Origin of the sequence: Tautonia marina (assembly GCF_009177065.1) — a bacterium.
GTDB lineage: Bacteria > Planctomycetota > Planctomycetia > Isosphaerales > Isosphaeraceae > Tautonia > Tautonia marina.
This window is the reverse complement of the sequence record NZ_WEZF01000003.1, coordinates 230,686-346,028: the sequence shown is the minus strand read 5'-3', so window position 1 is coordinate 346,028 and position 115,343 is coordinate 230,686. Positions and strand designations below refer to the sequence as shown.

Below are 115,343 nucleotides of genomic sequence, written 5' to 3'. Positions count from 1 at the left end.
CATCTCCCAGCGCGGAGAGGTTCGCCGGCTGGCTCAGCTCGTCGATCGCCTGGCTCACCGAAGCGTTGCTGCGCTGGTGATCTGTGCCGGCGGCGCGGCCGATCTTCGAGAGCTCAACGTCCCGGTTCTCGAAGATCCGTGGCTCAATCGCCCCTGGCTTTCCCGCATCGCTGTCCGACGCCTCCTGGTCGACGAATCCGAAACCCGGATCTCCCTCGTCCACGCCCTCCACGATGAGGTCGCCGAGGCCGCCGCCCGGCTCTCGGCCGCTCGCGCCGTCCCCCTCATCCGGACGATCGAGGATGACCCGCCAGCCGACACTTCCCTTCGGCTCCACGTTCCTCAACTGACCACCGTGGTCGTTCCCGACGACGGCTTGCGTCAGCGGCTGGTCGATCGTTCCTTCCTTTCCGAATCGTTTTTCCAGGTCATTCCTCCCGGAATCGACCCCGCGATCGGTGCAAGGACCGAGAACGACCCGCTGGCCTCCAGCCGGCTACCGGTCATCGGCGCGATCGGTCGCTTCGGCCCGTCCTCGGGGTTCGAGACCTTTCTTGACGCCATCTTCCGCATCGTCGAAGCCGGCCGCGACATCGAGTTCCTCATCGGTGGCCTCGGTCCCGGAGAGCCCCGCCTCCGCCGCCGAGCCCATCGGCTCGAACTGACCGATCGTCTCACCTTCGCCCCCCCCGCCGCGCTCGAATCCGCCTTCTGGCGGGTCATGACCCTCTACGTCCACCCGGCAACCTCCTCCACCAGCGCACCGGCCCTGCGATCCGCCCTCGTCGCCGGGATCCCCTGCATCGCCACCGACGTTCCCGGCCCCCGGGCGCTCCTGGCCGATAACCGCGGCCTGCTCGTCCCCCCGGCCGACCCCTCCCGCATGGCCGCCGCCATCCTCGAACTCCTCGATCAACCCCTCCTCGCCCGATCCCTCGCTGATCACGCCCAATCCTGGGCCATCCCTCGCTTCAACCCCGACCACGAGGCCGACGCCCTCGCCTCCCTCTACCACTCCGTCCCTGCTGATCGACGCCCCCGATGACCCGTTCCAGGATCCGTCCATCTCCTTCCGATTCGAAAAAAATCGTCGTGTTCGACGTTTTGTGTTAAATTCTACTCAGAACCCCCAAATTCGCCATTTTGAACGCGATTCGGGAGAGGTGTCCGCACCCTGGCCACCGATCAGGTGCCCCCCGATTGGGAAGCGTCCCACGGTTCCCTGCCAGGGGTTGCCGGTTGCGGACGGTGGAATTCGGTTGTTGCTTCGATTGATCGACCTCTGAGAACACACCAGATGGCCAACACGCGAGCGTTTCGTCCTCGATCGGTCGAGGGCTTGGAGGATCGGGTCCTGCTCAGCACCTTCGGCCGCGCGGTCCCGGCCGAGGTTGCTTCCATCGAGCCGAATCGACCCTCCCTGGCGAGCAGGATTGCCGCCCGACTCTCAACGGCTTCAGAAGTTCAAAGCGTTCCAACCTCCTCCACGGTCCTCGTGGACGGTCGGCTCCCCTGGAATGTCTCCGGGGTCGCTCGGCTGACGTTCACCGTGTATGCCTCGGAAACCAGCGACGAAATCCTGTTCCAGGAAACGCAACGCGTGGTCATCCGGCACGGCGCCTACCAGGTGCGGCTCGGGGCCGAGACACCGGGAGGAATTCCGTCCTCACTGGCAACCGAGAACGACTCACTCTACATGGCCGCCGCCCGAGTCTTCCGGCCCAATCGAGAGCTCGGCCCCCGCACCCCGATCGCCGCCTCGGCCTTTAGCCTCGAACCCGGACCTCCCGGCCCCGAAGGCCCTCCCGGCCCGGTCGGCCCCGAAGGCCCTCAAGGCGAACAAGGCCCGGTCGGCCCCGAAGGACCACAGGGTGACCAGGGCCCCGTTGGTCCTGAAGGCCCTCAGGGTGAAGCAGGACCCATCGGCCCCGAAGGCCCCCAGGGTGAGCAAGGCCCGGTCGGCCCCGAAGGACCCCAGGGCGTACCCGGGCCGATGGGACCAAGTGGCGTGATCCAGGCATTCTACCTGCCGGGAATCAGTCAAACCCCCACCTTTGACGTGGCCTTCCTCAGCCCGGCTCAAAACGTTTTCGTCGAGGCGGGGCAGGCGGTCTACGTCTCCGCCTCGATCGAGCTGGGCACTGGGTTGAGTCTCGGCGAAGGGGCCCTGACCCTGGGCATCGGGGTCATCGAGCCCGACACCGTCTCGGGCCTTCCGACCTTAATCACCCCATTCAATTCGATCGCCCAATCCCCGCTCTCCCGAGAGATCTACACCCTCAGCGCCCTTTACACCGTGGTGGAGACTGGTGTCTACAGCTTCGGAATGGCTGGCAATTCCGCCGCACCCAACTGGCTGGGTGGCTTCGCCGCCGCAACCACCGTACTGGTGATCCAGCCGGGAAGTATGCCCGTCTAAGCTTGAGGTCGAAGATCCTCCGGACCGACCAGGAAAGGGGGGCTCCCACGACCTACCCGCCGCGCCTGGAATCGATTCCGGGCGCGGTGGTGTCAGCAATCCTGACCAAAGCCCTCAGTCCCACTCGATTCCAACACCTTCCGCTCATACACCTTGGCCCAGCAAAGAAAGTCGTACACCGACAACAACCCGCAGAACACCAGCCCCGGCTTCCCGTCGAGAAAACCGAGCCGGAAGATATAGGCATACACGAAGCGAATCACGGGCCGCATCGGCAGCCGCAGATAAACCTTCTTCAAGAAGCGTTTGAACCGTTTCCCCCGGCCGATGCCGCTCGGGATCGGCTCGTTCAAAAACCGCTCGTATTGCTCCGCTTCCCACGAGGCGTAGCGGTTGTGTTTTTCGACCCAGGCGTCGATCGTCGGATAGGCGTAGTGGTCCAGTTCATGCGTCAAGCGGCCGACACGCCCGTGCAGCTCAACATGCTCATGCGCCTCGTTATCGCCGGTTCGGGCCCCTGGTGTGACGGGCATCCGCTCGTAACGCCCCAGGCGATGCTTGAAAAAGCGCAGGTTCCAGCACTCGGCGTAGCCGCAATGGCGAATGCGACGGCCGAGAAAGTAGTACTTCATGTTCAATTCATAGCCGTCCGCCTCGTCGGCGGCGATCCGACGCTCGATCTCCTCGGCAAGTTCGGGGGGAACGACCTCGTCGGCATCGACGATCAACACCCAATCGTTACGAAAAGGCAAGGTGTCGAGCGACCAGTTCTTTTTCTTCGGATACACCCCGTTGAACTGGAATTGCACGACCGTTGCGCCATGCTCCTCGGCCACAAACGCGGTGGCGTCGTCACTCTGACTATCGACCACGAACACCTCGTCCGCCCAGGCCAGGGCCGGCAGGCATCGCCTGAGGTTCTCGGCCTCGTTCTTCACCGGCACGATCACGCTCACCGGCACCCGAGCCGTCTGCGTTGCGTCCCGAGGTTCGGATTCGGTTTCGACGATGCTCGCCATCGGTGCGATTCTCCTTGTGGGTTCTTCGGCGTTCGATCGGAATTCAGTCGGCCGCCTCGACCGCTTCGGGCCTCGGGCCGCCCCCGGCGAGCCATCGGTAGACCTCGGCCAATCGTTCCGCCTGACGATCCCAGGTGTACTGCGACTCAACCAGTTCCCGTCCTCGATTCCCGAGCGTGGCCCGTTCCTCGTGTGATCGTTCCAGCAGCGACCGAAGCCCCTCCGTCACCCCGTCCTGGGTCGGCTCGATCACGATCCCGCCCCCGGACCGGTCCAGTTCCGCGAAGTGACAGGCGGTTGTCACCACCACCGGCAAGCGAGCCGCCAGCGCCTCCAGAATCGCCATGCTGAACCCTTCGCTGTAACTGGGCAGTACAAACGCATCCGCTGCCCCCCAGACCCGCCTGGCGGCGCTCCCGGAAACGTGACCAAGCTGCGTCACCCGATCCTCCAGGCCCTTCCCCTCCATCTGCGTCAAGAATGGCGACAACGCTCCGTCGTCGTGCCCGGCAAGCAGGATATGAACCTCCGGATGTGCCCTCGCCAGCCTCCCCATCGCCTCGGCCAGCAGGTCGAGCCCCTTTTTTACGTGCAGTCGGCCGAAGAACAGGAGACAGAACTTCCCAACCAGCTCCGGATGCTCCGCTTCCAGCTCCGACCGATCCGGCAAGTCGTCGAACGGCCCCAGGTCCACCCCGTTCGGCACGAAGCAGACCGTTGCGTTGGGCGCCAGGGCACGCAGGTGTCCAATTTCAGGACGTGAGAGCGCGTGCAAGGACGACGCCTGCTTCAGATTCTTCCCTTCGATCAGGGCCGTATACACCCGCTTCTTGAGCGCCTTGTGCTTCATGGCCCACGGCTCGGCCATCCCGTGCGCCGCGATCAAGTAGGGCACTCCCGACTGTCGGGCCACCGCCGCCCCTCGCCGGGTCTGGTATTGCCAGAGGCCGTGGATGTGAACCACCTCCGCTTGTCGCACACTCGCATCAAGATCCGTTTCCGGGCCATGCAGGGTCAGGCCCACCGGCAACTCCAGTGCCTCACGCCGTGATGGGGTCGGCGTCACGATCTCGACCCGTTCCTCACCTCGACCGGCCAGCGCACCGGTCATGCCCAGAATGCTCGGCACCATGCCCCCGTCTCGTCTCGGATCGAGTCCGTTGCACAGGTGCAGCCAGCCTGTCCGGGTTGGGCGTGACGTGTCCGCCGTTTGCTGGGAGGCGGTTGCGGTGATGGTCCGTGCCGACATGGCGATCCCTCGATGTGATCCCTGGAATTCAAGCGAATGCGCAAATGATTTGAGTTACGAGGCCCGCCGCAACTTCGGTCGGGTCCGCGCCGCGACCGCGCGATCGACTGCGTCCAGCAATCCCTTCCCGAATCGTTCGGGCCCCCAATCGGCCACACACTCGGCGGCTCGTTCTCCCATGCTCTCGCGTTCCGAGTCCGACCGGGTCGCCATCCAGGTCAGGGCCTCGGCAATCGCCTCGACCCGAGTCGGATCAAACTGCATCCCCGTCGTGCCCGTCGGTTCCGGAACCAGCGTGCCCGCCGCCCCGACCCGATCACTGACCAGCAGGGGCAACCCGCTCGCCGCGGCCTCGTTGACCACCAGGCCCCACGGTTCCGAAACGCTCGCCAGCACAAACGCCGATGCGAACGCATACCAGGGCGCCAGCTCCTCCTCTTGCAGGAAGCCCGGCCGATGAATCCCCTGCCCTGCCCCACACCGAGTCACGGCCCGCTGAACCGCCAGTTCTTCCGGTCCCCCACCACACAGGATCAGATCCCAGGCATTTGCTCGACCCACTCGCTGGCAGTATTCTCCGTAAGCATCGATCAGCATCGGCAGATTCTTTTCCTCGGCAAACCGGCAAACACTCAGGAAGTACGGCCGATCCGGAATGCCGTTCCGTCCCTCGGGCGACCGTCGCGCCGCGTCGGTTCGGTTGGCGAAGGCGGCGTTATCGACCGCGTTATATCCCATCGTGATCCGATCGCTCGGCATCCCCAGCACTTCCAGGTAAGCCTGGTGACTTGCCCCTCCCACCAGGGCGGCATCGAAGACCCGCAGCCGATGCCGCTTGATGGCCTCCTTCCACCACTGGCGCGGGCGGTCGATCTCCTGACTTTCTGACATCAGCACCGACGGCCTTCCCATCCGTCGCGCCCACCGGGCCGCGGCCATCACCTCGGGCCGAACATAGCCGCTGACGGCGACCGCGTCGGGGTGCTGAGCATCGAGCACTTCCTCCATCGCCAGCGCACAATCCTGGTCGGTCAGGTCTTCCAGCACTTTCCCGGGGAACAGGACGATCCGATCAAACGGCTCCGCCCGCTGGTCCGCTTGCCACGGATAGCGACGTTCGGTCCCTGCCGTTTCGATGGCGACGACCCGCCCTCCTTGCGTTGCCAACTGCATCGCCGCGGCCCGCAACCGAGCCAGGTGGTACGGGCCAAGGTTGGTGAAGCTGATCGCAAGTTTCATGGCGAAGACACTCCGTTGTGAATCCTTGATCCCGTCCTGAGAGAGGGGGTGCGTCCGACGAGTCCGCTGGGGGTCGAATCCGAGGGCCTTACCGGGTTGATTCCGTCAGGCGGTGAACCACCCAGAGCATCACCATCGGCGCGAAGATGGTGTGACCGTACAGGTAATAGAACCAGATCGCCGGATCATCGTTCACCGTCATCAGCCAGGCGTTGAAATACGTTAACGACCACCACGCCTGAGCCCACGGCGTATCGGCGTGGTATCGGAAATAGTCGTACCCGCTCCGGATCACCAGGGCCACCACCGCCAGCACGATCACCGTGCCGATGGCTCCACCGTTGAGTTGCGTGGCCCCAAGGATCCCAATGGCTGGACCCGTAAATTTTTCATCACGTTTGAATTCCGAGCCCGCCATCCAGGCCGCCTTCCACTGATCGCGTCCGAATAGGGGTTTCTCGGGCCAGAGGGGGCGGGGAATCCAGGTTGAGAACAGGCGAAGATAATTCGCCCCATAGTCGTAACCTGACTTGTGCGGCACGGTGTCCATCATGAGCAGGAAACCGCCGTACTCCTTCGTCTCGTGGCTCATCGCATAACGAAGTGGCATCCCTTGCGTATTGGTCGACTCCTTGAGGTTCAGGCTGACGAGGATCTCCGACGGATCAAACGTCGTCACGAACTCCATGAAGGAGTCGATCCCCCCTTCCTTGCTCCTGTTGTGCTGAATACGCCAGCCGATTGCCACCGCCACCACCAGGCAACCAATGGCTGCCGCCGTGGCGATCGTTCCGATCGACGGCCTCCTGTACCTCGGCACGTACCACGCCGCAAAGGCTGTTAGAATGCCGAACAATGAGTGCGACCGCTTCCCGAAGTACATCCAGATCAAGGTGTACGATAACGTGATTGCCAGCCCTGCGATTGTCAGGGCCGGCCGGGGCCGGTTCGGTTGCCGTCCCGTGACGATCAGCAAGATTCCCGCCACCAGTTGCATGGTCGGGAACTGCAACATCAAGCGTTGCTCGCTGCTCATCAGGTTCGGGTCGTCGCCGCTCCAGCGTCTCAAGACGAGCCAGGCACTGGCCAGGCCCCAGCCGACGAGCAAGGGGACCAGCGTCATCACGATTCCCGGCGACCACGACCGCGGCGCTCTCGGCACCCGCTTCGCAATCGCCTTCCCGATTCCGCTGTAATAGATCGCCAGGAACCAGAGCAAGGCCCAGAACGCCCGAGCATTGGCCGCCGTCGTCACGTCCACTCCCCGAACATTCAGCGCCCAGTCACGATGCATCGTGGCCTGAATGACGTAGACGTGAAAATAGCCTGTTAAAAACAACCAGATTGGCGCAAACGGGTCAAAATCCCGTCGAAAAACCCGCGCAAGCACCATTCCGATGATGACCGAGGCCGTACCGAGAACGTACTGTTGATCATGATCCATGGGTGCGAATCCTTCGCCCCGGTCTGCACCGTTCGTCGGCCCGATCGGGCGACGACCGACGACCGATCATCCGTGCTCCGGCACTCCCGCCGTGACCGCATCAGCCACCGAGCGGTGATACCGCGTCCAGTCAAACGCCTCGGCCCTCAACCGCGCCGCCACTCCATACGACGCCCTCAGTTCCGGGTTCCTCCCGAGCCGTTCCATTGCCATCGCCAGCGCCTCCACGTCGGCCGGAGGCACCACAATTCCGTCCACGCCATCCCTTGCCACCGAACCCGACGACGGTGTCACCACACTCGGCAAGCCGCTCGCCAACGCCTCGTACGTCACCACCGCCGACCCTTCGAACAACGACGGGAACACAAACACGTCTGCCGATGCCATCACCCCCGGCACTTCGCCGTGCGGCACCCGGCCAAGCAGTTCGACCCCCTCCATCAATCCCGCCAGCGGGCCAAGAATCCGTGGCGCCGCCCCCAGCAGTTGCAACCGCCACCCCGGTCGTCTCACCTGTTGCCAGGCCCGCAGGAGGTAGGCAATTCCCTTCCGCTGACTGATTCCTCCCGCAAACAGGAAGGTGCAAGATGATCCATGCGTTTTCCCGTCCTTCGGCCGAAATCGCCGGGTATCAGCCGCGTACGGAATCACCCGGATTCGATCTCCCGGTATCCCATGCTTGCGTAATTCTCCGGCAATGTGCTCCGAAGGGACCAGAATTCGGTCGGCCAGTTCCAGGTCTTGCAGGCGACGCTCGTGCAGCCAGTCCAGTTCTCCTCGGTCGATCGGCTCGTCGCCCAGGTAAAGGTGAAACACCTCGGGCGATCGTTCCGCCTCCTCGATCAAGATGCGCCGCTCCTCGCGGATGTCGCCGTGCACCATGCTCAACACGGCGAAGACCCCCTGCCGCCGGCACTCGGGCAGGGCATGCACCGATCCCACATCACTGAAAATCAGGGCCGTATCGGGCAGGGTCTCTCGGATCGTTCGGGCGAGGGTGCGATCAAACCGATCGGTTCGCCACCGAGCCAGCCCTCCCCGCCCTTTCGCCCAGCGCCCCGAGAGCCTTCGCTCCAGCGCCAGGCTCGTGTCAAACGCCAGGGTTGGTCGAACTCGATCCCCCGGAATCTCATCCAGGTGCCGCCGCTTGAGTGATCGCTCGGCCCGAGCGAACCACCCCGGCGCGACCGCCGCTCCCAGGCGGCTCCATCGCTCGGTACCTCGGTAATAGAACCCGGTGAGAAACGTGTCGAGTTGCCCGCGATCCGCCAGCCCGACCACCGCCTGATAGGCCGGCGGCCGCGCATCCGGACACGCCACCACGACCGAAGGCCCTCGATCTGTCGCCGACGTCTCCCCCATCGGACGGGGAGGTGGTGCAAGTTGCGTCACGGGGTCTTCCCTGAGTCCGGCTCGGCTCGGTTGCAATCCCTTGGCGTGCAGAAGCGACCGGAATTCATCAACCGATCCGGCCGCCTCGTCCCGTCAACCCATCCCTCGATCACGGCCGACGGCCGACCAGCACCATCGACATCCAGAGCCAGGGCAACCGCCCGGCTCCTTCAAATGCCGTCACCTCAAACCCGGCCTCCTCCAGCAGGGTCGAGAGTGTCTTGCGCGACCAGAACTTGATATGTCCCCCGTCCCAGAGCGCCGTGAAGTGCTGGTCCAGCTTTCCCGTCGCCGCCAGGGCCAGGTTCTTCAAGTAGCCGTGGTACGGTGTCGAGAGCACCAGGCTTCCCCCTGGTTCCAGCGCCTCGAAGGCTCGGGCCAGAAATCGTCGGGGGTCATACAGATGTTCAATCACTTCGAGCGCAACAATGGCGTCGAAGGTCCGGTCGAACGGTTCCCGCAGGTCATCGTAAACCGAGGCGACCTCGAACGGAATGCTTGGGCACTGATCCCGAGCAATCGCCACGCCCGATTCTTCCAGGTCGATCCCGAAGACCTGATACCCCCGATCTTCCAGCGCCGAGGCAAACGCCCCGTTGCCGCATCCGGCATCGAGAATCGTCCGAATTTCCGGCCGCGCGCCCAATTGCCGAAAAACCGGAGGCCACAGATACGTATGCGTATGCGGGATCGACGCGGTGTATGACGAATAGAGGTGCTGTGTCCCGGCGAGGCTCATGATAACCATCCCTGGTGCCTGGCGCGTTGGACCCCGCGGCCGGTTCGGAATCCACTTCCTTTCGGCCGCGACGATCTCTCAGGTGGTACCCGATTCTCCCTGGCGCATCAAGTCCGATCTTTTGAAATCTCACCCAATCTCGATGGCCGGCTCCGGCAACGCTCGATCAATCTCGGGCACCCGATAGCCGAATCCCGACCCCGCCACGCTCGACCAGTCCAGCCCTCCCGATCGCCTCGCATAAAGCCCTGGGTGGACTCTCGCCTCGCTCGTCGAGGCTTCGGGGTAGAACTGCATTCCGTTCGACTCGACCCCCATGATCGTCCCGGCGTGTGCCGCCAGCAAGACGTGAGGAATCTGTGCCAGCATCGGGTTCGTCAGGTCCTGCACCATCAAAGTCATCCCGTGCGCCTTTGCCCAGCAGAGCGAGAGTAACGCCCCCGTCTGCGTTTTGCACGTTTTCAACGCCACGCCGGTCCAGCCGAGCGACCTCCCCAGCCGGACCAGTTTCCAGTCGTGGGCACTTTCATCCATGAACAGAGGTTTGCGAGCCGACACCGACCGCACGTCAATCCGGTTTGCCTCCAGGTCATACGGAAACGGCTGCTCGACGTAGAGGATCTTGCCGAAGGTCCTCGGCTCATCCCGCATCAGCCGATCGAGAATCTCGTTGACGTATTCCGGGTCCTTCACCGTGCAGTTGAAGTCGGTCGAGAGCCAGTCCACTCCCGTTTCCTCGGCGATGCGGCCGATCTTCACCATCCGGTCGTAATCCCAAACCGAATCATTCCCGCGCAGCTTGATCTTCAAGCATTTCAGGCCATCGCGGGCGATCCAGTCGCGCAGCAAGACCGGGTAGCCGTCGTCCGGCTCCTCTCCGGTCAGTTCATCCGGCCCGATCGGGTCTTTCCCTCCCACCAAGTGCCACGCGGGCAACACCTTCGGCGGGTCGTTCACCAGGAAATCACCTGGGAACATCCCCGCGAACGACGCTCCTCCCACGTCCGATTCCAGAAACGATCCCAGATCCTCAGCCATGAAGTCCCGGCTATACGTCTCATACGTTGGAACTTCGTTCAGGATTCCGTACGCATCGTGCAAGGCCTGGTCGAACACCGAGGCACAGATCAAGGCCGCCAGCCTCGGCATCGGCTCAACGCCGTCACGCTCCTCCGCGTTGAACCGATCGGTCAACCCCGGCAACCGATCCTCCAGGAAGCGATGCCCCAGGCTCATCGCGTGCCCCTTGCCCAGATCCTCCGCGCACCAGGCCTGCGCCAGTCGCTCGCAATACGCTTGCATCGCTCCCAATCGTTCCTCGACACTGGCCGAACCTGGCCAGGCCCATTGCACGCTCAGCGGCGTCTCGCCCCAGCCCTCGGACGTCGAGCCGGCGTCATCCGTCACGGTCAGCTTGACCCGTGCGCAGGTCACGTGCGTCAACGTTTCCGGCCCGAATTTTAACGGCATGCGCGTCTTGATCGGCAAGAAATACAGCGAGGCACCCACCACCCGGGCATCCTTCGGCGAAGGCATCAGTCTTTGCTCCTGCGTTCCAATCAATTCGAAAATCCGAAAACGTTCATTCCTGAATGCGGCTTAATGCCTCTGCCGCCAGCCCTCGATATCCGGTCGGTCGCTCCGGCGGACCATCGAGAATCCACCCGCTCACGCCTCGATAGCGGTCATACACCGCTTGCATCGCGTCGATGTCGTCGAACCAGCCGATCACATACGCCGCGCCAAACGTATCGCCCGCTTGAGTCGCCCGGCCGCCGATCTCCTGAATCATGCAGACGTACCCCCGCTGATGGCACCACGCCTCCGACACGTCGCCCGGGTTCAAGGTCATCCCCGCCAGCCACGGCCCCTTGGCATGCTGGTACGCCCGAATCATCCGCTCAGGGACCGCTCCCGCCCTCCGTTGATACAGAAACCGTGCATCGGGCGGAAAATCGCTCACGAACTCCTGCGATGGAATCGTCGCGGGTTCCTCATAACTGAGATACATTTGCGCAAATTCCGACCCGTTCGAGTGCTTCAGGTGCCCCGGCAGGTCGATCCGCAAGAACAGGTTGGGCGACTCGCTCACCGTTGTCACCCGGTCGGCGGCCAGGAAGAACCGCTCCCCCTCCGGAAAGATCAACGTTTGTTCCCAGATCGAGCCCGCCCGCTCGTGCGGGGCATAGGCGTCGGTCCACGCATGCCTCAGCCTCACCGCGACGAAACCGTCCCCCACAAACACCCGAGGCGCCAGCCGCTTCACCTGCGTGCAAATCTGCGGCCCTTCGACGTAGCGTTTGGGAATGTCCCCATGCACCAGGTTCCCATAATCGTACTGACCTTCCGGCACCGGCTCCCCTTCCGGGGCGGGTTCCAGCAAGAAATCGACCACGTCCAACCCGAAGCCCAGGTCCCGCGCCCCGGTGGCCTTGTCCTCGAACGAACCCCCCACGATTCCAGACACATACCCCTGCGTCGCCACCTTCGCCCGGGTGCGATCCGTTTCGATCTCCACCTGCGTTTCCGCCGGGTAGGTCTTCCCCGAGACGATCGGCAAGGCGTTCCCCAAGGGGTCAGTGACCCGCAGCATCGGTTCCTTCCTGCGTCCGGTCATGGTCGTCTCCCTGGTCGAGCCGTCTTCTCGGTACCCGATTCGGTTTTGGTGGCGTGAAGACGGATTGGACCCTCCCGGCCTCCCCGCGTCCAGGGCTTACCTCCCCCTTCCTCGTGCCCCCTGCTCCATTTTTTGTGACTGAGGTTCCCGGTTTTCCCGATGATTTCGAAGTACGGCCACGCCGCTTCGGATCGACGCCGATCCCCGCTTCCAAAGCTCGGCCGGCTCTCTCGCAACACCGCGACTCACCCAGGACGTTCTGCCATGAGCAACACCACCCTCAGCGCCGCCCGCCTCAACGCCAACCGCCGCAACGCCCTCAATAGCACCGGCCCCGTCACCGAGGCCGGCAAGGCCCGCGTCCGTCTCAACGCCTGGAAACACGGCTTCCGGGCCGAGTCCGACGCCATCGCCCCCGACGAAGCCCACGCCGTCGCCACCCGACGAGCCGAGTGGGCCTCCGCCTTCCCCACCAACCCCGACGACGGCTACCAATCCTGGCTCGTCGAGCAACTCACCCTCGCCTCGGTCCGCATCGACCGCTGCCAGGAACACCAGAACCACCAGGCCCGTTACGAGGCCGACCGCGCCGCCTCGGTCTGGGATCTCGACCGCGCCGCCGACGCCGCCCAACTGGGCGCCCGCCTCTCCCGCGACCCCGACCGCGTCGTCTCCTCCCTCTGCCGATCGTCGGCCGGGCTCGACTGGCTCCTCTCCCGCTGGCAATCCCTGGCCGATTGCCTCGAAACCGCCGGCACCTGGGACGACGCCCAGCGCCGGCTCTGCCTCGACCTGATGCAGATCCCCGACGAATTCCGCTCCTCCGATTTCACCATGCTCTCCCACCTTCCCCTCGATGAACTCCGCGACCTCGTCCGCGAGCAGATCGACGGCCTCGAATCCCTCCGCGACTCTGCCTCCCGCCTCGACCTCGCCAATCGCTCCCTCGCCGAGATTGGCCTGCCCACCTCCGAAGGCTCCGAACTCAGCCGCCTCCGCCGCTACGAAACCTCCCTCTGGCGCCGTTTCCGCTCCCTCGAAGCCTCGTACAAGGCGTCTCACCCCCCCGCCCCCGCCCTCGACGACGCCGAAACCGACGCCGACGAGATCGACGACCTCCTCACCTTCGCTCGGATGACCTCCGCCGAACCAGACCCCGAACCGGAACCCTCCCGTCCCCCCGGTCCCCGACCCGAGCGCGCCCCTTCGCAGGCGGTCACGACTGCCGAGGCCCGCCGCGCTCCATCGCCGATCGTTGCGGCCGAGCCGCCGATCCTCATGAACCGCAAGGCCCGTCGCGCGGAAAAGGCCCGCCGAAAAGCTCGACTTGCGTGACGAGACCGAACAAAGCCATCTGCCAGATTGGCAGCCTTCGGCGAATCCGCCCCCCGATCACGACGATTCCGACGGTGCCGTTGCCTGGTGAGCCCCCTTGGTGGCTTGCTCAAGCGATCGTCGCGCCCAGCGTCCGGCCAAAACACCGCCGACGACCAGTTGCAGCGGGTGGTAGACCATGATCGGCAGCAAGATCAGCCCGAGTTGCGGGTCTTGCCCGAAGATCAACGACGCCATCGGCACGCCCGAGGCCAGGGTCTTTTTCGACCCGCAGAAGATGGCGGCGATCTGGTCCGCGTCGGAGAAGCCCAGCCATCGGCTTGAGACGGTGGTCGCCGCAATCACGATCGTCAGCAAGGCCGCCGACCCGACCAGGGTTCCCACCACCGGCCCCAGGCCATGCTCGGTCCAGACCCCTCGCTCCATCGAGTCGCAAAACGAGGTGTACACCAGGAGCAAGATCGTCCCTCGATCCACCTTGTTGATGAACCGCTTGTTCCGTCCCGCCCAGGCTCCCAGCCAGGGCCGCAACAGCTGCCCGAGCAGCAGGGGCAAGACCAGCCAGATCACCAGGTCGATCACCACCTCGCCGAAGGGCAACCCCTTGCCCTGCGCCTCGGCCATCCAGCCGAGCCAGAGCGGCGTCAAGACCACCCCCAGCAAGGCCGAAATCGTCGCGTTGAAGACCGCCGCCGCCACGTTCCCCCCCGCCGTGGCCGTCAGCGCGACCGACGAGGAGACCGTGGACGGCAAGGCGCAGAGGAAAAAGAACCCGAGCCTCAGGCCCGGCGACATCCCATCGCCCACCAGCCAGAGCATCGTGATGCCCAGCACCGGAAAGACGAGGAAGGTGAACCCCTGGATCAAGAGATGCAAGGGCCACTGAAGCGTCCCTTCACGTAGGCTCGCAAACGGCAGCGACACCCCATGAAGAAAGAAGATCAGGGCCACCCCGACCTTGGTCAGCACTTCCGGCTTCAAGGCCCCGCCACTGGCTCCCGGCCCTGGAAACAGGTACGCCAGCCCCACCGCGGCGGCCATGCCGATCAGGAACCAGTCGGGCCGGGGTCGAAACGGTTTGCGAGGGACGCTGAGCCTCATGGCGGATTCCGGGGGAAGAACTCGGGAGACGGCCATCAACGGCCAATGCCCCGGAAGGCCGTCGCCGATCGCGGCGTCCCCGGGGCATCAGGTCCGAGTCACAGGCTGCGAGCGGGATCAGACGCTCAGGTGGGGGGCGTTGATCCCGGTGCTTTTGTAGCCGAGGGCGTACTTCTCCCTCCGGGCCAGTTCCAGGTCGTGCTCGACCATCATGCTCACCAGGCCGTCGAGATCGACCTCCGGCTCCCAGCCGAGCTTCTGCTTCGCCTTGCTCGGGTCGCCGAGCAACACGTCCACTTCCGAGGGCCTCATGTACCGCTCGTCGAACTCGACGAAGTCGTTGTAGTCGAGGTCGAGCTTCGAGAAGGTCTTCTCCAGGAACTCGCGGACCGAATGGGTCACCCCCATCGCCACGATGTAGTCATCCGGCTCCTCTTGCTGGAGCATCAGCCACATGGCCTTCACGTAGTCGCCGGCGAATCCCCAGTCGCGCTTGGCGTCGAGGTTCCCCATGACCAGCTTCTTCTGCAAGCCTTCCTTGATCCGGGTGGCCCCGACGGTGATCTTCCGGGTCACGAAGCTCTCGCCGCGCCGGGGGCTCTCGTGGTTGAACAGAATGCCCGAGCAGGCGAACAGCCCGTAGGCTTCCCGATAGTTGATCGTCTGCCAGTGGGCATACAGCTTGGCACAGGCGTACGGACTGCGCGGGTGGAACGGCGTCTCCATCGTCTGCGGCGGCGGGGCCGAGCCGAACATCTCCGAGCTGGACGCCTGGTAGAACCGCACCGGCTGGCTGCGGGCGAGCTGCCGAACCGCTTCGAGCAGCCGGAGCGTTCCCACCCCCACCACGTCGGCCGTGTAGATCGGCTGGTCGAACGAGACGCGGACGTGGCTCTGCGCCCCCAGGTTGTACACCTCGTCCGGCCGGATCGTCTCCATCAGCATCGACAGGCTGGAGGCGTCTCCCAGGTCGGCGTAGTGCAGGTGGAACCGATCGGCATAGGCCGGGTTGCGGACGATGTGGTCGATCCGCGATCGGTTCAAGGTGCTGGTCCGCCGGACCAGGCCATGCACCACGTAATCCGGCTTCTCCAGCAGGAAGTCGGCCAGGTACGATCCGTCCTGACCGGTGATCCCGGTGATCAACGCATGCTTCATCGATCCGTCCCTCCGCGTGGCATTCGATGGGGCCGGGGGCGTCCTTGCGTCCCGGTGGCGGCCTCGGCGCGAGCAGATCGGTCGGCAATGCCGGGCGCGATCGGTCGGGCCGGGGTCGAGGAAGACTCAGGGGATGTGATACGAGGCCCGATCCTCCGGCAGGACCGGATCCATCACGTCGAGCAATTCTGTAATGAAGTCGCGCAGCTCGTCATCGCCGAGCCCGGTTTCACTGGGGTAGAAGACCTCCACCGTCAGTCCCGACCCCCGCGTGGTGCGGCCGTGGCTGCTCCGGCTGGAGATCGGCAGGCCCCGGACGAACCGCTCAATGCGACCTTCTCCGAAAATGTAGTACCAGAATCCGATCTTCTGGACCAGTTCACTCTTGCCGTAGCCCAGCACCGAAACCTCTTGCGGTGGTCCCGAGGCCCGGTCGATCGCAACCACCTTGGTCAACGACTCGATCTTCTCCCACCCTCCCGAGGGCAGGCAGACTTCCGGAGAGTGACGCAGGTTCAGCCCTCGATCCGAGTAATTCATCCAGAGCCAGACCTGCACCCCCGGCCGCCCTCGAAGTGTGTAGACCCGGTTCAGGTACTCGGTCGCCTGCGACTCGACGGCGATCTTTTCGTCGACCGGTTCATCCTTGCCGACCCAGTTTCCCAGGGTCATCGGAATCGTTTGCAACGACCGCTTCAACGGCGGCCGGTCGGTCAGGGTTGCCCGTTCCACCGCCGCTTCGGCCACCAGGCCGAGGCTCAGGATCGCGAGGCCCAGCACCGCGCGTCGGGTCGTGGTCATCGTTGGTCAGTCTCCCGCGGAAAGCAAAAGGCCCAGGGCTGCCCGGTCGTCGTCCTCAGTTGCGCAAGCGGTTGTCGATCATCCCGCCGCCGGGGCGGCGCTGGTTGCGGCCGAGGCTGGCCGGTCCTCCTCGACGATCATGTTCAGAATCGCGCACTCAATCCGCAGCAACGCCAGCCCGAATCCCATGAGCAACAGCCCTTCGATCGTGTGAAAGGTCCCCTGCGCCAGCTTCGGATCGTAGGCCATGATCCAGCCGGTCAGCACCACCCGAGCAATGTTCGCCGTCAACGCCACCGGAATGGCCGAACCAATCAGGACCAGGCGATACCACCTCGGCCTCGGTGTCAGGAAGGCCACGGCGGTCGTCAGGGCAAGGAACCCGGTGAGCTGCCTCATCCCGCTGCACGCCTCGGCCACGAACATCCGGACGCCGCCCGGCAAGGTCAGATGGTTCCCCTCGCACAGCACCGGCAACCCGGTGCCGTTGAGGATCACCGAGGCTGCCTTGCTGACCATCAGTTGCAAGGGATTGGCGATCGTTGTGTACAGGTGGATTGGCAAGGGAACCATGAAGACCAGGAACGCGAGCGCAAACCCATACCGAGACAACGCTTCCCGACCCGCAAACAACGCCACGATTCCCGCCAGCCCCGCGATAAACGACAGGTCGCTGGCGATCCCGACCGGCACGACGATCGTCGCCAGCCGCCCCAGCAGGGCCATCATCAGCAAGACCACCCCCACCCCCACCGCCGGCACCTGCCGAATCGGGCCGTACTGGGCCGCCATGTTGGCAAAGTAGAGGCTGATCAGGGGAACCAGAAAGCCATGACTGTAGTTCTGATCCGTCGACCAGACCTGCACAAAGTGCACCAGCGTCGATCGGAACAGGACCGCCAGCAAGGCCAGGCAGGCCGCGGCCCCCAGCAGGGCCGTTCGGCCGTCGCGGTCGCGCCAGCCGTCCCGAATCTGGGCCAGCAACGGCGGGAGTTCACGGGGGACCGGCGCCGAAGCGTCGTCTCGGGCCGAGATGGTGGAAGTCGCCAAGGTTCGTCTCCTCACTCTCCGAGGGTCCGCGATCGCAACGGTCGGGCAGTCACCGACAGGTCGGTCCCGTCCCCCTCGCCGCCTTCGGTGCCGACCAGGCTCATCCCGCGCCGAAGCTGGATGCGGATGGCCTCGCTCGTGACCGGGTCGTTCGGGTCAGTGGTCATGCTTGCCAGCAGGCAAGATCGCTCGTCGCTGCTCTTGCCGGTGCGGCCGTACAGTTCGGCCAGGTTGAACATCCAGGAACGCCGGGCCGGCTCCTCGGCCTTCGAGAGGTGCTCGACGGCCGACTGGTACCGCTCGGCCGCCTCGTCAAAGCGACCGGCCAGCGCCAGGGCTTCGGCCGAGGCCGCCTCGTGCAGGGCGGTTGAGCATCCTGAAGGAGCCGGTTCCTCACCCAGCGCGATGGCTCGATCGAGGGCCGCTTCGGCCGCCGAATCGCCTCGATTCCGGAGCAACCGGGCCGCCACCAGCCAGACCTCGGCCACGTCGGGCAAGACGTCTTGCCAGTCCTCGGTCGACCATTCAGGCCGGTTGGCCATGTCGAGCACGACGACGTTGATCAGGTCTTCCAGAGGGAGGCCGAAGCGTCCCCCCCGGGGTTCACTATGAAAGGTGGGTCTTGCCGAGGGATCGGGCTGGGCGCGACAGGCCATTTCCAGGGCCGATCGGTAGACCCGCTTCGCCGCCTCCACGTTCCCCTTCGCGAGCAAGGCCCGTCCGGTCCAGGACAGGCTCCAGACGTCTCGACTGAGCCCCACGGCAGCAGCGGCCGGATCGACCCCCGGCTCCTGCAGGGCTCGCCAGGCCTTCGCGAATCGCAGGCTCGGATGTCCCGGAGCATTGCCCGAGGCCGCATGCAAGAGGTCGCCGGCACGCTCCTGATTGGCCGGATCAAACCCCACTCCCTGTCCAGAGAGCAAGGCCGCTCGCATGATCATTTGATCGGACGTACTGTTCCACCATTTCGCCGGAGGCAGCTCTTGCTCGCGTTCGATCGACAGCTCCAGAGTGGTCCCTTCCGGTCGCTTCCCGTCGGCCAGTTGATCGGCCAGGCGTCCGGTCTCTCGGTCCACGACGGCCCAGGTCCAGGAGAGCCGAAGGCCCACCGCTCCGACCGCCACGGCCACGAACATCAAGGGAATGCAGAGCCACGAACCTCCGGGAACGGTCCAGCCGGCGGGGGCGATCCGGTCGGTCGGCAGCGGAAGTCGTGCCGCCGCTCGGTTCCGAGCGGCCGGCCTCGACCTCGCTCGCTCCCGATCGGGCTGAGCCGTCAAGATGGCCTTCGCCGAGGGCCAGTCACCCGATCGCGTGACGATCGGCTCGGGCTCGTCGTTGCCGCTTGCCTCTGGGACGAAGGGCTCGATTGGCTCCGAGGGATCCTCGATCGGCTCGGGGGCGGCAGGGGTTTCGGCTCGCGGTTCGGTCGGCTCGGCCACGTTTTCCACGGGCGCGTCGTGGTTCTCGACCGCCGGTTCCGGCGCCGCGAGCGGTTCGGGTTCCGGCTCGGGCTCGGGCTCGGTGGTCTGCGTCACCTCGGAAGGCTTACGGCTCAGGAACGAGACGAGTTCGGACAGTCCGATCATCGGCACCCCGAGCTTCGGCCGCTTCTCGACGGGCGAAGCCGGCTCAACCGTCTGCTCGGTGTCCACGCAGGCCAAGGGCTCCGCAATCGCCAGGCTCGGCCCTTCCCAGGGGATTGCCAGTTCGGTGCAGGTCGAGCGGGCCGGGTCGGCGGGCTCCTCGCTCGGGGCCGGATCCAAGGCGATCGGATCGCCTGGAGTCTCGACCTCAACCTGACTCAACCCCTCGACCGCCGGCGTCTCGGTCGGATCGGGAGCCGGCTCCAACTCCTCCAGGCGATCGGCCGCCAGGGCCTCGATCATGCCGTCGATCGGCTCGATCGCGTCAGAAGTCGCCGTGGCGTCCTCCTGGTCGTCGATCGCAACAGGATCGTCCTGCTCATCGACCGCGATCGGTCCGGGTTCGACCCCCTCCGCTTCGACGAGGAGACTCGCCTCCAGGAGAGACTCAGCAGTCTGGGGGGATGGTTCCTCGGCCTTCTGCTCCAAGGGCGTGGGCTCTCCCGATTCGGAGGCGAGTTCAGGATCGGGGGTGGTCGATCGGAGCAGCGTCTCGACCGGCACGATCTCCTGGGTCACTCGCAGCGCCCGGCTCTGGGGCGGAGCCTCGACCATTGGCGGTTCGGCGACCTCGGGACAGGTCGCCTCGTCCTCGATCGAGGACGGTCGAGGGGCCGCCTTCGGTTGCGTTCGATTCGCTGGGGTGGGATACGACGGTGGCTCGCTCGGGGTCGGACGTTGGTATCGAGGAGCGACGGGAGCCACGGGTTCCCGACGTGCTCGGAGCGAGGGCTCCGGGGTGACCGTTGGCCTCAACGGGGCCGAGGAGGCGCGGACCTTCGGCTCCGGTTGCCCAACGGGGCGTTCCCGGTTCTTGATCGAGGCGCCGGCCGCTCGCCATCGGGCTTCCCATTGACGTTCGTGCAAGCGATCCTTGAGCCATCGTTCCCGCTGCTTGAGCCGGGCTTCGAGGCGAGCCACCTCAGCCTTCTGCTGGTCGAGGGGGTCAGAGGACGACTCCGGGGGTTGCTCATCCTGCGGGCGGGTTTGCGGCTCCGGCTCGCTGGCGATGACCACCTGCTCCTCGGGGGGAAGTGTGGGGTCGGGATCCGGATCGAGGTCGGGGGCATCCATCGTGGGGAGCAAGGTCAACCAGCGGTCGGCCAGTCGCAGCGTCGAGCCCATCGGGACCGGGCGGGGGGCGTCGGCCGGTCGACCGTCAAGGGTCAGCGTCGAGGAGGCCTCGACTGGCTGGAGGTGCCAGGTGTTCCCGCGGCGACGGAGCAGGCACTCGACCTCGGCCAGCGCAGGGTCATCGAGCCGGACCTCGCACGATCGGCCCCGGCCAATCCGGACGCTCGCCTCGGTCAGCGAGACGATCCGGGTCGCCCGGCTATTCCGGGCTCGGATGTGCAGATAGGCCGCATCGTGCATCCTGATCGCTCCTCCTTGAAGCTGATCCGCAACGCGGGGCATCCCGGCTCCTCGTCAGGCGGCCTCGACAAACAGATCCGTCCCACCGGACAGCCAGCGGTCCAGGGTCCCCAGCACCGCACAGGCCGACAGGGCCACGGCGGGCAACTCGACCGTCCAGTGAACACTGGCAAAGACCCCGAAGCAGACCGCCGAGGCCACCAGTCCACAGGCCAACGCCCGGTCGGCCGATCCGACCCGCCGCCAGGCCCTCACGATCCGAGCCAGGCCCCACAGCAATGCCAGGCCAAGCACCCCCGCCCCGGCCAGGCCCGATTCCACCACCCACTGCAACACGCTGCTGCCGGCAGTCGTTGGGCTGGCATCGGTTGCTTTGTACGACGGAATGACCCGGCCGAAGGTGCCCAGTCCCGTCCCAAGGATCGGGAAGTCCCGGATGATCCGGGCCGACTGGGTCCAGAGCCGCTCGGCCCGGCCCAGGTCGGCGGTGATCGGCGCGAACTTCGGATCGGTCCCCCAACCGGCAAGGCGGTTGCCCGAAACCCCCGCGCCGAGGCTTCCCAGGGCGAGAACCGTCAGCCCCACCGCCAGCCATCGCAACCCGGTCGGCCAGGCCCCCGGCAGCCCTGCCAGCACCAGGCCGACCGCGAACGGGATCGCCAGCATAGGCCCGGCGATCACCCCGATCAGGGCCGAGCCGGAGAGGACCACCAGAACGAGCAACCCGACCAGCGGGGCGAGCCCCGACCGGCCGATTCGATCGGCCATCGGTTCCCGGCTCCCCCGCGGAGCGAGCAGATGCAGCAGCAAGGCCAGCGACAACGGCAAGCCCAGGGCTCCAATCGCCAGGTACGCCCCGGGGCCTCCCATCAGACTTCCGAGAAAGAAGGGTCGATGGGGTCGAGGGAGCAACCAGGGCCCGGTTGCCCCACCTTCCTCGGCCAGGGGACGAAGGACCGACGTTCCGGGAGCCCTCAGCAGGTCGAGGGTCGAGGGAGCCCAGCTCGGTGCCTTGCCAGGGGTGATGATCCCCAGCAACTCCGGCACGTCACCGGCCATCTGGACCAGTCCGATGCCCGTCATCAGCACGAAGATCCCGACCACGCTGCCCCAGATCACCATCGTCCGGCCCAGCTTCCGGGCGAACCGGGCCGAGGTGATCAGGACCACGAGCCCGATACTCGCGTCAAAGAGCCAGCGGAGGGTCGCCGATCGGTCCACCGTGGCCGGGGTCCGCGAGGCGAGAGCCTCGGGAAGCTCGGCCTCCGGGTCGTCGGCCAGGACCAGTGCTGTCGGCACCCCTCGGGCATGAAGCGATCGGGCTTCCGGAGCGATCCGACGAGCCAGGCTCGACGGAATCGGGGCGAGCTGAACGACCGCCAGGCCCACGGCCAGGACTCCCAGGACCGGCAAGGGGCTGAATCGAATCCGGGCCTGCCCTTCGATTGCCACCCGGGCCAGGCCAAGAACGACCAGCAAGACGGCCGAGGCGGCGATCACCGGCCGCCACCACCAGACAACCCCGCCAAAAGCCAGGGCCGTCCCGGCGAGCATCCCGACGAGGATGCCCGCCTGGAGGCGATCGGTCCATTCAAGGATGCGGATGCGAAAGGTGCCCACCGGGAGTCTCCGGTTCGAGTCGAATCGGTGCGAAAACGCTCGGGATCACTCGGCCGCAGCCAGCGCCCCGGCCGCTCCACGCGACCGGCCGCCGAGACGGCCCGTGCTCACCGGACCGACCGGCTCGCCATGCTCATCAAGATACGAAGAAACACACGACCAGTTGTTCACGTCCTCGCACAAGCCATTGAAGACGACGCCGACAATTGGGGCTTGCGACTGTTCGAGCATCGAGCGGGCTCGAAGGACCGGCCGAAGGTCGTTCGCCCCGGCCCGGACGACGAGGATGGCCGAGTCGACGATCCGCCCGAGCATCCGGCAGTCGGCCAGCCCGAGGATCGCTGGGCCGTCCAGGATCACCCGGTCGTAATGGCGCGAGACGGCCGCGATCAGTTGCTTCATCTCCAGGGCGCCGAGGACCTCGACCGGAACGCCCGAGGGATCGCCCGCGGGCAGGAAGTCGAGGTTCGGGATGTCGGTCGAGACGACCGTGCGTTGCCAGGGCATCTCGCCTCGGAGCACATCGACAAGGCCGAGGTCGTGGTCGGTGTCGGCCTCGGGATCGTCGAAGACCGGGCGGAGGCTCGGACGGCGGAGGTCCACTTCGAGGAGCAAGGTGCGCTCGCCCGACCGGGCACAGGTGGCGGCCAGGTTCAGGGCGGTCGTGCTTTTGCCCTCGCCGGCCTTGGCGCTGGTGACGAGCAGGGTGACAGCAGGCTTGCCCTCGGGGCAGGTCATGCCGACCAGGCTGGCTCGCAGGTTCCGGTAGGCGTCGGCCTCGGCCGAGTACGGGGCGCCGGCGGTCCAGAGGTGCCCGCCGCGTTGCAGCTTTGCCGTACGCTTCATGCGGGAGACGACGCCGAGCAAGGGAAGCGTCAGGCCGCTCGTCAGTTGCTCAGGGGCCCGAACCGAGTGATCGAGGTGTTCAATGGCCAAAACGGTCCCCACTCCGGAGACCATCGAGACGAGGCAGACCAGGGCCACGAGCAAGGTATAACCTGGCCGGACAGGTTTGGTTGGTGGTGTGGGACGCTGAACGACACGGACGGGCTTGTTCTGGGTTTGCGACAGCACGTCGAACTGTTCGATCTTCGCTCGAAGCGAGGCGATCCCTGCGGCGGTGCGCTCTCGCTCCTTGAGCAAGGTGTTGAACTGGTTGTGGTCGGGGGCCATCCGCTGAATTTTCTGCAAGATTCCCTGTTCCGCTTCCTCGATCTGGGTCAGTTCGCCGGTGAGAACCTCGCGATACTGGGAGAAGAGGGTCGCGGTCGGGTCTTCCTGGGGGCCGCTCGCTTGGATCGACATCGCCTGGAGATCATGAATTTGTTGTTCCAGGTCGCGTCGCATCTTCATGTAGCGGGTGATGGCCGGGTCGCGAGGGTTGCGGGCGACGCGGGCGACCTCGCCGATCTTCAGGTCGAGGGCTTGGCGGCGTTCCATCAGATCCTCAAGCTGACGCTGCTCGATCGAGAAGGCCGGTCCCTGCTCCTTGGGGAACATCCGGGCGATCCAGAGCTGATGCTGAAGCTGATCCATGCTGTTCTGCTTCTGCATCTTCAGGAGGCCGAGCGACTCGTAGCGGCGGACCAGGTAGTTCTCGCCGTCGGGAGAGAGGTCGGGCGAGTTAGCCATGGCCTGGCTGATCCGGCGGTCAATCTCGGCCAGCTCGTCGTACATCTTCTTGATGTTGGCCTCGGCGGCGGCCTGCGAGTTGGCGACCTTGGTGTCGACCTCGGCCTGCGAATCGCGTTCGTACTCTTCGAGCCAGAGGTCGAGGATCGTGGCGACGCGGTACGGGTCGTTACCTTCGAGATGAACGTCGTAACGGGTCGATTGCGCGAGACGGTTGGTTCGAAGCTCGGCCAGCAGCTCCTCGACCGGATCCCCTTCCGACCGCACCGGAGGCCCGATGCGGGGGCTTCGCAGCACCTCCTCGACGGTCTGCCGGTTGCGGAGGTGGGCCAGGCGGTTGGCTTCGTACTGCTCGGGGGTGACGGCCGAGAGGTTAATCGAGTCGTCGGCCATCAGGCTGGCGAGGATCGAGTCAAACTGCGGCGGCACAATCTCGATCTGGGCCGACGCCCGATAGACGGGCTTCTGGCGCAGGACCAGGGTGGTGCCGATGGTGGCCAGCACCCCGCCGACGAGGACGATCAGCCAGAACCGCCGACGCAGAGCGCGGAGGTAATCGGCCGGAGTCTTGCCCGAGGGGGAGCCGGTCGATCCGGAAGGGCCCGAGGCCGAGCCGATGGGGATGTAGGCCGGTGGCGGAGTATGAGGCGCAGGAACCGCCGAAGCCGCCGGGGCAATCGAGTTTTGGGGAACCCCGGCGGCCTGGCCGCCATAGGGGAGGATGATCCGCTCCATGAGTCACACCCTTCCTTGAGCGTCGCGTCACGGTCAGTCGGTGTCGGGCGATCGGGGGACGAAGGCCACTCCCGACGAGGGGGAGGGCCAGCCACCGGCGAGCCCGGCGGGAGCCGTGGCCAGCACCAACGTGGTGCCGGGGGTCGGCGATCCGCTGAGGACGTTCTCGGGTTCCGACCCGATCGAACGCCCGAGCACCCCGTCGGCCAGGAGCCGACCGAGGCGCTCACTGCTCGCCAGCGAGAGCCGCTGCAGGAATCGGAAGGCGATGTCGGAGGCCAGGTCCGACCGATCGCTGAACCGCAAGTCAACTGTCAGCAAGGTATCGCCGGCACCGAAGAGTCGGAACTGAGCGGTGGGACCCGACAGGCGATCGGTCGAGGGGTCACCTTCGATCTCCGCGGGCCAATCACCGTGATCGCGTCGGGCGGCCTCGGTGCCGGGGCCTCGGAACGTCAGGCGAGCGGCCGAGCAGCCGAGCGTTTCGGCCGTTTCGGTCATGATCTCCAGGACGCGATCGGAGTCGGCGGCCAGCTCGACGCGCTGGATCGCTTCCCAGGTGATCTTGGCGGCGCGGCGTTCCTGGCGACCCCGCACCATCCGGGCCGCCAGATCGTTTCGCAGTTCCGCCAGCTCGTTGCGACGGCTGTAGAGGATGACGACGAAGGCCGAGCAACCGGAGCTTCCGAGGATCAGAGCCAGCACATCGCTTCGCATGGCCACTCCGAGCAGGACGACACCGCAGAGAAAAGCGGTGAAACTGTAAAGCATGGCCGCGGCCTGTCTCGGGTCGAGCCCGAGGCCGATCAGGACGTGGTGGACGTGGCGGCGGTCGGCAGCCGTCAGGGGGAGGTTGCGCACCCATCGGCGGAAGATAGCCAGGGCGGTGTCGGAGATCGGCAAGCCCATGGCGAGGATCGGCAGGAGGATGGAGACGGCCATCGTCCCTTTGAGCGAGCCCTGAATGCCGATGACGCCGATCAGCATGCCGATCAGAAGGCTCCCGCTGTCGCCGAGAAAGATGCAGGCCGGATGCCAGTTGTACAGCAAGAAGCCGGCCAGGCCGCCGGCAAGCGCCGCCCCCATCAGGGCCGAGCCGTAGTTGCTCAGGGCGACGGCCACGAGCATCATCGTGCCGGCAACAATCAGCCCGACGCCCGAGGCCAGACCGTCCATTCCATCAATCAAGTTCCAGATGTTCATGCATCCGAGGAACCAGAGCAAGGTGACGGCGATGCTCGGCAGGTCGAGCAGCAAGGTTTCGGGACGGCCGGGGAAGCCGAGGGTGAAGGGCAGGCTCAGCGAAAGCTCGAGGCCGAGGATTTCGACCGATTCGATCCGGATGCCCCCCGCGTAAAGAAGCATCACGGCCACTGCCTGGCCGAGCAGCTTGGCCCGGGGTGTGACGCCGATCGTGTCGTCGACGACACCGAGGAGCAAGACCACCCCCGCGGCCATACCGATCCAGACGAGCGAATCGGCCCAGGAGGTCAATCCTGGCCAGTCGGGCATCAGGCCGCCAAAGGTCAAGGCTCCCAGGCCGACCGACAGTCCGACCGCCAGACCCAGGCCACCGAGTCGCGGCGTGGCTCCCTTGTGGACCCGGCGGAACTGATCGGGCCGATCGATGGCCCCGGCCCAGATGGCCAGTCGGGTGACGATCGGCGTGGCCAGCACGCAGCCGAGGAACGAGAGCGCGAAGACGAGCAGGTAGGAATCGGGCGTCATGGACCGGCACCAGCTCCATCCGGCCCGGACGTGCGAACTGAACACAACGCCCACCGGGGGCGTGGTCAATGGTTCGCAAGCATCCGTGCTCGATTGCGAATCCTTCGATTCCATTCGACGGAGACGATCCGACAGTCGATCAGGACCGCGGACCCAGCCTGATTGACCGTACCGGATCAATCAGGTCGGCGAAAGGCTATTGCCTCTGACCGATCCTCTGACAAAACGGTTGGGTCATCATGACAGGAAACTCCTCCTTGATGTTTCGCGAGGGGTGTAATCACTCAGGAGTCGGAAGTGACGAGCAGTTCCGAGAATTCCAAAAGGGCTCGAAGACGGGCCTGAATGGCGAAACGTTCCGAGTTGTCTTTCCCGCCGTTGGTGATCGAGCGGCCGTAGTATGAACCGGGACGTGGCGAGGGTCAAGAGGGAATCGGTCCTCCGGTGGAATCGGTGGTCGAGACTCCAGGAACACATGCGCTGGTGTTCGATGTTGAAGTGGGTCGGCGTTGGACATGGGGGCGAGACAAGAACCAGCTTCCCGCTCTCGGGATCGAACCCGTGGGAGGAGGGGCCGGAGGATCGCGCTGAGGGCGGCTGGTTCCTGAGGTTGGGGGTCTCAGGTATGATCGATTCCCGAGCTTCCGCAGCGTGGGGTTTGAGGAACGAAGGCTTCGGGATCGTCGAGCTTGTGAGAGACCTCATTCTTGGGACGGCGGGTCATATTGATCATGGGAAGACGTCGCTGGTCCGCGCCCTGACCGGCGTCGATACCGACCGTTTGCCCGCGGAAAAGCAACGGGGCATCACGATTGATCTGGGGTTTGCCGCGCTCGACCTGGGAGAGGTCCGGATTGGCCTGGTGGACGTTCCCGGCCACGAGCGGTTCATCAGGAACATGTTAGCTGGTGCCACGGGGTTCGATCTGGCCTTGCTGGTGATCGCGGCAGACGACTCGGTGATGCCGCAAACGCGGGAACATCTGGAAATCCTTCGGCTGCTGGGGTTGCGATCCGGGTTGATTGCCCTGACCAAGTGCGACATGGCCAGCGAGGACTGGCTCGATCTGGTCGAGGAGGATGTTCGGACGCTGGTGGCCGGAACGTTTCTGGAAGGGGCGCCCATCGTTCGCACCTCGGCCGTGACCGGGTTGGGGATTGAGGAGTTGCGATCGACCCTGGCCACCCTGGCCTCGGCCATTCCGAGCGTTTCGACCGAGGCACCGTTTCGGATGGCGATCGACCGATGCTTCACGGTCGCCGGGCATGGCACGGTGGTCACGGGAACGATCGTCTCGGGCGCGGTGAGCGTGGGAGACGAGCTGGAGTGGCTGCCCGAGGGGCGTCGGCTTCGGGTCCGAGGGCTGCATCGTCACGCTCAGGCGGTGGATCGGATTGATCGGGGAGCGCGGGCGGCGATCAACCTGGCGGGGGTGCATCACTCGGAGATCCACAGAGGGCAAGAGCTGGCGACCCCTGGGTTTCTTCGACCGTCGGTGGTGCTGTCGGCCGCGCTGAGGGCCTCGGCCGAGGCGCCTCGGCCCTTGAGGCATCGAGCCCGGTATCGGTTGCACCTGGGAACGGCCGAGGTGACGGCCTCGCTGTCCTTGCTCGACGGTCCAGAACTGGCACCGGGCCAGGAAGGGTTCGCCCAGTTTTTTCTGGGAGAGCCGGTCGTGGCCGAGTATGGCCAGCCGTTCGTGATCCGAGAGGAAAGCCCCCCGTGGACCGTCGGCGGCGGTCAGATCCTTCAACCAGTTGCGAAACGAATCCGGCGAAAGGACCTGCGCGATCGAGAACGGCTGGAGCAATTGCATCGTGGCGACCCGATCGAGCGGGCCAGCGCGGTGATGGGTTCGTATCAACTGGAGCCGTGGTCGAACCTCGACCTGGCACGAGACGCCGGGCTCGATCCCGATGAGGTGGATCGAGTGGTGGCCGAGGCCCGATCAAGTGGCGAGCTCATTGATTTGCCGGTCGGTCCGAGACGGACGATCCGGATTGTCCGATCGCATCTGGAAACGTTGGAAGATCGGGTGGTGCGAGCGGTGGGCCGTTTGCATGAACGGAACCCGAGGCTTTCCAGTGTCAGGCGGTCGAGCGTGCTGGGGACCTTGAGCGACCTGAAAAGTGAGTCGCTAGTCGGGGCGGTGATTGACCGTCTGGCGAAGACGGGACGCCTGGTTGCCACCGATCGGACGGTGGCGCTGGCCGGGTATCAGCCGCAATTGACCCAGGCCGAGCGCCGGCTCAAAACCGAGTTGCTCGACGCGCATCGGGGGACCGGCTTCGCGCCGCCGATGGTCGCGGAGTTGCTCGATCGGGCCGGGAATCGGCGGGAGATCGTCCCGGAACTGCTCGATCTGCTGGCGGAGGAAGGGCATCTGGCGGCGGTCGAACCGCGAGCATTGTATCTCGACGCCGATACCGACGTGCAGCTCAAACGTTTGGTGAGCGATCGCCTGCGGGACGGATCGACGATCAGCATGGCCGAGCTACGCGACCTGCTCGGAACATCGAGAAAGTATGCAGTGCCGATCGGAGAATATCTGGATCGGATTGGCCTGACGATCCGAGACGGAGATCTCCGGCGGCTTGGAGCGGTGACGGAGGAACCCGTGGGATGACGACCGATTGGGAAGACCACCCGGGCGATCGACCAGACCCCTCGGCCTTTCGCCGATTGCCTCCCGTTCATGCCCTGATGTCTCGGCCCGAACTGACCGAGGCGATCGAGGCAAACGGTCGAGAAGCGGTCGTGTCCGTCGTCCGCGCCGTGCTGGAGGAGGCTCGGACGGCCATCGCTCGCGGGGTGGCATCGACCACGCTGGAGGGGGAAGACGAGGTCCTCAGTGGTGTGCTGGATCGGCTCGCTCAGGATCGGCCGAGCTTGCGGCCGGTCATCAATGCCACGGGGGTCTTGCTGCATACCGGACTCGGGCGAGCCCCCCTGGCGAGGGAGGCCAGCGAGGCCGTCGCCCGCGTGGCCAGCGGCTACAGCAATCTGGAATTCGATCTGGACCAGGGGACCCGAGGGCGGCGATCGAGTGGTGTCGCGGCCCTGCTGCGTCGGTTGACCGGGGCAGAGGCCGCGGCGGTCGTGAATAACAATGCCGGGGCGACCATGATTGCGCTTCGGGCCCTGGCAAGCGGTCGAGAGGTGATTGTCTCTCGCGGGCAACTGGTCGAGATCGGCGGCAGCTACCGCTTGCCGGAAGTCTTCGAAAGCTCCGGGGCCAGACTCCGAGAAGTCGGCACGACGAACAAAACACGCCTGAGCGATTACGAGCGGGCGATCGGTCCCGAAACGGCGGCCATTCTCCGGGTGCATCCGAGCAACTACCGGATTGTCGGCTTCACGGAATCGGTCGGCATCGCCGACCTGGCAATGCTGGGGCGATCGAAGGGCTTGCTCACGATTGACGACATCGGCTCCGGGGCGATCGGGCCGGGGCGACCGCCGGGGATCGTGGGAGAGCCGACGGTAATCGAGGCGATCGAGGCCGGGGCCGATCTGGTGCTTTGTTCGGGGGATAAGTTGCTTGGCGGGCCTCAGTGCGGGTTGTTGATCGGCAAGGCAGAGGTGGTACGGCGGATCGAACGCGATCCGATGATGCGAGCCTTGCGTGTCGACAAGATGACCTTGGCGGCACTTGAGGTCACACTCCGCCTGGCGATCGACGCGGAACGAGGAGCGCGGTCGATTCCGCTCTGGCGGTTCCTGTCGGTCCCGGTCGAGCGATTGGGGGATCGGGCCGATCGGCTGGCCGATCGGCTCCGGGAGACACTCGGAATGACAGCTTCGAGTGAATGGTCGCAGGCATATCTCGGCGGCGGCAGTGCGCCGGATGCGGCGATCGCGTCGGCTTGCGTTCGGATCGAGCCTCCCCTGCCCGGCCGATGCTCGGGAGCGACCGAGGCGAGCCGGGCCTTGCGGATGGGAGAACCGAGCGTGGTTTGCCGGGTGCAGCACGGGGCGCTCTGGTTCGATCTCCGCGCCGTGGCTGAAGGGGACGACGAGGCGATCGTTCAGGCGATCGAAGGGCTGGTCCGCGCCTGATCAGGACACCCCGGCTTGTCCGAGACGGGTCATCGTGCCTAGGATACAGGAATGTCGAACGATCGCTCAGAACGCGATCGGGAATCGTGCATCGGAACACGATGTGGAGAGGTGATGATGGGTCGGCGGGTGGTCCTGGCAATGAGTGGCGGTGTCGATAGCTCGGTGGCCGCTCATTTGCTCAAGCAACAGGGATACGAGGTCATCGGCCTGTTCATGAGGACCGGAGCCCACGCCGAGACCGCCGAACGCCGGGCCAAGACCTGTTGCAGCGTGACCGATGCGCTCGATGCCCAGGCCGTGGCCGATCGGCTGGACATCCCCTTCTTCGCCCTCGACTTCGAACGCGACTTCAGCCGGATCATGGATAACTTCGCCGACGAGTATCTCGCCGGCCGGACGCCGAATCCGTGCGTACTTTGCAACGTCTGGCTGAAGTTTGGCAAGCTCTGGGCCTATGGCAAGCAGGTTGGGGCCGATTTCGTGGCGACGGGCCACCATGCGAGGATCGTCACCGACCCGGACGGCTCGCCCCAGATCGCTCGGGCGCTGGATGCGGGGAAGGATCAGTCGTACGTTCTGTTCGGTCTTCGTCGCGAGTTGTTGCCGAACGTGCTCTTGCCGGTTGGCGAGTACTCGAAGGAGGCGATTCGTGACCTGGCCCGGGAGCTAGCCTTGCCGGTCCACAACAAGCAAGATAGCCAGGAAATTTGCTTCATTCCCGATGACGATTATTTGCGATTTGTGCGGGATCGTCGTCCGGGGTCGAGTGAGCCCGGTCGAATCGTTGATGAGGACGGCAACGAAGTGGCTCGGCACGAGGGGATCGAGGGATTCACGATCGGCCAGCGCCGCGGCCTGGGGATCGCCTTTGGCGAGCCGCGCTACGTGGTGCAGATCGAGCCCCAATCGAAGACCGTGACCGTCGGCCGCCGCGAAGCACTTGAAAAAGGTGGCCTGGAAGCCAATCGGTTCAACTGGCAGGTGCCTCGTCCTAAAGGCCCCCTGGCCTGCTCGGCTCAGATCCGGGCCAGGCATCGGGCCGTGCCTGCGGTGGTGGAACCGCTCGACGGTGACCGAGTTCGTGTGCGTTTCGACTCGCCCCAGCCGGCAGTGACTCCGGGACAGATCGTGACGGTTTACGATGGCGATCTGGTGCTGGGGGGAGGGTGGATTGACTGCGCGATTGATCCGGCCGATGTTGCCTGAACGCATCACTGCAGGGAATCAGTCGCGAATCATGCTGTCACAGGCCCCGTTGATCCTGCGTAGTAAGACATGAACAGTGGGGAAATCTGGCAATGACGCGGATTCGCCCTGTTCAATAAAAAGACTCTGGAATCCTGGCTTCGTCAATCGAATCGGTTAAAATCGACGTTCGTTGATCGGTTCGGTTGCTGAGGCATACGACGCATCGAGGGGCGTCCCCAACGACGGGGACGCATCGGTGCCGGGAAACGTTGAATTCGACTCGCCCGAGACATGCGGGCTGAGGACGGGTTGGAACACCCTTCAGGTGACCCGGATTCCTGGGGCCCCGGAGCGGGTGGCCGATCGTGATGTTCGCCGATCGTGAGGTCGTTGCGTGCGACGACCCATGACCATCAACTCAGTGCGTTGCCCAAAATTGCTTCCGGGCGGCGCTCTGCCGGGGTCGGTGCTTGTCCTGTGGGGGACTCGGTCCCGGGACGTGGCGTCCCATCCCGATCTGGCACCTCGTGATTCGAGACGGGCGAAATTTCGGCAGCATCGACCGGAATTGGAGCGCAAGTGGTGCCAGGTTCGATGTCGGGTCGTATGGTCGATTTTGAGGAGACTGAGGACACATCGCAACGATGGCAGGAATCGGACGGCAGACCTCTGGGGATGTCGGACGATTGGACCGGAACCTCCTCAGCCACCGCGTTCCCCGAGACTGCCTCGCGATGAGCCAGGAACGGGGCTGCATCCAAGAGGGACGAGCCATGTTAAAGGAACGATCGCAGGGAGTCGCCACGGCCCCGCAACTGTCGGAGATCGAGTCGATGGGAAGATGGACCGATCGCCACGCATCGGACCAGGCCCGACGTGCCTCCGCGGCTCGCCAAACCAGTGGACGGCGACGCAAGATCGACCCGACGACCAGTGAACGGGACTACTCTCCCGAAGAACTTGAGTTCATGACCGCGATGCAGGAATACAAGCGGCGAAGCGGCCGCATGTTTCCCACCTGGAGCGAGGTGCTGGAAGTCCTGCATGAGCTTGGCTACGAGAAGCACGCTGCGAGCGACGATGGCCGTCTGCTCTCCCAAGCTGCGGGTCCGGTCGCCCGACCATGATTGGTCCGCCGAGGCGGCCCCGGTTGACAAGGCGAAGGTCTCGGCGCTAAGGTGGTGCCCGATCTCGTCACGTCGACGACCTCGCCCCGGCCACGATCCGCAGTGACCCGTCCATGAGTGTTCGGACCCGATTTGCCCCCAGCCCGACCGGATTCCTTCACATCGGAGGGGTTCGCACGGCCCTGTTCAACTGGTTGCTCGCCCGTCATCACGGTGGGCAGTTCGTCCTCCGGATTGACGACACGGATCAGCAACGGCACGTCGAACGGGCCGTCTCCCTGATTCTGCAAGGGTTCCGCTGGCTGGGCATGGACTGGGACGAAGGCCCCGAGATCGGCGGTGACCACGGACCGTACTTCCAGTCGCAACGCGGCCATCTCTACCAAGAGGCCGCCGAGCGGTTGGTCGCGTCGGGGCGGGTCTATCGCGATTACTCGACCGAGTCCGAGCGCGCGGCCGACAAGGCCGCCGCCGAGGCCGAGAAACGCGCGTACCGATTTCGTCGCAAACCCTTGACCGACGACCAGATCGAACAGTTCGAGATGGAAGGTCGGCCTTACGCGCTGCGGTTCGAGGTCCCGCTTGGTCAGACCCTCGTGGTCAACGACCTGATCAAGGGGCCGGTCGAGATGAAGACCGACGAGGTGGCCGACTTCGTCATCGTTCGCCCCGACGGCTCGCCGCTCTATAACTTCGCCAGCGTGATCGACGACGCCGAGATGAAGATCACGCACGTCGTCCGAGCCGAGGAACACCTGACCAACACGTTCCCGCAACTGCTCATCTTCGATGCCCTCGGTTATCCGTTGCCGCAATTTGCCCATGTTCCCTATGTGGCGGCCCCGGGCTCGAAGAAGAAGCTGTCGAAGCGGGACGGGGCCGTGGGGTTGCATGAGTTCATCAACGAGGGGTACTTGCCCGAGGGGATGCTCAACTACCTCGCTCGGCTTGGATGGAGCTACGACGAGACGACCGAGATGTTTTCCCGAGCCGACCTGATCGAGAAATTCTCGCTCGATCGCGTCAACAGCTCCCCCGCCAGTCACGACCCGGACAAGCTGTTCTGGATCGAAGGGGAATGGATGAAAGTGGCCGAGCTGGACCGGAAGGTCCACCTGACTGCCCCTTATATCCAGCATGCCGACGAGTTTGTGGCCTGGAGCCGCCGTCGGAAGGATCGGAAGGAAGATCCGCCGGCGGCCGAGGATCAGGAGATCCTGGCATTCCTTCAGAAGCCCTCCGAGGTTTCGGAGGCCGAGGCCGAGCGGTACAAGCAGGTGATCGAGGCCCTGGGCGATCGGCTCAAGGTGGCGTCGGACATCATCAAGCTGGGCCGCTACTTCTTCTCCGAGGAGATCAGCTACGACCCCGACGCCGTGAAGAAGCGGCTCCGCAAGGAAGGGGTGCCCGAAATCCTCGAAGCGATCCAGGGGATTTTGGCCGAGGTCGAGCCGTTCGACCTGGAGACCCTTGAAGCTCGGATCAAAGGGTACGCCGAATCTCAAGGGGAAGGGATCGGCAAGGTGGTCAACGCCGTTCGGGTGGCCACGACCGGCCAGGGAGTGGGACCGGGCCTGTACGACTGCCTGGTCATTCTCGGCCGAGAGTCCTGCATCGACCGGATTGCCCAGACCCGGGCGATGCTGGCCGAATCCTGACCGTCAATTGTGTTTCTTGAGACGACGTTTCTCTCGTTTCCCGCTGCTCGTGTTGCACCAAGGCCGAACATCGAATCATGCGCACCTTCGTCACCGGTTCCATCGCTTACGATTACATCATGGTTTTCCCTGGCAAGTTCCGCGAGCACATCTTGCCGGAGAAGATGCATGTGTTGAGCGTCTCATTCCTGGTGGATTCGCTCAAGCGGCAGCGCGGCGGGACCGGGGCAAACATTGCCTACAACCTCGCCTTGCTCGGGAACCGGCCGATGCTGGTCGGGGCCGTGGGTGAAGACTTCGGCGAGTATCACAAGTGGCTCGAACAGCACGGCGTGGATTTGTCGGGCGTGAAGACGCACTCGGGAGAATTTACCTCCTCGTGTTTCATCAATAACGACCTGCAAGACAACCAGATCACGGCCTTCTATCCCGGCGCGATGGTTCATGCCGCGGCGGTCTCGCCGATCGAGTTCGGAGCCTCGGATCGAGACCTGGTGGTCATCGCGCCGAACGATCCGAAGGCGATGGCCCGGTATGCCGCCGAATGCACCGAGCGAGGAATCCCGTATCTGTACGATCCCTCGATGCAGATTCCTCGGATGTCGAAGGAGGAGTTTGAAGAAGGCTGTAAGGGGGCGAAGGTCCTGATCGGCAACGACTATGAGTTTGGCATGATGGCCGAGAAGCTCGGTGTGGCCGAACAGGAACTGCACCAGCGGGTGCCGATCACGGTTGTGACCAAGGGGGAAGCCGGTGCGACGATCGTGGCCGACGGCCAGAGCTTCGACATTCCCCCCGCGAAGCCGAATCAGGTTGTCGACCCGACCGGAGCGGGCGATGCCTTCCGCGCGGGCCTGATTACCGGCATGGCCCGCGGCCTCTCGTGGCCGACCGCCGGCCGCATCGCCGCCCTGACGGCCGTTCACGCCGTCGAGCATATGGGACCGCAGGAGCATTCCTACTCGATCGCCGAGTTCGTCGAGCGCTATCGGGCGAATTACGGAGCCTCGGACGAGGTCGAGACGCTCCTGAAATAATCGCCACGGTCTCGGGAGGGCTGGGCATCTTCCGGCCCTCTCCACGCAGAATCGTCCCTTCCTTGGGGGCCATCAAGGGGAGGCGAGCGGTGGGAGCGATGACCCGGACGTTTCTGGCGGTTGCTCTGCCCGATCCGACCCGCACGGCCATTGAGTGCCTCCAGGGAGAGCTGCGAGCGTCGTGGCCCGGCCTTCGGTGGACCGCCCCCGAACAGCTCCACCTGACCCTCGCCTTCCTCGGTGACGTGCCGACGAACGAGATTGATCGGCTTGGCGACGCTCTTGACGGGACCGTGGGGTCCATCCCCCGGTTCGCTCTGGAACTCCAGGGGTTGGGGGCGTTTCCGAGCCCAGGCCGGGCTCGGGTCCTCTGGGTCGGGATCGTGGGCGAGGCGCTGACGTTGCTGGAGGCGTTGCAGCGATCCGTTGTTGAGGCGACCTCGTCGGCTGGGCATCCGCCGGCGGACCATCGGTTCCACCCTCACGTCACGATGGCGCGGTCGAAGACGGGCCGAGGACCGTCGCCGAATCTGGTGGCGCTGTGTGATCGGTATGAGACGTGGAAGGCAGGAGCGTTTCCCGTCGAGGCGGTTCTGCTGATGGCCTCGGAGCTGACGCCCAGGGGACCGATTTACCGGGTCTTGCGATCTGCGCCTTTGGCCGCGACATCGACTTGACTTCTCCCCCTTCGGCGCGATAGATTGGTGTCCTTGCGTACAGGAATGATGGGGTGAGGTCCGTAACGACGATCTCCAAGGGGAGGCGATGCCGTGGCCCGGAAGTCTAGTGCGAGTGCGGCGGCGGATACCAAGGCGACGGCATCGGTTTCGGCCGAGCAAAAGGCGCTGAACACGACGATCAGCCAGATTGAGAAGTCGTTCGGCGCCGGGGCGATCATGAGGCTCGGTGAGCAGAGCCACCTGAACATCGCGGGGATCTCGACCGGCGCCCTGTCGCTCGACCTGGCCCTGGGAGGAAAAGGCTTGCCCCGAGGCCGAATCATCGAGCTGTTCGGCCCCGAATCGAGCGGTAAGACGACCATCGCCCTTCATGCCGTGGCCAGCGCCCAGCGAGCCGGCGGGGTGGCGGCGGTGATTGATGCCGAGCACGCGCTCGACCCGTCGTGGTGCAAGCGGCTGGGGGTCGATATCGAGTCGTTGCTGGTCAGTCAGCCGAGCAGTGCCGAGGAGGCGCTCCAGATCGCCGAGATGCTGGTCATGTCGAACGCGGTCGATGTGATCGTGCTGGACTCGGTGGCCGCGCTGGTGCCCAAGGCGGAAATTGAGGGTGAGATCGGCGATAGCCATGTCGGCCTTCAGGCCCGCTTGATGAGCCAGGCCTTGCGGAAGCTGACCGGCGGCGTGTCGCGGTCGAAGAGCGTGATGATCTTCATCAACCAGATCCGCGAGAAGATCGGCGTGATGTTCGGCAGCCCCGAGACGACGCCCGGCGGCCGGGCCTTGAAGTTCTACAGCTCGTGCCGAATCGACGTGCGGCGGATCGGCTCGGTCAAGGATGGCGAGGATGTCGTCGGCAGCCGGGTGAAAGTGAAGATTGTCAAGAACAAGGTCGCGCCGCCGTTTCGCGTCTGTGAGTTCGACATGATGTACGACCAGGGGATCAGCCGCGAAGGCGACCTGATGGATCTTGGCATCACGGACAAGATCATCGAAAAGTCGGGTTCCTGGTTCAACTACGGCGATACCCGACTTGGCCAGGGGCGCGAGAACGCCAAGCAGTTCCTCCGCGATAATCCGGCGATTACCGAGGAAATCACGGCCCGGATTCTCGCCAAGCACAACCCGGGGGAGGCCGTTTATCCTCCTCCGGGCGACAACGGCGAGCTGATGGATGACGAGTCGGAGGTTTTCGCCGAGGAGTGACCGACCGACCGGGGCCGGGCTTGGTTCGCTTGGCACAAGCTCGGCCTTTGTCTTGTCGATCCGGGACGAGGCGGGAACAATGGGGGATGAAGGCCGACCCGACCGCCATCATCCCCGGGTTTGGACGACGTTCCTCCCTGCCGATCGGATCGCATGATGACCCACCTGCTTGCCTCCGCCCTGCTTGCCCTCCCTGTGACGTTCGTCTCGATGGTCGAAGACGGCCCAGAGCCGATCGACGTGATCTCGGCGCTCGAACAGGCAGTCTCTGATGCGATCGAACACGCCCGCCCGGCGGTCGTGACGATCGACCGCGTGAAATCGGACGATGGAGAGACGCTCGCCATTCGCGGACGGAACGCGATGCGAGCGCCCAATAACCCGAACGGGGTGGTCTTCATTGACGGCTTCGGAATGCGTAATGATGGTCCGGCCTCGGCGGATTACGTCTCGTACGACTTCGGTTCGGGAGTGATTGTCGGCGACGAGGGGCAAATTCTGACGACGTATCACGTGGTGGCGGGCGCGGCCAATCTGTTTGTGAGGGTTCAAGGGCTTGAACCCTTCGAGGCGGAGATCATCGCCGCCGATCCGAGGAGCGATCTGGCCGTGATTGCTCCGGTCGGAGGGCTGGCGCCGTTTGCCGAAGGGGCCTTTCCCGATCCGATCCCGATTGGAGATGCGTCGTTGCTTCGACCGGGGTCCTTTCTGGTTGCGCTCGGCAATTCGCACAATGTTTCGAGAGACGGGCAGGCGTCGGCGAGTTTTGGGATTCTCGCGAATTCGGCTCGCCGATTGATCGCGCCCAGCAATGATTTCGGTCAGGTCGTGCCGACCATGCTCCAGCACTATTCGACTCTCTTTCAGCTCGACTCGAAGCTGAACCTTGGGATGAGCGGCGGCGCGGTCGTGAATCTGAAAGGCGAGTTGATGGCGATTACGACCGCCTCGGCCAACGCGGTTGGGTATGACCCGAGGGCCGGCTACGCCATACCGATGGATTCACTCGGCCGCCATGCGCTTGACGCTCTGATCGAAGGCAAGGAGGTCGAATACGGCTTTCTTGGCATCTCGTTAAGCAGCCCCTCGAATATCATCCGAGAAGTTCAGCCGGGAACGCCGGCCGGTGAGGGGGGATTGCTCCAGGGAGATTCGATCGAGGAGGTCGCTGGGCAGCCGGTGACTGACTTCGATGGCCTGGTCCGATCCGTCAACCCGCTGCCGGTCGGCGAGCCGGTCGAGTTGACCATCCGTCGCGATGGTCGGGTGTTGACCAAGGAAGTCGTCCTCTCGAAATTCCCGATCGAGGGGGAAATCATCGCCACGACCAAGAGCGAGGCATGGCGAGGCATCCGTATCGACTTCCCGAGCGTGATTTCTCCCCGAGATGAGCTGTTGACCGCGATGGCTCGGGGAGGGGTTGGCGTGGTCGAGGTCGTTTCCGGGACTCCGTCCGAAGAAGCCGGCCTTCGGGTTGGCCAGATCATTACGCAGGTCGATGGGAAGGCGGTTCGGACCCCTCGGGCCTTTCGAGAGGTGGTCAAGGATCTCGACGGCAAGGCCGTTCGGCTCAGCACCGACCGGGGGCCGATCATGATCGAGCCGGATGCTGGGTCCGAGATCGACTGATCCGAATCGTTGCTCAACGGGGGCAGGCTGACGCTGCCTCCGAGCCGTGCTTTCGGGTATTCTGGTGCAGATCGAGACGCGCCGCCTGACGATGGACCGGCGCGGTCGGGGCCTTGCGCGACGTTGGCCGCCGCGCGACGGAGCCCCGCTCCCCGTCTTTTCCGCGGCCCGATCCGGCCCAAGGCCCACCGCCGATGACCACCGACGACCTCCGCGAAGCCTACCTCGACTTCTTCGTTTCCAAAGGGTGCGAGCGCCGATCGAGCGATGTGCTCGTGCCGCGGGACGACCCGACCGTCTTATTCACGCCGGCCGGGATGAACCAGTTCAAGCGTGAATTCATGGGCCTGGGCGACCCGAGCTTCAAGCGCGCCACGACCTGCCAGAAGTGCATTCGCACGGGGGACATCGAGAACGTCGGCAAGACCGGCCGGCACATGACGTTCTTCGAGATGCTCGGGAACTTCTCGTTCGGCGACTACTTCAAGAAAGAAGCGATCCACTGGGCCTGGGAGTTCCTGACCAAGACACTCTCGATTCCGAAGGATCGCCTGACGATTACAGTCTACCTTGATGACGACGAAGCGTACGACATCTGGCACAACGAGGTGAAGGTCCCGGCCAACCGGATCACCCGGATGGGGGAGGACGACAACTTCTGGCCCGCCGGTGCCCCGTCCCACGGTCCGAACGGTGTCTGCGGCCCCTGCTCCGAGATCTTCTACCACTACGATGACGGTCGAGAGGTCGAGATCTGGAACCTTGTGTTCACGCAGTTTAATCGCGTGGGAGCGAATCAGCTCGAACCTCTCCCGAGCAAGAATATTGATACGGGGATGGGTCTGGAACGGGCCGCCTCGTGCTTGCAAGGCGTGCAGACGAACTTCGAGACGGACATCTTCTCCCCGCTTGTGGCCGCGGTGGCCGACGTGCTCGGGCAGAAGTACGACGCCGAATCACTTGACGGGATCCGCATCCGACGTGCCGCTGATCATGCCCGTGCCCTCACGTTTACGATCTTTGAAAACGTGCAGCCGGGACCGAACCAGCAAGGCTATGTCGTCCGTCGCTTGCTGCGGAGAGCGGTGCTCGACGCCTACCTGATGGGGCGTCGGGAGCCGTACCTGTTCGAGATCATCCCGCTCGTCGCCGAGGTGATGAAGCGGCCCTACCCCGAGCTGACCGACAGCGTTCGCCGAATTCAAACAGTCGTCCGCGAGGAGGAGGAGCAGTTCCTCCGCAACATCGACACCGGCTTGAAACTGTATAACGACACGGTTCGCAAGACCAAGTCGGCCGGCTCGGACGTGATCTCCGGCGCGGCGGCCTTCCGTCTGCACTCGACCTATGGCTTCCCGATCGAGATGACCGAGAGCCTTGCCGCCGAGCAGGATCTGGCCGTCGATATGCCGGAGTTCGAGCGCGAGCGTCAGAAGCATGCCGAGACCTCCGGTCAAGACTCCGCCGCAGCCGTCTTCGCGACAGGACCACTCGATGCACTGAAGCAGGACTATCACGCCGGCAGTGAGTTCCTTGGCTACGAAACCACCGAGGCCGATGCGACCGTCATCGGTATTGTTGCCCAGGGGCGCCTGGTCGATCGAGAAACTGCCGGAAGTGGCGATCCGGTCGCTCTGGTGCTTGATCACTCGCCGTTTTACGGGGAGTCGGGCGGGCAGATTGGCGACATCGGACTCATCGAAGGGGACGGGTTCCGCTTTCATGTCGAGGACACCCAGCGCGATCGTGGATTCATTCTCCACATCGGCCGGGTTGATGACGGTACGGTTTCCGTCAATCAGCACGTGAAAGCCCGCGTGGATGCCCCTCGTCGCGAGGCGATCCGACGGGCGCACTCGGCAACGCACGTTCTCCATCATGCGTTGCACCAACATCTTGGCAAGCATGCGCAACAGGCGGGCAGCAAGGTGGAGCCCGATCGGCTGCGGTTCGACTTTTCCAACCCCGAGTCCGTGGGGCGAGAGCGACTTCGAGACATCGAGGAAACGGTCAACGACCGGATCCTGCGGGGTGAGACAATCCAGTGGCGAACGATGCCGCTGGACGAGGCCAAGCAACTGGGCGCCATGGCGCTGTTCGGGGAGAAGTACCCGGATGTTGTGCGGGTCGTAGAAATGGGCGAATTCTCCCGAGAACTGTGCGGTGGTACGCACCTGGCCAGCGTCGGGCAGATCGGTCTGTTCAAGATTGTCGGCGAGGAGTCGGTCGCGGCCGGTACTCGGCGTGTGGTCGCACTGACGGGCAAGGCGGCACTCGACTACGTGCGGCAGGAGGAGGAGGCGCTCGCGGCCGTCGCCAGTACGTTGAAGGTCCCTGTGCAACAGGCGGCCGACCGGGTGGCCGCGTTACTGGAGGAGATCAAGACCCTTAAGAAACAGGCCAGCCAGCGTCGGGAATCGCCGAAAGTCTCGGCCGATGCCCTGCTTGAACAGGTTCAAGAGATTGGTGGAGCAAAGGTGATCGCCGCGGCGGTCGAGGGGGTTGCGCCCGACGAACTTCGTCAGTTGATCGACGTGGCACGCCGCAAGGTCGAGTCGGGGCTGGCCACCTTGCTGATCACCGCCTCGGAGGGGAAGGTCATCCTCGCCGCGGGGCTGACGCCCGACCTGGTCGAGCGTGGTCTTCATGCCGGAAACTGGCTGAAGCAGGTGGCTCCGGTGGTCGGTGGTGGTGGTGGCGGTCGCCCGGATTTCGCCCAGGCCGGAGGGAAGAATCCTCAGGCGATTCCTCAAGCAATCGAGAAGGCGCTTCAGGTGGCGAGAGAGACGCTGGGCGGCTGATTCGAGAGGGGCCGGCGGGTTCAGACGCCCTGTTCGAGAGAACGGGGCGTTCGTCGATCAGGCAACCTGGAACCACGCTCATGTCCACATCTCAGCGGAAGATGATTGGCTTGCATGGGAGGTACCCGGCGTCTCGGACGCCGGGGCCTTTGGGGCGTTTCGACGCGGCCGACCCCAACGTGCCGATGTGCATGGCGGGCGACACGCCCGGGGCTCTGGGGACACACGCCGATCTTGCCTGCCCGGAACCCTTTCAGACGAGGTTGCCGCCGAAGAACGTGCCGTTGCTCCTGTTCGACCTCGATCGCGTGGCCCGCTTTCTCAGGAGCGTTGGGGTCGCAATGGCCGAGGAGTCCTTCACGAGAGTCGAGTGGAAGGAGTACGACGAGAGCACCTTGTTGAATGTTCTCATGTTCTGGAATCAGCCCGGAATGGCCGTGGTTGTTCAGGGCAACCCGGTCGACATCAAGGCAAGGGCGGATGAGCATGTCGATCGCTTGATGACAACGTTTATTCGTAAGTGTGCCGAGGGGCCAGAACCTGCCTTAACGTATCTCGACCAGCAAAAGCGGATTCGTGACACGGCGTTGACTCACATTCAACAGACGATTCAAACCTCGAAGGAAATCAATCAGGAGGTTATCAATCTTGCCAATTATTGGATCAGGTTCTTCGCCACGGTGAAGACCGGGTCTGACCTGTTCATGATCGGGGCCGGGCTGGTGAGTGGTTTGGGTTTCATCACGCCGTTTGTGACGGGGGTGACGTACTCGGTTGTGACGGACTGGGCCAAGGGGTCGGAGGCCAAGGGGGTCGGGCTGGTCGTTGCGTCCGAGGTTGGCAAGGAGGCCGCCAAGCAAGGAATCCAGTCCGGAAGCAAGGCCGCGGCGGGTGTTGCCATTCCGGCCGCCCTTCAGGGGATCGACCGATGGGATGCCGAGGCGAGGATTCTGGAGAAGCAGGATCTGATCGATCGGTATCAGAAGGAACTTGTCGGGAAGGGCCACCGAAAGGCGACGATTCTGAATCGTCGAATCGGGACGCATACGGCGGAGATGGAACGGTTGAACGCGGCTGCGTCGCCGATGCGTCAGGGGGTGAGCAAGAGTTTTCAGGCGGTCGCCCGAAACATCAAATTCGTGTTTGCCGCGACGTCTGCTTACGAGAGCATCGCGGATCTGGTCGAGGTCTTCGAGAAGACCAAAGAGGAGTAAACCCACTCGCGACCGTTGGGGGGTTGGGAGAGGCTCAGAGTTGGGAAAGCCGTTGGAAGGATGAGCCGACCTTGACGGGCGGATCGAGCCATCGAAGTTTCGGCGTGACCTTGGGGATGTAATCGACCAGGCAGTCGATGTCGAAATGAGCGATCCGGTCGAGGGCGTCGGTGATGGTCGGGTCACCCGAGTCGCGGAGTTTGGCCAGCACGTGGGCGTCGTCGGCCAGGAGGTCGTCTTCGACGAGAAGTCCGGAATCGAACGCGGTCCGCAGGGCGATGGCGAACTCGTTGTAGATGTAGGCCTCGGTGGGGCTAGCCCACCATTCGCGGTTCATGACCTCAAAGAGGCTGACTGCTTCTCGGGCGGCGGAAACGCTGGTGAAGACGATGGTTTGATCGACGACATCAAGGGCCGCGAGCATCCGGGAAACGACCGCAGGGTTCGACACGCCACAGGCCAGGCTATCGCGAAAGAAATAGTCGATGCGGTCGGCGCAGAGCCAGGGCAAGGGGCGTTCGAGGAGCGGGTAGATCGCGTCGTCGTAGAAGTCTTCGGGAGCGAACCCGAGGCGGTTGATCGCCTCGACCAGATCGGGTCGATGCAGAAATGAGGGCTTGATCAGTTCGTGATGGTTTTGCTCGTCGGATTCGTAGAGGAAGTCAACGGCGTGGGAAAACGCCGTATGAGAGATGTCGTGCAACAGCCCGGCGACCTGTTCACGGCGGTCGGCCCCGAGGCGGCGCAAGAGAAGGTGGACTCCGAGGCTGTGCTCGAACCGGGTGACCGCCTTGAAGGAAAAGGCCAGGGCCGAAGGGCCGGCTTGCCGGATTCCCTTGAGACGCTGCACGGTCGGACAGGCGATGAGTGCCAGCAGATCGGGGTCGGTAATGGCCGATTCCCCGTAGACCCGATCCGTCCAATGCATTGCGTCCGACCCCCGAACCCCGCGCGGAATTTGGTCACGATCCCCGTATCGTCTCATGGAACGATGATCTTCTGTACCCTTCGCGATTTCAAGCCCGACTGGCGGCGAGCCGTTTCGCCGGTTCCCCGGCGCGGCTAAGATGAGGCAACGGAGGGACTCGCCGATGAGCAGTCCTTCGCACATCTCGATTGGGTTCTGGCAGGGGAGAGAAACTCGTGAACGGCATCCCGCGGCGATGCCTCGCTTGGGTGGCCCTGGTCACCCTCGGAGGATTGGTTTCAGGCTGTGGTGGAGCGGGTTCCGGAGGCCAAACGACCGCGGAGATCGGTCCGGAAGGCCCCCGCTTGATCTTCATCTCGAACACCAATTCCGACTGGTGGAGCGCCGTCGAGAAAGGGATGCAGGACGGCGGAACCGAGTTCGGTGCCGAGGTGAGCCTTCGGCGCAATGATGGGCAGGTGCAGGGGCAGATCGACAAGCTCCGGGAAGTTCTGAGCATGCCGGACGTTCACGGCGTGGCGATTTCAGCCCTGGAGGCCAATGCCCCGGGAGTGATCGACGCGATGAACGACCTGCAGAAGGCAGGCAAGGTTGTCATCACCATCGATTCGGATGTCGACGCGGCCCACGCCGATGCCAGGCGGGCGTACATCGGCACGAACAACGCCGAGGCCGGTCGGGTTGCCGGTCAGGCCCTGGCCTTGCTTCGCCCGGAAGGTGGAAAGATGGCGATGTTCGTCGGGGCTGCCTCGGCGGCGAATGCTCGGGCTCGGGAAGAAGGAGTGCTTGAAGGGGCCGGAGATGCCTTCGAGCGGACCCAGACCTGGGAAGACAGCGGCGACCACAGCCGGGCCCGGCAGAATGTGCAGAGCGCGTTGTCGAAGACGCCGGACCTCGGTGCTCTGGTTGGGCTGTATTCGTATAACGCGACCGGAATTGCCGAGGAGATGGCCAACTCGCCGCAGGTTCGGGAGCGGGTGACGGTGGTGACCTTCGACCTCGACGAGGCGGCCCGCCCGCACCTGAATCTCGGGAACATCGATGCAACGATCTGCCAGAATCCGTATGAGATGGGACGTCTCGGTGTGCAGTTGCTCAAGGCGTTGATCGAGAAGGACGACGCCACGGTGGCCGAGATTCTTCCGGATGGCAAGTACCGTGATACCGGGGTGAGGATCGTCGTCCCGCAGACGGAGTCTCCGGTCTCTGAGCTTCGAGACGATGGCCTGGAGGTCCTGACCATCGACGAGATGAATTCGTGGCTGGAGAGCAAGGGACTGCAATCGACATGAGCGACGAGGCGAAACCGTCCCCGGACGCTTCCCCGACCGGCTTGAGGTTCCTGGCCTGGCTGAGGGACTCGGAGGCTGGGCTGGTCGGGGCGATCCTTGCGGTTGTGGGTTTGATTTACGTGGTGGCGCCGGGTCCGAGCTTTCTGTTTGAGCCGGGCACTCCTCGGGCGTTTTTCACGTCGTACAACCTGCAAACCCTTTTCCATGTGACCGCCCTCTACGGTGTGCTCGCCGTGGGGGTGGCCGTGGTGATCATCGCGGGAGGGATTGATCTGTCGATCGGCGCGATGGTCGCGCTGTCGGCGGTGGTCGCGGCGAAGCTGATGACCTCGTGGCTGCCCGGTATTGGCGAGGCCGGCCCCTTGACGACCGGAATCCTGGTCGCGGCTTCCGTGACGTTGATCGGGTGGATCGGGTTGACTGGGGCCGGGGGTCGCTGGGCGAACATCCTGGTCATCGGGGCGATTCCGGCCGCGGTCATTGCGGCGGGGGTCGGGGTCGTTTCCGGGCCGAGGGATCCGGGCTCGTTTGTGGTGGCTCTGGTTGAGATCGGACTACTGATCACGTTGGTCTTGGGCCTTCGTCGCGGGGCCGATGAACAGGCGGGTGCGTCGGCGGCGGCCCTGGTTTGGGGGCTGGCGGCGGGATCGCTGGCCGGGTGGGGATCGAGCGGCAATGGGTCGATCGCCTCGATCGCGCTGGTGGTGGCCGCAGCGAGCCTGGCCATCCTGATCGGCGTGGTGCTTCACCTTCGGCAAGGGGCGGTGGTCTTCGGTGTGCTGGTTGGGGCAGCCGTTCTCTGGGGAATCTCCTCAGGTGAGAGTTCCTCGGCCAACGTTCCGATCGGCACGTTGGTCGCCTCGGTGACGCTATCCCTCTTGCTGGGGCTGGCAGTCGGAGCCGGTCACGCCTTTCTGATCAACGCGTTCAAGCTCCCGCCGTTCATCGCCACGCTGGCAACGCTGGCGGGGTTGCGCAGCCTGGCGATGATCTTGAGCGAGAATCGGAGCATCACGGTTTCGGACCGAACGTTTCGGGTACTCGGGAGTGAGTACTGGGTGACGATTCCCTTGTTCCTGGTCGTCGCCGGGCTCCTGAGTCTGATGATGGGCAAGACGGTTCTCGGACGACACCTCTATGCCCTGGGAGGGAACGAGTCGGCCGCTCGGCTCAGCGGCTTGCCGACGAGGAGGCTCAAGACCGTTTCGTATGCCATCTCAGGACTTCTTGCGGCCCTGGGCGGGGTGCTGTTTCTGGGCAACACCGGATCGGCCAATCCGACGATGGGCTTTGCCTATGAGCTGTCGGCCATTACGGCGGCTGTCGTGGGAGGCTGTAGCCTCGCCGGGGGTGTCGGTTCGATCCGAGGGACGGTCCTCGGTCTGGTTCTCATCCGGATCGTCATCAACGGGACCGGCTTGGTGGTCGAAGGGATCGAACCGAGTCAGATCGAAGGGCTGGTGCTTGGGGTGGTGGTGGTCCTGGCCGTTGGCTTCAATCAGCGCTTCAGGCTGAAGCAGTAAGTCGGCCGGAGGTCATGAGGGCGACTGCCAGGCTCTTGGAGTACTTCCCTTGAGGTTTCCCATTGTCCTGATGCTTGTCGGGCTGGCGCTGTCGCTGGCCGCGACGCTCCTCAGACCCGTGGCTGATCCGGTTTGGCTCCTGATCCCCAGCGCGGCAATGACTGCCGCCGGGGTACGCTCGGTGATCGTGGCCGTCGCCGAGCGGCATGGGCATCTGCATGTGCCATCATGGCTGGGCATTGCCATTCTCCTGGCAATGGCGGCGATCATCCCGATCCTTGTCCTCCTCAGGTGGCGCGATGGTTTGTGATGCCTTGGAGAGGGAAATGAGCGAAACTTGATCAAACGAACAACGACCCCGGCGAACCATGATTGGATCGCCGAGGCCGTTGAGGAAGTCGGTACACGCGGAAGATCGAGCTGGGAAGGACTCGATCAACGCTTGGAGAACTGGTAGCTGCGACGGGCTTTCTTGTGGCCGTACTTCTTGCGTTCGACCATACGGGCGTCTCGGGTGAGGAAGCCGTGGTCGCGCAGTTGCGGCTCAAGGTCGGTCCGGTAGGCGGAGAGGGCGCGACCGAGGCCGAGCATCACCGCACCGGCCTGGGCGCTCTTGCCGCTGCCGCCGACGTTGACGAACACATCGAGCCGTCCGCCAAGATCGGCGACATGGATCGGCGCTCGGGCGTCGGCGCGCTCGGTTTCGGTATTGAAGTACTCGTCGACGGGCAGACCGTTGACGAGATACTGGCCCGAGCCTTCTCGGATACGAACGCGGGCGACAGCCGTCTTGCGGCGACCGGTGCCCCAGGTGTACGGATTATTAACCGTGGCCATCGTCTCGGGGTTCCTCGGCGATCCCCCGGGAAGATTCCGGGGCGATATGCTCCGTTGATTCGGATCAGTAAGACAACAAACAGTGAGACGCGAGGGCCGAGCTTACTCGGCCTTCTCGTCGGTCTTGGTCGGTTCGGCGGTGTCGGGCGACTCGGGCGCCGGGGTTGCTTCCTCAGCCGAAGGAGCAGCGGACGCGACGGGAGCCGCCTGAGTTGCGGTCGGGGTGGCCTCGGCCTCAAGTTCCGGTTGCTCGGCCTTGGGCCTGGGAGCTTTTCGGGCTTTCGGCTTGGGCGGAGCGGGCTCGGGGGCGAGGATGGCTCCCGAAGCGGTCGGGCGGCCGAGCTTCGGCTCCAGCGGAATGGGCTGCTGGGCCTGATGCGGGTGCTGATCGCCGACGTAGAGCTTGAGCTTCGACATCATGTGCCGGCCCATCTTGGACTTCGGCATCATGCGGCGAATGGCTTCGTAAAGGATGCGTTCGGGGTGGCGCTGGAAGAGCTTCCAGGCGACTTCTTCTTTCTGGCCGCCGGGATAGCCGCTATAGCGCTGGTAGACGACCTGTTGCCACTTGTTGCCGGTGAAGACAACCTTGTCGACATTGGTGACGATGACGTAGTCACCCGTATCGATGTGGGGGGTGTAGGTCGGGCGATGCTTGCCCATCAGAATGGGGGCAATCTGCGCGGCCAGTCGGCCGACGACGGCATCGGTCGCGTCGATGACGTACCACTGAGGGGCCAGTTCGTTGGCCTTGGCCTGATAACACTTCATCATGGTCGGAGTGACCCAAGTCGTAGGTCGAAGCACGTGACCGGACGGTGAAGACCGGCATGGCAAAACGACCAAGATACCGACGGATTGATCGAAATTCAAGGCACGCGCTTGAAACTCTTTGCTCGAACGATCAGGAGACGAGGGCCGGATCGATCGGGGCGGAGTCTTCGGGAAGTCGGGGGCGTCGAAAACTGACGGGTCGTTCCCAGTCGGTTCGGGGATTTGGGAAGTCGCGGCGGGTGTGGGTGCCTCGCGATTCCTCGCGGAGGGAAGCGCCGGCGATGATCAGGTGGGCAACGGTGAGCATGTTCTGGAGAACCCAGCCTTCGGGGTCATCGAAGCTCTGGTCGAGGACGTAGCGGCACCAGAAGGCGACCTGGCGGGCGGCTTCGTCGAGCCCTCGGGCGTCTCGGGTAATCCCGACGTTGCGCCACATCTGGGCGCGAAGGGAATTGCGGATGTCGGCCAGGTCGAGCGGTTCGTGAGGAGTATCGTGGCGATCGACGGCGATGGGGGGGACTTCGAGCAGCGAGGGGATGGAACCGTTGAGGGATCGATTGATGTCCTCGGCGGCTCGGGCTCCGAAGACGAGCCCTTCGAGCAGGCTGTTCGAGGCCAGGCGGTTGGCGCCGTGAAGGCCGGAACTGGTGACTTCGCCCGCGGCCCAGAGGCCGGGAACGTCGGTCCGGCCGTCGAGGTCGACGGTGATGCCTCCGATCATGTAGTGGGCGCCGGGTCGGATGGGAATCTGGTCGCGGGTGATGTCGAGGCCGAAGCCGTGTAGGAGGGAGTCGATGCTGGGGAACCGTCGTCGGACCAGGGCGGGATCGAGGTGTGAGAGGTCGAGGAAGACGCAGGGGTGCTGGGTTTTGGCCATCTGAGCGACGATAGCGCGCGAGACGTCGTCTCGGGGGGCGAGTTCGGCGTCGGGGTGATATTCAGGCATGAAGCGGTGGCCGTTGCAGTCGCGGAGGTAGGCCCCTTCGCCTCGAATGGCTTCGGTCAGGAGATGGCGAGACGATCCGGCGATGTACAGGACCGTCGGGTGGAACTGGATGAACTCCATGTCGCGGAGTTCGGCCCCGGCGCGGTAGGCGAGGGCGTGGCCGTCTCCGGTGGCGATGGGGGGATTGGTCGATTCGCGGTAGAGCTGGCCGGCCCCTCCGGTGGCCAGGAGGGTGGCCCTGGCCCAGATCAACGAGGGTCCTCGGCGACGGTCCCAGACGATCGCCCCTCGGCATCGGCCCTCGAAGGTCAACAGGTCGATGGTGAAGCTGTTCTGCCAGATCCGGACATTCGGGCGAGACTGGGCCTGTGCGACGACGGCCCGCATTACCTCTCGGCCGGTGGCGTCTCCCAGGGCGTGGACGATGCGGGCATGGGAGTGCCCGCCTTCGAGTCCGAGGGCGACCTGACCGTCAATCTGGTCGAACGCGGTTCCCCAGTCGATCAGTTCGGCGATTCGTCCGGGAGCCTCTCGTACGACCGTTTCGACGACGGAGCGATCACAGAGTCCCTTGCCGGCGGCCAGGGTATCGGCAACGTGGTCATCGAAGTTGTCTTCGGGATCCAGGACCGAGGCGATGCCTCCCTGGGCGTAGGTGCTGTTACTTTCTCGGATCTGGTCCTTGGTCACCACGAGTACCCGAGCCGACGGATCGACTCCGAGCGCGGTCCGAAGTCCGGCCAGACCGCCACCGATGACAAGCACGTCTGTAAAGTGGTGCGGCAGATCCCGGGGGTCGAACGGGATGAGGTAACGACGGGGGAGGTCGAGCGAATCGATCATCGGGGGAGGGTTTCCGATGTCGGGGGCGGAGGAGGATTACGGGCGAGGACGGGAGCCAATCTCATCGAGAGGAGATTCGTTGCTCCCAGATTCTCCATGGTAACACGAACCGCTCATCATGGGATCGGTTCCAGAAATTGGCGAGTGGATCGAGGGAGTTCTTCTTGAGATTCGTCCGAACTCGATGCTCCTTGCGGGGCTGTCGTCATGACTGGACCGCAAGGAGCAGGTGATCGAGCCGAGACGAATCTGGTACCAGGAAGCTGGTACCAGATTGAACTTACTTGGGGGGACCGCCCGAGGGCCGAGAGGGCGGGGTGGTGGGGGGATTGGTGTCAGAAAGCCGGCGCTGGTAAGCCTCGACGAGTTTCCGGAGCTGGGGAGGCGGAGGCGTTCCACCGCCTTGACGGCTCATGCCGAGGCCATCGTTGACGCCGGTCCCCTGAGATCGTCTGGCCCCTTCGCTCTGTCGGACGCCGGAGAGAGGGTCGGGAACGACTCGGTTTGGGTCGAGAGGCGCCGATTCAGAATCGAGGTCGACCTCCAACTCTTGCCCCTCACGTGACGGGCCTTCGGGAGGTCCGGAGAAGCGTTCGACGAACTGAGACATTTCCTCGCGGGTCATGCCCGTGAGGTCTTCGAGCTTGCGCGTCTGGTCCTCATCTTGAAGTGCTTCCCGAATCCGGCGGAGTTTCTGGTCCCTTGCCTGGAGGTTTTCGGGAATGGGGGCCTCACGGCCGACCTGCGGCGGGCCATCTGGCTTCGGCGGAGGCTCGCTCAGATCCTCTGCATCCGGCAGTCTCTGAGGCAATTTCGCCTGGCCGACCTCTCCTTCGGGTTCACCCATGCCTTCGCCAGACTCGCCGGATCGCTGCTGACCTTGCTGGCCTTCGCCCTGGCGCTGATCGCCTTGCTGGCCTTGCTGGCCTTGCTGACCTTGCTGGCCTTGCTGACCTTGCTGGCCTTGCTGACCTTCGCCCTGGCGCTGATCGCCTTGCTGGCCCTGCTGACCTTGCTGACCTTCGCCCTGGCGCTGCTGGCCTTCGCCCTGGCGCTGCTGGCCTTCGCCCTGGCGCTGGTCACCTTGCTGGCCTTCGCCCTGGCGCTGCTGGCCTTCGCCCTGGCGCTGGTCGCCTTGCTGGCCTTCGCCCTGGCGCTGGTCACCTTGCTGGCCTTCGCCCTGGCGCTGGTCGCCTTGCTGGCCTTCGCCCTGGCGCTGCTGGCCTTCGCCCTGGCGCTGCTGGCCTTCGCCCTGGCGCTGGTCACCTTGCTGACCCTCGCCCTGGCGCTGCTGACCTTCGCCCTGGCGCTGGTCACCTTGCTGGCCTTCGCCCTGGCGCTGCTGGCCTTCGCCCTGGCGCTGGTCACCTTGCTGACCTTCGCCCTGGCGCTGCTGGCCTTCGCCCTGGCGCTGCTGGCCTTCGCCCTGGCGCTGGTCACCTTGCTGACCTTCGCCCTGGCGCTGCTGGCCTTCGCCCTGGCGCTGGTCACCTTGCTGACCCTCGCCCTGGCGCTGGTCGCCTTGCTGACCTTCGCCCTGGCGCTGGTCGCCTTGCTGACCTTCGCCCTGGCGCTGGTCACCTTGCTGGCCTTCGCCCTGGCGCTGGTCGCCTTGCTGACCCTCGCCCTGGCGCTGCTGGCCTTCGCCCTGGCGCTGGTCGCCTTGCTGGCCTTCGCCCTGGCGCTGCTGGCCTTCGCCCTGGCGCTGTTGGTTGTCCTGCTGGGGCTGATCTTGAGGGCGTTGGTTGGGGGGTGGTTCTTGACGATCCTGGTCGAGCGCGTTGAGCATGCGGTCGAGCTTTTCCTGCTCTTCGGGGGAGAGCGGGCGGTCGTCGGGACGGGATTGTTCGTCGCGGGGGGAGCCGTCAGCGTTGTTGGCTAGTGAGGGATCGGTCTGAGTTGCCCCCTCATTTCCAGGCGCCCCTTGGCCCTGCTGGCCCTGACCCTGCTGACCCTGGCCTTCTGGAGGAGCCTGCTGGTCGGGGGGAGGGTTGCCCTCGGGGGAGGGAGGCTGGTTGCCGGCCTGCTGCTCCTGGCCGTCCCGGGGAGGAGTCGCATCCTGTGGGGGGGGCTCGTCGAGTGTGGAGCCGTCGCGAGGAGGTTGATCCTCCGGAGGAGGCGGTTGCTGGTCAGGCTGGGGCGTTTCCTCGGGTTCCTCGATCGGATCGATGATCTCCAGGATGCGGCGGCTGGTCTGGGCATCCTGGGCCGTCGGGGAACGGTTGTCGCGGACCTCGGCCCAGTAGGTCAGCCGATCGCCAGGGCGGGCGCCGATCGCCTCGAGATCGAGCGGCTCGACGTGATCGAGCGACCGGGAAGCCTCTTTGCCCTCAAGCAAATCCCGAGGGTCGAAGACCGGGGCCCCCTCGCGTTCGAGGTGGAGCATGGCCGAGGAGAGGCCGAAGTCGTCGGAGGCGGTCAGCGCGAGCGCGATCCGGGAATTGCTCGGGACCTCGATCCGGTCGGGCTCGGGCTGGATGAAGCGGACCTCGGGGACGCGGTCGGGGAGGGCCTCGATGTCGTAGACGACCGGCTCCGGATTCAACTGACCCTCGGTCGTCTCGAACTTGATGGAGTACGAGCCGTTCTCGTCGACCCTGAACCGGCCGGTCAATTCCTGGGGATTGCCCCGTGAGACGACGAGCCGGGCCGTGCCCAGGGCGCCGAGGTCCAGGTTGCCGTTCCGGGCGGACTGGTTCGTGGTGGCGCGGACCGTCACCATCGTGCCTGCGAGCGCCCGGACGTTGCCCCCTTCCACCCCTTCCCGATCGGGAACGCCCGTGTAATCCGGGAAATCGAGGTCGTGGACCACGGAGACGACCCGGGGCGCGGGCAGCACGGTCAGGCGGTACTGTTTGGTCTCGAAGTCGTTGGCGGAGAGGTAGTAGATCAGGTCTTGCTGGACATTGCGGAGCGTGACCGACCAGGGGTCGTAGCGCTGCTCGCCCTCATCCAGGCTGGTCGAGGCGAAGTACTCGCCGCCGTCGCTGCTGTAATGGAGCCGGACCTCGTCGGGGCGAATCCCCCGGTAATCGACCTCGGCCTCGAAGGTGACATTCGAGCCGGAGACCACCCGGGAGAGCGTCTCATCGTCGCCGGGCTTGATATTGATGAGACGGGTGTTCGTCGGCCGGGCGACATCGGCCAGCAGCGCCCGCCGCGCCGAGTCGAGCACGTTTTTCGGCGTCAGGACCACATAGAGGCAGAACAGGACCACCACGGCGGCGAGGGCGTAGAACGACTTCGTCAGATACCGCTGATCGACCGCCGCTTCCACCTGCACCTCGGCCAGGTCGCGGACGGCACGGGCCTCCAGCGTCCGGAGAATCGCGGGAGGTAATTCCGCACGATGTCGACGCAGGTCAATATAATTGAGCAAACTGTTCTTGAAGCGAGGATCGTATGACTCGATCGTGCAAGCCGCGTAGAAACTGTTGACCGACGAGAGCAGTGGGCGCACCACATACCGGAGAAAGGCGTACCCCCCAACCAGCAAGGCCGCGAACAAGATCACCGCGCGCACCGCCCAGGGGAGACCGATCCAGTGGTCGAGCACGATCTCCAACAACAACAAGCCGAGGATGCCCGTAACCATCACCACCAAGGCGGTGAAGACTTCGGTCGCTCGGATGCGAGACCGGGTGAGATGCAGTTGATGATCCACGAACTGCTCGTAGTCAAGCATCCTGCCTTGCTGTTGCGGCTCGGTGCCCAGGGCCATGGCGCTGCCTCCCTTTCTCCGACGAGCAGATCGTTTGCATCCGGATCGGCGGTCATCCCGCAGGTCATTCTATACGACACGCTGGGCAGGAACAGTTCGAATCCGACTTTTGTCCGACAAGGGAGGGGCCCTCAACTCACAAAGGGGACCCAGTTTCCCTTCGAATCGAGCACTTCGTTGGGCTGAAACCGAGCCTTGTAAGACAGCGATCGGCACTCGGCCACGAAGTATCCGAGGTAAACGTGTTGCCTTCCCTGTTCGGCTGCTCGATCAAGCAGGCAGAGAATGTTCCAAGTTCCCGGGGACCGGTCGAGAAACGCGTGGTCGTAGACAAAATAAATGGCTGAGAAGGCTCCGGGAAGGACATCGACGAACCCCGCGCCGATCAATCGGCCGTCGAGTCGATACGACCATTGCTCGGTCGGAATCGGGTTGTCGAGAAAGGCGTCGTAAAAGTCCTCGGGAGCGTCGAGTTCGTGGCTGGGCCATCCTCGCAGTTCTTTCTGACGGAAATGGTAGCGATCGTAGAGGTCGAGCACTTCCGGATCGGGTGGACCGGAGGCCTCCTGAACGGTCCACTCCAGAATGCCAAGGTTCCGGGAACGCACACGCTTCATGCTTCGATCGGGGCGAAACCGACGGGCATCGACACGAAGCGATCGGCATTCCGAGCATCCCAGACACCGAGGCCGGAACAGGGTCCGACCAAACCGCCGCCAGCCGGCCTGGAGCCGTCGAAGATAATCGTCCGGGTCCATCGTTCTGACGACCTCGAATTCCATGCGAGACGCCTGCGACGGCACGTAGCTGCACGGCCGGATTCGAGAGACGACATGAGCGGTAATATCCATAAGATTCCGAGCGGGACAGAGGGTGGCACGATCGAAATCGACGGTGAAACGCGCTCCGATCCATCAAGAGGCTGCAACTCAAACGCCTTCGGAGCGACGTTTCCCGCGAATTGGTGAGCAATGCATGAGAAACTCCACCGAATCCCCTCAACTCGACCGGGGCTCTGGTTGAAGCCGACCTGGACCCTGGTCATAATAGCCGCTCGATGACCGGCCACCCAGGCCCGGATCGCAAAACCGGCCGAGCGAGGCGTCGATGCGACTGGCGTTCAGCACCAATGCGTACATGCGTTTCCCCTTCGACGAGGCCGCCGAGCGGATTGCCGCAATCGGCTACGAAGGGCTTGAACTCATGGCCGATGTGCCCCACGCCTGGCCGGCGGGGCTGCTCGACGGGATAAAGCAGGCGATCACTCAGAGCATGCAGCGGCATGCGCTCCGGTTCTCGAACGTCAACGCGTTCATGATGAACGCCATTGCCGACGCTCGGCAACCGTACTGGTATCCTTCGTTCATCGAGCCCGACAAAGGTTATCGCAGTGTCCGGATCGATCACACCCGGCGATCGCTTGACCTGTGTGCCGAACTGGGCGCTCCTCACATTACGACTGAACCAGGGGGACCGATCGCTCCCGGACAGTCGCGGCAAGAGGCCATTGATCTGTTTGTTGAAGTCCTCAAACCCCTGGCCGAGCATGCCGATCGACGCGGGGTGTTGCTCCTGATTGAGCCGGAACCCGGCCTCTTGCTCGAAACCACCGATCAGTATCTTGAAGTTGCCGAACGTGTGAATGCCCCCTCGCTTGGCCTCAACTTCGACGTGGGACACGCCTACTGCATGGCCGAGGATTTGCCCGCTCAGATTGCCAAGCTCGCGCATTTGACCAACCATTATCACGTCGAGGACATCGCGGCCTCCCGAGTGCATCATCACCTCGTCCCCGGCACGGGGGCGATCGATTTCCCGGGAGTCTTCGACGCGATCCGCAAGACCGGCTACGACGGTTGGGTCACGGTCGAACTCTACCCCTTTGTCGACGACCCCGACGAGGCAGCTCGACAGGCGATCGAACACCTGCGACCCCTGGTCGAGACCCCCGCCGACGCCGGATGAACCGCGTTTCCATGCGATTGAAACCGTATTTTCAACTGGTTCGACTCCCGAACGTCTTCACGGCCGCCGCCGATAGTCTGAGTGGCTGGTTGCTTGTCGGTGGACTTCTGGTGGGTGCAAGGGCCTGGCTGCCGCTGGTCGTCGCCTCGATGGCGATTTATGCCGCGGGGATCGCCCTCAATGATGTGTTTGACCTGGACGTCGACCGAGGCGAACGGCCCGGTCGCCCTTTGCCTTCCGGGAAGGTGTCCGTGACGTTCGCGGTGAGCATGGCGGTGGCCTTGCTTGCGGTCGGATTCGCCTCGGCGAGTTTCGCCGGTCTGCGATCGGCGATGGTGGCGGGGGCCTTGATTGCCTCCGTCGTCGCATACGATGCGGGAGTGCGTCGAACCATCCTCGGGCCGGAATTGATGGGACTCTGCCGGGGCCTGAATGTCCTGCTCGGCATGAGCCTTGCCCCTGAGTTCGGCGGCCCGGCTGCCTGGACGGTCGCGGCGGCAATGGCCGTGTTCATTGCCGGAGTGACCTGGATCAGCCGCTTCGAGACGGAAGTCGGCCGTCGAGCGGCCCCTGCCTCGGGCCTGGTGCTTCAAGCAATCGGGATCGCGGCCCTGTTCGGCGCGGGGATTTCCGGAGGATCGTTCCCAAGTCCTTGGACCGATCGTCCGAGTGTTCCCATCCTTGGAATCGTGATCCTCATCCTCGTCTCGTCTCGAATTCTCTGGGCCAGTGGTCGAGCGGTGCGCGAACCGAGGCCCGAGACGTTGCAACGGGCGGTCAAGGTTGGGGTCCTCTCGTTGATCTGGCTGCATGTTGGGGTCGTTGCCTGCGTTCGAGAGCCGACCTCGGCTCTTGCCGTGGCTGCGCTCTGGATTCCGGCCTCCCTGACGGCCCGATGGATTTACTCGACCTGATGAGGAGCGTTCCCTGGAACCTCCAGGGCTTTGAGGATTCCTTGGGGGTTGATTGGGTTCACCGTTGGGCGTCGAGCGCGTTCTGAGCATGATGCCGAGGTACCGATGTCTGACCGTGTCGTTCTCTTGACGATTCCCCAGCTTCGGTGTCGGGATGTGACCCCCGGCGGACTCGGATCGCTGGAACGCCTGACCTCCCGAGGTTCAATGACCTCGGCCGTGCCACCCTTTCCGGGGTTGGCCTCCTCGGCCTTTGCCACCCTGATGACGGGGCTTGAACCTCGCGAGCATGGACTGATCGGGAATGTCTTCCTGGACCGCGTTGCCCGGAACGTGGTAACGGTCCCCCTGCCCGACTCGGCGGTGCTGGGGCAGAAACTCTGGCACATGGCCCGCGAAGAACGACCCGGTGCGAGGGTGATGCTCTGGTTCACGCCCGATACTCGAGGCGCTGACGTGGAATTGATGGCATGGGTTGATCGCCCTCGCCTGCTACACACCGTCCCCGAGGATCTGCAAAACCGACTCGAACTTGAGCTTGGCCCTTTCCCGAAGGAAGAGCAGACCGACGAGCCCACCTTCGAACCGCCGAGTACCTGGATTCTTCAAAGCGCCTCGCGGATGATCCAGGAAGAACGGCCCGACCTGGCCGTCATTCGCGTGCCGTACCTTGGGCAAATCGCCCGTCGCTACGGACCCGATGGTCGCCACGCAGGTCGGGCCATCCGAACGCTCGACGCGATGCTCGCCGACTTTCTCAAGACGCTGCCTGAGGGCACCGCCGTTGTCGCCGTGACCGAGTCGATTGTTACGCCGGTCACCGAGACGATTTTTCCGAATCGCATTCTGCGCGATCTCGGCTTGCTCAAGACGGTGGCCTTGCCCTCAGGCGGGATCGGGGTCGATCTCTCCCATTCCCCGGCCTTTGCCCTGGCCGACCATCAGCTTTGCCACATCTACTTTAATGATCCCTCGGTGGCGGGGACCGTGGCCTCGACCTTTTCAGGAGCACAGAGCGACGGCGTGGCGCTGGTAGTCGCCTCGGATGAACAGCGGAATCTTCTGGGACTCGATCACCCGAGGGCGGGGGATGTTGTCCTCGTGGCCTGTCCGGATTCCTGGTTTGCGCCGTCGTGGTGGATCTCCGAAGACGAACGCCCTGTCGTCGTCACCGAGTCGTCCATTCCGATCGGAGACTCCACCTTGCTCAACCCGGACCACGTCCGAGGATCGCTCGGTGCTCCTCCGCCCAGCGACCTCTACATCGGCGTCCTCATCTGCTCCGAACCGGGAATGATCAAGGGGAATGAGGAGCGGCCCAGCTCCAGCTCCGAGGTCGTTCGCCTGGTGCTCGACCTTCTGAAGCGGCCGCGTGCGGCACGATCCGATTGATCGCTTTTGTCGCGGTGACCCAGAGGACACAATTCCGAGGCCGCCAGGATCGTCACACGACCGACGGTTCCCCCTCCGTGGCCCTTGGGGTATACGAGAACCTCGGACATTGAGAGAAGAAGGTCAGCGGATTGTCGTAGACGACCATTTTGATGGTCGCATCGTCGTGACCGCGGGAACGCATTTCGAAGATGAACTCAGGGACGGCCAGGGGATCGCTGTGGCCCCAGTCACCGGCCGAGTTGACCATGATGCGCTCGGTGCCGTAGACCTCGATCAGATCAGCGGCTCGCGCGGGGGTGCATTTGGTGGTGGGGTAGAGTGTCATGCCGACCCAGTGGCCGGCGTCGAGTGCGGGTTTGATCGTGTGCTCCTCGACGTGGTCGATGCAAACCCGTTCGGGAGCGATGGCGTCGCGGTATTCTCGAACCATGTCGAGAATCATCCGGGTCCCCTTGTACTTGTCCACCAGGTGGGGCGTGTGGACGAGCACCAGCTCATCAAGCTTCGCGGCGACGTCGAGATGTTCCAGGAAGACGGTCGCCTCGTTCGGCGTATTCTTGTTCAGGCCGATCTCGCCGATGCCAAGTACTTCGGGATTGTCGATGAACTCCGGAATCATGGCGATCACGGCTCGGGCAAGCTCGACGTCCTCGGCCTCCTTCGCATTGATGCAAAGCCAGGTTCGATGCTCGATTCCGTGGGCCAGCGATCGCTTCCGCTCAAACGCCGTGAGCTGCCGGAAATAGTCTCGAAATCCTTCCGGCCCCGACCGATCGAACCCGGCCCAGAAGGCCGGCTCGCTGATGAGGACGCATCCGGCCAGGGCCATGCGCTTGTAGTCATCGGTGGTCCGGCTGACCATGTGGATATGCGGGTCGATGTAATCCATGATGCCCTTTGCTCCTCTGTGACCAAGACGGGAGGTCGTCGCGACATTCGAAGGGCAGTGCTTGACCCGGGGACATGAACTCCCAGGGGCCTTGTATACTCACGATTCAGGTTACCACGAGAATCCGCTTCGGGAAAACACCGAGCTGGACTGGCTTACCTCCTCACTCCGAGACGCGTCGGGCGATCGTCTCCAGATCGACGATGGCGGCCCGATCCTGCGCGTTGTCGACCAGATCGCAGATCAAGTCGATCGAGCGGAACTCGGGATCTTCGACCAGCAGGCACGAGGGATGCGCAAGGAAGTCAAAGACCGCCCCCCGGTCGATCGCCCAGGTGATGCAGCGTCGGATGGATTCGAGGAAGGCCTCCAGCGGCCACCGGCTGGTTCGAAACGCCCCGACATCGCTGATCGGGCTCATGGGAACCTCGATCAGTCCCGAAGGATAACGAAACGGCTGAGCCTCGGCCTGGGCCGCGACGATCGCGTCGAGCAGTGCGTCATCGGGGGCTGTCCCGGGCTTGCTTGAGGGATGCGCAGGATACTTGCTGCTGACCCAGTGATAGCCCTGGTCGATGAGCAATTGCTGGATGTCAGAGCGTGGTGAGATGCCCTCGTGGAACCCGCCCGGGGTTCGAAATCCGGCCACATCAATGCCGAGCCGAGTTTGCAAGGCTCGATCGGCCAGCCGAATATTCTCGCGGAGAACTTCCTTGATGCTTCGACCTTCAATGAGCCACGGAGCGCGTTCAAATCGAAACTGAATGGCCCCTGGTTCCGTGGCGAGAACATTCACATGATCGTAAGTATGGTTGCCGATTGGATGACCGGCTTCGGCGATCTGTTGGAGCCAGGAAACGTCCTCTTGCTCCATGGTGCGGCCGAGGGCAAAAAAGTGGATCCTGACTCCGCGATCGGCGACCCGCCGGGCGGCTTCCACGGCGTATCGTTTCGTGTCCCGGTCCAGATTCCCCTTCTCGTAATCCCAATGAAACTGGTCACGAGTCGGGTACTGGCGAGACATTTCCAGGTCAAGCGTGATCGCGATCTGCGCGGGTTTCGTCTCGTCGTCCTGGCCACGGGCTATGGCCCTCGGCAAGGTGGTCGCAAGGGTGGAGAGGGCCGTGGTTTTGGCCAGGAATTGCCGTCGGTCAATCATCACTTCTCTCTGGAGGAAGGATTGCATGGAATCCAGCTCAATCGGTTGAACGGGTGTTTTGCCGAGGTCGGATCCAGGAGACCTGAGTGATGAACAGATCAAGTGCGGCGAACGAGACGGCGGCATTCGTCGCCAGGCTGGGCCGGGGATTTGCAGGGAACGTGGCGAGCGTTGCATCGCCGATCAGGAAGACGTTAAAGTCTTTTCGCAGGTTCTCATATCCGGCTGTGGTGGAACAAACACACATGTCGGTGTTGTAACCTGCCAGGAGTACGTGCCGGATGCCTTGCGATTGGAGGAACTCGCGGAGTAGGTCGTATCCTTCGCCGTCATAGATGACCACATCTTCGGGAGCGACTTCGATGGGTTTCATAACCGGGATGGGGAGTTCCCAAAATCCCGGCGGGTCGTAGGTCGGCCCAGCGTCAAGGCCCCGAAAGTTGCGGAAGTAGTCGATGGTTGGTGTTTCAGTCGAGACCTCGAGTTGTTGTGGCAAGGCATCGCCCTGGTACGTAAAGGAGCGCAGTGCTTCGGTCAATTCCCGCTGACCGTTCACTCGATCCTCCGGGCTGGGAGTGCTGCGGACGGATCGGTAGAGTTTGCCCCGAATCGGGTCTTCGGTGCCGGGAAGGCTGTAGACGACCGCGCCGACTTGATCTCGCCAGGCGTTCAGGAAGGGATTGATGACTGCTGTTGCATGGTCGAGTGCGATTGCATTCTTGACCGGCGTACATTGGAACGCGGCACCGGCCGGCTCAGGGGTATCCCACCCCTGACCGTCGTCGATTCCCCAGGGATGAACGACCACAATGGCGGTACGGTCGCTCCGAAGGCGGTTGGGGATCTCGATGATTCCTCTGGCGTTGTAGGAGAACCGCCAGGCTCGAACCTCAAGATCGGCTTCGGGATCGTCCACGAGGACCGGTGCTTCGAAGCGAGCCGTCTCCTCGATCGGGGCCACGAACTCGGGAAAATCGGCAAGAATCGGCTGTGGATCGTCGATCGGGGTCAGTCGGTTGGAATACGTGCGCGTCTCACCGGTCAGTTCCTGTGGCGCCGCTTCCGCAACACACAACAGCCAGGGGGCGAGGAGCAACGCCACGCGAATCGGAACGAGTTGCATCAGGAGGCTCCAGGCATTCCCAGGAAGTTTTGCGTTGAGAAGTTGACGGGAATCGTTCCCATCCCGTTTCGTTCCTGGCGACGAGCGGGTTAAGCTCATGGAATGGTGGCCGAGAATCGAGGCGAAGGCAAGATTGCGACGGGGGACGGTCGATGAGCAGGCATGTCATTCTCACCCTAACCGGCGCCGACCGGATCGGCATTGTCGAGGAGTTGACCCGGATTTTGCTCGAACGCGATGGGAACGTTGAGACGAGCCGAATGGCCAGGCTCGGCGGTGAGTTTGCCGTCCTGATGCTTGTGAGCTTGCCAGAGGCTCGGCAAGAGGATCTAAGTCAAGGGTTGGAGGGGCTGGCCTCTCTCGGCTACAAGCTTACCGTCACGCCAACCGAACGCCCCTACGCCGAAGTCCATCCCGGCTGGCAGGCGTTTCGAATTGAGGTTGAAGGGGCTGACGATGAAGGGATCGTCCATCGGGTTGCCCGTCATCTGTCGAGCCAGGGAATCAACATCGAGTCGATGGAGACCGAGACGACCTCAGCTCCCTTTGGTGGTGCCCCTCTCTTTAACATGTCGGCAAGTGTTGTCGTTCCTCCCGAGCTTGCCGAAACCTCCTGGAGCGACGGTTTGTTTGCCATTGGAAACGAGATGAACCTGGATGTCCGCGTGACTCCAGAGCCCGAGGATTGAGGTCATCGTCAGTTCCCGAAGTGGCCGGCCTGGTGGTGCGGCCACTTCGGAGCATCCGCTGAGGGTTCGGCGGTTTTGGAGCGAGCCCGCTCAGCGGGTGTAACCTCGGACGAAGCCGATGCACTGAGCGACGCCCGGGACGTTATTCTCCCAGTCGTGCTCGTACTCGATCGAGATGTTTCCCTCGAACCCTTGCGCCTTCAACTCATCGAGGACGCCGGCAATGTTGCACACGCCGGTTCCGTAGGGGACGTCATGTCCCGCTCGACCCATCTCGTTGAGATCCTTCAGGTGCGAGCTGATGATGCGCCCCTTGAGGATTTTCAGGCATTCCACGGGGTTGAGCCCCGATCGAGCCCAGTGACCCGTATCGGCGCAGGCCCCGATGCGCTCATCACGGTCCTTCACCAGCTCGGCGATGTAATTCGGGTCCCAGACCTTGTAATCGGGATTGTCCGGACGGCTCGGGTGGTTGTGGAAGGCCACGCCGATGTTATATTCCTTTGCCAGTTTCTCAAGGACATCGATGGCGTCGACCGACTCGGTCGTGATCGCTCGCATTCCCATCGCCTTGGCGAACTCGAAGATCTTCCGAGCCTCGTCCTCATTGTTCGGGACGCCGACCACGCCGTAGTTGACCGCGATCAGCCCGTGCTCATCGAGCTTCGACTTCAGTTTGGCGGTGACCTCCTCCGGCTGGTCGTGGCCGACCTTCAGGTCGCGCTCATCGGGGCTGAGGGCCTGGCCGGGATAGAACTCGATCACCTTGCCGCCTGCCTGGGCGGTTTTCTCAATCGCCTCGAAGGCCGTAAAGCGATTGAACGTATAGGCCTGGCAACCGATCGCGAAGCCACCGATCTTGGCGTCGTCGGGAATCTGCGGCTGAGCCTGCGCCGCGGAGTTCATTAGCAGGACGACCGCGGGCATGACGAGCCAGCGAGAGAGGGTCGCGTTGCGGATCATGATTCCTCCAGTTGCACCGTTAGGAATTCCGATTCGAGTCGACGCACGGTTCCCATGCGCCCCGGGGATTGCCTCCACGACTTTATCGTGGGTGACCGTCCCGGACCCCCCGATTGTAATGGCGATTGACCGCCGATGCTTCCTTTCACCGCGTGTGATTCGTCATCGACCATGAAGCTTGATCGACCAATGCTCGCGTCGAAGGTCGAAGCGTCCGGTTTCGATCACACGAGGCTTGCTTGTACAATCGGTCAGACAATTCGCGTGTCAGGCATTCGGAACGAATACGCTCCGGACGCCGGGGGACGTTGGAATCGAGGGGGCCATGATCGTCGTCATCGCCGAAAAACCGTCGGTCGCTCGTGATCTGGCCGCCTTCCTTGGCGCATCGAGCCGTCGAGATGGTTACCTCGAAGGCAACGGCTATCAGGTGACCTGGGCGCTTGGGCATCTGGCAACCTTGAAGGAACCGGAAGATTACGATCCATTGTTGAAAAAATGGTCGCTTGAGACGCTACCGATTCTCCCCGATCGCTTTGAACTGAAACCCGTCACCGAACGCGGAGCCGGTACGCAACTGGCCACGGTGCGCAAGCTCCTTCGAGCGGCTGATGAGATCATCGCCGCGACCGATGCCGGTCGGGAAGGCGAGCTGATTGTCCGTTATATCCTCGAACTGACCGGCTGTACCCGCAAACCAGTCCGTCGGCTCTGGCTCAGTTCATTGACCCGAGAGGCCATTCGAGACGCCTTCGATCGCCTTCGTCCCCTGTCCGACTACGACTCCCTTTATGCAGCCGCCCGCTGCCGAAGCGAGGCGGACTGGCTCGTCGGCCTCAACGCCACCCGCTCCCAGACCGTTCGGCAGCGATCGACGGGAATTCTTTGGAGCGTTGGCCGTGTGCAGACTCCCGTTCTGGCACTTATCGTTCGGAGAGATGAAGAGATCCGGATCTTTCGGCCCGAACCGTTCTGGGAGCTGATGACCCGCTACCGGAAGGTGACGTTTTCCTACACGGGCGGCCGCTTCAAGACCGAGGAGGACGCCAACGCGCTTCTTGACCGTGTCAGGGATCAACCCCTTCATCTTTTGGGGGTGGATCGAAAACGAGAGCGAGTCCTACCTCCCCAGCTCTATGACCTAACCGACCTGCAGCGTGACATGAACCGCCGATTCGGCCTTTCCGCCGACGACACGCTCAAGGCCGCCCAATCGCTTTACGAAGCAAAGCTCATCAGCTATCCCCGAACCGACTCTCGATACCTTGGCAACGACATGAAAGGGAAGCTCCCCGCCATCCTGGAAAAGCTTCAAGTGCTGAAGCCAGATGCCGTCGGATCGCTCGACTGTTCATCGCTCCCGTTCAGCGGTCGAATCATCGACGACAAAAAAGTCAGCGACCACCACGCCATCATCCCAACCGGCAAGGCTCCCGGATCACTTGCTCCTGCCGCGGCGAAGGTCTTCGACGCGGTCGTCACCCGATTGATCGCCGCGTTCTTTCCTCCGTGCATCAAGGAAGTCACGACCGTCAATGCGGTTTCCGCCGAGATTCCTTTTCGGGCCCGAGGTGTACGAGTCGTCGATCCTGGCTGGACCACGCTCTATCCCCGTAAGACCGACGACACGAAAGAGGAGGAACAGGAACTTCCTGAGTTCGTCGCGGGAGAATCCGGACCACACGACCCGTTTGTCCGGCGCGGAGAGACCACCCCGCCGAAGCCGTACACCGAAGCGACCTTGCTTGCCGCGATGGAAACCGCGGGCCGGTTCGTTGAGGACGAGCAGCTTCGTGACGCCCTCAAAGAGCGCGGGCTGGGAACTCCCGCCACGCGGGCGTCGATCATTGAAACCTTGTTGACCCGAGGCTATGTCGTCCGCGACAAGAAGACGCTGGCCGCGACCGATCTGGGGCGATTTCTCATCGCTTCAATCCGATCACGGCCTCTGACTTCGCCGGAACTGACCGGTGACTGGGAGGCCAAACTCCGAGAGATCGAGCGCGGTCGGCTCGCCCCGGAGCACTTCATGAACGAGATTGCCCAATTCACCCAAGCGATCGTCGGTGATGAACCGGACCAGCCGATCGACCCGGATCGCCTTGGCGACTGCCCCCGATGCGGCCGTCCGGTCATCGCTGGGAAGCGGGGGTTCGGATGCTCGGCATGGAAAGACGGTTGCAGCTTCGTCCTCTGGAGAGAATATGAAGGGGTTCCCTTGACCGACCATCAGATTCGCGAACTCCTCCAGCGCAGGGTGCTGGCTCGGGCGATCGCCCTGCCCTCCTCCGGTCCATGCCTGCTGCGGCTGGCCGATTCGGGAGACCTCCTTCCGATCCCGGTTCCTCATGCGCTTCCGAGGCGGTTTGGTGCTTCCAAGAGCCAACCGTCTCGAACGATGGGTGCTCCGCGATCGAAGTCCTCGAAGCGCCGGAAGGCTCCGGAAACGGTGTCAGGGGAAGAATCAAAGTCGGCGTTCGCCCCGATTGCTCTTGGCCCCTGCCCTCGATGCGGTGCAGATGTGGTGGAACAACCAAAATCGTTCAGTTGCCGGGCGTGGAAATCTGGTTGTTCGTTCGCTCTCTGGAAATCGATTTCGGGGAAGCGAATCACGGCCCGCACTGCCAGGACACTGCTCACGCAGGGAAAAACCGCCACGCTCAAGGGGTTCAAGTCCAGGGCTGGCAAACCGTTCGCGGCTCGCTTGAAACTCGATGAGGGAGAGGTGCGCCTGGAGTTCGAGGCGTAATCACTCTGGACTTGGAAGCTCGATTCCATCCTGCCGAGCCCCTTCGGCGGGGGCGATGCCCAGGAATCGGGCCACGGTGGCATGAAGCTGAAGGGAGTGAACAGGGCCGAGGTCGAGGCCGCCGATCGGTTCGGGAAAGCGCCAAACGATGGCCGCGCCGAGCATCTCGGGGTTTGTGACGGGGTCGTAGCCATGCATTCCCAGTGGACCGTCAACGTCCTCAACGGCAGCGGTGGCACGGCCATCGGCGGATTCAAACCCTCTCCCCGAGAAGGCGAAGCCAGTCTCAAGCACGACGACGACGTCGCCAACCCGAGTCGGGTGACGGTACTCCCAGGCTTGTGGTAGCGATTCACGACGGAACGCACGTGCGAAGTCAAACGTGTTCACGCGTTCGATAGCCTTGTCGATCTTCGCCTCACGTTCCGGATCATTGCGTTCGGTGAAGAAGAGATGTCCGATGTTGCCACTGGTCAGACGGACGACTCCCGGAGCCCGCTCGACTCCGGCCAACCGATCGAGATCCACCATCGTCGAAACGGTCGACATGCCGTGATCGGTCGTGAGGAGCACGATAAGCTGGTCCTCCGGCTTCATCTTCGAGTGCCATAGTTCAAGCAATTCGCCATGAAAGTGTTTGAGAAGGCCATCGATCTCTCGGATCGCATCGACCACTTCGGGCGCGTCGGGACCGTTGGAGTGGCCAGCCTTATCAAGGCCACTTGCATAGCCGAGCAAGAGCTGCAGCGGTTCCTTGCCGCGATCCTCTCTCCAAACGGAGAGCAGGCGATTGAGTCGCTCGGCGTCGGAGAGCTTGCCATCGAACGCAGGGTCGAAATAGGCCGTTCGAATGGGACCAAGCTGGTTATGTGAGAGGGTCCAGTCGAGTGATGCCACCCGCAAGCCTTGGCGAGCGGCCGTCAGCCAGATGGGCTCGGCCTCCAGCAGAGCGGCATCACCCGGGTATCGGTAGAATAATCCGGTCTCATCATCATAAAAACTGTTGCTTGGGATTCCATGTTTCTCGACTCCCACTCCTGTCGCCTGTGAGACATGGCTCGGGAATGTCAGGGAGGGGAAGACTGGAATCAAGGCTCGGCTGCTCGCTCCTTGTTGCGCCAACTCATTCAAAAAGGGAGACGCACCACGGTCCAGATAATCCGAACGCCAGCCATCAAGGCTGATCCAGACCACCACCGTCTTCGAGTGATCCGAGCCGGCCCTGGCCTCCGTTCCCCGTGCCGAACTTGCTCCGGCAACTCCCAACGCGATGGCAATCACCAGAATCCAGGATGACCGACACATGAACGATGCCCCTTCTCAATGCCGGTTGGCACGCGACAGACAACGACTCGTGAACTATTTCATTCTATTCGGGATCGATGAACGCTTGATGAAGATGACGACCGGTTTCACGCAACTGATGTCGAGCCTGAGGCGTTGGGGCTCGGATCGGTGAATTGAGCCAAGGTGGGGCTTCCTTGCGATCGTGTGGCGGTCGACCTCCGAAAGGAGAGCAGATCCTCAATCCAGGTTTTCCCGGACAGGAGCCTGAAAAAAGCCGGGACAGCCCGCGAAGGCTGTCCCGAAATTCGAACTCCGATGACGGGGGGCTCAGGCGTTGTAGGTGGTCGAGGCGGTGGTTCCTCCTCGTCCGGTCCAGTTGGTGTGGAAGAACTCACCGCGGGATCGGTCGATGCGCTCGTAGGTGTGAGCACCGAAATAGTCGCGCTGAGCCTGCAGGAGGTTGGTCGGAAGACGATCGGAACGGTAGCCGTCGTAGTAGGCGAGGGCCGAACTCATGGCAGGGACCGGGATCCCGCGGCTCACCGCGACAGAGACGACCCGTCGCCAACCGTTCTGGGCACGCTCGATCTCATGATGGAAATAAGGGTCGAGCATCAGGTTGTCGAGATCGGGGGTACGATCGAACGCTTCCTTGATCTTGCCCAGGAACGCGCTCCGGATGATGCAACCGCCGCGCCACATGAGCGCGACTTTGCCGTTGTCGATCGTCCAGCCAGACTCCTTCGCCATGGCGTTCATCAAGGCGAAGCCCTGGGCGTAGGACATAATCTTGCTGGCATACAATGCCATCTCGACATCATCAACGAACTGCTGAATGTTTCCTGAAAAACTCTCGTCGGCCGGACCTTTGAGAATCTTCGAGGCTCGAACGCGTTCATCCTTCAGGGCCGAGAGGCATCGCGCATAGACGGCCTCGGCGATCAAGGTCAGTGGCACGCCGAGGTCGGCCGAGGAAACGACGGTCCACTTGCCCGTTCCTTTCTGACCCGCGGTGTCGAGGATCAGATCGACCATCGGTTTGCCGGTTTCGGGATCACGGTAGCCGAAGATATCGCGGGTAATCTCAATCAGGTAGCTATCGAGCGGACCCGAGTTCCAGCGATCGAAGACCTCGTGCAGCGCCTCGGCGTTGAATCCAAGGAGCGAATGAAGCAGGTGATATGCCTCACAAATCAGTTGCATATCCCCATATTCGATCCCGTTGTGGACCATCTTCACGTAATGGCCCGCGCCCTCGGGGCCGACCCAGTCACAACACGGGGTGCCGTCGTCTACCTTCGCGGCGATTGACTGGAAGATCGGCTTGACGGGTGGCCAGGCTTCGGGGTCGCCTCCGGGCATAATGGAGGGGCCTTTGAGTGCTCCCTCCTCGCCACCCGAAACCCCTGTGCCGATGAACTGGAGCCCTTTTTCCTTCAGGGCTCGGGTCCGCCGGGTTGTGTCGGGGTAATGGGTGTTGCCGCCGTCGATCAGAATATCCCCCTTCTCCAGATGGGGGACAAGCTGGTCGATCACTGCATCGACCGCCGCGCCCGCCTTGACCATAATCATGATCTTGCGCGGTGATTTGAGAGACGCGACCAGCTTCTCGATGCTGTGACACCCGATGATCTTCTTCCCTTTTGCCCGATCGGCCAGAAACTCGTCAACCCGGCTGGTGGTCCGGTTGTAGACGGCCACAGTGAACCCGTGGTCCTCCATGTTGAGAACGAGGTTCTCGCCCATGACGGCGAGGCCAATCAGGCCGATGTCGGCGGTGGGAGTGGACATCAGAATCTTCTCTGTCTGTCGGGTCGATCGGGGTCTGTGAGTATGGGCGAACGACGATCGGGCCGGGGCTATCGACGGTAGGTCTGGGGAACGTAGGTCGAGAGCTTCTTCGGGGCGAGAACCTGGGAAATCTTGGCGAACCGGGCGAGCCCGTCAACTTGTGGGACGCTGACCCAGTCGTCCCCGATCAGGGGGCGAGCGTACTCGACGAACTCGTCGGTCACGTCAATGCGGTTCGGGGCGATCCAGTGGTCCGGGAACGAGCGATCCTTGGCGGCGACCTGTTCGAGCGGGACCTTATTGTAGGTCACGCTGTAACCCCCTCGCGTCCGGTCGCGGAGGATGGTCGCCATGTAGCCGTTGCCATCATTCCGGGCAACAGCCACGGCGTGGCAGCCGACCCGGTAGGCTTCGTCGAGATCGACCACGCTGGCGTAGGCGATGGCGTTACGCTGGTCGGTTCCCGGAATCTGGAAGCGGGCCTTGCCGGGTACGGGAAGATCGAGCGAGTTGATGTAGTTGGTGACGACCTGGGCGACGGTCGTCTGGCTGGCGCTGAACTGGACGTGGCCGAAGGTGTCGCGCGAGGCACCCAACTCTCCCACGTCGAAGCCTTCGGAGACGACCACGATGCAGCGGCCGAACTCGCGGAGGGTCTCGACAACATTCTGACCGAGTTGTTCGAGGCTGACCTTCGATTCGGCCATGTAGATTTGGAGCGGCATCTCTCGGTTCGGGTCGGCCAGGCGAGCGGCGGCGGGGATATAGCCGATCTTCCGGCCCATCGCCTGAATGACCATCACCGGATCGGCCGGGCAACTCCCGGCGTTTTCCTCATTCACCTGCCGGACGTACTGGGCCATGTACCGGGCGACCGAACCGTAGCCGGGGGAGTGGTCGAGCAGGGTGAACTCGCTGTCTCCCAGGTCGTTGTCGATGGTCTTCGGCACGCCGGTGGCGATGAGGTCGAGCCCCTTCTCGTGAGCAAGCTGGGCAACCTTGTGGGCGGTGTCCTGCGAGTCGTTGCCACCGATGTAGAAAAAGTAGCCGACGTTGTGGGCCTTCAATACCTCAACGACACGGGCGAAATCTTCATCCTGCCCCGGCTTGAGCTTGTATCGGCAGGTCCCGATGCCACCGGCGGCAGGAGAGGTACGCAAGAGGGCGATCTCCTCGGCCGGCGAGGCCGAGAGATCGATCAACTCTTCCTTGAGCACCCCTTCGATCCCGAACCGGCCTGCGAAGACCTTGCCGAAGTGATCCGGCATGCGGAAGCAGGTCTCGACGATCCCGCGGAGGCTGTTATTGATCACACAGGTCGGGCCGCCGGACTGGGCCACGACGACGTTGGACGCGGGCATGGGAGTACCTCGGAGTGTGGCGATCCCCGACCGTTCCTCGGGGATCGCATCGCGGTCCCGACCGTTCCTCGGGGATCGCATCGCGGTCCCGACCTGGAAGCCGGGAAGCTTGGGGAGTCATGGGCTCGGGAGACGTCACATTTGCGTTTGCTCAAGTCGCGGTCGAGAGCGTCGCGTGCGACCGGCTCTCAGTCAGTCCGGATCGGTGAGCGGCTCAGGACGCCGACTCCCAGGGTGGATGCTCCGGGAGCAACGCCTCGAACTCGGCGATCCGCTCGGCCATGTACGCCCCGGCATAGGTGCCGTTGAAGAACCGAGGAAGCGCCTCGTCATGAAAGCGCTGCCAAGACTGCTCTTCGAAGCCCGGGTTGATCGGGTAAAAGAGGACCCCGTTGGCCTCGGCGGCCTTGCGGTCACCGGGGGCATCCCCCACCATCAGGATGTGGTCGGGGGCATAACGGCCTCCCGCGGCCATTCCCAGGTGTTCTTTCTTCGACCCAAGCTCCTGCCCGGCGATCAGGCCGACGTACTGGGCCAAATCGTGTTCCTCCCATTCTCGGGTCAGGGCCTCGACCGGGGTGGCCGAAACGACCATCACGTCAGCCTTCCCCTTCAGCGCCTCCATCGACTCCCGAACCATCGGAAACGGCGGGACGTTGTGGACGATCTCTCCCACGGTTTGGTTGACCGCCTCGCTCCACTTCAGGCAGAGCGTCAGGTCGGGGTCGCCGGTTCGTTCGACCTCAGCCTTCAGAACTGGGTTCCCCAGCTTCGACTCCCGGGCAATCCAGTCGCGCAGTCCTCGCAGTTCGGGAATTTTGACCCCTCGGCGCTGGACTTCGGGCCGTCGTTCGAGCAGATCGAGCGCTCCGGTCAGGGCCGGGAACCGATTGATCCCGCGATGCTTCGAGTACAGATTAACGAATTCCGCGGCTTCCCGAGCATATTTTGAGACTGCTGCCAGGCCAAAGTACTTGATGATGTTGGGGATGAAGCACTCCTTGTGCTTGACCTCCATTGTGTCGAACACGCAGCCGTCACTGTCGATCCCGACGAAGAAATCGTGGGTCTTAACGAAGTCTCTCAGGGCGGCCTGGGGATCGGCAGCGGCCGACATGGGCGTCTCTCTCTTTGGCTACGTCACAACGCGGGAAAGGCTCGGCACTTCCGGGGTCGGGAGCCGTCGAGCCGAGGAGGTTCTGGAGCCGGCGATCAACCACTCAGCGGTTCGAACCGCCCGGTTGACTGGAATGGCTCGTGAAACAGCGTTTTACTCGATCGGGACCATCGGGAACAAGGGGGCACGGTCGGCGTGCGCGTCACCCGAATCGATTGTTTCGACCTGAGTCGTATGTTAGTGTCTTGACAGTGCTTGAGGGGTGTGAGGTCAAGGCGACCATCGACGAAAACCAGCCGGGGATTCCGCGTCATGGCAACGAGCGATCGGCCACGATCTGAGAGCGATGTCCCCGTCGAGTTTCTCGACACGCTCAAACGGGCGGCCATTGTCTCCGAGAATCGCCTGGCTGACATTCGTTCCAAAGTCCTGGCCGGTGACTACCCGATGGACTCGAGCGAACTGGCCCAGCAACTGATCAGCGAGGAGATGCTGACCGAGTACCAGGCGAAGCGCCTTCTCGCCAACCGGCCCGGGTCGTTGTCCATCGGGCGGTATGTGATTCTGGAGAAGCTTGGCGCCGGCTCGATGGGCCGGGTCTACAAGGCGAAGCACCGGATGATGGACCGGATCTCAGCCTTGAAGATCATTGCACCTGAGATCAGCAACAACGAGCGGGTGGTTGCCCGGTTCCAGCGGGAAATGCGACTGGTCGGCAAACTCGATCATCCGAACGTGGTTCGCGCCTTCGATGCAGATAAGGATCGTGGCATCCTTTACATCGCCATGGAGTACGTCGCCGGAGATAGTCTTGGGCAGCGGCTTCGGTCCAAAGGAAGGATTCCCGCGGCCGAACTGGTGGGTTACATCGCTCAAGCCGCTCTGGGATTGCAGCACGCCCATGATCAGGGGATCGTGCATCGAGACATCAAGCCCTCCAATCTCCTGCTCGGCTCAGATGGAACGATCAAGGTCCTCGACCTTGGCCTGGCAACCTTGATGGAGGCCGACGATCAATCAGCCTTCGCCACGGCCGACGGGGTCGCAGTCGGGACGGTGGATTACATGTCTCCCGAGCAGGCGATGGGTAAGGAATTGTCGCCAGTGAGTGACCTGTTCAGCCTCGGCTGCACGATGTATCACCTCCTGACCGGCCGCTTGCCGTATCCGGGGACCTCCCCGCTCGATCGGATGTTCGCTCGGATCAATCAGGAACCGGTGCCGGTGAAGGAACTCCGTCCCGACTTACCTGATCGGGTGATCGAGGTACTCTGTCGCCTGATGGCGAGACAACCTTCGGAACGGTATCCCACTGCGGCCGCCGCTGCCGAGGCCCTTCAATCACTCGTGCGCAAACGATCGGCGAGTCAAGCCGTGGCGGCATCTCCGACAGTGAAGCCCGCTCCGGCTCCACCATCGCCTCCCACACCTCCACCGCCGCCCCAGACGAAATATGTGAAGGTTGCCCCCAGCTACCCGGCCTGGTTTCAGCCGATCGCCCGGCTGGCAGAGCGATCAGCCATTGGGGCCTTGCTTGTACTCCTGGGGTTGCTCGGGTTTGCGTTCGGCGCGGGGGTGATCGTGGGAATGCTCGCCGGAGGATGAGCTCTGCAGGTTCTTGCCGGCTTCAGAAGGCTGCCGAGTGTGCCTTGGAGCCGAGCAGGTCCTGAAGCGCTCCGGTCAGTTCAGGGAACGCGAAGCGATAGCCAAGTTCGATGGCCCTGGCCGGCACGACGCGCTGCCCCTTGGTGACTGTCTGAGCGACCTCTCCGAGAACGGTTCGTAGAAGGAAATCGGGCGGTCCGATTGGTAAAAACGGACGGTGCAGCACCCGGGCGAGTTCCCTGGAAAACTCGACATTCCGTACCGGGTTCGGAGCGGTGCCGTTGATCGGTCCCTGGGCGTCCTTCGAGTCGATCGCGAGCAAGATCAGGCCGACGATGTCCGTCAGATGAATCCAGCTCATCCACTGGTTTCCGGTCCCTGGCATCAAGGGGTTCGAGCCGCTTCCGACGGGGGCCGCCCCGCCGGGAAGCCATTTGAACAGGGGGGTCATCACCCCAAGCGCCCCTTCTCCCTTCGCCAGCACGATCCCCGTCCGCAGGATTACCAGGCGCGTTCCCCGATCGGTGACCGATCGGGAGGCATCTTCCCACTCTCGGCAGATGACCGCCATGAAGTCCGTGCCGGAGGGGCTCGATTCGGTCAGCTCCTCATCACCGGTCATGCCGTAATAGCCGATGGCAGACCCTTGTACGAAGACAGAGGGGCGTTTCGTTGCCTGGTCAACGGCCGAGGCGAGATGCTCGGTCGAGTGAACCCGGCTGTCTCGGATCAGGCGTTTCACCTCGGGCGACCATCGCTTGGCAAACAGATTGTGACCGGTGAGATTGACCACGGCTTCACAGCCGTCGACCTTCTCTTGCCAGGGGCCGCTCGTGGTTGGGTCCCCCTGCACCACGTCAACCTGTCGGAACTCGGGCCGATCTTGCACAGAGGATGCCCGACGGGTGAGGACCACGGGCTGATCGCCTCGGTTGAGCAGCTCCTGAATCAATCGGGAACCGATCAATCCGGTTCCCCCCGCAAGAAACACGCGCATCAGACCAGAGCCTTTCTCTCAAAACGGTTCGGGAGGGTGTGATGATCGAGACCTCAACGCAGCCGAGGACCCCGTGGATCTGGCTCCGTCAGGGATCATACGCGGCACCTCTCCGAAGCAAGAGTCGCGGGGGCGGGAATTCTTCACCAAAAAGTCATGGATGTTAGGAGGGGAAAGCGTGTCGAGCCTCAGAGATCGTATGGTAGACTTGCCACTTCAGTCCTGGGAGTTGAGTCTGGGAATATTCGGGAATTCCCCTTCAATTGCCCAGGACGCTCGGCCCTTTCCCGGCCGGATTTCCCCTTGTGCATCCGAGAGTCGACCGATCCGATGAAGACGAACGGGCGCCATTTCTTCAATATGCCCCTGGCTCTCCGGAGCTATCGGCGTTCCAATCCCCTTGTCCTGGTCAATGGGCTTGCCGAGCAATCCGAGAGCTGGTTTGCCAACCGGCATTCCTGGTCACGTCATTTCGACGTGAAAGTTCCCGAATTGCTCGTCTATGACGGGGACGATCTCCATCGCCATATCGAGGCGGGTGGCGAGGTCACGATCAACTACCTCACCGATCGGCTTGCTCGATACCTCGACGAGTTTGTCCAGAAGCCACCGTACGACCTGGTCGGATCGAGCCTCGGCGGTCAGATTCTGCTGACCTACGCCGCTCGGTATCCGGAGAAGGTGACGAAACTGGTTCTGATCTGCCCCTCCGGTCTGCACGGCGAGGAGAACTTGCCGATCATGGACGGAGTGCGTCGAAGCGATTACGACTCCCTCGTCCGCTCGGTTTTCTTTAAAACCCAGTTTGCCGGAGACGAGCTGGTCGAGGCCATTGAGCAGAAGTTTCAGGATCGGCGGTGGAAGAAAGGGGTGCTGCGGACCCTTCGAGGAACGGTTGGCCACTCGGTTGGCAACCTGTTAAGTCAGGTCCCACACCCAACACTCTTGATTTGGGGGCAGGACGACCGGATCATCGCCGACATTCCCGGTTCGATTCGAGCGGCCGACAGCATGCCGCAGTCCCGACAGATTGTCATTCCGCGATGCGGTCATGCCCCTCAGATCGAGCGGGCGGGGCTGGTCAATAAACTGGTCATCCGATTCCTCAAGAACCGGCTCGGCTCCATTCCGCCGACCCTGAGCGCTCGCCGGGTCTTGAAGAAGCCTCGGGGTGTCACGCCTCTTTGAACCGATTCCCCGACGTCGGAATCGACTCTCCTGGTGTTTCGGTCGAGCTTCTGTCTTCGACCGGAACACTCCGCCACTCCCCCTTGGTTCGGGGTTCCATGAACGATTCGTTTCTCTTTCTTGGCAAGTTTCTCCGACATGGAACGGCCATCGCCAGCCTTGCTCCCAGCAGTCCCTGGTTATCTCGGACCACCGTGCGGAATATCGACTGGGACCACGCTCGGGTCCTGATCGAACTGGGAGCCGGGACCGGCCCGATCACCCATGAACTGGTCGAGAGAGCCCACCCGGATTGCCGCCTCGTGGTGCTCGAACGCGACGCCGATTTCGTGAAGGTCCTCCGCGAACGGTTCCCACCCCGACCGAACCTCGACATCATCGAAGGTGATGTCCGCGACCTGCCCGCCATGCTCCAGGAGCGCGGGATCGAAAAGGCGGATACCATCGTCTCGGGCTTACCCGTTCCTTCGTTCCCCAAGGACCTTCAGCGCGATCTGTTCCGGATGGTCGGGCAGGTGCTGAAACCTTCGGGAACCTTCAATCAAATTACGGAGATGCCCTGGGTCTATCTCCGCTTCTATCGCCGTTATTTCGACGAGGTGAAGTTCACCTTCGAACCGCGAAACATCCCTCCCGCCGGTGCGTATTTCTGCCGGGGCGTCAAGCCCATCGTCGATTGACCCGCGCTCAAAGCACGATTCAACGGCCTTGGCGCTCCGTTGCGATTCCGGGCGATTCGGCCTCTTAACCCGCGCGACCTCCTGATCCGATGAGTCGAGCATTGTCCCCCCTGCCCTGGATCGCTGGTCTCCCTCCCATCAAGGCCGTCGTGAACCGGGCGATCCGTGCCGCGGCCCGCGTCTCGGAATCCTCTCGAACCGTCGACGCGGCCTCCGCTCAGGCCGGGCAACTGAATCGATTGCTCTCCAAGGCCCGCCGAACGCGATTTGGACGCGACCACCTGTTCGAGACCATTCTTCGAGAAGGGAAAGCCTCGCAAGATCGGCTGGTCGAGACCTTTCAGCGATCGGTTCCACTTCGGACATACGAACAATTCTGGAACGATTATCTCGCCGAACCGTATCCGACGCTGCGCGATGTCACCTGGCCCGGACTCATCCCCTATTTCGCCCTGACCAGCGGGACGACGCAGGGAACGACCAAATATATTCCCGTCTCTCGTGAGATGCTGGCCTCGAACCGAGCCGCGGCCTGGTCGATGGTCGGGTCGTTCATGGCCTCCCGCCCCGATTCCCGAATCTTCGAGGGAAAGATTTTCTTCCTCGGCGGATCGACCGACCTGGAAACACCCGCTCCCGGAGTCCATCAAGGGGACCTCAGCGCGATCGCATCCCTTGAGGTGAGTGATATCCTCCGCCCGTACACCTTTCCCCCCATCGATCTGGCTCACGAGACCGATTGGGACCGAAAGCTTTCGACCCTCGTCGATCAGAGTCGTATGGAGCCGATTACCCTGATCAGCGGTGTTCCGAGCTGGCTCCTGATGTTCTTTGAGCGTCTGCTGGAGCGGAGCGGTGCGCGAAGTGTGGCCGAGGTCTGGCCGACGCTCGAAGTCGTCGTCCACGGCGGGGTGAAGTTCGACCCGTACCGACCTGCGTTCGATCGGATTCTCGGGAGCGATCGCATCGCGCTTCAGGAGACCTACCCCTGCTCCGAAGGCTTCATCGCCTACGGAGATCAGGCAACCGGCCTCCTCCGGCTCCTGGAACGCAACGGACTGTTTTTCGAGTTTGTCCCGGTTGATGAGCTGGATCGTCCCGATCCGTCACGCCACTGGCTCGGGAATGTTCAGGTCGGCGTCAACTATGCGATTGTGCTCTCGACCTGCGCGGGGATGTGGGCGCACTTGGTCGGTGATACGGTGCGGTTCGAATCGCTCGACCCACCCCTCCTGAGTTTCACCGGGAGAACCAAGTACACCCTTTCTGCCTTCGGTGAGCATCTCATCAGCGAGGAAATCGAAGCCGCCATGGCCTTCGCGGCCGAGCAGTCTGGGGCGGCCGTTCAGGAGTGGCACGCCGGGCCAGTCTTTGAGGGAGCTCTCGGCCATCACCACTTCCTGGTCGAGTTTTCGACTCCGCCGACCTCGCTCGATTCCTTCCGATCTGCCCTCGATGCCGACCTGAGCCGACGTAATGCCGACTACGCGGCACACCGGGTCGAAGGAGTGGGCCTGCCAATGCCAGCGCTCTCCTCAGTATGTCCCGGAGCGTTCAACGACTGGATGCGATCGCGGGGAAAACTTGGAGGACAGCACAAGGTGCCGCGCATGGACGGCACCGGCCAGCTCACGGCCGAACTGGCCGAATTTTTCCGAGATTCGGGAGCCGTCCGGGACGATCGCGCCGTCGGTGGGGCGATGACGCCTCCGTATTGAGTTCGCCTGATCCAGAGTTCAGGCGGCCTTCTTCCGAGAGATGAGCGAGGCAATCTGCTCGACCGTGTCCAGATGGTCGACGCCGGCCTCATGGGCTTCAAGACTGACCTGGAACTGTTCTTCGAGGAACACCACCAGACGCAGCGTGCTGATCGAGTCGAGCACACCACCCGTGATCAGGGGGGTCTGGTCGGTCAGTTCGTCGGGGTCTTCTCCCGGAAGAAATTCCAGCAGGAGGAAATCTCGGATTGTGCTTCGGATAGCGTCCATGAACTCGGTCCTGGGAAGATCGGTTTACGGAAGACGAAGGGAAAACGCAATCGGCGAATTCGCTCAATCAATGGCTGGCCGGTGCGGAAGGGACATGCCGGCAGCGGCCTGGATCCGGGAGAGGTCTTGAACCTCCTCAAGGACCCGACCTTCCATCACCTCGGGGATGGTCAGGCCGAGCAGCGAGAGCGAGGTCGGAGCGATGTCGGGTAACTCGGCGTCGAGCCGGGTGCCGGGCAGAATGCCGGGGGCCTCGATGGCGACCACGCCATCGGTTCGGTGTGTGGCCGGTAAGTTCGGATCGGGTCGGAGCAACGACCGGCAGAATGGATCCCATTTGGCCATCGCCTGGTAGCCGTCGGTCGAGGGAGCGAGGACGTCAGGTAGGCCCTCGGCTGCCGGGTCAAGGTTGTAACGCTCGGCCACGTCAAAGGCGTCGGCAAAGAGCGGTTGTCCCGTGTCCGGGTCTTCGGCAGCGCGGCACGTATCAATAATTTCCGCAATGACCCGAGACGCTGCCGAAGAACCGGAGACCAGCTTCGGGTTCAGGAAGATCGAACCGCAAAGCTGACCGAACGGCGCGAACGCGACCGTTTTCGACCAGTCGCAGCCGACCTCTCCTTCGATTGACCGAGGCCCTCGGCGGGCGGTGCCATCTGGGGTCCGTCGTCGCTTCCAGCGATCGAAGCGGTCTCGAAGCCTTCGCATGCGGTAGGAAATGCGCGTACCGTACGGAAGTCTCCGCTGCAGCCCTGCCTGGCAGAGCAAGCCATTCACATCAACCAGCGCCCGGCACGGACCGAATCCGTGGTCGGAAAGCGCGATGATGGCCGCGTTTCGCCGAGAGGCCAGTTCCAGCAGTCGGCCGACGGCCCGATCCAGTTCTCGGAGGCAATTCACGACCTCGACCGTCCAGTCGGGTTGGTGTTCGGCCGTCTCGTCGAGGTCGAGATAGGGCCAAAGGCGGTGCTGAATGCCGTCGAGGTTGTGGAAGTGGACCATCATGGCGGTCCAGTCGCACCGGGCGTCGGCTCGCTCGGCGGCGTCGGCCTGAGCGCGAAAGACCTCCTGATTGTGTCGAGAAACGGTTCGAAGCTCCTCGATCGATCGCGGTCGGCGCTTCCAGAGGACCTTGTGCGAGTAGCCGGGGAGATCGCGGAGAATCTCCTCGCCGAAATCAGGGCACTGGGCGAACGCCCATTGCAAGCCCGGAGCGTCGGACCCGGCAACGACCAGACCTCTGACGTCGGGCGGCGGATAGGTCATGGGCAGGCCGAGGCTGACGATCTCGTGCCCACGCTCCGAGAGCGTATCCCAGAGTGTCGGCACCCGAATCCGACCGGCATGATTCGGCAAGATGGTCCGATCGACCGGGTCGAGATAGTGGAACTCGTGGATGCCGTGGGTCGGGGGATGGCAGCCGGTCAGAAACGAGGTCCAGGCGACGGGCGTGACCATCGGTTCGGAGGACCAGAGCGTGCCGGTCGCCGATCGTCGCCAGAGTGCCTGCAGGTTCGGCATCCAGCCTCGTTCGAAGGCGGGCCGCAGAACCGCTTCGGTGGCGCCGTCGAGCCCAAGATAGACGACCCGAGAGGCGGGACCCGGCATACGCACTCCTTCGCGATGATTTGGCCGGGAGGACCACTCCCTCCGATGCCCTTCAAGCGGCACTCGTCCTGAGTGGCCGCTCTTGCAGTTCCCGCGAAGACGCTTGCCGGAACCGAAGGCGAGATTCGGAAGGGACGTCGCAACCTATCCCGGTTGGCCCCGATGGTCAATCCGAGATTCGATCAAGCCGGAGCCGTCCCTGCGCCGATTCTCTCTCCACAGGAGACCTGAGTATTGCCGGCCGGGATGGCGCCTGGCATCCGAGAAGACTCGCCGAGGGATTGGCACCGCGACCAGGGAGGCGTCGTCCGATGACCGGACGAGGGGGCGCACCGTTTATTTCCATCGTACTCGGCGTGGTGACAGGCCTCGTCGTGCTGGGAATCGTTTCCGGGTGTTCCTTGCAGCAGCGCAAGGAAGCGCGGCGGATTCCCCAGTACGGCGTTGTCGATCTGGGACAGCCCCGAGAGCTGAATCAGGTCATCCTCCCGCCCTACGTGATCGAGCCACCCGATGAACTGGAAGTCATCGTTCGACCCTCGTCGATCGACCTGACTCAGCGGGTCGTCACGGTCCAACCAGACGGAGTCATCGACCTCGGTTTCGGGGGGGTGTTTCCCGTCGTTGGCCTGACTCTTGAGCAAGCCGAAGCGGTCATCGCCGAGCGGTTGACGGCTCGTCTCAAGAGCGAGGGCGACCCGCCCGACGAGCCAATCGAGGTGTCGGTCCGCCTGGCGAATGCGTCTCGCAGCAAGTTTTTCTACGTCATCGGTGCGGTTTCCAACCAGGGACCGATTCCTTACATGGGTGGCGAAACCGTGCTCCGGGCGATTCTGCAGGCCGGACTGCGTCCGAACAGTCTCCCCGAGAAAGCCTATTTGTCCCGACCCCAGACGCTTGGTCAGCCCGATGTCGTGTTGCGGATCGACTGGGAAGCGATCCGAGATCGGGGCGACACGACGACAAATTACCAGGTCTTCCCCGGCGACCGGATTGTCGTCCCCGGAACCAAGGAACGGGGATTACTCCAAACCTTGCTGGGCGGGTAAGGAGACGGTTCTTTGGGAGATCCCCCTGGATCGGTAAGCCCTTCCTTATCCCGCTTGTTCACCAGGGATCGCCGCAGGCTCGTCTCGCATCGCGCTCGAACCAGTTGTCGAGATAGTAGTGCTGCCCTCGAGCCCAGGCCCAGCCGCTGGCAAGAAGGTAAGCGGGAAGAAACGCCGGACCCCAGCGTTCGACCTGTCGGACGTGGGCTTGTTCGTGATCGCGGCAACCGTCGAGGCACTCGGTGTCTCGGCCGATAATGACATGGCCGAGCGTCATGGCCGCGGCCCCGGCGCACCGTCGCAGATACCAGTGCGAGAAGCCGCCGTGAAATTCGATCGCACCGCAGCGGATTTGAGCCCGACCTCCTGAGCAGAGGGTGAGCACTCCGGCGGCCAGTCCGACCGCGGTCGTCGGAGACGCCCAGGCATAGCAGACGCATCGCTTCGCCCATTGAGCGCGGCGACGGGGATTCTCGGCATCGGATGAGACGACCATTGTACGGCTCATGCGAGGTTCCTCCTTCCACACCCCACAGGACACGATCGTCGGTTCCACTCGCCCTCGCCAGATCCGGTCGGCTTGCCGGATCGGTTCAGATGGCCATTCGAAACGCGTGAAAGCTGAGTGGTCGATTGATTGTACCGTCCTGCTCGGGTATGAAGTTGCCGAGCCAGACCAATTTCCCGAACTCGTTGCCGGGCCGGGGCGTCCTGCATCGTGACCGCTGAGCCGAGGTGGGCATTACCAGCCCTCTCCCGGGTCGATCCACGCCCTCCCGAGCCTCCAGGGAGCCGACTGCATGAGCCATCACGACGATCCCTACGCCGCGAGCACCGCCAAGGTCGGGTCGAGGGACCTCTTTCTCTTCTGGTCCTGTTTCATCGCGCTAATCGCCACGGCGTTCGCCTTCATCACCCGAGTGCTGATCATGGACGAGTGGCAGGCCGACTTCGGCCTGACCGAGACGGAGAAGGGAGAAATCTTCGGCGTCGGCCTCTGGCCGTTCGCGGTGAGTATCGTTCTGTTCAGCCTGATCATCGACAAGATCGGCTACGGCAAGGCGATGGCCTTCGCGTTCGCCACCCACCTGGGGGCGGCCCTGATCCTCTTCTTCGCCAAGTCCTTGACCGAGAGCCTGGGCATCAAAGGCTACTGGGTCCTTTACATCGGCTCGTTCATCATGGCACTGGGGAACGGAACGGTCGAGGCGGTGATCAATCCGGTGGTTGCCACGCTCTTCCCGAATGCCAAGACCAAGTGGCTGAACATCCTGCACGCCGGTTGGCCAGGCGGGCTCGTGCTGGGTGGGATCTTGACGATCGCCATGGGAGACCTCAGCTGGCAATACAAGGTGGGTCTGGTCTTTCTGCCGGTCATCGCCTACGGGTTGCTGATGCTCCCACAGAAGTTCCCGGTGTCGGAGCGGGTGGCGGCGGGCGTCTCGTACAAGGCGATGCTTCAGCAGGTGGGCGTCATTGGCGCCTTGATCGTCTCGATCATGCTGGTCTGGGAGATCACCCGGGTCTTCATGGAATCGGAAGTTTTATTCCAGGGAATGAGCGACCGCTCGGTCCTGATCGCCCGGCTGGTGATCGTGGCCGTGCTGACCGGGGCGTTTGGGGCCTATGTCCATGCTCCGGGCCGGCCGATCTTCATCTTCCTGCTGCTCATCATGATCCCGCTGGCGACAACCGAGCTGGGGACCGACAGCTGGATCACCTCCTTGATGGAACCGGAGATGACCCGGTTCAACCTGAATCCGGGATGGGTGCTGGTCTACACCTCGCTCATCATGCTCATCCTCCGATTCTTCGCCGGGCCGATTGTGCACCGGATCTCCCCGCTGGGTCTCCTGGCTGTCAGCGCCCTGCTGGCTGCCTGCGGCCTGGTCTTCCTGTCGAAGTCGTCCGGGCTGATGATCCTTGCCGCGGCCACGCTCTACGGCTTCGGCAAGACGTTCTTCTGGCCGACGATGCTGGGCGTGGTGGCCGAGCAGTACCCGAAGGGAGGCGCCATGACGCTGAACACGATCGCCGGCGTCGGCATGCTCTCGGTCGGCGTGCTGGGGAACCCGCTGCTCGGGAACATCCAGGACAAGGAGGCGGTCGAACAACTCCAGGCCACCAACCCCGAGGTGTTCGAGCAGGTGGTGGGGGAGGAACGGATCAGTGTCTTCGGAACCTACCGGCCGCTGATTCAGGAGCAGATCGACCAGCTTTCGCCCGAGCAGCAGGCCGAGGTCGCTTCGATCCGAGAGGCGGCCAAGAAAAACGCCCTGATGACCGTGGCGATCTTCCCCTGCATTATGTTTGCGAGCTACGTCGCGCTGATCCTCTACTATCGGTCGCAGGGCGGGTACAAGCCGCAGATGCTCGTGACCGATCAGGAGGAGTCGGAGATGATGACTGGTGGCACCGAAGGTCCGTCTGAGATGTGACGCGTGCCCATCTCCTGAGTCTTCGCGGGGGCAGGGTCCGTTGCTCCGACCGCAAGGTTGGAGTGATTGGTCCCCTGCCCTCGCTGCGTTGCTGACGATCGAGCATTGCACGAGATGATCCCGATGAACCTCAGAGCCGTGAGTTGGCCCCCTCGATTGCAACGGGCGATCCAGAACCCATCGACCGTCCGAGACTCCTGGTCGGCCCGGGTTGCGGGGGTCTTGATTTCTGGCTATCTCTGGGTGGCATTCACCGACTCGATCGCAACCACCAGCTTGGCGGTCGGTGGTCTGGAACCGGCGATCTCGGGGGCGGTGATTGGTGGTTTGCTGGCGTGCGTTTTGCTGTTCCTTGCCCCTGCGTTGCAAGGATTGCGAACCCGGCAGCCGCTGATGGTGGTGGCAACCTCGGCGTTCGGGGTCCGAGGCTCGACATTGGTCCCTGGGCTCTTGCTCGGCCTGGTGCAAATTGTCTGGTTCGCCGTCGCGGTCCACTATGCCGTGGAGTTCAATCTCCGGGGGTTGCTCGCCGCCGGCCTGATCAACCCGAGGGATTTGCGAGCCGGGCCGATCGGCTCACCGATCACCCAAAGCACCGTCTATGCAGCGACGGCGATGCTCTGGGGGGTTGCGGCGGCTCTGGTTTCCACACGATTTATCCGTTGGATTGCCGCCCTGATGGTTGTCTACCCGATCTTCATCGCACTCAGCTATGCTGGGGCGATGATCTGGTCGCTTCCCGGCTTGCCAAGTTACCGGGAGGCCTCGACCGATCCGATCAATCTGTCACGTCGATCGACCGGACCAGCGTTCTGGGGCATGGTCCAGTATGTCTTTGGCTTCTCCTCGATCGTCGCCACCCAGGCCGTGAACTGGGGGGCAACACTGAACCGGGCAAGCGATGTGCGAAAGGCGGGTATTGTTGGGATCGGCCTCGCCTCGACGATCATCGCCACCATTGCATTGTTGATCGTGGCCGGCTCGATCGGCCGGGAAGCGACGGATCAAGGGACCGAGGCGTTCCCGAGCACGAATGACCTCGTCCTCGACGATCCCGATGTCTCCGAACCCTCGCCGCCCCCTTTTCTCTTGCCAGCAGATCCCGAGGCCTACAGGCTGGGGACGGTTCTTGAAACTCGAATCGGCGGTATCCCCGGTGGGATTGCCTTGATTGTGCTCGGCCTCGGGTCGCTCGCGTCGGCAGTGTATGCGGCCTACGCCTACAGCAATCGGCTGGAGTCAATTCGCAAGCGCCCACGCCGCTGGGCGTGGGGAGTGGTGGGAGCCGTGGTGGCGTATCCGTTGATGGTCACCGGGCTGGCCTCGAATCTCCCGCTGGTCATCGATCTGACGGCCGGCCTGGTCGCGCCGATGCTCGGTGTCTTGACGGCCGATGTACTCCGGAATCGCGCGTCGTGGCCTGGTCCCGCGCCGGGGGTTCGCCTTGATGGCATGCTGGGTTGGGGAGTCGGTTCGATGGTCGGCCTGTTGCCGATCCTCGCCCGGATGGTCCCGATGGCGGCTTCGGTTCGATGGCTCCCGATGGCCCTCCTTGCCTATCTGATCGCCCTGGCGATCATGATGGGGAGTCACGCAATTCGCTCGATCCGAGGACGATCGACCCCCGATTTCACCTCGGATCATCCCGGCGCACATTCTTCGCCGAGCGAGTTCGTCTGAGCCCAGGGCCCGGTTCATGATTTCAGGAGCGATTGTCGGATGAAGCCCTCGGGCCGATAATGAGGGTTCACGCGGTCAGAGACGAATCCCTGAGACGTGCCCCCCGGAGTCCTCATGGTCGCCGCCTCCCACTCGGAATCACGTCGGACGCGGCGGGGAAGGACCTTCGAAGCGCTGGTCGAGAACCCCCACTATCGGCGCTTCTACATGGGCCACGGGGTCAGCCTCGTCGGCACCTGGATGCAGGCGGCGGCGGTCAACTGGATCGTCTACGACCTGACCCGGTCGGCCATGTGGCTGGGGGTGGTCGAGGCGGCGAATCTCTTGCCGGGCCTGGCGGTCGGCCTGTTTGCCGGAGCGCTCGCGGATCGGACGAATCCGCGATCGACGGTCCTCACGACCCAACTCATCCAGCTCGCGTTGGCGATCACGCTGGCCACCCTGTTTACAACCGGGGTGATCCAGCTCTGGCACCTGGTTGCCTTGCTCGCCCTGGCTCGGGTCGGAAACACGTTTGAGATGCCGGCTCGTCAGGTCTTCCTTTACGAACTGGTCGGACGCCGACATCTCGGCAATGCCATTGCCTTGAATGTCGGGCTGTTCAATGCGTCTCGGGTCCTGGGCCCGGCCCTGGCAGGGGTCTGTCTGTTCTGGTTTGGGCAGAACTCGCCGTTCATTCTCAACGCGTTGAGCTTTCTGGCGGCGATTGCGGCGGTTCTCTCGATTCCGAGGCGGCATTCTCCGCATGTTCGGTCGGGGCAAGGGCCGTCCGACGTGCTCGGCGGATTTGCCTACCTGCGGAAGGATCGGCGGGTCGCCGCCCTCTTTGGCTTGATGGCCTTCTTTGGGGTCGCCGGGATGGGCTACAACGCGATGCTCTCCGCCTATGCTCGCGACTCGATCGGAACCGAGGAAATCGGCTATTCGGTGTTGCTGGCCTGTGGCGGCCTGGGAGCGGTGGCCGGAGCGTTGATCGTCGCCCGCGTCGGCGGACGATTCCGGAGAGAAGACATGATCGTCGGAGGTCTGGCCCTGTTCGCCCTGGCTCTTGCCGGAGCGGGAATCTTGCCTGGAATCTTTGGCACCAGGAGTCCGTCGTGGTGGCCGATGACCGTGGCAATGCTTTGCCTGCTCGGGACAGGTTTCGGCGCGATTACCTTCAGCTCGTCGATCCAGACGATGGTTCAGCTCGACGTTCCCGATCAGCTTCGAGGGCGAGTGGCGGGGGTCTGGATGGTTGTGTTCTCGGGATCGGTTCCCCTGGGAGCCTTGCTCACGGGAAGGCTCTCGCAATGGTTCGGCGTGGAACCGGTCCTGGTTGCGTCGGGTTTGCTCTGTGGCACTCTTGCCATCATCCTCGGTTCCAGCCGGATTCTCGACCGCCTCGGTCGTCACGCGATCGAATCAGAACCCATCAGCGCAGCGATCTCATCGGACTGAGCGTTGCGATCGGAGCCAACGGGGAATACTTCCATCCGGGCCGGGGAGCGAGACACCAGAACCCCATCGGGATTCGACAGTGCTCGCCCCCGCTCAAGACCGTCACGGATTACTGACCATCCGTTGCGTGGAGCAATTCGTTGACGGAATGAATGATCCGTTCCTCAACATCTTCGGCCCAAGGGCCGGGCTGACCGTAGTAGATCATCGCTCCCGCTCCTTCGTAGCCTCCTTCTTGCAGGACCCGAAGCGAGGGGATGTAGGCCATCACGTCGTTGCAGTAGGCTGAGACGAAGGTGTCGGGGCCAAGGTTGCGCTTGATCCTCAGAGCGTAATCAACGACTACCTCTCCCCCCAGGAAGAACCAGGTCAGATCACCGAGTTTCCAGACCTGAACCGGATAGGGGTAGGTTTCGGGAAGCGACTCCCCGCGGTCGAGCCGTTCCAGGAACATTCGCGCTCGGTTGGCAAGGGCAAATTGATCGGCGTTCGCTTCGGCTTCCCACTGCGACCGCTTTGGAATCGGCGCGAATTGCAGGTCGATCTCCTCGTAGGCCGATCGCAACGAACCAAGGACCGGGCGCAGTGGTCCTTTGACCGTGCGGCGGACCGCTTCGGCAAGCTGCTTCCCGTAGTTTTCGGCCAGCTCCACGGTTCGGCGAGGCAAGGGGTTCTGGTCGGCCCCGCAACCGGCCACAAACAGGGCCACGGCATCGGGATAGGAACGCTCTAGCTCGATCATCGCGTAGCCGGCGTAGTCGCCGGAGTAGTAATTTTCCGAGAGGGTCGTGCAGTGGCAGGCATAGGAGAAGACCACCCCCTTGACTGTGCCGTCGGCATCCTTGATGCACAGCACGGGCACGTCATGGTCGACAGGCCCCTTCAGCGCCATCTCGGCGCGGAGTTCACCGGCCTTGCTCTGATCATTCTCCCGACGGTTGACCGCAAAGCCCGCTTCACCCTGGCCCCAGGAAAGTCGCGTTTCGGTCAGATTCTTGATCGCTTCTCCGCAGAGTTCCACGATCATCTTGCCGAGCAATTCGGTGTAGGAATCGACCCGATGTTTCTGTTCTTCATCGAGCGGGTACATGGTAATCAGGTTCGTGCCCACGACCGGCCCGGTATGGGTGTGCGAGCAGGCCAGGACGATCCGGTCGATCGGGATCGCGTAGCGATCGGCAATGGTCTGCCGCACGCCGAGTGAGAACTCGCGGTCAATCCCGCAAAGGTCCAGGGTCACCATCAGTGCCCTGGTTCCATCAGAATCTTCCAGGGCCATGGCCTTGGCCCAGATGTCATGCAAGACCCCCTCGGACGGGCTACTCCTTGAGCCGTAACCGGCCATCCACATCGGTTGTTCGGGGGTGATGGCGACCTTGGCCAGACCGGCCTTCCAGGCGTTTTTTTCGGAGGCCGTTGCGGTGGAGAGGAGTGCCGACCCGATGAAGGCGACTCCGAGAAGCCATCGAAAAACACGTGCCATCCTGATTCTCCGAGGTGTCGCGTCAAGCTGCTGCGGAACATTCGAAACCGAGCATCGTCACGCTCGTGGGGATCGCGGCGTGTCGGTGCCCGTGCGGTCAAGTACGGTCTTGATCATGGAGAGAACCGGCCGGACTGTCAACGCGCCGCACGACGTACTGAGCATCCCGAGGCTCGATCAATTCGGGGCTCAAGGCAACGAAAACGCGGGGCTGGGGTTCCGGAGCGCTCCGGAACCCCAGCCCCGCGTTGACGTGTCGCTTGAGAAAACCCTCAGGCGCACCAGTTCCGCCGTTCCTCATTGCGAATATGGTTAATGCCGATTCGGGTTTCTCGGATGAAGTCGAGAACTTCCTGGACCTCGGGAATCGAACCCAGGCGAGATTCGACCCGTTCCAGGGCTTCCCCCTGATTCCGGCCTTCCTGAAACAAGGTTCGGAATGCTTCCCCCAGGGCATCGATCACCGAGGGCGGCGTCCCGATCCGCTGCAAGCCTTGCAAGTTCAACGAGGTGATGCAGTTGTATCCTTCCTGAACCACGAACGGAGGCACATCCTTCGTGCTGCCGCCGAGTCCAGAGAATCGAACGAGCCGACCGATCCGGACCCGCTGCTGAATGACGACATGGCTGGCCAGATCGCAGCAGTCGCCAATCTGAACATGACCGGCGAGCAAGACATCCGATTCGAGCAGGCACGAATCCCCCATGATCACATCGTGACCGAGGTGCGCGCCTCGCCTGAGGATGTTCCCGTTGCCAATGGCCGTCAGGCCACCACCCTCGACGGTCCCTCGGTGAATTGTGACGTAATCGTGGAACGAGTTGCCGTCGCCGATGATCAGGCGAGTCGGTTCTCCCCGATACGTTCGAGATTGAGGACCCTTGCCGAGAACGGCCTTGTAGCCAACATAATTCTCGCGGCCCATCTCAAGCGGGCCACTCAGGCACGCATAGCCCTCAATGACACATCCCGGCCCGATCCGCGCCGGACCTTCGATAATGACATAAGGGCCGATCCGGACGTCGGGAGCGATCTCCGCGTCGGGACCGATCACGGCCGTCGGGTGGATCAGTCCGGAGACTGCCAAGGTCATCGTGACTCGCCCTCCGCATGGGTCGCCCATCCTGGCGTTTCCGACCAGCAAGATTTAGGATCGACCCCAGGGGATCCGGAACTTGAAGGTCTTCACGCACAGGCTCCGCATCGCCGGGACGTGTCTCCACGGCTTGCGGTCCTGGTCGCGGCTGATCGCGTCCGATCCTTCGGCCCACTTCGGAACGACGATCACCGAACCGGGACGTTCCGGCCGGACCTTGGTCAGGGTCAGGCCGGGATTGGCTGGGCGGAGAAACCCTCGAATCAGGAGCGCAGGTCGCGAAGAAGTGATTTCGAATTCGAGCGGATCGACGCCACAGGTCCCTTGTCCCGTGTCGGCGGTCGTCGTAACTCGGCGGGGTGCGATCTTCGAGTTCTTGAGATAGTCGAGAAACGGCTGGACGTAAAGGCCAATCTTCCGGATCAGCCCCCGAGTCGCGGCCCCCGCCTTTTCGATTTTTCTGAGGACCGCTCTCGGAACCCGAAGAAGGAACCCAAGCCCTCCCCTGCTCCTGCCCGGTGTTCCATCACATCCCCGACGCCAGGTTGGTGATCACCGAGATGTATGCCATGACAAAGGCCACCACGATGAAAAAGACGATCCCGCCGATCCCGATCGTCAGAATTGGCTGCACCAGTTGACCAAGGTTCGAGACCATGCGCTCGGCCTGCTCCTCATAGTCGTCGGCCAGGTGTTCGAGCGCTTCGGGAAGCTTGCCCGTTTCCTCTCCCGAGGACAGGACCTGAATCACATCGACGTTGAACTGATGAGTCCGGTCGAGCACTTCGCTGAGCTCGGTCCCTGCCATCACCTCAGCGCGAGCCCGATCGACGGACCGACGGATCGGGGCCGCATGCAAGACCTCGCTCGTCAGGCGAAGCGAGGTGTCATAATCCACCCCCGCTTCCAGCAACGTGGAGAGTGTTCGGGCGAATCGCGTGGTGTCAAGCGTACGCATCAACGACCCAAGCACCGGCAGTCGAAGGGCAAGCCGGTCCATCAGTTCCTTGCCGGTCGACGTTCGGTAGGCTCGGATCGCTCCGAACACAACGGCCACGGCGAGGACCGGCACCAGCCACCAACCAACCCCTTGCATGAAGTTGCTCAGGGCAACCAGGGCTCGGGTCGGAGCGGGGAGATCGACCCGCCCCCGAGTCATGTCCTGAAGAATCTCGACAAATTGAGGCAGGACAAAGACCGTCAACAGCCACCCGACCCCCGCGGCGATCAGGATGACCGAAACCGGGTAAATCATCGCCGAGCGGGCCTTGCGGAACAGCCGGACCCGGTTCTCATAGTTTCTGGAAAGCTGTTTGAGGACCTCGGGCATCCCTCCCCGAGCTTCAGCAACCTGCATCATACTCCGCATCATGCGATCAAACGTTCGCGGCTCCCGGTTCATCGCTTCGGAGACGGAATCGCCCCGGCGGATCGAGGTCTGAAGCCGGGCGATCACCGGTCCCAGCGCCGTGGCTCGAAATTGCTTCTCCAGGGCACCGAGCGCGCGAAGCAGATCGACCCCCGCATCGAGATATCCCGCGAGCTGCCGGCAGAAGGTTGCCAGGTCGGTCGATCGGACTGAGCCGAACACGATCCGTTCCATCCAGGACGCTCGACCCGAGGGGGCAGCCCTGCGCGATCGAGGCATCTCAGACGCATCAATCGGGTTCCGCTCATCCTCGGGGATTCGACTTCGTCTTGGGGACGATCCAGGTGTGGGACCAGGAGTAGGACGAAAGGTGCTTTGCGTATCGTCCACGTCCGACGAAGGAAGCGGCTGAGGACCTCGGCGGGTCCTCCGGGGTGGCCTCGGGATGCCGTCGTCGGGGGTGGTCATGCGAACTCCTGTCGTGCCAGGCCAGGGAGACTTGAAGCGATTGCCTCGCGCGTTCCTCGTCACTCTCGATTATCGACCTTGTCCGGGAGCCTTGGCAACTCAGCGGTTTTCCTCCCCGAAACCGGAGAAGACGAATCCGCGTGGGCTTCTGTCGATCGACAACCGTGTGATTGGGTCCCCTCTTGACAGTCGATCGGTCGATCGGCCAACGTCATCCCGATTGAGGTCGATCGTCGTTTGTGAGCCCTGGAGCCGATCGCGGATGACTGAGCCGAAGCCCATTTCTCCCGTCGTCCGAGAGGCAGCACGATTCCGAACATTGCCCCTGTATTTCTGGGTGGTCCTGGCGGTGCTGCTGGCGATCCCGACCGGATTGTTGCTCGGGGTCGATGCCAGCTGGTCTGAGCAAATCCCAGGGCCGGTTCGAGTGCTCCTCAGCGCCTTTGCCACGGGGCTTGACCTGGCTCCTCAGTTGATCATCCGGGCACTGAGCGCGATGGCTGCGCCGTTGGTTGTTCTGGCAATCCTCACGGCAATCGTCACCAACGACATCCGAGGTCTTCAAGGGGCCCGGATGATGGGCTACTACGTTTTCAATACGACCGTGGCCATGATCGTTGGTCTGGCAATCGCCATGCTCGTGCGTCCCGGCGAGGGAGCCTTGCTCGACGCAGGTCAGACGGTGGAGCCGGGAGACGCCCGGCTGATCGACACCCTGATCGACCGCCCTGCCCCTCGGGAGCCGGCTCCTCGAAAGTCGGTCGCACAGATTGTCCTCGAAATGGTCCCCCGGAGCATCGGCGAAGCCTTTGCCACGAACAACCTGGCGCAACTCGTCCTGGTGACGCTCGCCGTGGGCATCGCCCTGGCGAAGCTCCGCGACCAGCAGCGACGCAGCGGTTTGCAAAACCACCAGGCGGTGATTGATCTGGTGACGGTCGGATTCGAGGTCCTGATGACGATCCTGCTTTGGGTCGTCGCGCTCGTTCCGGTGGCGGTCTTCGGGGTCGTGGCGATCAGTATCGCCCGAGAGGGATTCGGCCTGTTCATGAGGCTCGGGTGGTTTGTCGGGGTGGTACTCGCCGGTCTGGCGGTGCAAATGGTCTGGTATCTCGTGGAACTCGGCGTGCTGGCTCGGTTCGGTCCGCTTCGCCTGTTGCGCGGATCGGCCGATGTGATTGCCATGACCTTCAGCACCGCGAGCACGGCCGCGACCATTCCCATCACGCTCCGATCCTTGATCGACCGCCTTGGCATTTCTCGGGCATCGAGCCAGCTGGCCGCCTGTGTCGGAACGAACTTCAACAACGACGGCACCGCGTTGTATCAGGCTGTCGCTGCCCTGTTCTTTGCCCAGGCCGTCGGAGCGGAACTGGCCCCCGCGGATCTGCTCGTCGTAATGATGACCACGCTTCTGGCCAGCATCGGCGCGGGGGGAATCCCGTCGGGTAGCTTCGTCACGATGCCCCTGATCCTGGCCGCCATCCGGGTGCCGGTGGATGCCTTGCCGATCTTGCTCACGATCGACTGGTTCCTCGACCGTTGCCGGACCACGGTCAACGTGCTCGGCGACATGACCGTGGCCATCCTCATCGACCGCCATGAACCGACCGACTCATCCTCCACGTCTGCCGAACTGGAGCCTCCCGACCTGCTCGACCCCCTGCCCCCGGCGTCACCATCCTGATCGAGCGAGCAGGCTCCGGTAGAGCCTCTCATAGCGATCCACCACGATCGGCAGGGCAAATTCCGATTCGACCCTTCGCAGGGCCTCCTGACCGAGGGACCTCGCGAATTCAGGGTCATCGAGGAGCCGGAGGATTGCCTCTGCCCATCCCCGAGGATCGTTCAAGGGAACCAGAAGTCCCGAGGGGCCGTCCTCCAGCAAATCCACATTCCCACCGATCTTCGAGGCGATGCAGGGTAACCCCGTTGCCATGGCTTCCAGCAACGAGTTACTCATTCCTTCGGCCACGCTCGGCAAGACGAACACGTCGGCCGCGCGAAGGTACGCGGCGGGATCACTGACCGGTCCTACAAAATGGACCCGATCGGCCAGCCCCAGCTCCTCGGCTCGGGCTGAGAGGCGGTCGTGGTCTGGTCCTCCACCCAGGAAGATCAAATGGCCCTCAGCTCGTTTCGATGCGACCTCAGCCCAGGCATCGACCAACAAATCCAGGTTTTTCTGAGGGTGAAGCCTACCGGTGAACAGCACCCGGGGCCTCGGAGGCAAGGCCGCTTCGACCTCACTCGGACCCGGATGAAACTGGGACGAATCGACCCCACTGGCCATTCGAACCATCCGATCCGCCGGAACCCCAAGCGCTCGCCATTGCGTTTCGATATCGAGCGAGATCGCCGCAAACGCCGAGTTCCGCAGAATCAAGCGCTTGAGCACCGGGAATCCGCGCGTCCGCGACAATTCCTCCGCCTCGCCGAAGTACCCCGAGCTGGCCGGCTGAACGAGGGTTGGCTGATCGATCGCTGATCGAGCGACCCCACTGGCGACTGCTTCCCAGAGCGCCTGGTGCGTGTGCACCAGATCGTACTCATCTCGAAGTTTTCGCAGGGCGCGAACTGCCCCTGAGACAAAGCTCAGGCCAAACAGCGGGCCGATCGGGACTGAGTCGATCCAGCGATGCACTGTCACGCCCTGAACCAGTTCATCCCGAGGGAGATCCGATCCGCGAACCGACTGGGTGACCACCCGAACCGAATGGCCTCGGCGCGCGAGCTCAGTTCCCTGCGCCAACGCCTGACGCTCCGCGCCACTGGCGAAGGGATGAAAGTAGGCGAGCAGATAACAGATGCGGAGCGGCGTTTCGTTCATCTTCATTCAGCGATGAAACGCAAAAGACGGCACTGGCCCAGACCAGCGCCGTCCTTGAGTCGTCGTGCCACCACGCCGGTCCCTTCGCATCGGCCGGCGAACAGAGAGCCCTCAATCAGTAGTCAAGCACCAGCTTCGAATAATCACGACCCGTGCGGTCGTAAATCCGGCCGCTCATGATCGTAATGAGCGGGTAGGTCCGGGTCGGGGCCTCCCCGTTGGTTCCCGAGACGACAATCGACCAGTCGCCATCGGGAAGGAACTCCGCGAGCTGGAACTCACCGCGATCGTTGGTCACGGCCTGACGCTCGGCGAAGGTCGCAATCGTATTGGAGAACCTCACGACCGCTCCCGCAACTGGTCGTCCGGTTGCTTCATCGCGGACACGACCTTGAACCATTCGGGTCGCCGCGGCGAGGGTCGATCCCGGCACTCCGCCCGAGAAGGCGGGGCGTCGCGATTCTCGAAGCTCCTCGAAGGGCAGCGAGGGCAAGGGGCCAATTCCCTCGATCGAACCGTCATCACTCGGAGCCGGCAAATCGGGAGGGCTGAGCGGTTCCGGCTCGATGGAACGATCCGGCTCACTCGGGGTCGGCTCGGGTTGAGGCACGGGCTCGGGGCGAGGATCGATGGCCTGGTTTTCCAGAGCCGGCGCGCGCCCAACGCCCGGCGGATTGCCTTGCTGACGGTTTCGCTCGATCGACAATCCCGGTTCCGACTGCCCTTGAGGCGCAGAGGTCGCCGCTGAGGCCGAGGGACGATCCACATAGATCGGAGCCGCCGATTCGATGATCGGGGCATCGTAAACCACGCTCGACGGGTAGACGACACTCGACGGGTAGACGACGCTCGACGGCGTCAGAAACCGAGTCGTCGACAGCACCGAGGACGGAAGGTACGACGTCGCAACCACATCGCTCGTGTAGTAGCGCGTGGGTCGCAGGATCGAACTCCCCACGAGATAACTGGTCGGCAAAACGGTCGTCGACGCGGATCGGTAGATCGTCGGTGCCAGTGTGTAGCGTGCAGGGCGATACACCACCGAGGAGGTCGGAACCAGGTACGACGTCGACACAATCGATGTCGTCGGGATCACATACGACGAAACCGTCGGAACCACCGAGACGGTTTCGATCGGGGTGATGTAGGTGGTTTCTCTCGGACCGAACAGCCCGAGTCCATTGGCCTGGGCCGTCGTCGGCCCAAGGCTCACCACCAGGGCCATCAGCCCCACGAACGTGAGTGGGCGGAGGAACCGGGTCATGGGAGTCATCTCCAGGAAAATCAGTCCGGCGACCGGGTTCGGCGCACGCAACGCGCCGGGGACGCCTGATCAACCGATCCTATACTTAATACCATACCACTCCGATCGACCACGACAAGCGGTACGATACGACGCAAGCGTCTTTGACGGGGTGATCTTGGGAGAAAGACCAACGAACAAATTGCGTGCCGAGTGTTCCTTTGAGAAACTGCGAGCGGCTGTGTTCACCGAAGCGCGCGAGGAGGAACCCTCATGTCCCAGTCCCGCACGGCGTCTGATGTCCTCGATCGCGATTTTCTTGAGATTCGCTCCAAGATCCTCGATCTTGCCGCGTCCCTCGACCGCCTCGACCGCGCGTCGAACCGTGATCGGATCGAAAATGACCCTCGCCTGGCCCAGTGCCGCACCGCGATTGAAACCCTTCTTCAGTCAGAGGCGAATCGGGCCGAGGCGGTTCAGCTCCTCTTTTCCGACCCCTACCAGACCGACTGGCGGCAACACTTACCCGTCGCTCCCCGAATGAAGTAAGGCCCCTCGGCCTGTTGCAAATCACTTCCAGGAAAACGCAATCCTCCCGTGCGGTCGCAAGACGCCTCACCCTCCCGCAAGCGCCGATCAACCCCTCGGCCAGACCGTTTTGAAGAATCGGGATTGTATTTCAGGCCCGAATTGAACAAGAATCAAACAAGATTGCCATGTCCGACCGGGCTGGTGCATGCCGAGGCTATCGTTGGCCATTGGACATAGTGCTCCCTCACCGGTCGTGTCTCGATGGGGACGCCGCATGACCCTCCTCCGCCCGATGCTTGCCCTGGTGCTTCTTCTGTCGCTCAGGCCGGTGATGGCGATGGAGGAGCCTTCCGAGCGATTGACGTTCGAGCACGACATCCGCCCCATCTTGAAGGCCTACTGCCTCGACTGTCACGGCGGGGAGGAGGAGCTCAAGGGGGGACTCGATCTTCGCCTCAAACGCTTCGCGGAAGCCGGTGGCCGAAGTGGAACGGCGCTCTTTCCAGGCTTTCCCGATGAAAGCCTCCTGCTCATCCGCATGCAAGACGCGGAGATGCCCCCGGGAGAGGTCAAGGTTCCTCCCGAGTCAATCGCCCTGATCGAGCAGTGGATTGCCGCCGGTGCCCCGACCGATCGCGAGGAACCCGAATCGATTCCTCCCGGAATCGGCATCACCGCCGAGGAACGCTCGTACTGGGCCTTCCAGCCCATACGGCGGCACGAGCCACCTGCCTTCGGTCCCGAGGATCGCGTCCGAACTCCGATCGATGCCTTTGTTCTCAGCCGGCTTCAAGCCCTGGGAGACGCCTTCGCGTTCGCTCCCGACTCCGATCGCCTCACCTTGATCCGCCGGGCCAGTGCCGATTTAACCGGCCTCCCTCCGACCTCGGAGCAAATCGACTTCTATCTGAATGATTCTGAGCCCGGCGCATACGATCGCATGATCGACCGCTTGCTCGACAGCCCTTCCTACGGCGAGCGATGGGCACGCCACTGGCTCGACGTGGCCGGTTATGCCGATTCCGATGGCAATGGCTCTCAGGATACCCCCCGAGCCTTTGCGTACAAATATCGCGATTATGTCATTCGAGCCTTCAACGCCGATAAACCACTCGACCAGTTCATCATCGAACAACTGGCCGGTGATGAACTCGTCCCCAAGCCCTGGGCGAACCTGACCACCGATCAGCAAGAGACCCTCGCGGCCACGGGATTCCTAAGAACCGTTGCCGACCCCACCTCAACCGGCGGGGGCGACCTGGCCCTCGACGCGAATCAGGTCGTGGCCGACACGCTCAAGGTCGTCGGTTCCTCGATGCTCGGTCTGACGGTCGGGTGCGCCCAGTGTCACGACCACCGTTACGACCCCATCCCCCAGGCCGACTACTTCCGCCTCCGAGCCGTCTTCGAGCCCGCCCTCAACCCTCAGCAGTGGCGCCGTCCCTCGCAGCGTCTGGTTTCGCTCTTCACCGAGGAGGAGCGAACGCGTTCTCAGGTAATCGAGGCAGAGGCCCAGAAACTCCAGGCCGCGGTCGACGCGAAAACCCAAGCCTTCATCGCGGCAGCGTTCGACGTGGAATTGCAAAAGTTCCCCGAGGACCGCCGTGCCGCCCTTCGCGACGCCTTCGAAACGCCCGCCGATCAACGAAGCGAGGACCAGAAGGCGCTGCTCGCCGCCAATCCCAGCCTCAACATCACGGCCGGGAACCTTTACCAGTACAATCCGAAAGCGGCCGATGAACTGAAGGCCGATCGCGAACAGATTGCCGCCAAACGCTCCGAGAAACCGGTCGAGGATTTCATCGCCGTTCTCGACGAGATTCCTGACGTTCGGCCCGAAACCCGTCTGTTCCATCGAGGCGACCACCGACAGCCGCTCGATCCGGTCTCTCCCGGCGACCTGACTGTCCTCGCTCCCGAGGGGGAACGCTTCGAGATCCCCGACAACGACCCGACCGTGCCCAGTTCCGGCCGTCGGCTCGCCTACGCCCGTCATCTGGTCAGTGGAAAGCATCCCCTGGTCGGTCGCGTCCTGGCCAACCGGATCTGGATGCACCACTTTGGCCGTGGACTGGTCGAGACTCCCGGAGACTTCGGGTTCCTCGGTCAGTTGCCGTCGCATCCTGAGTTGCTCGACTGGCTGGCAACCGAGTTGGTGCGACAGGGCTGGAGTCTCAAGGCGATGCACCGCTTGATCATGACGTCAACGGTCTATCGTCAGTCTTCCCGGCACAACCCGGAACTCGACCTGGTCGACTCCTCCAACATCTACTACGGCCGTTCTCCGGTGCGTCGCCTCGACGCGGAAATCCTTCGAGATCGCATCCTGGCCGCCAGTGGCCGGCTCGACCTCACCCCGTTCGGACCCTCAATTCCTGCCGTCGAGGGCACCTTTGGCGAGGCGATTCCCGAGGGGAACTCGACGCGCCGCAGCATCTATGTGGAAGTGCGGCGATCCCGGCCGATCTCGTTCCTGACGGCCTTCGATGCGCCGCTGATGGATGTCAACTGCGAGCGTCGGACGCTCAGCACCTCGGCCCCCCAGGCGCTGATGCTCATGAATAGCCCGTTCGTGGTCAGTGAGGCCGAGGCAATGGCCGATCGACTCATCGCCGAGACTCCCGCTGACTTTGCGACCGACCAGGTCGAAGCCGCCTCCTGGAACGATTCCGACACCTTCCGAGGAGAGCAGGGAGCCACAATGGCTCAGATGATCGCCTATGCCTGGTCGCTCGCCTATCAGCGATCCATCTCGCCCGAGGAACTTGACCTCGCGCGAGAGTTTGTCACGGCCCAGCGGGCTGTGATCGGTCCGGAACAGGTAGAGTCGGGGCCGGAGCGGGCAGTGCTCGCCAACCTTTGCCACCAACTTCTCAGTTCAAACGAGTTTCTCTATGTGGACTGATTCCGATCGATGGGGTCGGCGAGCCTTCCTGGCGAACACCGGGTTCGGAGTGGGGGCCTTCGCCCTTGCTTCCTTGCTCAAGCAGGACGGCGTTCTGGCCGAGTCTCCCCAGAAGCCGAACGAGAACCTGCCGCTCAACCTGGCGGCTCGGCCTCCGATGTTCGCTCCCAAGGCGAACGCGATGATCTCGCTGTTCATGCACGGTGGACCGTCTCACGTCGACCTGCTTGACCCGAAGCCCGAGCTTTCCCGACTCCACGGGAAGGAATACGACGGCGATGTGGCCTTCAGCTTCGTCAATCGCGCCAGCAAGACCCTCCTCGGCTCTCCCTGGAAATTTCGGAAGCACGGCGAGTGCGGGACCGAAGTTTCCGAACTGCTTCCCGAGATCGCCGGAGTCGTCGACGACCTCTGTGTGATCCGGTCCATGCACACTGGTCACAATGGGCACGAGGTTTCGATCCGCTATTTCCACGGTGGCATTGCCGGAATCACCGGACGCCCCACCCTCGGAAGCTGGATCGTTTACGGACTCGGCAGCGAGTCGCAGGAATTACCCGCCTACATGGTCCTCTCCGATCCCGGTGGCCAGCCGGTCGACGGCTCGCATAACTGGTCGAGCGGATTCATGCCCCCGTTGTACCAGGGGACCGTCCTGCGTCCTCAGGAGCCTCGAATCCTCAACCTCGATCCTCCGTCTCACCTCCGGGGAACCGTTCAGGAGAACAATCTCTCCTTCCTCGATCAGCTCAACCGGCGCCATCTGGAACAACACCCCGGAGAGGACGACCTCGAATCCCGGATCCGCAGCTACGAACTCGCCGCCTCCATGCAGGTCGCGGCCAAGGAAGCGCTCGACGTCTCCGATGAGCCGGAGTCCATCAAGCGCCTCTACGGGCTCGACCACGATGACACCCGCGAATACGGTACGCGATGTCTGATTGCCCGCCGCCTGGTCGAACGAGGCGTCCGATTCGTTCAGCTTTTCCTCGGCGGCCAGCCCTGGGACAACCACAACTCGATCAAATCGACCTTGCCGGGCATCTGCCGACGGACCGACCGACCCGCGGCCGCCCTGATCAAGGACCTCAAGCAACGCGGTTTGCTAGAGACCACCCTGGTTCACTGGGGAGGTGAGATCGGACGGCTTCCCGTCACCGAAGGGGAGCTCAACGACTCGGCCGGCCGCGACCACAACGGCCAGGGATTCTCCATCTGGATGGCCGGTGGTGGGATCAAAGGGGGCATGACCTTTGGCGCGACCGACGAGGTGGGCCACCGTGCCGTCGAGAATGTCGTCACGCCGAACGACTTCCAGGCCACGGTCATGAACCTGCTCGGAATCGACCACGAGCATCTGATCTATCGTGCCAACGGTCGCGAGCACCGGATCACCGACGGCCGACCCTCCCAGGTCGTCGAGGGGATCCTGCAATCCCCTCCCCACCACGCCGGCTGACCGGATGATTACTGGAGCATGCCTCGGCCGAGCAACGGCCAGCATGCTTCAACGACTCCGCTTCGGTGAGCAAGAATCCGGTCGTGCAGCACGAAGGTGAAGTCGCTGTAGCCCGGAATGACCCGAACGCGATCCCCAATCCGCAGCGACTCCCCCGAGGCCACCTCAACCGTGGCGTGCTCCGCCGAGAGCCCCAGGACCTGACACCCCGGATGATCGGCAAGGACCGGCGGTGTCTGGAAATCGCTGATCGACTTCCGCCCAATGTCGAGGATCGCCCGATCCGGTTCCGGACGGCTCACGACCGTTGCCAGGACCGCAATCGCGGGCTGATGCCCCGCGACCCGGCAAATTTCCGTGTAGTAACGGCAGGCGAAGACTCCTCCACCCGCCTGAAGTTCGGTGATCCCTGGGATGTCTGCGGTGAACTGGTAGGAACCCGAACCACCCGCCGAGACAATCCGACAGGGAAGGCCAGCATTCTCCACCGCTGATTTCGCCGCGAGAAGCCGCCCGATTGCCTCATCAATTGCCTGTCGCTTGGCGTCGGGATCGGGAATGAACAGCGTATGTCCTTCATATCCCATCAGCCCATCGAATCGCAGGCCGGGCGTTTCTGAGACCCGACGAGCCAACTCCACGGCCGCTTCCGCCGACCGAACCCCACACCGACGCATTCCCAGATCCACATCGACCAGAATCCCCACCTCGACCCCTGCCCTGACCGCGGCCGACCCCATCGGCTCCAGTTGATCGGGATGATCCACCGTGGCCTTGACGTCACTCCGACGTTGCAAAGCTGCCAGCCGAGCGACCTTCGACGGTCCCACCACCATGTGAGCGATCAGGATGTCTTCGATCCCGGCCGAAGCCATCACTTCCGCTTCGGAGACCTTGGCTACCGTCACACCAATCGCGCCGGCTCTTCGCAGTTCATGGGCAATCGCAGGGCTTTTGAAAGCCTTGGCATGCGGTCGCCACTGAACCTTCCGGGCGCCCAGGTGATTGGCCATGGTCTGGACGTTCGCCTCGAACGCAACAAGATCCAGAAGCAGTGCCGGGGTGTCCAGTTCTTCAAGCGTCAGACCAATGGAACTCAAGAGCATCGAGCGAATCCCTCGTGAGAAGTTCAGGCAGTGTCTCGTCTTGGCTCATCGAATCGGGGAAACGCCCGAATTCACGTTGCGGTTCAACAAATTCACTCCGGGCTGGGTTGGAACCCCTGCCCGGAGTCTGCTCTGTCCTCATCTCGCCGGTCCGACCACAGGGCGAATCCAGGAGAGGAATTCCCTCGCATCAAGATACCCGGTCTGATTCGCCACAATGCGACCGTCTGCCGTGATCGCGGCCAGCGTCGGCACTGCCTGAAGGCCGAGCGCTTCGACCAATGATTCGTGCGCGGGATCGTTCGCGTCGATCTTCAGCGGAACGGTTTGACCATTGAGCATTTCCACGACTCTCGGATCCCGGAACGTCGTGCGTTCCAGTTGTTTGCACCAGCCACATCCTCGGGATGAGACGGAGACAAGGATCGGCTTCCCTGTTTGCACCGACGAATTCCGAGCCGTGGCGTAACTGTGATTCCAGGCAATCCCGTTCGCAACCGCTGCCATCGGCACCAGCGCAACCATGGCCAGGACCATGATCCCAGAGCGTCGTGATCGTTGCGTCAACGTCATACTCGTCGATCCCCTTCGTTCATCGATGAAACTCGGCTTCGGTCGAAACCGAAGGGAAGCCTTCCGCCGCTCCCAGGAAATTATCGGGTTTCGACCACCCCTGGCAGTGATGATGCGCCCTCAGCAATTCGGGTTGTGCGAACGAGACGGATAGGGATTGCTGTTCCTCGCAATGGACAAATCCGAGATCAACGGGTTGAACGGTCTCACCCCAGAGCCTCAAGACCCAGCAGTGGGAGCGAATCTCGAAAAATGACCTCCTCGATCGCGTCTGGGTCAAGCCGAGGCAGATGGGTGCCTTCCACCATCCGGTTCAAGCCGCGCAAGCCTTCAATCGTGGCGTTGACCGTCGTAAAGGGATAATCCGTTCCAAAGAGAATTTTCTTCCAGACTCCGTACTCCTGCACGAGCATCAAACTCTGATAGAGCTGAAACGGACGGTAATGTAAGGCACTCAGATCTGCATAAACATTGGGATGCTTCCGGATCACCGCAACGCATTCCCCTTCGTAGGGATGACCCAAGTGTGCCAGAATGATCTTTACGTCGGGGAACCGGATTGCCACGCGATCGAGCAATCGTGGCAACGTGCAGTCCAGAGGCGCCTGAGACACAAACGTCGTCCCGGTGTGCAGAAGGACCGGAAGTCTGTGTTGGCTGGCGTACGACCAAAGGAAGTCGAGTCGCTCATCATCTGGTGAGAACCCTGCATACATCGGCATCAATTTGATTCCGCGCAGTCCCAGATCCTGGTGCCCCTCAGACAGCTCCCGTTCCCAGCCGTCCTGCGTGGGATCAAGCGAAAGGAAGCCGATGAGCCGGTCAGGGTGTTCGGCCACATACCGCGCGACGTCGTGATCATCCACCCAGAGCCCGCTCAACCGCGCCTTGCCGCCAAAGACGATGGTCCGCACGTCCGGCACCGAAGTCTGTTGGTATTCTTCGAACCGAACGGTCAAGTCTAGCTCTTCTCCAGCCTTGGCCCGACTTGCCTGAATTCGGAAGTCATCAGTGAAATGTTCCGGATACTTCCATGTGTGACTGTGAACGTCAATAATCATCCCCAATCCTCTTCACTTTCGAGAATCTGGTAACGCCCTTGAGCTTCTCTCACTTATTTCGTCACCGTTCGGAACTCGGAGCCGAAGAATCTGACTCCTCCCGCACCAACTTCCAGACGTCCGGCTGCATGTTGTTCCCCGCGACGACCCAGAGTGCATCGTCGAACAGAAACACACTGGCCGCGTGGCGGGGGGCCCAGGGAGTCTCCGGAATCTCGTACCAGTTGACGCCATCTTCCGAGTACCAGACGTCGTTTCGATTGGCGCCGGAAAACCCTTCCATGACCCAGAGCCGACCATCAAACGAGGCGACTTCGTGATACTGCCTCGCCGCCCAGGGGGCTCGACTCGTGTGCAGGGTCCAACGGTTCCCGTCGGCAGAGCTCCAGACATCGTTGTAATAGATTCGCGTGGGCGTTTGGGGCGTATCGTAGGTCCCTCCACCAAGAATCCACATGCGATCACGATGGACCGCCGCGCCTCCGATCATTCCCCGAGGAGCCCATGAGGGCTGCTCCGGAATCACTTGTTCCCAATTCACTCCGTCACCCGAGGACCACAGATCCCCGTAAAAGACTTCCTCCGACGGGGCAAAGCCAGGCATGGTCTGACCGCCCATCACCCAGATCCGGTCCTGAAACACCAACGTGTAATGCAAAGCTCGGGGACCCCACGGCACTGGCTGTTGCTCATTCACAGAATTCCATGTGCGACCATCCTTGCTGTTCCAGACATCGTGCTGATAGTGCCCCTGGTTTACATCCCCTCCGATGATCCACATCATGTCGTTCAACACGGCGTAGCCTGCAGTATGTCGGCCTTCCCAGTCGGAGGTTGGGTCAAACGATTGATCCAGGAACGTATTCGGTTTTTCAAGAACCCAATGCGCTCCATCCTCACTGCTCCAGACCTCGTTATTGCAGATCCGGGGAAAATGGGTCTTATCGCCGGGGTTCCATCCACCGATCAGCCACATCGATCCTTGAAAGACCAGGGCGCCGGCTCCATCTCTCGCCGCGAAGGGAGCCGAGTCGGTGACCTTGATCCAGCGATAGCTGGGAACCTCCCGCGAAGGCAGGACCGCAAATCGTGATGACGAGATCGAACGGGGTGACTCCCCCTCCACCTCGAGCCGAAGCAAGCAGGAGTTCGACTCCCGATCCGGGACCGTCCAGAGGTATTCCCCGGATTCCCAATCGACTTGATCCACGGGTTCCCACGTGTCACCGTCATCCGCTGAGAAGATCAGGTTTCCCCGCGACGACTCCGGCAACTCTCGGGGCTCCCAGGTGATCCAGTGCTTGCTTCCGACTCGCCAGTGTTGATCCTGGTCTGGTGAGGTCAACCTGAGCCCTGCGTCGGCTTGTGGATTTCCTTCTCCCACACCTGCAAGTCCCGGCAAGGTGGCCAGAACGAGAGACAGAAAGATAAGCATGTTGCCATTCCATCGAAGCCAGAGGAACCCGGTTCCCAACGATCCAAGTCGGAATCGTACGATGCTCGTTGCGCGACATCCAGAGGGTGATGGGCGGTAATCGTCACGAAGCCCTGCTATGCTCAGTTGAGTCGGCGAACCAGACACGTGACGAATCGGTGTTCATCGGAATTGAGGAGTCTTATGAAACACTTGCCCATGGGCCCGCTCCATTATGAATTCAGCCGCCATCACCAGCCTCGACTTCGCATTGAGCCGGGCGAGACGGTGATGGTGGAGTCGGAGGATGCCCTTTCGGGGCAGATTCGGACAAACGCCGATCGACGCGATAAGACCACCATGCCCTACAGCAATCCCCTGACCGGGCCGATCTGGATTGAGGGCGCGGAGCCGGGCGACGCACTTGCGGTGACGATCCACGAAATTCGGCCCACCATCGGACAGTGCGCCACGAGAACCGCCGACCCGAAACAGCTTTGCGAATGGCTCGGTAACGAGTGTCCTCACGGCACTCATGTTTGTCCGATTCGAGATAACGTGATCTACTGGAGTGATTCGATCACCATTCCTTACAGTCCAATGCTCGGATGTATCGGGACCGCTCCCGACTGGGGCGCTCCCACAACCGCGCCCGCAGGTCCGCACGGCGGCAACATGGACCTGATCGAAACCTCCCCGGGCAATACCATCGTATTGCCTGTCTTCGTTCCTGGGGGCCTCCTCTCTCTCGGAGATGCTCATGCTGCTATGGGGCACGGTGAGCTCTCCGCAACCGGCCTGGAAATGCCGGCCGAGACGACCATTACCGTAAATTTGCGCAAAGGAATGACGATACCTGGGCCTCGAATTGAATCTCCCTCGGAAATCATGGCCATCGCCAGTGGAGCACCCATGGAGCGTTCCACGGCGCAGGCCTTTGCATACCTGATTCTCTGGATGGAGTCAGAGTTCGGATGGGATCGTTGGCGGGCGTACGACCTCCTGACGCACGTGGCCAGAATCTCCGTCGGCTACTATGGAATCGGCACAGTGGCCGCCAAGATCGACCGGCGTTACCTGACCGGAACCCAATCTTGAACCCTTGAGTCCTCTTGAAATGGGGGGGCAGCTCAATGGTCCAGGGCTGCCTCTGCAACCAGAATGGGATCCAGCAGCCTCTTGATCTCCCAGGCTTCCTGTTCGGTCACCTGGCGCTGGGGAGGACGTGGTGGTCCAAAGTCTCGCCCGAGAAGACTCAGGCCGGTTTTCAACAGCGAGATATTATAGGAGTCTGCGGACCGTGCGCGGCCATCTTCGATTGGTCGAAGCAACGCGAGCAGCCGCATCGCCTCCTGATATCGACCTTCCACGAGCGCCTGGTGCATTGCCAACGTCAATCGCGGACAGAGATTCCCCGCTCCTGAGGTGTACCCGGTGGCCCCTGCCAGATGAAAAAAGGGGGCGTACCGCTCGGCCGTCCCGCAGTACAGGCCGAGTTGCCCCCCGACCTTCGCCGCAAAGCGGGTGAACGCGTCAAGATCATTCACAGCATATTTTACCCCGATGAATTGATCGGATGCTCCCAACTCCACTAGCAGGTCATCACTCGGAAAGGGTCCTTTTTTATACACAAGAAAGGGTTTCGGCAATTTCTTCATCAGGAAGTCAAAATAGTCTCGAACTCCTGAATCGCTGAGATATGGATGAACGGGAGGCATGACGAGCAACGCATCGGCTCCGACCTCAATTGCCCCCTTCCCCGTTTCAAGGGCATGATGCAGCCCCAGGCCGATGGGGGCCACCACGATCCCTTCTCGGCCCATCGCCTTTCGAGCAGCCTGAACACAGGAAACCACCTCCGACGCGGTGAGCGAATGGAACTCCCCTGTGCCTGCACCCGGGAGAACGACTCGAATCCCCTTGTGATGGACCGTTCGGAGAAAGTCTTCGAGCACCTCGGGCAAAATCGCTTGCCCGTCTGGTGAAAAGGGGGTCGGCGGAACGAGCTGGACCGTCGAGAGTCGGTCACGATCGAAGTCCATAAAATGTTCCTTTCACTGTCTGCTTGGATGGGAAAGCGCTGCAATCACACAGAGGTTGGCCTTGCGCTGAGATGCCGTTGAAAGTGATTTATGATGGTTTGCTTCTGATGCGATTCACAACAGATCGCGTCGGATCGAGTACGAGCCAGCAAATCGCTCCGGCCAGATAGACCACCGAAAAGAGGTAGAGGACCAGTTCCCATTCGCCACCTGTATCTCGAATTTCTTCAAAAAGATATCCGACCACAACCGGGCAAGCCATCGCACCAAAATTTCCCGCCATGTTCATGACCGCAAAAACAGTCGCCGTGTGACCTCCCGCAATATCCATGGTCGTCGCCCAGGTCGTGGGACCGGTGATGCCGAAGAACAGCGTCCCGATCGTGATCAGAAAGACTGCCCCCATCGGATCGTGAATCCAGGTGGCGGCGAGCATCGTCAGGCTGCAGACGAGAAGTGCCCCCGCCGACAGTCCACTCCGACTGAGCCAGGGTTTTCCGGTCCTCCTCAGGATCAAGTCAACCCAGTAGCCACCCAGAAAACTGCCTACCACGACCCCGAAGAGTGGTCCCATGCTTAACATTCCGGCATCTTCGATCCGTAACCCTCGACTTCGTTCCAGATAGACCGGGAACCATGTGATAAAAAACGCGTATCCGAATGCCCGAAAAAACGATTGGCCACAAAACGCCCACATTCCCGGGCTGATCGCCATCGTCGTCAGTGCCCTTCCGGTCGAGATCGCCGGGACCTCAGACGCGGGTTCCTCTCCGCTTGCAATCGTCCCGTCGTGCGATTTCGCCGATTTTCGGCCCGGTCCCCACTGTCCGAGAATTAACGTCCGTTCCGCCTCGTTCGTCCCTGAGTGCTCTCGGGGACTGTTGCGATACCAGATTCCAAAGAGCACGGCCCAAACGATTCCCATCGCTGCGTACACATGGAACACCCCTCGCCAGCCGATCACCGGAATCATGAGCACCGTCAGGCCATTGGCAAGCACCGATCCTACCGACATGCAGGCGGTCGGGACCGCTCCCGCAATCCCCCGACGATCGACTGGAAACCATGCGGTAATGACCTTCGCCGAGATCGGAAACACGCCGCCCTGTGCGAACCCGACCGCCGCTCGGGTCCACCAGAGCGACGTTGCCGAATCCGCAAGCGCAGTCCCAATCGTCGCAATCGACCAGAGCAGGCTGAGGAGTGCCAGCCCCCACCGCGCACCCAGGCGATCCCCGAGCCATCCCCCCGGAACCTGAGCCCAGAGATACCCCAGGAAAAAGCCACCCAGAACGTACCCCATCTCCCGATCGTCCAATCCCATCTGCGACTGGATGGTCGAGGCCGCTGGAGCCAGGGCAACCCGAGACAGGTACGAGATGACCGCCGCCATCGCCAGTGCCAGCAGCACCACATAGCGAACTCGGCTCGGTCGTTCCGCTTCCTCGTCGAGGAGAAGTCCCGCTTCGTGATTCATGGATGCTCAATCGTGACAAATGTTTTCTGGCCTTGCTGAGTCTTCAACCGATGACGCGAGCCAACCTTGACTCCTGCCCTTCTTGCCCTGTGCGGGTCGAAGGATTCGAACTAGTCAGCAAGGATCGTTCATCGTCTCGAATCACTTGTCAAGGATCTGCCGCACCCTCTCAACGGTTGTTGATGAAGCTCGATAGCTCCCCGTGCCGGATACACGACTCCCCCCTGCCCATCCTCATCCACCGGCAAACAGCAAGGCGATGGCACTCAGGTACAGAATCAAGATCACGCAACTCTCGAAACCGATCCGCATGAAACCCACCTTCTCCCGCCGAATCAGTCCCATCAGCAAGACTCCAATCATCAGGATGGTCAGCGCGATCCAGAACACCAACCGATCCGAGATCGCATGATAGATCGATCCCTCGCGGTACGCGACGTCCGAGGCGGCCACAAATAGCGTATCAAATGCGTTTCCCCCGATGATTCCCCCCACGGCGAGGGTCAGTGCTCCTCGACGCACCGCGGCAATCGTGGTCACCAACTCGGGCAACGAAGTCGAGACTGTGGTGAAGACCATGCCGATCGCCGTCTGCGTCAGCCCCGTTTGTTCGGAGAGGCTTACGGCGGCATGCTTGAGCACCCAGCCAGCCACTCCGATGGTCAGGGCGAGCCCCCCAAAGCGGAGCCAGAGGCCGCCGAGACTCACGCCCTCGGTTTCCTGATCCGGCTGATCGGTTCGCGTTTCTTCGGTCAGCTCAGGTTGCCACATCGGATCGGTCCGCGATTTCCTGACCAGGCTGATCCCATAAAGGTACGTCGCGAGCAGGATCGGCGTGGCGGGGTGAATGTCCCAGACAGTGACCTCCGGAGAATACGCACCGACCAGGACGATGGCCAGCAAGGTGACCAGAAGCGACCCCTGCATCATGTTCGCCGTCGATGCGGCGGCATGCTCGAGATTCGCCCGACGGTAGGTGATGTCGGCCACGGCCAGGAAGGCCGTCTGTGCCGCGATTCCTCCCAGCGCATTGCTCATGGCCAGTTCCGCGCGGGCATCGAGTGCCGCCGTCACCGACACCACGATGCCTGACAGCGAGGTCGTACCTCCCAGCAGAAGTGCGCCGGTCACCGCTTCACCCAATCCGGTCCGATCCGCCAACCGATCCGCCGAGGCGCTCAGCCCCCAGCCCGCCACTCCAATCACCAGCGTACATGTAGTAAAAACGAAAATGGCCAACGGTAATTCCCATTCAGTTGGATTGATCGAGTGCATTGGTAAGGTCTTGTGAAGTTAAAGGTCGCAACGTTGCCAATTGAACGTGTGTCGAAAAAGAGCGTCTGTCGCCAACGGATCGCCCACTCGTAATCGCTGACTTCCGTCACCACGGCAACGGCTCATCGAGGGAAAGCCCCTCTCAATCAATGTGAACACTCTGTCTCCCCCACCCCTCTCGAAAGCCATGCACCTCCGATCGACACCATTTGAGGAACTCCGTACTCTCAATTGTTTTAGGATCATGGATGTCAATGGTTTCTCGCGTCAGAAACCTTGAACGTAGCCCCCTCCTGTCGAGTCTACTCGGGCCGGATTTGACGTGTCACCCCTCAAGGCCGTCCCCTCGCCGTGAACTGCACTCCCTGATCGGTTTTGAAGTTCGCGGGCCGACCTCCGCTCTGGACTGTTTCCCAGACCTCCGGGAAGAACCGGCCGTCGAGCGTGTTCGACAGCCGCCAGCAGAGTACGGATTGGCGGAACCAGTCGATCTGCGAGATCCGATCCATGAAGCCCCGCTCCAGCGGAATGGAGGTGATGTCGGTGGACCAGATCTGATCGCGGTGGTCGATCGGCAGCCCTCGGAGCGGATACGGGTAGATCACATGGTCCGGGTCTCGCGTGCTGGTGCGTGGACCGAAAACGATCGCCTCTCGGTCCATCCGGGCCATCAGCCGCCCCACACCCTTGTGTCTGACCAGCTACCCTCTATGGCCCGGGATGAAGCGAGGCCAATTTTCATGTCGCCCGAACTTTGGGGCAGCTGATCATTGGAAGATCAGCTGCCCCGGCTTCAACAACTACTCATGCCGAAGGGCGTCGATCGGATTCAGCAGGGCGGCCTTCAAGGCAGGAAGGATGCCGAAGACGACCCCGGTACCGGCGGAGATGCCAAAGCCCAAGGCAACGGCCCAGAGCGGGACGGCCACGTCGACCATCTGAGGATGGAGACTGACGATCGCCGTGATGGCATAACCAAGGCCGACACCGAGGCCGCCACCGAGGAGACTCAGGCCGACGGCCTCGGTCAGGAACTGGAGCATGATGTCGCGTCGACGGGCGCCGACGGCCTTGCGAAGGCCGATCTCTCGGGTTCGTTCGGTGACGCTGACGAGCATCACGTTCATAATTCCGATGCCGCCGACGAGCAGCGAGATGCCGACGATTCCGGCCAGCACCGCCGTCGCCGCGATGCTGATGCTGTTGAAGGCCGTCAGCAATTCGTCCTGCGTGCGAATTTGAAAGTCGTTCGGCTGATACGCTTCAAGACGGTGCCGACGGCGGAGCAGGCTGACGATCTGTGCCTTGGCCTCGGGCACCTGCTCCTCGTCGAAGGCTCGGGCGGTGAGGGCGATGGAAGTGCGGGTGGCCGGGTACATGGTCAGGGCGACCGTATAGGGAATCAAGACGAGGTCGTCCTGGCTATTACCCAGCACGCTCCCCTTTTCGGCGAGGATGCCTACGACCCGGAAGCGTCGACCGTCCACAAGCAGCGTCCGGCCGACAAGATCATCCCCAGCGTCGAGCTTCCGCAAGACCTCCCGGCCGAGGATGCAGACCGGATGACGACGCTCGACGTCGAGGAACGCGAAGGGCCGACCCACCTCGACCGGCAGGTTGCGGATCGCGTGGTACTCGGCTGAAACACCCTCAAGCTGGGTTGTCACCTCGGTCCGACCGAGCGCCACGGGCACCGAGGGTCTGGGGATCAGGGGAGAGATGGATCGCAGCGTGGAGCACTCGGTCCGCAGGGCCTCGACATCACGGAGGTCGAGCGTCACCCGCCCGAGTCGCTTGCCCGCTTCCCCTCCGGGCCGCTCCGGCCAGATCCACATGGCATTCGTCCCGAGCCCCTGAAGGAACTCGGCCACGTAGCCGGTGAAGCCTTGAACGACGCTGACGACGGTGATCGTCGAGGTCACGGCAATGACGATCCCCACGACCGTCAGCACCGATCGCAGCTTGTTCGCCCAGATCTGTTCGAGTGCCGTGTGGACGTTGGCGAGGATCAGCATCCGAGTGCTCCTCCGTCCGATCCGCTCGGATCGTCGGACTCGACCCGGCCGTCTCGGAGTCGCACGACTCGTCGGCAGCGAGCGGCGATGTCCGGCTCGTGGGTGACGAGCACGATGGTCTGCCCCTTGGCGTGGAGGTCGTCGAACAGGTCGAGAATCTCGCCGCTTGTGCGGGTGTCAAGATTCCCCGTCGGCTCGTCGGCCAGGATGAGGGCAGGCTTCTGCACAAGGGCCCGAGCAATCGCGACCCGCTGCCGCTGGCCCCCTGACATCTGGTTCGGGCGATGACCCATACGGTCGGCCAGCCCGACCTGGCGTAACGCCTCGACAGCCCGGGCGCGACGGTCTCGGACGCCGGAGTAGACCAGCGGAAGCTCGACGTTCCGCAGCGCCGTTTGTCTGGGGAGCAGCTCGAAGGTCTGGAAGACGAAGCCAATCCGCCGGCCCCGCTCCCGGGCCTGCTCCGACTGCGAGAGGCGGGCCACGTCCCGACCGGCGAGCCAGTACTGGCCGCTCGTCGGGACGTCAAGCAGGCCGACGATATTCATCAGGGTCGATTTCCCCGATCCCGAAGGCCCCATGATCGCCACGAACTCGTTCGCGTCGATCCGGAGGTCGACTCCGTCGAGGGCCCGCACCTTCTCTGTGCCCATCAGATAGGTTTTGGTAATGCCCTGGAGAAGAATGACCGGCGGCGACTCGCCACCGATCACCCCCGAGTCGGATGGGAAGGGTTCGTCTGCGATCACGGCGTCTGCTCGATCTCGGTCACTGTGTCGGGTTCGGCCTCGATGATCGGATCGCCATCTTTGAGTTCGTCGAGCGTGCGAAACGGGCCGACGATGACGAGGTCGTCGGGCTCGAGCCCGCTTCGGATCTCGACGCGGCGTTCGTCGCTCAGACCGACTTCGACAGGACGGGCCCGGGCCTTTCCGTCGATTGCCACGAAGGAGGTTGTCACGTAGCGAGCGCCGAGATCCGTGACCGCCTCGCCGGGGGCCAGCGGGTGCCGATCGAGCCACGCCTGGAGGGCTTGAGAGTCTGGGAGATCCTTGCGCCTGCGTTGCACGACGGCCTGGACGGGGACGCTTAGGACGTCGGCGGCGCGGCGGACCTCGATCTCGACCGTGGCCGTCATGCCGGGGCGAAGGGGAGAATCGTCGCCGCCCTCATCGCGGATGATCGTCTCAAACGTGACGACCTCCTGCTCCAGCCTCCCTCGGGGTGCCACGCGACCGACCACGCCGGGAATGGCCGTCAGCAGGTCGGCCTGGAGGTAGATTCGGGCGGGCTGGCCGGCTCGAACGAGGGGAACGTCGGTCTCATCCACGTCGGCGCGGACCTGCATGAGATCAGGGTTGAGGATGGACATCAGCAGGGCTCCCGGCAGGTTGGTCGTGCCCGCGATGGCAACCTCCCCGACCTCAACTTCGCAGTCGGCGACGACGCCGTCAATCGGGGCCCGGATCTCCGTGTATTGCAATTCCTGCTGGCTCATGCGCCGCATGGCCTCGCTCTCGATCAACTCGTTTCGGGCCACGTCGAGCGAGGCCTGAGACTTGGCCAGAATGCTCCGGGCGTCGGCCAGTTCGGTCGGTGTTGCGACGTTGCGGGTGGCCAGTGTTCCGGTTCGATCCAGGTCGCGCGTGGCTTTCTGGACATCTTCCTCGGCATCGACAATCAGGGCTCGGAGCCGATCAATCCTCGCCTCGGCCGATGCGAGCCGAGCCTGGGCCTCCGTCGGATCAAGCTGCACCAGGAGGTCGCCCGCTGAGACCCGATCCCCATCCTCCACATGCACCGCCACGACTCGGCCAACCACCTGAGGAGCAATCTCGGCCTCCTCGACCGGCTCAACCGTACCGGTGGCCGAGATCGTTTCGACGATCTCAGCCCGAACAGGGGTCGCCAGCTCGACCTCGCGTGGCGGTGTCCTCATCAGTTGCCAGTCAAGCTCGTAGAGGCTCCCGTCCCTCCGGAGGTTTGCGGCAGCAAGGGCGACGACCAGAATGATCAGACCGGAGCCCAGGAGCAAAGTACGTCGCATCGTCGTCGTGTCCTCTCAATCCGCCAACCTTCCGACCGTTAACGAGGCATCAGCGTCGCCCGGATGGCGGCGCCGCAGAGAGTCGCCATACCAATTCGGAGCGACGCCTCGATCCCCCAAAGCAGCAGACAAACCCCTCCCGCCGTCACCGGACCGACCAGGCCGAGCCGCCAGCCGGACCGGCCGACCGCGATCCACCCGAGGAGGGCGAAGAGGTCGAATTGCCTCGCGGCAATCCAGGAGACCGCCGGATAGGAGCCTGGCGGGAGCCACAGGACCAGAGACGTCTCAACCTCCGTCCGGTCCATCACAATCATCAGCGTAACTTGAACGCCGAGTCCGATCACCCAGAACCATTGGGCCGCGGCCGCCTCCGCCATCGCCTCGGCATAACGAACCGGCCTGCCCGAGAGGGCCGCGATGGCGGCAAAGCCTGAGGCCGCTAGCACGGCCCTGAGCGCCGGTGCCAACGGTTCGACGACGAAGTCGCCGACGGCCGACAGAACCGCCCAGAACCGCAGGCTCGACCGCTGGTTGTCGATTGCCCGGCGGATGTCCGCCTCGGCCACCTCGCCGACCGATTGTGCCTCAACCCGGGCGGCGCCCCGCTCGACTGCCTCAGCCAGCGTCTTCCCTCTCAGCCCTGAGGCCCAGCCCGTCGCCTGAATCACGAGGATGGCCACCATGATCGTAGCGAGCGTCGGTCCGGCCGATGACGCTGTTCGATTCGGCTCGGATTCGGTCATGGCGTGATCTCGGCGTTCAGGAACGTGACGACTCCGGGATCGCCCTGCGGACGTCTGTTGAGCACTGTACCCGAATCACGGATGAAAAGTTTCGGCCGAGGCAAATTTCGCCGCCGTCGTCGTACCGTTCGAGGTCGTCTGACGACGAAGCTCGATCGCCCTTGCGTCTCTCATTCGCAAGTGAATCGATTTGGCTTCTTCGGATCGAGCGTTGGATGTCGGTCTCCAGGCGATGGTGATTGGCAGGTCGGAATCCGGATTGCAACGCATTTGAATGCCGGTTATGGTCGGCCGCCCGGAGCCGCGCGTGACAGGTCGACTCATCGACCACACCCCGGAGGGTTGGGGTGGACCTGGAGCAAAGGCGATCCTGGGACAGCCCAGCTCGGACGATCGGACGGGTGTGCCTGGCCCTCGGGGTTCCCGGTGCCGGTCGCCGCTGGTCGGTCCCTCTCGGAGAGGATGCGCGATCGTGCGATCCCGATTGACCGCTGCGAGGTCTTGGGGGGGCGTGCTTGTCGTCTGGGGGGGCGTTGCGATTGGTTGCACCCTTGTTCGGGCGCAGGAACCCCTTGGGCCGCCGCCGTCGTTGCCCCGTGCGGGCGCGGCGATGGCCCCGGCAGAGGTCGGTGACTCGCCAGGGGTGACCGTGGAGCAGCTCGCCGAACGGCTCCTCGAGATGGAGCGTCAAAACCAGGCGCTCGCCGAGGAACTGATGCGGACGAGGGCCGAGCATTCCGAGCAGATGCAGTTGATCCTTCAACGGCTCGACGAGGTCTCGGGCCGAATCCGCATCGGCGATGATCCAGAGCTTCCGGTTGACGATGCAGCCCCCGCGGCCCCGATGCCCGCCGACCCGGCCACCGTCGAGACCCCGGTTCCCGACTACACCGAGGAGCAACTCGCGCCTGTTGACCCGATCCCGGGCTATCCGAGGCCGAGCATTGCCGAGCTGGGCGGGTTCCTGCTCCAGTCCGACGAGGGAAAATTTCGGCTTCGGATTCATTATGAGTCCCAGATCGAGGGCCGATTCTGGGACCCGATCGACCAGCAGCCGGCCAACAGCGGCATCTTCCTCCCTCGGCAGCGGATCTTCTTCAGTGGAAATTTCACCCGACCGATCGAGTACGAATTCTCGATCAATCGCGGCTTCGGGACCCTGAACATCCTGAACGCCTTCGTCAACCTCCATTTCGACGACCGCTTCGAGCTCCGCCTGGGCCGATTCTTCACCCCCATGTTTTACGATCAGTTCGCGATCTCGAACTACTGGCTGCTAACGCCCGAGCGGTCGATCTTTACCACCAATCTGTCCCTCAACCGCCAGTTCGGCGCGATGGGATGGGGCTACCTCTTTGACAAGCGGCTCGACTATGCAGCCGGTGTTTTCAACGGCTCGCGCAATTCGTTCGAGGCGTTCAACAATGCTCTGGACCTGGTCGGCTATGTCAACGCCCGGCCGTTTCAGCAATCCGAAGGGTTGCCGATGGCCCGATTCCTGAACCTGGGCGCCTCGGTCGCTTTTGGTCGCCAGGACCAGCCGCCTGTCCCGGCATCGTTTCGGATCGGCGGCGGTTCGCCAAACGCAGACATCCCGGGTGCGGGCACGGTGCCGTTCCTGATTCTCAACCGAGGAGTCCAGGAGCGAGGCGACCGCCTGATCGGCTCGGTCCACGCGGCCTATTTCCATCAGAGCCTGTCCCTGATCGGCGAGTGGCAGTACGGCTACGGCGGCTACGCGGCCTCGCCTGCGGCCGGGTCAACCCGGGTGCCGTTCTCAGGATTCTACGTCGCCGGGGGTTACTTCCTGACCGGCGAGGAAGTCGAGCGCCGGACTCGCCTCTACCCGCTCCGTCCGCTCATCCCCACCCGGAAGGGTCAGCGGCGAGGGTTGGGGGCCTGGGAGCTGACCGGTCGCTTCAGCACACTGGCGATGGGCGAGGAGGTCTTTAACGCCGGACTGGCCGACCGAAACCTCTGGTCGAACCAGGCCGCCACGACGGAGCTGGGAGTGAACTGGTACTGGAACGAATACGTCAAGATTTACATGTTCTGGCTGCACGGCGGCTTCGACGACCCTGTCCTCTACGCTCCGGGACGCTTCCAGGAGACGGCCGATATGTTCTGGCTGCGGTTCCAGCTTTATTTCTGATCATGAACGCAGCTGACGAGGACCGAGACTCGTTCGTCACTGGGGCGAGTTGAGCAGGGATCGGAGCGGAGCGAGGTCGGGAGCCACGAAAAGCTCCTTTATCACGTCAGGGTCGTTGAGCCTTCCGGTGGATTGTGCCGTCTTGATGAGCTGGACCACTTTTTCCTTCAGGAGTTCGTGGGCCGGAGGGGGGAGGGACGGATCGCCAGCGAGC

At 63.0% G+C, this 115,343-nt stretch carries 89 protein-coding genes and 2 pseudogenes (2 of these 91 only partly in view); 38 read left to right on the top strand and 53 right to left on the bottom strand.

Features of this window, described 5'->3' with window-relative positions; translation table 11 throughout:
• Positions 1-1,045, top strand: partial view of a glycosyltransferase family 4 protein gene (locus GA615_RS05925; RefSeq protein WP_161602196.1) — the 3' portion only. It extends 41 nt beyond the left edge of the window; 1,045 of the gene's 1,086 nt are visible here — the last part of the coding sequence; the start codon falls outside the window, past its left edge; its stop codon occupies positions 1,043-1,045.
• 252 nt (positions 1,046-1,297) lie between these two features.
• The gene (locus GA615_RS28410) at positions 1,298-2,419 is read left to right on the top strand and encodes a collagen-like protein (RefSeq protein ID WP_261343918.1); all 1,122 of its coding nucleotides are present in this window, start codon (positions 1,298-1,300) and stop codon (positions 2,417-2,419) included.
• 92 nt (positions 2,420-2,511) lie between these two features.
• Here the strand turns inward: GA615_RS28410 and GA615_RS05915 are convergent, their stop codons facing one another.
• The 8 genes from GA615_RS05915 to GA615_RS05880 form a co-directional block, all read right to left on the bottom strand.
• Positions 2,512-3,438, bottom strand: coding sequence for a glycosyltransferase family 2 protein (locus GA615_RS05915; RefSeq protein ID WP_152050341.1), 927 nt, complete (start codon positions 3,436-3,438; stop codon positions 2,512-2,514).
• Between the two features lie 43 nt (positions 3,439-3,481).
• The gene (locus tag GA615_RS05910) at positions 3,482-4,687 is read right to left on the bottom strand and encodes a glycosyltransferase (protein ID WP_152050340.1); all 1,206 of its coding nucleotides are present in this window, start codon (positions 4,685-4,687) and stop codon (positions 3,482-3,484) included.
• 54 nt (positions 4,688-4,741) lie between these two features.
• A complete protein-coding gene (locus GA615_RS05905; RefSeq protein ID WP_152050339.1) occupies positions 4,742-5,926 on the bottom strand; it encodes a glycosyltransferase family 4 protein in 1,185 nt (394 codons plus the stop codon).
• A gap of 88 nt (positions 5,927-6,014) precedes the next feature.
• Complete coding sequence (locus GA615_RS05900) at positions 6,015-7,370, bottom strand: hypothetical protein (protein ID WP_152050338.1); 1,356 nt, start codon at positions 7,368-7,370, stop codon at positions 6,015-6,017.
• A 66-nt stretch (positions 7,371-7,436) separates the two neighbouring features.
• Positions 7,437-8,693: a glycosyltransferase family 4 protein gene (locus tag GA615_RS05895; RefSeq protein WP_235905126.1), complete on the bottom strand. Its 1,257-nt coding sequence runs from the start codon at positions 8,691-8,693 to the stop codon at positions 7,437-7,439.
• Between the two features lie 178 nt (positions 8,694-8,871).
• Positions 8,872-9,501, bottom strand: coding sequence for a class I SAM-dependent methyltransferase (locus tag GA615_RS05890; RefSeq protein WP_161602195.1), 630 nt, complete (start codon positions 9,499-9,501; stop codon positions 8,872-8,874).
• 129 nt (positions 9,502-9,630) lie between these two features.
• Positions 9,631-11,037, bottom strand: coding sequence for a hypothetical protein (locus tag GA615_RS05885; RefSeq protein ID WP_235905123.1), 1,407 nt, complete (start codon positions 11,035-11,037; stop codon positions 9,631-9,633).
• Between the two features lie 46 nt (positions 11,038-11,083).
• On the bottom strand, positions 11,084-12,118 hold the full coding sequence (locus GA615_RS05880; RefSeq protein WP_152050336.1) for a hypothetical protein: 1,035 nt from the start codon (positions 12,116-12,118) through the stop codon (positions 11,084-11,086).
• 264 nt (positions 12,119-12,382) lie between these two features.
• On the opposite strand from GA615_RS05880, the gene GA615_RS05875 reads away from it, so the two are divergent.
• A complete protein-coding gene (locus tag GA615_RS05875; RefSeq protein WP_152050335.1) occupies positions 12,383-13,453 on the top strand; it encodes a hypothetical protein in 1,071 nt (356 codons plus the stop codon).
• 57 nt (positions 13,454-13,510) lie between these two features.
• On the opposite strand, the gene GA615_RS05870 is transcribed toward GA615_RS05875, so the two are convergent.
• From GA615_RS05870 to GA615_RS05835, 8 genes are all read right to left on the bottom strand, one after another.
• Positions 13,511-14,590, bottom strand: coding sequence for a bile acid:sodium symporter family protein (locus tag GA615_RS05870; RefSeq protein WP_201750114.1), 1,080 nt, complete (start codon positions 14,588-14,590; stop codon positions 13,511-13,513).
• Positions 14,591-14,671: 81 nt separating this feature from the next.
• The gene (gmd, locus tag GA615_RS05865; protein ID WP_152050333.1) at positions 14,672-15,712 is read right to left on the bottom strand and encodes a GDP-mannose 4,6-dehydratase; all 1,041 of its coding nucleotides are present in this window, start codon (positions 15,710-15,712) and stop codon (positions 14,672-14,674) included.
• Positions 15,713-15,838: 126 nt separating this feature from the next.
• Positions 15,839-16,513 (bottom strand): EpsI family protein, encoded by a 675-nt coding sequence (locus tag GA615_RS05860; RefSeq protein WP_152050332.1) that lies wholly within the window; start codon positions 16,511-16,513, stop codon positions 15,839-15,841.
• Positions 16,514-16,591: 78 nt separating this feature from the next.
• Entirely contained in the window at positions 16,592-17,563 is a 972-nt protein-coding gene (locus GA615_RS05855) for an exosortase/archaeosortase family protein (RefSeq protein ID WP_152050331.1), read from the bottom strand.
• Between the two features lie 11 nt (positions 17,564-17,574).
• The gene (locus GA615_RS05850) at positions 17,575-20,625 is read right to left on the bottom strand and encodes an FHA domain-containing protein (protein ID WP_152050330.1); all 3,051 of its coding nucleotides are present in this window, start codon (positions 20,623-20,625) and stop codon (positions 17,575-17,577) included.
• Positions 20,626-20,637: 12 nt separating this feature from the next.
• The gene (locus GA615_RS05845) at positions 20,638-22,203 is read right to left on the bottom strand and encodes an O-antigen ligase family protein (RefSeq protein WP_152050329.1); all 1,566 of its coding nucleotides are present in this window, start codon (positions 22,201-22,203) and stop codon (positions 20,638-20,640) included.
• Positions 22,204-22,248: 45 nt separating this feature from the next.
• Entirely contained in the window at positions 22,249-24,570 is a 2,322-nt protein-coding gene (locus GA615_RS05840) for a polysaccharide biosynthesis tyrosine autokinase (RefSeq protein WP_152050328.1), read from the bottom strand.
• 33 nt (positions 24,571-24,603) lie between these two features.
• Positions 24,604-26,298, bottom strand: coding sequence for a glycosyltransferase family 4 protein (locus GA615_RS05835; protein ID WP_152050327.1), 1,695 nt, complete (start codon positions 26,296-26,298; stop codon positions 24,604-24,606).
• A 691-nt stretch (positions 26,299-26,989) separates the two neighbouring features.
• Between GA615_RS05835 and selB the strand changes: the two genes are divergently transcribed.
• From selB to GA615_RS05780, 11 genes are all read left to right on the top strand, one after another.
• A complete protein-coding gene (gene selB, locus GA615_RS05830; protein WP_161602194.1) occupies positions 26,990-28,924 on the top strand; it encodes a selenocysteine-specific translation elongation factor in 1,935 nt (644 codons plus the stop codon).
• Positions 28,921-30,357, top strand: a complete 1,437-nt coding sequence (selA, locus tag GA615_RS05825; RefSeq protein WP_152050325.1) for an L-seryl-tRNA(Sec) selenium transferase — start codon at positions 28,921-28,923, stop codon at positions 30,355-30,357. Before selB ends, selA begins: the two co-directional genes overlap by 4 nt.
• Positions 30,358-30,474: 117 nt before the next feature.
• Positions 30,475-31,566 (top strand): tRNA 2-thiouridine(34) synthase MnmA, encoded by a 1,092-nt coding sequence (gene mnmA / locus GA615_RS05820; protein ID WP_152050394.1) that lies wholly within the window; start codon positions 30,475-30,477, stop codon positions 31,564-31,566.
• A gap of 815 nt (positions 31,567-32,381) precedes the next feature.
• Positions 32,382-32,675 (top strand): hypothetical protein, encoded by a 294-nt coding sequence (locus GA615_RS05815; protein ID WP_235905142.1) that lies wholly within the window; start codon positions 32,382-32,384, stop codon positions 32,673-32,675.
• A 113-nt stretch (positions 32,676-32,788) separates the two neighbouring features.
• Positions 32,789-34,333 (top strand): glutamate--tRNA ligase, encoded by a 1,545-nt coding sequence (gene gltX, locus GA615_RS05810; RefSeq protein WP_152050323.1) that lies wholly within the window; start codon positions 32,789-32,791, stop codon positions 34,331-34,333.
• A gap of 77 nt (positions 34,334-34,410) precedes the next feature.
• A complete protein-coding gene (locus GA615_RS05805) occupies positions 34,411-35,370 on the top strand; it encodes a carbohydrate kinase family protein (protein ID WP_152050322.1) in 960 nt (319 codons plus the stop codon).
• A gap of 98 nt (positions 35,371-35,468) precedes the next feature.
• Positions 35,469-36,047 carry an RNA 2',3'-cyclic phosphodiesterase gene (gene thpR / locus GA615_RS05800; RefSeq protein WP_152050321.1) on the top strand — a complete coding sequence of 193 codons (579 nt, stop codon included), beginning with the start codon at positions 35,469-35,471 and terminating at the stop codon, positions 36,045-36,047.
• A 93-nt stretch (positions 36,048-36,140) separates the two neighbouring features.
• A complete protein-coding gene (gene recA, locus GA615_RS05795) occupies positions 36,141-37,253 on the top strand; it encodes a recombinase RecA (RefSeq protein ID WP_152050320.1) in 1,113 nt (370 codons plus the stop codon).
• Positions 37,254-37,406: 153 nt separating this feature from the next.
• Positions 37,407-38,882, top strand: coding sequence for a PDZ domain-containing protein (locus GA615_RS05790; protein ID WP_152050319.1), 1,476 nt, complete (start codon positions 37,407-37,409; stop codon positions 38,880-38,882).
• A 194-nt stretch (positions 38,883-39,076) separates the two neighbouring features.
• Positions 39,077-41,683, top strand: a complete 2,607-nt coding sequence (alaS, locus tag GA615_RS05785) for an alanine--tRNA ligase (protein WP_152050318.1) — start codon at positions 39,077-39,079, stop codon at positions 41,681-41,683.
• Positions 41,684-41,763: 80 nt separating this feature from the next.
• On the top strand, positions 41,764-42,897 hold the full coding sequence (locus tag GA615_RS05780) for a hypothetical protein (protein WP_152050317.1): 1,134 nt from the start codon (positions 41,764-41,766) through the stop codon (positions 42,895-42,897).
• Between the two features lie 34 nt (positions 42,898-42,931).
• On the opposite strand, the gene GA615_RS05775 is transcribed toward GA615_RS05780, so the two are convergent.
• Positions 42,932-43,825 carry an HD domain-containing protein gene (locus GA615_RS05775; protein ID WP_152050316.1) on the bottom strand — a complete coding sequence of 298 codons (894 nt, stop codon included), beginning with the start codon at positions 43,823-43,825 and terminating at the stop codon, positions 42,932-42,934.
• Positions 43,826-44,169: 344 nt separating this feature from the next.
• Here GA615_RS05775 and GA615_RS05770 point away from each other — a divergent pair, with 344 nt between their 5' ends.
• From GA615_RS05770 to GA615_RS05760, 3 genes are read left to right on the top strand one after another with little or no spacing between them, the layout of a single operon-like run.
• Positions 44,170-45,117, top strand: coding sequence for a substrate-binding domain-containing protein (locus tag GA615_RS05770; RefSeq protein WP_235905117.1), 948 nt, complete (start codon positions 44,170-44,172; stop codon positions 45,115-45,117).
• On the top strand, positions 45,114-46,640 hold the full coding sequence (locus tag GA615_RS05765) for an ABC transporter permease (protein WP_152050314.1): 1,527 nt from the start codon (positions 45,114-45,116) through the stop codon (positions 46,638-46,640). The genes GA615_RS05770 and GA615_RS05765 overlap by 4 nt, the downstream gene beginning before the upstream one ends.
• Positions 46,641-46,689: 49 nt before the next feature.
• Positions 46,690-46,950: a hypothetical protein gene (locus tag GA615_RS05760; RefSeq protein ID WP_152050313.1), complete on the top strand. Its 261-nt coding sequence runs from the start codon at positions 46,690-46,692 to the stop codon at positions 46,948-46,950.
• 125 nt (positions 46,951-47,075) lie between these two features.
• Here GA615_RS05760 and rpsI read toward each other — a convergent pair whose 3' ends face one another.
• From rpsI to GA615_RS05740, 4 genes and pseudogenes are all read right to left on the bottom strand, one after another.
• Positions 47,076-47,477: a 30S ribosomal protein S9 gene (gene rpsI / locus GA615_RS05755; protein WP_152050312.1), complete on the bottom strand. Its 402-nt coding sequence runs from the start codon at positions 47,475-47,477 to the stop codon at positions 47,076-47,078.
• 348 nt (positions 47,478-47,825) lie between these two features.
• Positions 47,826-48,251: pseudogene (rplM, locus tag GA615_RS28645) on the bottom strand (50S ribosomal protein L13); the annotation flags it as partial.
• Between the two features lie 130 nt (positions 48,252-48,381).
• Positions 48,382-50,040 carry an L-aspartate oxidase gene (gene nadB, locus GA615_RS05745; protein ID WP_152050311.1) on the bottom strand — a complete coding sequence of 553 codons (1,659 nt, stop codon included), beginning with the start codon at positions 50,038-50,040 and terminating at the stop codon, positions 48,382-48,384.
• Positions 50,041-50,320: 280 nt separating this feature from the next.
• Positions 50,321-50,665 (bottom strand): hypothetical protein, encoded by a 345-nt coding sequence (locus tag GA615_RS05740; RefSeq protein ID WP_152050310.1) that lies wholly within the window; start codon positions 50,663-50,665, stop codon positions 50,321-50,323.
• A 39-nt stretch (positions 50,666-50,704) separates the two neighbouring features.
• Here GA615_RS05740 and GA615_RS05735 point away from each other — a divergent pair, with 39 nt between their 5' ends.
• The gene (locus GA615_RS05735; protein ID WP_152050309.1) at positions 50,705-51,922 is read left to right on the top strand and encodes a hypothetical protein; all 1,218 of its coding nucleotides are present in this window, start codon (positions 50,705-50,707) and stop codon (positions 51,920-51,922) included.
• 525 nt (positions 51,923-52,447) lie between these two features.
• Here GA615_RS05735 and GA615_RS28640 read toward each other — a convergent pair.
• Positions 52,448-52,852 (bottom strand): annotated as a pseudogene (locus GA615_RS28640) (hypothetical protein); the annotation flags it as partial.
• Between GA615_RS28640 and GA615_RS05725 the strand changes: the two are divergent.
• A complete protein-coding gene (locus tag GA615_RS05725; protein WP_152050307.1) occupies positions 52,844-53,380 on the top strand; it encodes a hypothetical protein in 537 nt (178 codons plus the stop codon). The pseudogene GA615_RS28640 and the gene GA615_RS05725 sit on opposite strands and share 9 nt — an antisense overlap.
• A gap of 512 nt (positions 53,381-53,892) precedes the next feature.
• Here the strand turns inward: GA615_RS05725 and GA615_RS05720 are convergent.
• Positions 53,893-54,612 carry an arginyltransferase gene (locus GA615_RS05720; protein ID WP_152050306.1) on the bottom strand — a complete coding sequence of 240 codons (720 nt, stop codon included), beginning with the start codon at positions 54,610-54,612 and terminating at the stop codon, positions 53,893-53,895.
• 256 nt (positions 54,613-54,868) lie between these two features.
• Here GA615_RS05720 and GA615_RS05715 point away from each other — a divergent pair, with 256 nt between their 5' ends.
• The 3 genes from GA615_RS05715 to GA615_RS05705 all read left to right on the top strand — a co-directional run bounded on the left by GA615_RS05715 (position 54,869) and on the right by GA615_RS05705 (position 58,032).
• Entirely contained in the window at positions 54,869-55,726 is an 858-nt protein-coding gene (locus GA615_RS05715) for a sugar phosphate isomerase/epimerase family protein (protein ID WP_152050305.1), read from the top strand.
• An 11-nt stretch (positions 55,727-55,737) separates the two neighbouring features.
• The gene (locus GA615_RS05710) at positions 55,738-56,640 is read left to right on the top strand and encodes a UbiA family prenyltransferase (RefSeq protein ID WP_152050304.1); all 903 of its coding nucleotides are present in this window, start codon (positions 55,738-55,740) and stop codon (positions 56,638-56,640) included.
• A 105-nt stretch (positions 56,641-56,745) separates the two neighbouring features.
• The gene (locus tag GA615_RS05705; protein ID WP_152050303.1) at positions 56,746-58,032 is read left to right on the top strand and encodes an alkaline phosphatase family protein; all 1,287 of its coding nucleotides are present in this window, start codon (positions 56,746-56,748) and stop codon (positions 58,030-58,032) included.
• 52 nt (positions 58,033-58,084) lie between these two features.
• Here the strand turns inward: GA615_RS05705 and GA615_RS05700 are convergent, their stop codons facing one another.
• The 3 genes from GA615_RS05700 to GA615_RS05690 form a co-directional block, all read right to left on the bottom strand.
• Positions 58,085-58,924, bottom strand: coding sequence for a TatD family hydrolase (locus tag GA615_RS05700; protein ID WP_201750113.1), 840 nt, complete (start codon positions 58,922-58,924; stop codon positions 58,085-58,087).
• A 163-nt stretch (positions 58,925-59,087) separates the two neighbouring features.
• Positions 59,088-60,083 (bottom strand): polysaccharide deacetylase family protein, encoded by a 996-nt coding sequence (locus GA615_RS05695; protein WP_152050301.1) that lies wholly within the window; start codon positions 60,081-60,083, stop codon positions 59,088-59,090.
• 37 nt (positions 60,084-60,120) lie between these two features.
• Positions 60,121-61,206 carry an isochorismatase family protein gene (locus GA615_RS05690; protein WP_152050300.1) on the bottom strand — a complete coding sequence of 362 codons (1,086 nt, stop codon included), beginning with the start codon at positions 61,204-61,206 and terminating at the stop codon, positions 60,121-60,123.
• Positions 61,207-61,358: 152 nt separating this feature from the next.
• On the opposite strand from GA615_RS05690, the gene GA615_RS05685 reads away from it, so the two are divergent.
• A complete protein-coding gene (locus tag GA615_RS05685; protein ID WP_152050299.1) occupies positions 61,359-61,895 on the top strand; it encodes a glycine cleavage system protein R in 537 nt (178 codons plus the stop codon).
• 90 nt (positions 61,896-61,985) lie between these two features.
• On the opposite strand, the gene GA615_RS05680 is transcribed toward GA615_RS05685, so the two are convergent.
• Positions 61,986-62,858 (bottom strand): sugar phosphate isomerase/epimerase family protein, encoded by an 873-nt coding sequence (locus GA615_RS05680; RefSeq protein ID WP_152050298.1) that lies wholly within the window; start codon positions 62,856-62,858, stop codon positions 61,986-61,988.
• 325 nt (positions 62,859-63,183) lie between these two features.
• Between GA615_RS05680 and GA615_RS05675 the strand changes: the two genes are divergently transcribed.
• The gene (locus GA615_RS05675) at positions 63,184-65,607 is read left to right on the top strand and encodes a DNA topoisomerase 3 (protein ID WP_152050297.1); all 2,424 of its coding nucleotides are present in this window, start codon (positions 63,184-63,186) and stop codon (positions 65,605-65,607) included.
• Here the strand turns inward: GA615_RS05675 and GA615_RS05670 are convergent, their stop codons facing one another.
• The 4 genes from GA615_RS05670 to GA615_RS05655 all read right to left on the bottom strand — a co-directional run bounded on the left by GA615_RS05670 (position 65,608) and on the right by GA615_RS05655 (position 71,163).
• Positions 65,608-66,912 carry an alkaline phosphatase family protein gene (locus GA615_RS05670; RefSeq protein ID WP_152050296.1) on the bottom strand — a complete coding sequence of 435 codons (1,305 nt, stop codon included), beginning with the start codon at positions 66,910-66,912 and terminating at the stop codon, positions 65,608-65,610. It abuts the gene before it with no gap.
• A 309-nt stretch (positions 66,913-67,221) separates the two neighbouring features.
• On the bottom strand, positions 67,222-68,685 hold the full coding sequence (gnd, locus tag GA615_RS05665) for a decarboxylating NADP(+)-dependent phosphogluconate dehydrogenase (protein ID WP_152050295.1): 1,464 nt from the start codon (positions 68,683-68,685) through the stop codon (positions 67,222-67,224).
• Between the two features lie 68 nt (positions 68,686-68,753).
• Complete coding sequence (locus GA615_RS05660) at positions 68,754-70,046, bottom strand: diphosphate--fructose-6-phosphate 1-phosphotransferase (RefSeq protein WP_152050294.1); 1,293 nt, start codon at positions 70,044-70,046, stop codon at positions 68,754-68,756.
• A 214-nt stretch (positions 70,047-70,260) separates the two neighbouring features.
• Positions 70,261-71,163, bottom strand: a complete 903-nt coding sequence (locus tag GA615_RS05655; protein ID WP_152050293.1) for an HAD family hydrolase — start codon at positions 71,161-71,163, stop codon at positions 70,261-70,263.
• Positions 71,164-71,475: 312 nt separating this feature from the next.
• Between GA615_RS05655 and GA615_RS05650 the strand changes: the two genes are divergently transcribed.
• Positions 71,476-72,768: a serine/threonine-protein kinase gene (locus tag GA615_RS05650; RefSeq protein WP_152050292.1), complete on the top strand. Its 1,293-nt coding sequence runs from the start codon at positions 71,476-71,478 to the stop codon at positions 72,766-72,768.
• A 22-nt stretch (positions 72,769-72,790) separates the two neighbouring features.
• Here the strand turns inward: GA615_RS05650 and GA615_RS05645 are convergent, their stop codons facing one another.
• Positions 72,791-73,765, bottom strand: a complete 975-nt coding sequence (locus GA615_RS05645) for a TIGR01777 family oxidoreductase (RefSeq protein ID WP_235905111.1) — start codon at positions 73,763-73,765, stop codon at positions 72,791-72,793.
• Between the two features lie 330 nt (positions 73,766-74,095).
• Between GA615_RS05645 and GA615_RS05640 the strand changes: the two genes are divergently transcribed.
• The 3 genes from GA615_RS05640 (at position 74,096) to GA615_RS05630 (ending at position 77,351) form a co-directional block, all read left to right on the top strand.
• Positions 74,096-74,953: an alpha/beta fold hydrolase gene (locus GA615_RS05640; protein ID WP_152050291.1), complete on the top strand. Its 858-nt coding sequence runs from the start codon at positions 74,096-74,098 to the stop codon at positions 74,951-74,953.
• Between the two features lie 98 nt (positions 74,954-75,051).
• Positions 75,052-75,633, top strand: a complete 582-nt coding sequence (olsG, locus tag GA615_RS05635; RefSeq protein ID WP_152050290.1) for an ornithine lipid N-methyltransferase — start codon at positions 75,052-75,054, stop codon at positions 75,631-75,633.
• Positions 75,634-75,722: 89 nt separating this feature from the next.
• Positions 75,723-77,351: a GH3 family domain-containing protein gene (locus GA615_RS05630; RefSeq protein WP_152050289.1), complete on the top strand. Its 1,629-nt coding sequence runs from the start codon at positions 75,723-75,725 to the stop codon at positions 77,349-77,351.
• Positions 77,352-77,369: 18 nt separating this feature from the next.
• Here the strand turns inward: GA615_RS05630 and GA615_RS05625 are convergent, their stop codons facing one another.
• Positions 77,370-77,621 carry an acyl carrier protein gene (locus GA615_RS05625; RefSeq protein ID WP_152050288.1) on the bottom strand — a complete coding sequence of 84 codons (252 nt, stop codon included), beginning with the start codon at positions 77,619-77,621 and terminating at the stop codon, positions 77,370-77,372.
• Between the two features lie 63 nt (positions 77,622-77,684).
• On the bottom strand, positions 77,685-79,229 hold the full coding sequence (locus GA615_RS05620; RefSeq protein WP_152050287.1) for an alkaline phosphatase family protein: 1,545 nt from the start codon (positions 79,227-79,229) through the stop codon (positions 77,685-77,687).
• A gap of 311 nt (positions 79,230-79,540) precedes the next feature.
• Here GA615_RS05620 and GA615_RS05615 point away from each other — a divergent pair, with 311 nt between their 5' ends.
• Positions 79,541-80,278 carry a polysaccharide biosynthesis/export family protein gene (locus tag GA615_RS05615; RefSeq protein ID WP_152050286.1) on the top strand — a complete coding sequence of 246 codons (738 nt, stop codon included), beginning with the start codon at positions 79,541-79,543 and terminating at the stop codon, positions 80,276-80,278.
• Between the two features lie 58 nt (positions 80,279-80,336).
• Here GA615_RS05615 and GA615_RS05610 read toward each other — a convergent pair whose 3' ends face one another.
• Complete coding sequence (locus GA615_RS05610; protein ID WP_235905109.1) at positions 80,337-80,786, bottom strand: hypothetical protein; 450 nt, start codon at positions 80,784-80,786, stop codon at positions 80,337-80,339.
• A 292-nt stretch (positions 80,787-81,078) separates the two neighbouring features.
• Here GA615_RS05610 and GA615_RS05605 point away from each other — a divergent pair, with 292 nt between their 5' ends.
• The 3 genes from GA615_RS05605 to GA615_RS05595 all read left to right on the top strand — a co-directional run bounded on the left by GA615_RS05605 (position 81,079) and on the right by GA615_RS05595 (position 85,836).
• The gene (locus GA615_RS05605) at positions 81,079-82,716 is read left to right on the top strand and encodes an MFS transporter (RefSeq protein WP_152050285.1); all 1,638 of its coding nucleotides are present in this window, start codon (positions 81,079-81,081) and stop codon (positions 82,714-82,716) included.
• 123 nt (positions 82,717-82,839) lie between these two features.
• Entirely contained in the window at positions 82,840-84,396 is a 1,557-nt protein-coding gene (locus GA615_RS05600) for a hypothetical protein (RefSeq protein WP_152050284.1), read from the top strand.
• A 114-nt stretch (positions 84,397-84,510) separates the two neighbouring features.
• Positions 84,511-85,836, top strand: coding sequence for an MFS transporter (locus GA615_RS05595; protein ID WP_152050283.1), 1,326 nt, complete (start codon positions 84,511-84,513; stop codon positions 85,834-85,836).
• A 109-nt stretch (positions 85,837-85,945) separates the two neighbouring features.
• Here the strand turns inward: GA615_RS05595 and GA615_RS05590 are convergent, their stop codons facing one another.
• The 3 genes from GA615_RS05590 to GA615_RS05580 form a co-directional block, all read right to left on the bottom strand.
• Positions 85,946-87,319, bottom strand: a complete 1,374-nt coding sequence (locus GA615_RS05590; RefSeq protein WP_152050282.1) for a neutral/alkaline non-lysosomal ceramidase N-terminal domain-containing protein — start codon at positions 87,317-87,319, stop codon at positions 85,946-85,948.
• Positions 87,320-87,591: 272 nt separating this feature from the next.
• Entirely contained in the window at positions 87,592-88,413 is an 822-nt protein-coding gene (gene lpxA, locus GA615_RS05585; protein WP_152050281.1) for an acyl-ACP--UDP-N-acetylglucosamine O-acyltransferase, read from the bottom strand.
• A gap of 529 nt (positions 88,414-88,942) precedes the next feature.
• Positions 88,943-90,019, bottom strand: a complete 1,077-nt coding sequence (locus tag GA615_RS05580; RefSeq protein ID WP_161602193.1) for a type II secretion system F family protein — start codon at positions 90,017-90,019, stop codon at positions 88,943-88,945.
• A 496-nt stretch (positions 90,020-90,515) separates the two neighbouring features.
• Here GA615_RS05580 and GA615_RS05575 point away from each other — a divergent pair, with 496 nt between their 5' ends.
• Entirely contained in the window at positions 90,516-91,940 is a 1,425-nt protein-coding gene (locus GA615_RS05575) for a dicarboxylate/amino acid:cation symporter (RefSeq protein ID WP_152050279.1), read from the top strand.
• Here GA615_RS05575 and GA615_RS05570 read toward each other — a convergent pair.
• The gene (locus GA615_RS05570; RefSeq protein WP_152050278.1) at positions 91,929-93,083 is read right to left on the bottom strand and encodes a glycosyltransferase family 4 protein; all 1,155 of its coding nucleotides are present in this window, start codon (positions 93,081-93,083) and stop codon (positions 91,929-91,931) included. The genes GA615_RS05575 and GA615_RS05570 overlap by 12 nt on opposite strands.
• A 115-nt stretch (positions 93,084-93,198) precedes the next feature.
• Positions 93,199-94,347, bottom strand: coding sequence for a carboxypeptidase-like regulatory domain-containing protein (locus GA615_RS05565; RefSeq protein WP_161602192.1), 1,149 nt, complete (start codon positions 94,345-94,347; stop codon positions 93,199-93,201).
• Positions 94,348-94,599: 252 nt separating this feature from the next.
• On the opposite strand from GA615_RS05565, the gene GA615_RS05560 reads away from it, so the two are divergent.
• The 3 genes from GA615_RS05560 (at position 94,600) to GA615_RS05550 (ending at position 99,221) form a co-directional block, all read left to right on the top strand.
• A complete protein-coding gene (locus tag GA615_RS05560; protein ID WP_152050276.1) occupies positions 94,600-94,875 on the top strand; it encodes a hypothetical protein in 276 nt (91 codons plus the stop codon).
• Positions 94,876-95,131: 256 nt separating this feature from the next.
• Entirely contained in the window at positions 95,132-97,762 is a 2,631-nt protein-coding gene (locus tag GA615_RS05555) for a PSD1 and planctomycete cytochrome C domain-containing protein (protein WP_152050275.1), read from the top strand.
• Positions 97,752-99,221 carry a DUF1501 domain-containing protein gene (locus GA615_RS05550; protein ID WP_152050274.1) on the top strand — a complete coding sequence of 490 codons (1,470 nt, stop codon included), beginning with the start codon at positions 97,752-97,754 and terminating at the stop codon, positions 99,219-99,221. Before GA615_RS05555 ends, GA615_RS05550 begins: the two co-directional genes overlap by 11 nt.
• A gap of 8 nt (positions 99,222-99,229) precedes the next feature.
• Here the strand turns inward: GA615_RS05550 and GA615_RS05545 are convergent, their stop codons facing one another.
• The 4 genes from GA615_RS05545 to GA615_RS05530 form a co-directional block, all read right to left on the bottom strand.
• Complete coding sequence (locus tag GA615_RS05545; protein WP_152050273.1) at positions 99,230-100,327, bottom strand: DSD1 family PLP-dependent enzyme; 1,098 nt, start codon at positions 100,325-100,327, stop codon at positions 99,230-99,232.
• Between the two features lie 138 nt (positions 100,328-100,465).
• On the bottom strand, positions 100,466-100,900 hold the full coding sequence (locus GA615_RS05540; RefSeq protein ID WP_152050272.1) for a thioredoxin family protein: 435 nt from the start codon (positions 100,898-100,900) through the stop codon (positions 100,466-100,468).
• A gap of 206 nt (positions 100,901-101,106) precedes the next feature.
• A complete protein-coding gene (locus GA615_RS05535) occupies positions 101,107-101,961 on the bottom strand; it encodes an amidohydrolase family protein (RefSeq protein WP_152050271.1) in 855 nt (284 codons plus the stop codon).
• Positions 101,962-102,022: 61 nt separating this feature from the next.
• On the bottom strand, positions 102,023-103,396 hold the full coding sequence (locus GA615_RS05530; protein ID WP_152050270.1) for a hypothetical protein: 1,374 nt from the start codon (positions 103,394-103,396) through the stop codon (positions 102,023-102,025).
• Positions 103,397-103,579: 183 nt separating this feature from the next.
• Between GA615_RS05530 and GA615_RS05525 the strand changes: the two genes are divergently transcribed.
• A complete protein-coding gene (locus GA615_RS05525) occupies positions 103,580-104,473 on the top strand; it encodes an acetamidase/formamidase family protein (RefSeq protein WP_152050269.1) in 894 nt (297 codons plus the stop codon).
• A 32-nt stretch (positions 104,474-104,505) separates the two neighbouring features.
• Here the strand turns inward: GA615_RS05525 and GA615_RS05520 are convergent, their stop codons facing one another.
• The 8 genes from GA615_RS05520 to GA615_RS05485 all read right to left on the bottom strand — a co-directional run bounded on the left by GA615_RS05520 (position 104,506) and on the right by GA615_RS05485 (position 112,977).
• Positions 104,506-105,417: a dihydrodipicolinate synthase family protein gene (locus GA615_RS05520; RefSeq protein ID WP_152050268.1), complete on the bottom strand. Its 912-nt coding sequence runs from the start codon at positions 105,415-105,417 to the stop codon at positions 104,506-104,508.
• Positions 105,418-105,505: 88 nt separating this feature from the next.
• The gene (locus tag GA615_RS05515) at positions 105,506-106,894 is read right to left on the bottom strand and encodes an MFS transporter (RefSeq protein WP_152050267.1); all 1,389 of its coding nucleotides are present in this window, start codon (positions 106,892-106,894) and stop codon (positions 105,506-105,508) included.
• Positions 106,895-107,128: 234 nt separating this feature from the next.
• Positions 107,129-108,133, bottom strand: a complete 1,005-nt coding sequence (locus GA615_RS05510; RefSeq protein WP_201750112.1) for a sodium:calcium antiporter — start codon at positions 108,131-108,133, stop codon at positions 107,129-107,131.
• A 368-nt stretch (positions 108,134-108,501) separates the two neighbouring features.
• Positions 108,502-108,840 carry a hypothetical protein gene (locus GA615_RS05505; protein ID WP_152050265.1) on the bottom strand — a complete coding sequence of 113 codons (339 nt, stop codon included), beginning with the start codon at positions 108,838-108,840 and terminating at the stop codon, positions 108,502-108,504.
• Between the two features lie 129 nt (positions 108,841-108,969).
• On the bottom strand, positions 108,970-110,184 hold the full coding sequence (locus GA615_RS05500; RefSeq protein ID WP_235905107.1) for an ABC transporter permease: 1,215 nt from the start codon (positions 110,182-110,184) through the stop codon (positions 108,970-108,972).
• On the bottom strand, positions 110,178-110,837 hold the full coding sequence (locus GA615_RS05495; RefSeq protein WP_152050390.1) for an ABC transporter ATP-binding protein: 660 nt from the start codon (positions 110,835-110,837) through the stop codon (positions 110,178-110,180). The genes GA615_RS05500 and GA615_RS05495 overlap by 7 nt, the downstream gene beginning before the upstream one ends.
• A 92-nt stretch (positions 110,838-110,929) precedes the next feature.
• Positions 110,930-112,231 (bottom strand): efflux RND transporter periplasmic adaptor subunit, encoded by a 1,302-nt coding sequence (locus tag GA615_RS05490; RefSeq protein ID WP_152050264.1) that lies wholly within the window; start codon positions 112,229-112,231, stop codon positions 110,930-110,932.
• A 38-nt stretch (positions 112,232-112,269) separates the two neighbouring features.
• Complete coding sequence (locus tag GA615_RS05485) at positions 112,270-112,977, bottom strand: hypothetical protein (RefSeq protein ID WP_152050263.1); 708 nt, start codon at positions 112,975-112,977, stop codon at positions 112,270-112,272.
• A 472-nt stretch (positions 112,978-113,449) separates the two neighbouring features.
• Here GA615_RS05485 and GA615_RS05480 point away from each other — a divergent pair, with 472 nt between their 5' ends.
• Complete coding sequence (locus GA615_RS05480; protein WP_235905105.1) at positions 113,450-115,129, top strand: OprO/OprP family phosphate-selective porin; 1,680 nt, start codon at positions 113,450-113,452, stop codon at positions 115,127-115,129.
• Positions 115,130-115,165: 36 nt separating this feature from the next.
• Here GA615_RS05480 and GA615_RS05475 read toward each other — a convergent pair whose 3' ends face one another.
• Positions 115,166-115,343, bottom strand: partial view of a serine/threonine-protein kinase gene (locus GA615_RS05475; RefSeq protein WP_152050262.1) — the end only. 2,399 nt of this gene lie beyond the right edge of the window; 178 of the gene's 2,577 nt are visible here — the last part of the coding sequence; its start codon lies off the right edge, out of view; it ends in the stop codon at positions 115,166-115,168.

Excerpts from the sequence above, each read along its gene's own strand:
- GA615_RS28410 (WP_261343918.1), top strand. The coding sequence starts at position 1,298 with ATGGCCAACACGCGAGCGTTTCGTCCTCGATCGGTCGAGGGCTTGGAG.
- GA615_RS05915 (WP_152050341.1), bottom strand. The coding sequence starts at position 3,438 with ATGGCGAGCATCGTCGAAACCGAATCCGAACCTCGGGACGCAACGCAG.
- GA615_RS05910 (WP_152050340.1), bottom strand. The coding sequence starts at position 4,687 with ATGTCGGCACGGACCATCACCGCAACCGCCTCCCAGCAAACGGCGGAC.
- GA615_RS05905 (WP_152050339.1), bottom strand. The coding sequence starts at position 5,926 with ATGAAACTTGCGATCAGCTTCACCAACCTTGGCCCGTACCACCTGGCT.
- GA615_RS05900 (WP_152050338.1), bottom strand. The coding sequence starts at position 7,370 with ATGGATCATGATCAACAGTACGTTCTCGGTACGGCCTCGGTCATCATC.
- GA615_RS05890 (WP_161602195.1), bottom strand. The coding sequence starts at position 9,501 with ATGAGCCTCGCCGGGACACAGCACCTCTATTCGTCATACACCGCGTCG.
- GA615_RS05885 (WP_235905123.1), bottom strand. The coding sequence starts at position 11,037 with ATGCCTTCGCCGAAGGATGCCCGGGTGGTGGGTGCCTCGCTGTATTTC.
- GA615_RS05880 (WP_152050336.1), bottom strand. The coding sequence starts at position 12,118 with ATGACCGGACGCAGGAAGGAACCGATGCTGCGGGTCACTGACCCCTTG.
- GA615_RS05875 (WP_152050335.1), top strand. The coding sequence starts at position 12,383 with ATGAGCAACACCACCCTCAGCGCCGCCCGCCTCAACGCCAACCGCCGC.
- GA615_RS05870 (WP_201750114.1), bottom strand. The coding sequence starts at position 14,590 with ATGGCCGTCTCCCGAGTTCTTCCCCCGGAATCCGCCATGAGGCTCAGC.
- gmd (WP_152050333.1), bottom strand. The coding sequence starts at position 15,712 with ATGAAGCATGCGTTGATCACCGGGATCACCGGTCAGGACGGATCGTAC.
- GA615_RS05860 (WP_152050332.1), bottom strand. The coding sequence starts at position 16,513 with ATGACCACGACCCGACGCGCGGTGCTGGGCCTCGCGATCCTGAGCCTC.
- GA615_RS05850 (WP_152050330.1), bottom strand. The coding sequence starts at position 20,625 with ATGCCCCGCGTTGCGGATCAGCTTCAAGGAGGAGCGATCAGGATGCAC.
- GA615_RS05840 (WP_152050328.1), bottom strand. The coding sequence starts at position 24,570 with ATGGAGCGGATCATCCTCCCCTATGGCGGCCAGGCCGCCGGGGTTCCC.
- GA615_RS05835 (WP_152050327.1), bottom strand. The coding sequence starts at position 26,298 with ATGACGCCCGATTCCTACCTGCTCGTCTTCGCGCTCTCGTTCCTCGGC.
- selA (WP_152050325.1), top strand. The coding sequence starts at position 28,921 with ATGACGACCGATTGGGAAGACCACCCGGGCGATCGACCAGACCCCTCG.
- mnmA (WP_152050394.1), top strand. The coding sequence starts at position 30,475 with ATGGGTCGGCGGGTGGTCCTGGCAATGAGTGGCGGTGTCGATAGCTCG.
- GA615_RS05815 (WP_235905142.1), top strand. The coding sequence starts at position 32,382 with ATGGGAAGATGGACCGATCGCCACGCATCGGACCAGGCCCGACGTGCC.
- gltX (WP_152050323.1), top strand. The coding sequence starts at position 32,789 with ATGAGTGTTCGGACCCGATTTGCCCCCAGCCCGACCGGATTCCTTCAC.
- GA615_RS05805 (WP_152050322.1), top strand. The coding sequence starts at position 34,411 with ATGCGCACCTTCGTCACCGGTTCCATCGCTTACGATTACATCATGGTT.
- thpR (WP_152050321.1), top strand. The coding sequence starts at position 35,469 with ATGACCCGGACGTTTCTGGCGGTTGCTCTGCCCGATCCGACCCGCACG.
- GA615_RS05790 (WP_152050319.1), top strand. The coding sequence starts at position 37,407 with ATGATGACCCACCTGCTTGCCTCCGCCCTGCTTGCCCTCCCTGTGACG.
- alaS (WP_152050318.1), top strand. The coding sequence starts at position 39,077 with ATGACCACCGACGACCTCCGCGAAGCCTACCTCGACTTCTTCGTTTCC.
- GA615_RS05780 (WP_152050317.1), top strand. The coding sequence starts at position 41,764 with ATGTCCACATCTCAGCGGAAGATGATTGGCTTGCATGGGAGGTACCCG.
- GA615_RS05775 (WP_152050316.1), bottom strand. The coding sequence starts at position 43,825 with ATGCATTGGACGGATCGGGTCTACGGGGAATCGGCCATTACCGACCCC.
- GA615_RS05765 (WP_152050314.1), top strand. The coding sequence starts at position 45,114 with ATGAGCGACGAGGCGAAACCGTCCCCGGACGCTTCCCCGACCGGCTTG.
- rpsI (WP_152050312.1), bottom strand. The coding sequence starts at position 47,477 with ATGGCCACGGTTAATAATCCGTACACCTGGGGCACCGGTCGCCGCAAG.
- nadB (WP_152050311.1), bottom strand. The coding sequence starts at position 50,040 with ATGATCGATTCGCTCGACCTCCCCCGTCGTTACCTCATCCCGTTCGAC.
- GA615_RS05740 (WP_152050310.1), bottom strand. The coding sequence starts at position 50,665 with ATGACCCGCGAGGAAATGTCTCAGTTCGTCGAACGCTTCTCCGGACCT.
- GA615_RS05720 (WP_152050306.1), bottom strand. The coding sequence starts at position 54,612 with ATGGATATTACCGCTCATGTCGTCTCTCGAATCCGGCCGTGCAGCTAC.
- GA615_RS05715 (WP_152050305.1), top strand. The coding sequence starts at position 54,869 with ATGCGACTGGCGTTCAGCACCAATGCGTACATGCGTTTCCCCTTCGAC.
- GA615_RS05710 (WP_152050304.1), top strand. The coding sequence starts at position 55,738 with ATGCGATTGAAACCGTATTTTCAACTGGTTCGACTCCCGAACGTCTTC.
- GA615_RS05705 (WP_152050303.1), top strand. The coding sequence starts at position 56,746 with ATGTCTGACCGTGTCGTTCTCTTGACGATTCCCCAGCTTCGGTGTCGG.
- GA615_RS05700 (WP_201750113.1), bottom strand. The coding sequence starts at position 58,924 with ATGGATTACATCGACCCGCATATCCACATGGTCAGCCGGACCACCGAT.
- GA615_RS05695 (WP_152050301.1), bottom strand. The coding sequence starts at position 60,083 with ATGATTGACCGACGGCAATTCCTGGCCAAAACCACGGCCCTCTCCACC.
- GA615_RS05690 (WP_152050300.1), bottom strand. The coding sequence starts at position 61,206 with ATGCAACTCGTTCCGATTCGCGTGGCGTTGCTCCTCGCCCCCTGGCTG.
- GA615_RS05685 (WP_152050299.1), top strand. The coding sequence starts at position 61,359 with ATGAGCAGGCATGTCATTCTCACCCTAACCGGCGCCGACCGGATCGGC.
- GA615_RS05680 (WP_152050298.1), bottom strand. The coding sequence starts at position 62,858 with ATGATCCGCAACGCGACCCTCTCTCGCTGGCTCGTCATGCCCGCGGTC.
- GA615_RS05675 (WP_152050297.1), top strand. The coding sequence starts at position 63,184 with ATGATCGTCGTCATCGCCGAAAAACCGTCGGTCGCTCGTGATCTGGCC.
- GA615_RS05670 (WP_152050296.1), bottom strand. The coding sequence starts at position 66,912 with ATGTGTCGGTCATCCTGGATTCTGGTGATTGCCATCGCGTTGGGAGTT.
- gnd (WP_152050295.1), bottom strand. The coding sequence starts at position 68,685 with ATGTCCACTCCCACCGCCGACATCGGCCTGATTGGCCTCGCCGTCATG.
- GA615_RS05660 (WP_152050294.1), bottom strand. The coding sequence starts at position 70,046 with ATGCCCGCGTCCAACGTCGTCGTGGCCCAGTCCGGCGGCCCGACCTGT.
- GA615_RS05655 (WP_152050293.1), bottom strand. The coding sequence starts at position 71,163 with ATGTCGGCCGCTGCCGATCCCCAGGCCGCCCTGAGAGACTTCGTTAAG.
- GA615_RS05650 (WP_152050292.1), top strand. The coding sequence starts at position 71,476 with ATGGCAACGAGCGATCGGCCACGATCTGAGAGCGATGTCCCCGTCGAG.
- GA615_RS05645 (WP_235905111.1), bottom strand. The coding sequence starts at position 73,765 with ATGCGCGTGTTTCTTGCGGGGGGAACCGGATTGATCGGTTCCCGATTG.
- GA615_RS05640 (WP_152050291.1), top strand. The coding sequence starts at position 74,096 with ATGAAGACGAACGGGCGCCATTTCTTCAATATGCCCCTGGCTCTCCGG.
- olsG (WP_152050290.1), top strand. The coding sequence starts at position 75,052 with ATGAACGATTCGTTTCTCTTTCTTGGCAAGTTTCTCCGACATGGAACG.
- GA615_RS05630 (WP_152050289.1), top strand. The coding sequence starts at position 75,723 with ATGAGTCGAGCATTGTCCCCCCTGCCCTGGATCGCTGGTCTCCCTCCC.
- GA615_RS05625 (WP_152050288.1), bottom strand. The coding sequence starts at position 77,621 with ATGGACGCTATCCGAAGCACAATCCGAGATTTCCTCCTGCTGGAATTT.
- GA615_RS05620 (WP_152050287.1), bottom strand. The coding sequence starts at position 79,229 with ATGCCGGGTCCCGCCTCTCGGGTCGTCTATCTTGGGCTCGACGGCGCC.
- GA615_RS05615 (WP_152050286.1), top strand. The coding sequence starts at position 79,541 with ATGACCGGACGAGGGGGCGCACCGTTTATTTCCATCGTACTCGGCGTG.
- GA615_RS05610 (WP_235905109.1), bottom strand. The coding sequence starts at position 80,786 with ATGAGCCGTACAATGGTCGTCTCATCCGATGCCGAGAATCCCCGTCGC.
- GA615_RS05605 (WP_152050285.1), top strand. The coding sequence starts at position 81,079 with ATGAGCCATCACGACGATCCCTACGCCGCGAGCACCGCCAAGGTCGGG.
- GA615_RS05600 (WP_152050284.1), top strand. The coding sequence starts at position 82,840 with ATGAACCTCAGAGCCGTGAGTTGGCCCCCTCGATTGCAACGGGCGATC.
- GA615_RS05595 (WP_152050283.1), top strand. The coding sequence starts at position 84,511 with ATGGTCGCCGCCTCCCACTCGGAATCACGTCGGACGCGGCGGGGAAGG.
- GA615_RS05590 (WP_152050282.1), bottom strand. The coding sequence starts at position 87,319 with ATGGCACGTGTTTTTCGATGGCTTCTCGGAGTCGCCTTCATCGGGTCG.
- lpxA (WP_152050281.1), bottom strand. The coding sequence starts at position 88,413 with ATGACCTTGGCAGTCTCCGGACTGATCCACCCGACGGCCGTGATCGGT.
- GA615_RS05580 (WP_161602193.1), bottom strand. The coding sequence starts at position 90,019 with ATGGAACGGATCGTGTTCGGCTCAGTCCGATCGACCGACCTGGCAACC.
- GA615_RS05575 (WP_152050279.1), top strand. The coding sequence starts at position 90,516 with ATGACTGAGCCGAAGCCCATTTCTCCCGTCGTCCGAGAGGCAGCACGA.
- GA615_RS05570 (WP_152050278.1), bottom strand. The coding sequence starts at position 93,083 with ATGAACGAAACGCCGCTCCGCATCTGTTATCTGCTCGCCTACTTTCAT.
- GA615_RS05565 (WP_161602192.1), bottom strand. The coding sequence starts at position 94,347 with ATGACCCGGTTCCTCCGCCCACTCACGTTCGTGGGGCTGATGGCCCTG.
- GA615_RS05560 (WP_152050276.1), top strand. The coding sequence starts at position 94,600 with ATGTCCCAGTCCCGCACGGCGTCTGATGTCCTCGATCGCGATTTTCTT.
- GA615_RS05555 (WP_152050275.1), top strand. The coding sequence starts at position 95,132 with ATGACCCTCCTCCGCCCGATGCTTGCCCTGGTGCTTCTTCTGTCGCTC.
- GA615_RS05550 (WP_152050274.1), top strand. The coding sequence starts at position 97,752 with ATGTGGACTGATTCCGATCGATGGGGTCGGCGAGCCTTCCTGGCGAAC.
- GA615_RS05545 (WP_152050273.1), bottom strand. The coding sequence starts at position 100,327 with ATGCTCTTGAGTTCCATTGGTCTGACGCTTGAAGAACTGGACACCCCG.
- GA615_RS05540 (WP_152050272.1), bottom strand. The coding sequence starts at position 100,900 with ATGACGTTGACGCAACGATCACGACGCTCTGGGATCATGGTCCTGGCC.
- GA615_RS05535 (WP_152050271.1), bottom strand. The coding sequence starts at position 101,961 with ATGATTATTGACGTTCACAGTCACACATGGAAGTATCCGGAACATTTC.
- GA615_RS05530 (WP_152050270.1), bottom strand. The coding sequence starts at position 103,396 with ATGCTTATCTTTCTGTCTCTCGTTCTGGCCACCTTGCCGGGACTTGCA.
- GA615_RS05525 (WP_152050269.1), top strand. The coding sequence starts at position 103,580 with ATGAAACACTTGCCCATGGGCCCGCTCCATTATGAATTCAGCCGCCAT.
- GA615_RS05520 (WP_152050268.1), bottom strand. The coding sequence starts at position 105,417 with ATGGACTTCGATCGTGACCGACTCTCGACGGTCCAGCTCGTTCCGCCG.
- GA615_RS05515 (WP_152050267.1), bottom strand. The coding sequence starts at position 106,894 with ATGAATCACGAAGCGGGACTTCTCCTCGACGAGGAAGCGGAACGACCG.
- GA615_RS05505 (WP_152050265.1), bottom strand. The coding sequence starts at position 108,840 with ATGGCCCGGATGGACCGAGAGGCGATCGTTTTCGGTCCACGCACCAGC.
- GA615_RS05500 (WP_235905107.1), bottom strand. The coding sequence starts at position 110,184 with ATGCTGATCCTCGCCAACGTCCACACGGCACTCGAACAGATCTGGGCG.
- GA615_RS05495 (WP_152050390.1), bottom strand. The coding sequence starts at position 110,837 with ATGGGCACAGAGAAGGTGCGGGCCCTCGACGGAGTCGACCTCCGGATC.
- GA615_RS05490 (WP_152050264.1), bottom strand. The coding sequence starts at position 112,231 with ATGCGACGTACTTTGCTCCTGGGCTCCGGTCTGATCATTCTGGTCGTC.
- GA615_RS05485 (WP_152050263.1), bottom strand. The coding sequence starts at position 112,977 with ATGACCGAATCCGAGCCGAATCGAACAGCGTCATCGGCCGGACCGACG.